The following is a 112503-nucleotide window of genomic DNA, read 5'->3' on the forward strand; positions in this document are numbered from 1 at the left end:
GCTCATCATCGCCGCCGTGGGGCTGATCGCGTTCGCCACCGCCGCCGCCGGCCCGATCGCGTTCGTCGCGTTCCTGTCCGGGCCCATCGCAGCGCGCATCGTCGGACCGGGCACGTCGCTCGTCGTTCCCGCGGCCCTCGTCGGGGCGCTGCTCGTACTCGTCGCCGACTTCTGCGGTCAGTACGCGTTCGGCACCCGCTATCCCGTCGGTGTCGTGACGGGTGTGCTCGGCGCGCCGTATCTCGTCTACCTCATCATTCGTTCCAACCGCTCGGGAGGCTCGCTGTGACCGCAGCCCACACCCTCGTCGTCGAAGACCTCGAACTCGGATACGGCGGACGTACCGTCGTCGAATCCCTCGATCTGGTGGTGCCGCCGGCAAAGATCACGTGCATCGTCGGGGCCAACGCGTGCGGAAAGTCGACGCTGTTGCGGTCGATGTCGCGCCTGCTGGCGCCGCGCTCGGGGCACGTTCTGCTCGACGGCAAGGACGTGCACCGGTTGCCGGCCAAGCAACTCGCCCGCACTCTGGGTCTGCTCCCGCAGTCGCCGATCGCGCCGGAAGGAATCGTCGTGGCGGATCTGGTCGGGCGCGGCCGCCACCCACACCAACGAGTGCTCTCGCGGTGGAGTCGTGAGGACGATGCCGCGGTGGCGGATGCTCTCGCTGCGACCCACACGACCGAACTGGCAGAGCGGCACGTCGACGAACTCTCCGGCGGGCAGCGGCAGCGTGTCTGGATCGCCATGGCACTTGCCCAGCAGACCGACGTGCTGCTGCTCGACGAGCCCACGACCTTCCTGGACGTGAGCCACCAGATCGAGGTGCTGGATTTGCTCACCGATCTCAACCGGAGCCGGGGCACGACGATCGTCATGGTGCTGCACGACCTCAATCTTGCTGCGCGGTATGCGGATTACCTCGTGGCCATTGCCGCCGGTGATGTCTACGCGGCGGGTGATCCGTCCGACGTTCTCACCACCGAGACCGTGCGGGCGGTGTTCGGGCTCGACAGTCACGTGATCTCCGATCCGGTGTCGGGCAAGCCCCTGATGCTGCCGCTCGGACGCCACCACGTCGCGGAGGGCGCCACGGTCTGAACGCTCGTTGCGCACTTAGCGCAATACTGATCTAATCACTGGCACCAGTGAAAGGATCGCCATGCTCACATTCCTGAACTCGACGGCGTTCACCGCCCTCGGCGCTCCCACCACGTGGGCGGAGGTCCTCGGTTTCCTCTCCGGTGCGTGGTGCGTGTATCTGGTGGGCCGGCAGTCCGCGCTGAACTGGCCCATCGGCATCGTCAACAACCTGGTCTGGATCCTGCTGTTCGCCACCGCCGGCCTCTACGCGGATTCGGGACTGCAGATCGTCTACATCGGGCTCGCGGTGTGGGGCTGGACCAACTGGGTGCGGGGGCACGACGGTGGGGTGCTGCCCGTGACCGGCACCAGTGGGCGCGAGTGGCTGTGGCTCGTCGGCGCGGGTATCGCCGGCACCGCCGCGCTGACCGTCCTGCTCGACACCGCCACCCCGTCGACCGTGCCGTTCTGGGATGCGGCCACCACCGTCCTCTCGCTGCTCGCGACGTGGGGCCAGGCCACCAAGCGGTGGGAGTCGTGGCTGCTGTGGATCGCCGCCGACCTGATCTACATCCCGCTCTATCTGCACAAGGGCCTCACCCTGACCGCACTGCTCTACATCGGTTTCCTGGCGCTCTGCGTACGCGGCCTCATCGCCTGGCGCAGCACCCGCGTGAAGACGCCCGAGTTCGCACGGGTGGCGTGATGTACCGACACGCGCTCGTCATCGGCAAGTTCTACCCGCCACACATCGGGCACCACCATCTGGTGCGCACCGCAGCACAGGTGGCCGACCGCGTCACCGTGGTCGTCATGGCGTCCGCCGCAGAGTCGATCCCGCTGGGCCGGAGAGTGGCGTGGATGCGCGAGACGCATCGCGCCGACCGCGGAGTCACCGTCACCGGAATCGTGTGCGACGCCCCGATGGACTTCGGCTCGGACGCTGTGTGGGCGGCGCAGGTCGCCTGCATGCGCGCCGCGGTGCGGACGGTCACCGGCATCCCGGTCGACGCGGTGGTGTCCAGCGAGAAATACGGTGACGAACTGGCGCAACGCTTTTCGGCGACCCACGTCTGCGTCGACGTCGATCGCATCGCGTATCCGGTATCCGGAACGGCGTGTCGCGCCGATCTCGCGGGATGCTGGGACCACCTCGACTCGCCTGCCCGCGCGGGTCTGACGACGCGCATCGTGGTTCTCGGGGCCGAATCCACCGGCACCACGACGGTGAGCCGCGCGTTGTCGGAGCGCTACCGTGCCCGCGGCGGGGTGTGGGAGCGGACTCGGTGGGTGCCGGAGTACGGGCGACAGGCCACCGTGGACACCCTCGCTCGAATGAAAGAGCGTGATCCGGCCGCGTCGATGCACGCCCTCACCTGGACCGGCGACGACTTCGCGCACATCGCCGCGGAGCAGACCCGCCTCGAGGAGGAGGCGGCACGGACCGGATCACCGGTGCTTCTATGCGACACCGACGCGGTCGCGACCACCGTCTGGGAGCGGCGCTACCTCGGCCCGGAGAGCCGGCGCGCGTGGACGGAGGTTGCCGACCGGGATGCCCTCTACCTCGTCACCGATCACGTGGGAGTCCCGTTCGTCCAGGATGGGATCCGCGACGGGGAAGACATCCGGGCGGAGATGACGGAGTGGTTCGTCGACATGCTCACGGCGACCGGCCGGTCGTGGGTGCTGCTCACGGGAACCCTCGCCGAACGCGTGCGGTTGGGGGAGCGGGTGATCGACCAGGCGCTCGGGCTGCGGATGAAGTTCGGCGCTCCGCTGTCGGCGGACCTGCCGTCCAGGGAGGTGGGCTGAGCCGCGGCCGAGCGTTTCGGTCAGTACACGTGACGGATCGCGTCCAGTGCATTCGTGCAGGGGATGTGCGCGGCACGCAACGCATCGACGATCCGTGACGGCGTGCCCGAAGCCGTGCTGTCGAGGACACCACCGGGCGCTACCGCCCAGACGACCTCACCGGGTTCGAACTTGCGGGTGGGGACCAGTCCCCGCTGAGGAGCAAGATCGCGCAGTGCACTCCATTGCGCGACTTCTCCGGCGTCGGGATGGCCGATGAACAGCAACCGGTCGTGTGCCACGATGAGCCCTTCTTTGTTCCGCTTAGCTTCGGTAGGGATGTCGCGCCGAATGTGTTCTTCGTTACATCCGGCGTGAGACCGCGACGACAGCGGCCTCCGGCTTTGTCCCGAAACCGTCCTGCTGGGACGGCGCCGGGACATACCGTGATCCGGTGACGTGCGGTTCGACGACCCAGGACGGCCGGGCACCGTGACGGCGTGGGTGCTCCACGTCGACCTCGACCAGTTCATCGCTGCCGTCGAGGTCCTGCGTCGGCCCGAACTGGCGGGAAAGCCGGTGGTGGTCGGTGGCCGCGGCGATCCGACGGAGCGGGGTGTCGTCTCCACCGCGTCGTACGAGGCGCGTGAACACGGGGTGGGATCCGGGATGCCGCTGCGCGTCGCGGCGAAGAAGATCCCGGATGCGATCTTTCTCCCGGTCGACAAGGACGCGTACAACGAGGTCTCGGACGTGGTGATGAGCACCCTGCGCAGCTTCGACGCCGTCGTGGATGTGCTGGGGTGGGACGAGGCGTTCCTCGGCGTCGAGACCGACGACCCGGAGTCGTTCGCGCGCAGCGTCCAAGCCGGCGTTCTGGATGCGACCGGGCTGCACTGCTCGGTCGGCATCGGGGACAACATCCTCCGCGCCAAAATCGCCACCGGGTTCGGGAAGCCGCGCGGAGTCTTCCGCCTCACCCGCGACAACTGGTTCTCGGTGATGGGGGAGCGCGACCCCGTAGCACTGTGGGGTATCGGATCGCGCACGGCGAAGAAACTCGCCGCGCACGGCATTCACACGGTCCGTGAACTCGCTGAGGCTCCGGTCGATGTCATGGCGCAGAATTTCGGGCCGAAGATCGGTCCGTGGCTGGTCGGTCTCGGTCGCGGGGCCGCCACCGCGACGGTCACGGGGGAGCCGTGGGTGGCCAGGTCGCACAGTCGAGAGACCACGTTCCAGCACAATGTCGCCGACTGGGATGAGCTGGCGCAGCACGTACGGCGGCTTGCTGCCCAGGCGACGGACGATATTCGTGCCGAGAACAGGGAGGGCGTCCGTGTCGGCCTGAAGATCCGGTACGCACCCTTCATCACGCACACGGCGAGCGCGCCGCTTCCCGGACCGACGTTCGACGCCGACCGGATCGGGGACGCGGCCGTCGCTCTGCTCGATCGGTTCGATCACGAACGCGAGGTGCGTCTGGTGGGCGTCCGGGTCGAAATGACACCTCCGCGTTAGACCGGAGCGGTGAACCGTTCGGCGGGTGCGCCTTTCAGGAGTCCAGGCGGAAGAGAGCGTCCCGTGAGTACGAGCAGCAGGTGCTGCGCGTCGCCGCTGACGGTGTCCCCCGATCCGTACTCCCAGTCGTGATCGTCGGCGCACAGGCGGATGCCGTCGAGGTCGGCTCCGAAGTAGCGGACACTCTCCGGTGAGACCGACCCGAGCAGCATCGCGATCCGCTCGTCCGGCACCCGCCGGTCGGCTCCGAGGGCGACGGTGATGTCGAGTCCGTGGATCACTTCGTGCCACAGCGCGGCGGAGGAGTCGCTGCGCGGTGGCTGCCAGGGATGCGCCACATTGCTGCGCAGGCACTCGAGCAGTTCGGTATCGGTCATCGCTCGCGCGTCCGCGCGGGCGCACGCGTCGGCGGCACGATCGAAGTTCCCGCGCGCCTTGAGCATGGCGAGCAGGAGCCGCGGTATGCCATATCGGTACGGCATCGTCGTGTGCGCGACCACCTCTCGCACTCTCCATCCGCGGCACAGGGACGGGGCGCTCCACTGTTCCTCGGTGAGTTCTTCGAGCACGGAGACGAGGTCGCGTCGTTCGGCTTCGACGAGCGGGTGTGCGGTCGCGGGCATGAGTGGGTCCTTCCGTCGATGGGGCCCGTACGGACTCTCTGCGTCCGTGCACGTACCGACTCGTGCGGGCGCGGGAAGTCATCGTTCGCACGAGTGACCTGCGCTGGCACACTGGGACCGGTGCACGCGCAAACCGCTCCCCGGACCAGGGGACCCCTTCGACCGGCCGAAGCAGCCGCTGCGGCGGTGTTCGGATCACTGACCGCGGTGCTGACCGTGATCACCGGATTCGTTCCGGTCGGGGTGGCGCAGGTGCTCGTGGCATTGCCGATCGCATTTCTCGCAGCTGCCGGACGGGTGCGATCCGTGGTCGCGGCCACTGTCGCGTCGGGTGTCGTGGCCCTCATCGCGGCGGGACCGTTCGCGGTGGCCACCGTGTTCGTCCTCGCAGCGGTGGGGGCGCTCGTCGGATTCGCCGACCGAAGGTGGGGCAAGTCGGCGGTGTTCGTCATCTTCGCGGGCGCCGTGCCGATCGGTCTGCTGCTTGCCGCCGGGGTGATCGGTCTGCTGCTTCTGTTCGAGCAAACCAGAGTGTTGCTGCTCGATGCGCTCGCGTCGTCGATGCGGGGAACGGTCCGGGCGTTCGAAGCCGCGGGAGCCGGCGACGACTTCGTCCGCACCTTCGAGCAGACCATCGACCTGATGGTGCGTTTGTGGTGGGTGTGGATCGGCAGCGCCGTGGTGGTCGGCATCGTCGGCACCGCTCTGCTGTGCTTCGGGATCTTCCGGCTCGTGTCGATGCGCAGCACGTGGAGTACACAGTCGGCCGAGTGGCCGTCCGGCGCCCGCTCCGGCGAGCCGAACCCTCTCCCGGTGGCGTTGCGCCTCGTCACCTACCGCTATCCCGGTGCGAGCGTCGACGCGCTGTCCGACATCGACCTCACGATCGGTCCGGGCGAGTTCGTGGCGGTGGTCGGCAGGAATGGGTCCGGGAAATCGACACTCGCGCGCATCCTCGCCGGTCTCGAGCCCACCGCCGGGCTCGTCGACCGGCCCGGCCCCGTCGGCCTCGGGCAGCCCGGTGGCACCGTGACGGTGTTCCAGCATCCCGAAAGCCAAGTGCTCGGCCGCACGGTCGAGGAAGACCTGCGCTGGGGAATCGACGACGTCGACGCCGAGGCGGTGCTCGCGAGGGTGGGTCTCGCCGGCATGGAGGACCGGCCCACCGAAGACCTCTCGGGTGGTCAGCTTCAGCGACTCGCCCTGGCCGGTGCGCTCGCCCGCCGCCCGTCGCTCCTCATCGCCGACGAGATCACCGCGATGGTCGACGCCGCCAGCCGGTCGGCGCTGATCGACCTGCTGGCCGAGGTTGCCAGAGAAGGCACCACCGTCGTGCTCGTGACGCATCTCGACGACGAGGCGGCTGCGGCCGATCGCGTCGTGCATCTTGCGGGAGGACGGATCGTAGCGGCACCCGCCGCGGAACCGCGTCCCGCGACGGTGGTCGCCGCCGCGCCGACGTTCCCGCAACCCGTCCTCGAACTCCGCGACGTCACCTACACCTACGCGGACCGCACACCGTGGGCACACACCGCGCTGCGCGACGTGACTCTTACCGTGTGCCGTGGGGAGGGCGTGCTGGTGGTGGGTGCGAACGGCTCGGGCAAATCCACACTCGCGTGGATCATGGCGGGGCTGTACCGGCCCACACGCGGATCTTGTCTCCTGCAGGACACTCCCACGGCGGACCTGCGCGGCGACGTCGGGTTCGTCTTCCAGCAGGCCCGGTTGCAGCTTCAGCGTCCGACGGTCGCGAAGGAGATTTCGGAGGTGGCGGGCCTGCCCCACACCGACCGGCACTACGTTGCGGCGGTGCTGCACCGGGTCGGGCTCGGACCCGATCTCGTGGACCGCCCGATCGACCGGCTCAGCGGTGGTGAGATGCGGCGGGTCGCACTCGCGGCTCAGCTCGCGCGCACTCCCCGCGTCCTGATACTCGACGAGCCCCTGGCGGGCCTGGACGTGCCCGGACGCCGCGAACTGGTGTCGATCCTCGCTCACCTGCGAGCGGTCGACCACGTCACGATCGTGGTCATCTCCCACGACCTGCACGGAATGGAAGAGGTGTGTTCACGCACCGTGGTGCTCGAGGCGGGACGGATCGTGGACCAGATCGGTGTGGTGACGACATGAAAGAACGTGGCACGAAAGATCAGCGCCGGCCGCTGATCCTGTTGCGGCCCGTACCGCGTGTCACCGCACTTCACCGAGTCTGGGCGGGCACGAAGATCCTGGCGGCCGTCGCGCTGTCGGTCGTCGTGAGTTTCATCCCCTCCTGGACGGCGCTCGGGATCATTGCGGCGGTTCTCCTGACCGGCCTGCTGGTGGCCCGTATTCCGCGAGGAGTGGTCCCCACGATTCCGTGGTGGGTGTTCGCTTTCCTGGCCTTCGGTGCCGCGCTCAACGTTGCCGGTGGCGGACTGACGAGCTACGTGCGGGCGTTGCTGCTGGGGGTGTGCCTGCTGGTGCTGGCGTCGCTGGTCGGCTGGACGACGAGTCTGTCGCAACTGGTCGACGCCCTGCCTGTCCTCTTGGCACCGTTGCGGTTGCTGCGGCTCCCCGTCGACGAGTGGGTGACGGTGTGCGCGCTCGCGCTGCGAATGTTGCCGACGATCCGCGGCGAGATGCGCATGCTCTTCGCTGCACGCCGGTTGCGCGGACGGCCCGGCATCCGCAATCCCAGGGGGTGGTGGCCCGAACTGATCGACACGGTGGGCGCGGTGGCGTCGGTGTCCATGCGGCAGGTGCGCGACCTCGGCGACGCCTTGTCGGTGCGGGGCCCGCGTCCCGTCGTCCGGACCCGGCCCCGCCTCGGCGCGGGGGACGCGGTGACCGTCCTGATCGTGGGCGCGGCGTGCGCGGCGATCGTGGTCTGGGGCTGAGCGACGTCAGTTCGCCTGGGCGGACAGGCGAGTCAGGAGGGTCGGGACACCGGGGCCGTCGAGGTGGTCGCAGTAGGCGGGGCGACCGGCCATGACCATGGTCAGGGCGAGAGTCGTCCCGGTGACCGCCGGACCGGAACCGGCAGCGAACGTGCTGTCCGAGGCCTCGACTCGCAGACCGTCCACGGTGCTCCGGCTGTCGACCGCGAAGTTGCGTCGCGCGTAGAACTCGGCCACCGGGCGGACCACCTCGGGTGAGGGTGTGTAGGGCAGCCCCAGCGGATGCCGGATGTCCTGGGAGTGGACGATCACCTCACCGAGCCACGCCGCCGCCGGTCCGGGTGGCGCGGCCGTCGCAGCAACGACGTTGTCGAAGCGGCCGAGCGTCTCCGCGGGCGTGGCACCTTTGTGCTCGGCCATCCGGCGAGCGTTGTGGCGGTCGAAGTCGAACCGTGCACCCAGCACGCTTCGGTACCAGCGCATCGGCCCGATGCTCGCGACTGCGGTGAGATGCGCGAGAGTTTCTTCGACGGTCCACCGATCACACAGCGACTGCGTTGCCCACTGCGTGTCGTCGATCTCGGTCAGGTCGGCCGCGAGTGCGGCACGTTCGGCGCGGATGAGGGACCACGTGTGGGCGTTGCGTCCGAACATCGGGACCTCCCGTGGGTCAGGCGCTGGTCTTCTGGGCGCGCCGCGAGCGGACCCGGCGCTGCACCCCGTAGCCGACGACCACGACGACCACCGCGAGGACAACGTACTGGAGGATCTCCGCGTACGGCTCGACCTTCTGCCAGTTCTCCCCGAGCTGATAACCAGCGAACACGAAGATCGTGTTCCACACCAGACTGCCCGCGGTGGTGAAGGCGGTGAACTGCCACAGCGGCATTCGCGTCACACCAGCGGGAATCGAGATGAGGCTCCGGAAGACGGGAACCATGCGGCCGAAGAACACGGCCTTGCGCCCGTGCTTGCGGAACCACTCCGCCGTGCGGTCGAGGTCCTCCACGTCGACGAGGGGAAGTTTGTCCATCACTTTCCGCAGGCGGTCCTCACCGACCCACCGTCCCAGCGAGTACAACCCGAGCGCCCCGAGCACCGAGCCGAGGGTCGTCCAGAACAGCGCCCCGAACAACGTGAAGCTGCCGAGACTCGCAGCGAACCCGGCAAGGGGAAGGATGACCTCGCTGGGAAGCGGAGGAAAAAAGTTCTCGAGAGCGATCGCGAGACCGGCCCCGACACCGCCCAGCCGATCCATCAGGTCGAGCGCCCATCCGGCGAGTCCGTCGGTGGGCGCTGATGGAGAATCCGCAACACTCATCCGGTCAAGGTTACCGATCGGCTACGAGACGACTCGGCCGGGCGGGTGAGCGCCTCCTTCGCCATGGCGAGCCACGCGGGAAAGTTTGACCCGGCCGGTGCCGGGGAACCGGCCGACCGGCGTCGGAGCGTCGGTGCCTCGATCACCCGAGGGACGCGAGCAAGGTCCGGCATGCCTGTTCACAGCGCCGGCACGCGTCGGCGCAGATCCTGCAGTGCTCGTGGTGAGAGCTGTGCCGGTCGCATTCGTCTCCACACGCCTTGCACGCCGCAGCACAGGCTTCGAGGACCGCTCGAGTCACCGAGGCGTTGTCGCCGGTCTGCCGGGACAGCACCCGGCCGGTCGCTTCGCAGAGGTCGGCGCAGTCGAGATCGGTGCGAATGCACTGGGTCAGTTCTGCGACCGATTCCTCGGCCAGACACGCATCGGCACATGCCGTACAGGTCTGCGCGCATTCGACGCACGCCTCGATGCACGCAGCCAGTTTCTCGTGGTCGATCGCGCCCATGTCGTGCGGGTAGGTGCCGAGCATGCTCGCTGCGGTGCTCATGAAGAGTTCTCCTCTCGTCGTTTCCGGGAAGTGGATCACCGCCCGGGTCGACGGTTGCGTACCCGAAGAAGTCGCGCTCTAACGGACGAATCGGATTTTCGTGGTTACGAGGAGGGCTTCGATTCCGACCGGTGCGTTGCGCGGATCGTCGGTGGCACGGGCCGGCGGTCCGCTAATGTACTCGAGTACATTCACGGCGTGAAAGGTAGTGGCTCGCAGGGTGAGTCCGGGTTCGTATGGCCGAGAAGATCGACTTCAAGAAGACGCTCGACGCCTACCGCGCGACGCGCGGTGAATTCCGCATCGTGGACGTGCCGGACATGCGGTACCTCATGATCGATGGTGTCGGCGACCCGAACACCTCACCTGCCTTCGCGGACGCGATCGAGTCGCTCTACCCCGTGGCGTTCACGCTGAAGTTCGCGAGCAAGCGTGAGCTCGGCCGTGACTATGTCGTCCCGCCGCTGGAGGGGCTGTGGTGGTCGGAGGACATGGCGTCGTTCACCTCTGCACGCGACAATTCCCACTGGAACTGGACGGTGATGGTCATGGTTCCGGAATGGATCGAACGCGACCTGGTCGCCGCCGCCCCTCGACCGGGTTGCCGCGACGAGCACGCCGGTGCGACTCGGCGACGTCCGCCTCGAACCCCTCGTGGAGGGGCGGTGTGTGCAGACGCTCCACGTCGGATCGTTCGACGACGAAGCGGACGTCCTCGCGGAACTGCACGACGAGTTCGTCCCGGGCAACGGGCTGCGCATGGTCGGTATGCACCACGAGATCTACCTGAGCGACTTCCGCAGGACCGCGCCGGAAAAGCTGCGCACCATCCTGAGGCAACCGGTCGCGGCTGCCCGGGAGTGAAGCGGACGGCATCTGCTCCTACACTTCGGCGACATGCATGACGGGAGAGCTGCCGTGGATCTGTCCGATGTCGACGCGTTGAGTTTCGATTGCTATGGCACATTGATCGACTGGGAGACGGGCATCGCCGCCGTCCTCGCGCCGTGGGCACAGGACGCCGGACTGGAACTGTCGGACGAGGAATTGCTTCTCGCGTACGCCGAGAACGAGGCGCAGGCCGAGCGCGACACTCCCGACGCGTTGTACCCCGCGATCCTCGCCGAGGCATTTCGGCGCACCGGCGCGGCACTCGGCGCGGAAGTCTCCGACGAGTGGGCGGCGCGGCTCGGCGCATCCGTTCCGGACTGGCCGGCGTTCCCGGACTCCGCCGAGGCCCTCGCGGCACTGGCCGAGGACTACACCCTGATCATCGTGTCCAATGTCCATCGCGACGGCTTCGCCGGTAGCAACGCGCGCCTCGGCGTCGAGTTCGACAAGATCATCACCGCCGAGGACGTGCAGGCGTACAAGCCAGCTCTCGACCACTTCGAGGCGCTCGACGACGCCCTCACCGAATTCGGGATTCCGCGCGAGCGCCTCCTGCACGTGGCGCAGTCGCTGTTCCACGACCATGTCCCCGCCGCCCGGCGAGGATTGCGCTCGGTATGGATCAACCGGCGCCACGACCGCCCGGGGTGGGGTGCGACACCGGCACCCACCGGCGACTACGCCTACGATCTCGAATTCCCGACCATGCAGGCATTCGCGGATGCGGCCCGCGCCGCGAAAGCCCGTGGCACGGCACAGCACTGAGGAGCGTCGTCAGCGGGCGATGCCGTAGAACCGTTCGACCCGCACCCGCAACAGCAGACGTCCCTCCGCAACCATGGCATCCCGGAACTCATCCCAGTCGGGGTGATCGCCCTGCACCGCCCGGTACAGCGCGACGAGCTCATCGACGGTGGTGTCGTGGGGATCCGCTGCCACATCGGACAATTCGGCGTGTCCTTCGGCTACGGCGTACGACCAGCCGTCCCGAGTGTCGACGAACACGCTCACGCGCGGGTCCCGCCGCATGTTGCGGGTCTTCGCACGCGTGTCGGTGATCGAGACCGAGAACGTCCGCGCGAGGAGGTCGTAGGAGTACACGATGTTCGAGAGCTGTGGCCGACCGTCGTGTTTCAGGGTGGCGAGCGCCGCGATACCGCTGGATCCGAACAGTGCCTCGAGCGGCACCTCCGACTCTCGGCTCATGTGGGTCCTTCCTGATCGCGGTAGGTCCTGTGAACACATCTTGCCGCGCTGGGACCTTCGCGCGGGGCGGAAATCGTTACCTGCCAGCGTAATCATGCGGGTGCCTGTTGTCTGCCGCTCCGTTTCGACCACGATGATGTCGCTCGGTGTCACGGATGCACTGTGCTAGCGTCTGCGACACTTCAGCGCATCGGGGGGTCGCGTGAACGGGTGGGGGACTGTCGCAAAAGCGGTGGCGTGTGTCGCGATCGTGGTGTCGGCAGCATCGTGCGGGTCAGGATCGGCCGCGACCGGCGAGTCGGAATCCGTTGCCACGGAAAGCGCGATGTCGACGACGCGCACACCGCGCGTGGTGGATGATTCGGGCCGTCCGCAGATCACGTTCGATCCATGCCTGGACATCCCGGACGATCTGTTGACCGAGGCGGGATACGACCCGCGGAGCAAGGAGCCGACCGACTATCCGATGGGTGACTACTCCTTCCTGGGGTGCCGGTTCAAGGGCACCGTCCATATCCCGGGATTTCTTCGTCGATACGGACTCAGCGTGCTTTCCGGCAACGTCAGTCTGGAAGAAGAAGCCGCCAAGAACGGTCATATCGCGACCGAGGTCAGTGTGAATGGACGTCGCGCACTTCTGGAGATCGATCCAGACATGCACGGCTCGTGTGCGTACGTCCTCCAAACAGGATTCGGGATCGTTATCCTGAGCAGGACATACCATCCTGATCACTCCCGGGCGGTGCCCGAAGCGGAGTGGTGCGCGGGTTTCGACCAGCTCGTTTCGACGATTGAGCCCGGAATACCGGCATGAGCCGGACACGGGGTGATGGGAGTCCTCGATTGACCGAGTTCGTACGGCTCGATCCACACGTGATCGACGAAATAGTCGCCATTTGCGACACGATGCTCGCAGCCTTGCACGAAACGAAGGACGCTGCGGTTGACCTCGTCCGCACCGACGGCTTCGGCGACCTCGAATCCGCCAGGCAACTCGCCGCCGGTTACGCACGCAAGGCCGCCGGAACCCCCGCGTCCGCCCGCGAGCGCATCGACCAGTTCATCACCACCCTCACAGACCTGCGCGACGCGTTCGCTTCCGGGGGCGAAGCGTTTCTCGATTCGGAGTTCGACTGGGCAGGGCGACTCCAGGCGACAAACACCGAGCCGTGAGCTGGGTGAGAACCTGATCGACTCGGACCGTGAGAGTCTCGGACCGGTACGTGCACGGGCCACGGACGAGAGGATCGAGATGCTGGATTACACCAGGTACTGCGGGGAGATCACCGCACAGACCGAGTTGCTGTGCTCGGTGCTGCCGGGACGGGATATGAATACCCCGGTGCCGACGTGTCCGGGCTGGAATGTGGGACAGCTGGTGCGGCATGTGGGATACGGCCACCGCTGGGCTGCCGAGGCAGTGCGTACCGGAGCGACGACGCCACCGGACGACTCGGCGATGCGTGAGCTGTCCTCGTACGTCGACGAAGATCCTGATCAGCTGGTGCCGTGGTTGCTTGCGGGCGCACTCGATCTGGAATCGTCCCTGCGCGAGGCCGGTCCCGGGCGGGCGGTCTGGACCCCGATGCCGGTCGGCCCGCGGACCCCGCAGTTCTATGCGCGACGCTTCACCCAGGAGACTGCAGTGCACCGCGCCGATGCCGTGCTGGCGCTGGGCGAGGGGTTCGATCTCAGCCACGATGTCGCACTCGACGCCGTCGACGAGTGGCTCGATCTTGCTGTGGTGACGTGGCCGCGGAGGATGAGCGACCGTCGGCACGCGCTGCACGGACCCGATAGCACTCTCCATTTCCACGCGACCGATTCGCATGCGGAGTGGGTCGTGGACCTCACCGGCGACGAGTTCGTCTGGCGCCGTGCACACGAGAAGAGTGCGGTGGCGGTGCGGGGACCGTTGGTCGAGTTGATGCTGGTGCTTTACCGCCGACGAGCAGTCGCCGACGCCGAGGTCGAGGTGTTCGGCGATGCCGCGCTACTGGACTCGTGGCTCGATGTGGTCGCGTTCGGCTGAACGGTCAGAGAATGTCCCGCAGGATGGCGGCGAGTTCCCGGGGCGCGTCGCTCTGTACGGAATGCCCGGAGCCCGGCACCACGTGCACATCCAGTCCGGGGACGCGTCGACGCGCCTCGTCGACGTCCTCTTCGGTGACGTAGGCCGAAGCGCCACCGCGCACCAGCGAGACGGGTCCGTCGAGTGCGGCGAGGTCGTCCCACAGCGGGGTGAAGTCGCGCATGGTGCGCATCCGGTCGTAACGCCACTCCCATCGTCCGTCGCTGCGCTGCCGCGTGTTGTGGACGACGCCGCGCCGGATCGACGACGGTGATCGGTGCGGTGCCGCCGCGGCGGTGAGGGCGACGATCTCGTCGAACGTGTCGAAGACGGCCGGTCCCGCCGCGAGAGCGACGGTTCCGCGTTGATTTTCGGCCATGCCCTGGTGCCGCCGGAACGATGCCGGGGTGACGTCGACGAGGACGGTGCGGCGCACGAGTTCCGGTGCGAGGGAGCCGAGCCGGAGGGCGGTCAAGCCCCCGAGCGACATGCCGACCACGGCCTCCGCACGAGGCGCCCAGCGGCGGACCGCGTGCGCCACCGCTTCGGCGTTCGGCCACGGCGAGTAGTCGCCGTCGTCACGCCAGGAGGAGTGGCCGTGACCGGGGAGGTCGACGGCGAGCGCGGGCACCCCGAGTGCGAGGACCACCGAGTCCCAGGTGTGTGCGTTCTGGGCTCCGCCGTGCAGGAACACGAGGCGGGGAGAGACGTCGCCCCACAGCAGCGCGCTGGTGTGCCCGCCGTCGTGTTCGGCGCGCACCCGCCGCACGGTCGGCGGTACGGGGAGTTCGAGGCCCAACTCCGCGGCGTTCTCGGGAAGCAGCGCGAACTCGTCGGTGCGGTGCGGATCCATGAGGACTTCTCTACGCGACTACCGGGCGAGAAGCCAGATGTGGCTCGGCGCGAACGGAACCGCATGTTGTCAGGGAGTGGAGCGCGGCAGGGACGATCGCGCTGCGAGGCGCGGGCTCCGTCATCCCCGGGAGGACGGTCCGGAGTAACGATCGGCGAACGCGCCGGGCGTCACGCCTACGGCGTTCTTGAAGTCGCGCACGAAATGCGGTTGGTCGGCGTACCCGAGGACGGCGGCGACCTCGGACAGCGAACCGGACTTCTCGCGCAGGCGGCCCGCGGCCTCCTGGAGGCGCCGCCGCTGGATCAGCCATTTCGGGGTAAGTCCGATGCGCCGGTGGACAAGTCGCTGCAGCGCGCGCTCGGAGAGACCGAATTCGTTGCGTACCTGTTCTACGCGCAACACGTCCGGGTTGTCTTCCACGAACGCCACGACACGGTTGACGAGGCGGCCCTCGTCGTCGACCGGCAGGTAGCGCCGGAAGACCTCGTCGTAGACGCCCATCACCGCGTGGTGAACCTCGGGGGACCGCGGATCGCGGCGCATCATCTCGCGCACCCGATCGACGACATGGACGCCCGCGTCGCCGAGGACCTCCGGCACCTCCACGATCCGGTCGGTGAACGACGCGAGTGGCCCACCGGCCACGAGGGCACCCGCCGCGGGGGCGAGCATGACACCGGCGGCCCAGCCCTCACCGGTCAGAACGGTGGTCGACAAACCGGACTCGACACCGTAGAAGCGGGCGTAGTCCTCGGTGATCACGACCAGGCATACGGGATACCGCAGCACGTGCTGCGGAGCCTCCCGACCCGGAGGGACCCGCCACACGGGAATCCAGTAGCGCCGGACCACGTCGCCCAGATCGGGGGATGCCGGGTATCGGAAGATGGTGTGCGTTGTGTCGTTCGGGTGTTTCAGGTGTGCGCGCTCGATCGGCTCGCCGTCGTCTGGCTTTCCGGAGTCCCCGGTGTCGGATTTCATCAATACCTCGCACTGGGCGATCGATAGCGTCGCACCCATGAATACAACAGCGATCCGACACAGCGAAGCAGAACAGCGACTCGGCGCGGTCGTGGGCGCGTTGAAGGCCGAGGACTGGGACCGCCCGTCACCGTGCGAGGGGTGGACCGCGCGCGACGTCCTGAGTCATATCATCGATACCCAACGCGAATTCTTCACCGGCCGCGACCTCGACCTCGGTGATCGGCCCTCCCTCGACGACCCGGCCGGTGCATGGCAGAAGCACAACGCCCGGGTGGCGGACATCGTCGCGGACGACGCCCTCGTGAACACGCCCTACGACGGGTACTTCGGACCCACGACCATCGGGGCTACCTTCGACCAGTTCTACGTCTGGGACATGATCGTGCATCGATGGGACCTCGCCACCAGCGCAGGCCTCGAGGAGACGTTCAACGACGCCGAACTCGAGCGGATCGAGGCCGGAGCGGACAGTTTCGGCGACTCGCTCTACATGGACGGGGTGTGCGCACCGGGTGTCGAGGCACCGGAGGGCGCCGACCGGTCGACTCGAGTGCTCGCGCGCCTGGGGCGCCGTCGCCCCGACGCCGTGTGAGAGTGCGGGACACGGCCGGCTCGCGGCCCGGCCGTTAGTCTCGGGCGTATGAGCGAACCGATCGTGGTGTCCGGACCCGTGCGTGAGGCGCTGGCCGAACGTCGCCCCGTAGTCGCGCTCGAATCGACCATCTTCACGCACGGCCTGACCCGGCCCCGAAACGTGGCGGTCGCACTGGCCGCCGAGCAGCAGTTGCGTGACGCGGGTGCTGTCCCGGCAACCGTGGGCGTCGTCGACGGGGTCCCCACGGTCGGCCTCTCCGAGGAGCAGATCGTCACACTCGGAGACGCCGAGAGCGAGGTGGTCAAGGTCGGGATACGCGACCTGCCGATGGCCGCGCTCAAGCGGACACACGGCGGCACAACGGTCGCCGCGACCGCGTTTCTCGCGCATCACGTCGGGATCGGGGTATTCGCCACCGGCGGTCTCGGCGGCGTACATCGAGGCGCCGCCACCACCTTCGACGAAAGCGCGGACATCGTTGCGCTGGCGTCGATTCCGATTCTCGTTGTGAGCGCCGGTGTCAAATCGGTCCTCGATGTCCCCGCCACGCTCGAACGTTTCGAAACACTCGGGGTGGTGGTCGCCGGGTACCGCACCGCCCGCTTCCCCGGGTTCTACGTGCGGGACAGCGGCTGCGTCGTCGACGACATCACTTCACCCGAAGACGCGGCAGCGCTCGCCCGCGCCCGCGACGCTCTCGGGCTCCGTTCGGCGGTGGTGGTGGGCAATCCTGTGGACGCGTCGGCTCAGGTGGACCCGGAGTTGCACGACCGGGTCCTCGTCGAGGCGGAGCGTGAGGCAGCGGGCTCGGGGCTTCGCGGCAAGAGTCTCACTCCGTTCCTGCTCGAGCACATGCACCGCGCGACGGACGGCCGTACGCTCGAGACGAATATCGCCGCGTACCAGGGCAATGTCGCTCTCGGCGCGGCGATCGCGAGGGCATTGGTGTCCTGACACGCGCACGTCACCGCACCCGGAAATGTCGCCGCACCGGAAATGTCACTGCAGCAGAAATGCGGTGGTGGCGGGTGGCAGCGCGACGTCGCGTCGCCGGTAGATTTCGGCCGGGCGGCCGGTGCCTTCGCGGCGGAGTTCGCCCGTGGGTTCGAGCCCGTGCAGCAGATGCCGCCGGAACGTGTCCTTGGGGTAGCGGCGGTCGAAGACGATTTCGTAGAGACGGCGCAGATCCAGCACGGTGAACTCGTCGCCGAGAAACCGGGCCGGGTCCACGGCGGCCGAGTACCGCGCCCGCAGGTCGTCGACGGCCAATTCCACGATGGTGGCGTGGTCGAATGCGAGATCGGCGGTGCCGGTGACGGGGGTGAGCCGGGCTTCGGCCGGGATCTCGGCGACGGGAACGGCCGCTCCGTGCGCCATCGACAGCACCCACCCTCGATCGTCGCGTCCTGGGTCGTCGAGCATCGCGAGCTGGTGGAACTCGATCCCCGAGAGCGAGGCCTTGTCGCGCAGAGCCCGGCGAGCCGCGTCGGCGAGCCGTTCTCCGGGACGGAGAAACGTCCCGGGAAGTGCTGATGTGCCGTCGGGTCGCTCGATGACCAGTACTTTCAGCGTTTCGTCGACGGTCAGTACCGCGACGTCCACCGCCACGGACGGACGCGGATAGTCGGTGAGGGACTTGCCCCGGGGATCGGTCCAGGCCTGCATCTCCCCATTCAATCAAATGTGCGCTAATATTTGCGCAGAATTGATCGAAGGGGAGACGGTATGAGGCTGACGACAGCACAGAACGACCGGGCGGCAGGGGTCCTGCTCGCCACCGCAGCGGGTGACGCACTCGGCGCGGGCTACGAATTCACCTATCCCACTCCGGAGACAGCGATCCGCATGATCGGTGGGGGACTCGGGCCGTTCGCTCCCGGTGAGTGGACGGACGACACGTCCATGGCGCTCGCGATCGCGGAGGTTTCCGCCACCGGAGCCGACATCGGTGCCGGCGACGGACTCGACGCCGTCGCCGCCGGGTTCGCACGCTGGTATGCGTCCGGGCCCAAGGACATCGGAAACCAGACCTGCGCGGTGCTGAGTACAGCGCAGCCGACCGCAGCGTCGATGACCGAGCGGGCGCGCGCCCTCCCCGGCAGGAAGGGCGGCAACGGGTCGCTCATGCGGACCGCGCCTGTGGGGATTGCCTACCTCGCCGACGGCGAGCGATGTGTCGCGGCAGCCCGCGACATCAGTCGTCTCACGCACGACGATCCCGAGGCCGTCGAGGCATGCATGCTGTGGTCGTTCGCGATCCGGCACGCCGTCCTCCACGGCACGTTCGACGGCGTCGACGCCGGTCTGGAAACGCTGCCGGGAGACGCGGCACGGCGCTGGTCGACTTTGCTCGACGATGCCCGCACAGCTTCCGACCCGCGGGTCTTCGACAACAACGGGTGGGTGGTCCATGCGCTGCAGACGGCGTGGTGGGCCGTGTGCCATGCCGACGCGACCGGCCCCGGTCATCTTCCCCAGGCGCTCGAACTCGCCGTACGTGCCGGGCACGACACCGACACCACCGCGGCGATCGCCGGCGGGCTGCTCGGCGCCCGGTGGGGTGCGTCGGCGGTACCCGCGCAGTGGCAGCGGATCCTGCACGGCTGGCCCGGGTACCGGTCGCAGGACCTCGTACGCCTCGCCTTGCACACCGCATGGGCGGGCGCGGGCGACGACCGCCACCGGCCCGACGCCGAGATCGACCACGCGCAGTTTCTCGTCGAGGAGTGACTCGGCCCGCTCGTTGGGGTAGACATCCTTCGGACCGAATTGTGACGAAGGGATCCACGTGGCCGCACACATTGCTCTTCCCCGCGTGATGCGGATCGGCGGAGGCGCCGTCGACGAGATCGGTGAGGTGGTGGCCGGGCTGGGGCTGTCCCGGCCGCTCGTGGTGACCGACCGGTTCATGGTCGGGACCGGCGCAGTGGATCGCATGGTGTCACGGCTCGGCGCGGCCGGACTCGCAACGGCGGTGTTCGCCGATACCGTTCCCGATCCCACCACCGACTCCCTCGTCGCGGGTCTCGAGGCAGTCGCCGCCCACGACGCCGATTGCGTCATCGGTTTCGGTGGCGGCAGCCCGATGGACACCGCCAAGGCGCTCGGGTTGCTGGCCGTCCACGGTGGGCAGATGAGCGAGTACAAGGCCCCCCGCATCAACAACGGTCCGGCGCTACCTGTCGTCGCGGTTCCGACCACGGCCGGGAGTGGTTCGGAGGCAACGCAGTTCACCGTGATCAGCGACAGTGTCACCAACGAGAAGATGCTGTGCCCGGGCGCGGCGTTCCTGCCGATCGCGGCGGTGGTCGACTACCGGCTGACGTTGACGATGCCTCCGCGACTGACTGCCGACACCGGGGTCGACGCGCTCACCCACGCGATCGAGGCGTACGTCAGCAAGAAGTCCACTCCGTTTTCGGACACGTTGGCCCTCGCTGCGATCGAGACCATCGGAAGAGTTCTGCGACGCGTCTACGTGAACGGCAACGACGAAGACGCCCGGGAGCAGATGATGCTCGCGGCCACGCAGGCCGGGATCGCGTTCTCGAACTCGAGCGTCGCCCTCGTCCACGGGATGAGCCGGCCGATCGGCGCGCATTTTCACGTCGCGCACGGTTTGTCGAACGCGATGCTGTTCCCCGCGGTGACCGCCTTCTCGGTGCGGGCTGCCGAATCCCGCTATGCGGACTGTGCCCGCGCGCTGGGCGTCGCCACCTCCGGCGACCACGACGCCGCTGCGGCGGACAGCCTGGTCGCCGCGCTGGCGGAACTGTGCCGCGACGTCGAAGTGCCCACGCCTCGTGCCTACGGCATCGACAGACGTGACTGGGACTCGCTGATACCGCTCATGGCGGAACAGGCCCTGGCATCGGGATCGCCGAACAACAATCCGCTCGTGCCCACGGCGGAGGAGATCCGCGACCTGTACGCCCGGATCTACGACTGACAGCAGATCCGGGCGTGAAGGCAGGGGGAAACGGTTTACTCGGGTGCCTGGTCGTCGGGCTCGACAGGCTCGGTTTCCTCGCGATCCGAAGGGCTACCGGCCTTACCTTCCCGCTCGTGCTCGGCTTCGACGCGTTCTTCCATGTCGTCCACCAGTCGAGAGATCTTCTCGCCGGTGAGGTCGTCGTTGTCGGCAGGGGTGCCCGGGCGCTCGGATTCAGCCATCGAAATCCGTCCTTTCGTGAAGTTGCCCGGCACGGGACCGCGCCCGTGCTCGGGACAGCACTTGCGATACCCGGGCAGATCGTCGACGAAACCGGCACGAGGCGAATCCCACACCGGGCCGAATTCGGATCAGGGTGATCGGCACGCTGGCCGGGCGGGTGAGACCGGAGGAGGATGGTACGACCGTGCCCGACGACGTGGAGATGAGCGCGTGACAGTCACCGACGAATATCTGAACAACAACAAGTCGTATTCGGCCGGGTTCACCGGCCCCCTGCCGCTGCCCCCGAGCAAGCACATCGCCATCGTGGCGTGCATGGATGCGCGGCTCGACGTGTACCGCGCCCTGGGCATAGCGGAAGGGGAGGCACACGTGATTCGCAATGCGGGCGGCGCGGTGACCGACGACGTGATCCGTTCGCTCGCCATCAGCCGGCGACTCCTCGGCACCGAGGAGATCGTGCTCATCCACCACACCGACTGCGGCATGCTGACCTTTACCGACGACGAGTTCACCCGCGCCGTCGAGCAGGACACCGGGATCCGGCCGCAGTGGGCCCCGGAAGCGTTCCGCGACCCCGAGGAAGACGTGCGTCAGTCGCTGCGCCGGATCGAAGTGAGCCCGTTCGTCACCGAACCGACCTCACTCCGCGGGTTCGTCTTCGACGTCGCTACGGGCAGGCTGAACGAGGTGGCGCACGAACGGACCTCGTGACGAGATCCCGACGTGCTCGCCGAGAGAAGACTCAGCTCGCCGACGACGAGGTCATCCGCGCAGCGAGGTTGTCCGGCATCGGCTCGTGCCGAAGGTACATCCGCGCGAACTCGGCGGTGCCCTGAGTGATGGCCCGCAGTTCGACGGGATAGCGGCTGAGTTCGATTTCGGGAACCTCCGCGCGCAGCAGGGCTGTTCCCGGTTCGGGAGATTCGGTGCCGAGGACGCGACCGCGCCGTGCGGAGAGGTCGCCGAGCACCGCGCCGAGGAACTCCTCCGGCACGATTACACGGACCGCGGCTACCGGTTCGAGAATGCGGACAGTGCTGTGCGCCGCCGCATCTCGCAACGCGAGCCCCGCGGCGGCCTGGAATGCGGCGTCGGAGGAGTCCACCGAATGAGCCTTGCCGTCGACGAGCGTGACCTGCACGTCGACAAGGGGGCATCCGGCCGAGGCGACCCCCTTCTCTGCCTGTGCGTACACACCCTTCTCGACCGACGGGATGAACTGCCGCGGTACCGCGCCGCCGACCACGCGTTCGGCGAACACCACCCCGCTTCCCATCGGCAAAGGCTCGACTTCGACGTCGACCACCGCGTACTGGCCGTGCCCACCGGATTGCTTGACGAGCCGCCCGTGTCCGGGCGCGGGCGTCGCGAAGGTTTCGCGGAGCGCTACGGCAAATTCCACCGGATCGACCTGGACTCCGTGCCGGGTGCGGAGACGGTCGAGCACCAGTTCCGCGTGTGCTTCACCCGTGCACCACAGCACGATCTGGTTGGTGTCGGGATTGTGTTCGACGCGCACGCCCGGATCTTCCGCCGCGAGCCGTGACAGTGCCTGCGACAACTTGTCGTCGTCGGTGCGAGTGTGCGCCTCGATCGCGACGGGCAGCAACGGTGTCGGGGTCGGCCACATATCCAGGTGCGCAGGCCGATCCGGCTCGTGCAGTACGTCACCGGGCTGTGCGGTCGCGAGTTTCCCGACCGACACCAGGTCGCCCGCGACGGCCTCTCCGACGGGCCGCTGCTGTTTGCCGAAGGGACTCGACAGTGAGGGAATACGGTCGCGCGAATCGCGGTCGCCACCGGTGAGCGCAAGCGTCGAATCCGGACGGAGCGTGCCGGCGTAGACGCGCACCAGGCTGATCCGGCCGACGTACGAATCTCCCGCGACGCGGACGACCTGCGCCACCAGATCCGCGTCCGGGTCGCACGCAGGCGCACCGCGCGACCGCCGGGTGGGATCGGGGAAACCCGTGGTGATCAGCTCGAGCAACTCGACGGCGCCCACCCCGTACTCTGTGGCGGGAACCGCGGGATGTAGTGCGCAGGACAGGAATTCGCGTGTCAGCCCTTCTTCGAGCGAGGCGGTGTCGAGTTGTTCGCCCGCGATGAACCGCTCCATGAGCGTGTCGTCCTGCCCCGAGATGGCTTCCACCAGCGCTTCGCGCACGTCCTCGGACACGGGGGACGGGCCCGGTTCGCCGTAACGGCGTCCGGTCAGCAATCCCATCGAGCCGACCGGCCGGTCGCCGTCGTACACGGGATAGAACAGTGCGCGCAGCGTGTCCGGGCCGAGGCCGAACGCGTCGTGGCATTCGGAGAGGACGTCGTCGTAGCTGCGCCGGGCGATGTCCAGTTTGTTCACGACGATCGCGCGGGGAATCTTCTCCTCGTCGCACTCGCGCCACAACGCGCGGGTCGCGGCGGAGATCGGGTCGGTCGACGAGACGACGAAGATCGCGGCGTCGGCAGCGTGCAAGCCCGCCCGGACTTCGGCGTCGAAATCGGGGTGACCCGGTGTGTCGATCAGATTGATCTTGATGCCCTTCCATTCGAGCGCGAGCACCGTCAACTGCACCGAGCGCTGATGTCTCTGCTCGATCTCCTCGTAGTCGGACACCGTGGTGCCCTCGGCGACCCGCCCGGCGCGTCCCACCGCACCCGTCGCGGCCGCCAGCGACTCGGCGAGGGTGGTTTTCCCGGTGCCGGTACACCCGACGAGCGCGACATTGCGGATTCGATCGGGGCTGTCGGCGACGGGCGCCTGCCTGCTGCGTGCTGCGGTGCGATCGGGCATCGGCGTGCTCCTCGGGTGGCCTGAGCACAGTCTAAGCGGGTTCTCCCCAGCTCACGGCCGAATATTGCCCTCGGTCAATCGGGTTGGCGGAGCGGCCTATCGGGCGATGTGCAGTCGTGAGAGAACAGAGCTTCGTACACTCGGTGCATGACGGTGGACGCGGTGTTCGACTCCGACGATGTGCGCCGCGCGGCTGCCGCCCTCCGGACGCCGGACATCGCGCGGTGGGCAGATCGTTTCGAACTGTTGTCCGACGTCAACCGGCTGCGGTTGCTGATGTGCCTGCACCATGCCCCGGGGATCTGCGTCACCGATCTTGCCGCGGCCCTCGAGATGACCGGGACCGCCGTCTCCCACGCGCTGCGTCTGCTACGAAATCGTGGCTGGGTCACCGCGGAGCGGGAAGGGCGCCTGGTGCGGTACCGGCTCGCGGACACCACGGTGCACGAACTCCTCCATTCCATCGGGGCCACGCACGAGCAGGCAGGCCATTCGCACACGCACCGCCACCGCACAGAGCGTTCCTGAGGCGGTCTCCGTCGTCATTCTCCGCCGTGCGTGTGTGCCTCGCGCGGCGTCAGGCTGAATCCCCACGGGAGCTCGAGGCGGTTCTGCGCGAGCAGACCGGAGTCGGACAGGATCGTCTCGATCGGGCCGTCCGCCGCGAGGCGTCCGTCGTTGAGGATCACCGCGCGGGTGCACAGTTGCGCCGCGTACGGCAGGTCGTGGGTGACCACCAGCATCGTCGTGCCCAGGCCGAGCAGCACCTCCGCCAGTTCCCTCCGGGACACCGGGTCGAGATCGTTGGACGGTTCGTCGAGCACGAGTACCTCGGGCCGGCAGGACAGCACCGTCGCCAGAGCGATTCGCCGCTGCTGCCCGGCGGAGAGATGCATCGTCGTGCGCCCGGAGTGTTCCTCCATCCCCACGGCCTCGAGCGCGGACTGCACCCGCGAGCCGAGTTCCGGTTCCGGCACCCCGAAGTTGGCGGGTCCGAACGCCACGTCCTGGGACACGGTGGGCATGAAGAGCTGGTCGTCGGGGTTCTGGAACACAAGACCGACGCGGCTGCGAATTCCGCGCAGCGTACGGCGCGTCACGGGCGTTCCGCCGATTCGTACGGTCCCGGACGACGGCGCCAGGACGCCGTTGAGGTGCAGCATGAGGGTGGTTTTGCCGGACCCGTTGGGGCCGAGGACGGCGACACGCTCGCCGGGCTCGACTGCGAGGTCGATACCGCGCAGTGCGTGACGGCCGTCGGGATACACGTGCTGCACCCCCTCGAGTTCGACGGCGGGGGACGTGCTCACAACCCGCCCCACGCTGCCGCGCACACCGCGCCGGCGAGTGCCGCGGGCATCAGGCCGAATGCCCACGCTGTCCGGGTCGCCGCCGATCCCGTGGCGGGCACGGCACCGGTGAAACCCCGGGAAAGCATCGCCCAGTGCACCCGCTCGCCGCGTTCGTACGCGCGCACGAACAACGACCCGACACCGCGTGCCGTCGCCCCGATGCGGTGGAGCATCCGCGGATCGTCGCCTCGCGAGCGCCGCGCGATATCCATGCTCTTCGCTTCGGCGGCGAGCAACGTGGCATAGCGCAGCATCAGCAGGACCACGGTGGTGATGAGCGGCGGGACGTGTAACCGTGTCAGACCGCCGGGCAGATCCTGAACCGGTGTGGTCGCGGCGAGGATGAGGGACGCGAGCACACCCAAGGTGCCCTTGACCACGATGCCCCACGCCGCATACAGGCCCGGCACCGACAGGGACAGCCCCAGCCACTCCACGCGTGTCCCGGACTCCGCGAACGGCAGCAGCACCGCGAGAACCAGGAACGGCAGTTCGATGGACATACGGGGCAACAGCCACGACAGCCGGATACGAGCAGCGACGCAGACCGCCGCGACGATCGAGAAATACAGCGCGAACGCCCACATCGCTTCACGGGGTGTCGCGACCACCACGAACGTGAAGACGACCGCACCGACGATCTTCACCTCGGTGGGGAGCCTGCGGGCTGCCGCGGTGACGGTGGCCGCACCGTTCTCGATCGTCGGGGTGCTCACGGCCCGGTTTTCCCGAGGGGCGCGTCGCTCCGGGCGGGCTTCCGGCGGCGTGCCAGCACCATGAACAACCCCGCTGCGAACACCAGCGTGGCGACCGCGCCGACGATCCCGGCCACGCCGGTGGTCCCTTCGCGTTCGGCGACGGCGTAGTCGGCGAGCGGGCTCGTTGCCAATGCGTGGTCTTCGGCGCCGATCGCGGGACAGTCACCGGCGAGGGACTCGCTCGTATCGCTCTCGGCGACCTCGCAGCCCCGCACGGTCGCGGCTTCGAGCCCGTCGGGATTCGGGTCGGCGAACGAGGACACCACCCCGGCGAGGAGCAGCACCGCCGCACCCAGCACGATCAGAACGGCTTTTCGGCTCATACCGGACTCCGATCACCTTGACGCAACGGCCGGAGGAGATAGACCAGGTCGGGGCGCGCTCGTGCCACCGCCATCACCGTCACGGCCGTGATCACTCCTTCGCCCATGCCGATGAGGACGTGCACGCCGATCAGGAACGGTGCGATGGTCCCGATCGAACCCGCGGTGCCGCCGACGGCGTATTCGACGAGGAAGCCCGCGGCCGCGACCACCGTGGCGACCACCGCGGCCACGAAGGATACGACGCCGAGGACCGCGACGCCCGAGGACCGGCGCAGAAGCGGACGCAAGGCGACGGCCGTTCCGTACCCGGCGGCGACTCCCAGCAACGCCATGTTGGTGACGTTGGTTCCGAGTGCGGTGAGCCCGCCGTCGGCGAACAGCAGTGCTTGCACGACGAGCACGACTGTCAGGCAGAGTGCGGCTGTCGCCGGGCCCACCAGGATCGCGGCGAGGGCACCTCCGAGGACGTGCCCGCTGACACCGGGAAGCACCGGAAAGTTGATCATCTGCAGGGCGAACACGAACGCGGCGACGAGACCGGCGAGGGGAGCGGTTCGTTCGTCGAGTTCCCGTCGTGCGCGGGGCAGCGCCACCGCGAGCCCGAGCGCGGCGATCACGAAGAACACAGCCGATGTCGGTGCGTTGATCAGACCGTCGCTCATGTGCATTGCCGAGACGTCCATGGAGTTCCCTCCGACGTGGAAGATCATTCGACCCTACCTGCCCGACTGAACAGTCGGACATGTTTTACGCCGACCCTCCGATGTGAAATATGCGCCGAGAACGCATGATTCGGACATCTCGCACAACGAGGACGGCGTCACGCCGGTCGACGCGGATGCGGGCGCGCATCCGCCGGACGAATCGGCGCCGGGATATCGCGCCAGCGGCACGATCGTGCATGTTCGGAGAAACCCGGTCGTTCCTGTAGAATTCTCGGGTTGCTTCGGGTCGGGCACGGCGGGAGGTCGGGACGCCGTGCATCTGTTTTGTGCACGCAGAAAAGTCTTGTGCACGCAGAAAGTCCCGAAAAGGTATCGATGTCCCGCAGTTCACGTTCCGCCCCCTCGCATTTCCGTGTCATGCACGATCTGGTCGGGTCGGCGTACTTCCCGATCTCGGCGCTGGCCCGGCTACCGCTGTCCATGCTGGTGCTCGGCGTTCTCACCTATGTCGTCGCCTCGTCGTCCGACTTCGCCGCCGCCGGCATCGCTGCGGCGGTCACCGGCGTGGGAGTCGCGGTCGGGGCACCGCTGTCCGGTATCGCCTCCGATCGCTGGGGCCAGCGGCCGACGCTGCTCGTCTCGACCGCCGTCTATGTGGTCGCAGTCGTCGCGGTGCTCGCCGCCGGAAGTTCCCACGGCGCAGGCGAGGCGTTACCGCCGACCCTGCTGGCCGCCGCGTTCGTCGCCGGTCTCGTCGTTCCGCAATGCGGTCCCATGACACGCGTGCGCTGGATTCGCGGTTTGTCCGCGCGCGGCGCGGACGAGGCGGTGGAAGAAGCCCAGGGGTACGAGGGAACCATGGACGAACTCGGATTCGTCCTCGGCCCCGCGGCGGTCGGCATCATCGCCGCGGCGTTCGGTGCTGCCGCACCGTTGTACGTCCTGATCGCCCTGACGGCCGTCGTCGTGCCCTGGTTCGCGGTACACCCCAGTGCCCGATTCGCGGCGCCCGTGCACCGGTCCGGACCGGTCGGCGGCAGCGCCCCGGACACCGGACCCGCCGCAGTGTCGTGGGGTCCGGTGGCAATTTTGCTGACCGCAATGCTCGGTATCGGAACGATTTTCGGGTCGCTCGCCACCATCACGACCGTCTTCGCCGACGAGACCGGGCACCCCGGCAGCGGCGGACTGATCTACGCCGCGCTCGGGCTTGCCTCCGGCGCAGCGGCGTTGAGCGTGTCCCGGTGGAGTGGACGACTCACCGTCCCCGTGCGGTGGCTGGGGTGCGCGGTGCTGCTCGTTCCCGCACTGGCGTTGCTGTGGCTGCCGAGCGCGCCGTGGCAGATGGCCGTTGTCCTGTTCCTCATCGGCGCGCCGATCGGTCCGGTCCTGGTGACGATTTTCAGGGTGGCGGGCGACTACACGCCGGCACGGCGACTCGGACTCGTCATGACGTTGCTCAGCGCCGGGATCACCTTGGGCACCTCGATCGGTAACTGGGTCGGCGGCGCACTCGCCGATGCCGGAGGGCACTCGGCCGCCACCTGGGTGGCGCTCGGCGCGGGGCTGGCTCTGTTCGCGTCCGGGGTGGTCTTCACCGCCGTGCGCTCCCGCGCCGCGACCCGCACGCCCGAACCGCCGACGACCCGGGAACTGCTCGAGTCCGTTTACTGATCCGTCTCCGGAGTCAGTAGACGTCGCGAACGTACCGCTTCTCCCGTTTGAGGGCGGTGACGTACTCGGCGGCCTGCTCCGGGCTCATCCCACCGTGCTCGGCGACGATCGCGCGGAGCGCGGCGTCGACATCCTTCGCCATGCGGGAGGCGTCACCACAGATGTAGAAGTGACCGCCTTCCTCGAGCCACGCGAACAGCTCTGCCCCGTGTTCTGTCATGCGGGTCTGCACGTAGATCTTCTCGGCCTGGTCGCGGGAGAACGCGAGGTCGAGCCGAGTGAGTACTCCCGACGCTGTGAACTCGGCGAGTTCGTCCTCGTAGATGTAGTCACAGTCGCGGCGCTGATCGCCGAAGAACAGCCAGTTCTTTCCGGTCGCGCCGCGCGCACGCCGCTCCTGGAGGAATCCGCGGAACGGGGCGATGCCGGTGCCCGGCCCCACCATGATCATCGGTGCGGTGTCGTCGGACGGGACACGGAACGCCTTGTTCCTCGTGACGAAGATGCCGACGGTGCCGTCGCCGACGCGGTCCGCGAGGTAGGTGGAGCACACCCCGTGGCGTTCACGGTCGTCGTCGCCGTACCGCACCGACGCGACGGTCAGGTGTACCGAACCGTCGCACGCGTTCGGACTCGACGAGATCGAGTACGCACGGTGCTGCAGCGGCCGCAACAGCGACAGGAACTCCTCGGCCGACAGTTCCGGCGCGGGTTCGAGCAGCAGCACGTCGAGTATGTCGCGGCCCCACAGCCATTCGTCGAGTGCGGCCTTGTCGCCGTGCCGCAGCACATACGTCAATTCCTCGTTGCGGGTGCGCTTCTCGATTTCCTCGAGCAGGTCGACCGTCGGCGCGGTGATCTCGAAGTCGTAGGTCAGCAGATGCGTGAGGGTGCTGCCGAAACCGGCGGGCACGACGGAACCGTCGAGGCGCAACCGGTCGAGCAGCGCCCGCACGAGCGCGGGGTCGTTGAGGGGGACGACGTTCAGCGCGTCGCCGGCCTCGTACTCGATGCCCGACTCGCCGAGCGCGAACTCGTAGTGCCGGATCTCCTTTGCCGAACCCGCACCCGACAGCACCCGGTTGGTCGTGAGCGTCGCGGGGTAGGGGTTCTTGCGGGTCCACTGCGACTTCGGACGTGCCGGTGCCGTCGGTGCGGGTGCGGCGGGCGCACCCGGCCCCACGATTCCCTCGACCGCCGCGACGAGCGGCATCGTCTCGCTGATCCACGCGGCGGCGGCATCCTCGAAATCGACGTCGCAGTCGACGCGCGGGACGATGCGCTGCGCTCCGAGTTGTTCGAGACGGGTGTCGAGCAGTTTGCCCGCCTGGCAGAAGCCGTCGTAACCGGTGTCGCCGAGCGCGAGGACCGCGAAGTGCATGCGCTCGAGCCGCGGGGCCGACTCCGCGGACAGAGCGTCCCAGAACAACTCCGCGTTGTCGGGCATCTCGCCTTCGCCGTACGTGGAGGTGACGATCAGGACGTGCCCGGCCGAGGCGAACCGGTCGAGATCCATATCGTCGAGTGCACACACCACCGGAGCGAACCCGTGCGTGCGCGCCGCGGCGGCCGCGTCCTCGGCCACCGCTTCGGCATTGCCCGTCTGCGAGCCGTAGAGCACATGCAGCACGGGCGCCGCACCGGCGGTTCCGGCATCGTCGGCGGGACCGCCGGAGAACAGCCGGGTCTGCATACCGGCGAGGAAGCCGGCGAGCCACGACCGCTGGTCGTCGGTGAAGGGCGCATCGAGTGGGATGAAAGGAGTTGTCACGCGGGGACTCCCATCGTGGAGGCGAGGACGTTCGGCACGGCGTTGCGGGCGAACAGTTCTTCGTAACCGGGCAAACGACCGATCGCGTCCAGATTCTTGCGGCTCTGCAGGAGAATCCAGCCGTATGTTCCGGGGGCGTCGACCGAACGGACATTGCGCAGTGCGAGCGCCTGCTTGTAGTCGCCGAGTCGCTTGTCGGCGACCAGCACCGCCAGTTGCTCATCGGAGTGATCGGCGATCGCGGCGAGTGCGTACCGTTCGAGCTTCGCGACGAGGAAGAAATCTTCGGTCAGCAGCAGATTGCGCGCAGCCTTCTGCACCGCCGGATCCGAGACGTCCGACGCGCCCGGAACCTTCTGCAACGCCATCTCCTGCGCGGCGGCGAGCACCGTGTAGTTGTTCAGCAGCGCATACATCGTTTCGGTATCGGTGCCCGACGGGGTCAGTCCACCGGCGACGGGCGCACCCGAGCGGTAGCTCTCCTTGAACTTGCGAACCTGATGGGCCACCAGCGCGGACGCAACCTCGGAGGCGAGTTCCCTGCGCGACGCGGCGGCCAGGATCTCGTCGGCGTCCTGGTACTGCAGCAGTGCGCGCGGCATCCCGTAGGCGAAGTGGTGTTGCTCGGTCTGCCAGTTGTCCAGCAGGAACCGCGCTTTCACAGATCCGGTCGACTCGACGTGCAGGTGCAGCAGCCGAAGCACCGCGGCGCTGTGCAGCGCGGCCTGCGGATCGTCTCCGGTGATGGACCCGAGCAGGATCGAGTCGGCGCTGGCCTTGGCGGGCAGCAGTCCGTCCGGGTCGTACTGGTAGACGAAACCGCCGGACATGCCGTTGCCGAGTCCCTTGCCGAATCCGCCGAGGTTGAGTACCGCACCGTTGGTCATGTACTCGCAGGCGAAATCGCCGACACCCTCGACCACGGCCGTCGCGCCGGAATTGCGGACTGCGAAACGGTCACCTGCCTCGCCTTCGACGAGCAACCGGCCACCCGTCGCCCCGAACAGGGCGAAATTGCCGATGAGTACGTTGCCGCCGCGCTCATCGCAGCCGCCGCCGGGGGAGCGCAGGACGATCTGCCCGCCGCACTGACCCTTGCCGACACCGTCGTTCGCGGTGCCGATGTGCTCGAGGTGCATACCGTCGTTGCAGAACGCGCCGTACGACAAGCCCGCCGATCCGGTGGTGGTCACGGTGACGGTGCCGTCGCGCAACCACCCGCGTCCGCGCTCGTCGCGCAGCACGGACGGAAGGTCGTCGAGATCGTCGTGGTTGAGCATCCGCTCGATGTCGATCGCCAACTGCGCGCCGACGCTCTTGTTGTTGTTCGTCAGGCGGACCCCGTCGCCGAGAGTCACGGTGCTCTCGCGTGCCTCGATCAGGGCCTCCCGCAGCCGGACCAGCCACGCGTCGTCGAGCGAGTAGTCCTTCTCCAGGTAGACGGGGTTGTCGACGCGAACCTCGGGCAGGACCGTGAGCATGGCGCGCAGGTCGAGCTGCCCGATGCTCGAGGGGTGATCGAGCAGGTGCAGCAGGTCGGCGCGGCCGCGGGCATCGCGCAGCGAGCGCAGGCCCAGCCGGGCGAGCACTTCGCGCGTTTCGTGGGCGATGTTGAGCAGGTACTGCGCCATCGCGCGCGGGTCGCCGTCGAAGACCTCGGGATTGGTGGTCAGTCCGGCGGGGCACTTGACGTTGCAGTTCTTCGCCATGACGCATCCGAGCATCATCAGTGCGGTGGTGCCGAACTCGAAGCTGTCGGCTCCCAGCATCGCGGAGACGATGACGTCCGACGCCGTCTGGTGCGCACCCGAACACCGGAGCACGACCTTGTCCCGGAGTCCGTTCGCGGTCAGGGCCTGATGAACTTCGGCCACGCCGATCTCGGCGGACCGGCCCGCGTACTTCAGGGACGTCACCGAGGCGGCCCCGGTGCCGCCGGTGTTACCCGCGACGTTGATGACATCGGCGCCGGCTTTGGCGACGCCGACGGCGATCGTGCCGATACCTTCCGAGGACACCAGCTTGACGACGACGCGCACCCGGGCGGCCTTGCAGTCGTGGATGAGCTGCGCGAGGTCCTCGATGGAGTACGTGTCGTGGTGTGGCGGAGGCGAGATCAGTTCGACACCCGGGGTCGCACCACGGGCGGCCGCGATCTCGACGGTGACCTTCTTCGCGGGAAGCTGTCCTCCTTCACCGGGTTTGGCACCCTGCGCGATCTTGATCTCGATCTCCTCGAGCATCGGATCGGCGAGGTACCCGGCCCAGACACCGAAGCGGCCCGAGGCGAACTGCTTGATGCGGGAACCGCGAATCGTGCCGTAGCGCGAGATATGTTCGCCCCCTTCGCCGCAGTTCGACATGCCACCGACCATGTTGGTTCCGTGCGCGACAGCTTCGTGCGCGTTGGAGTTCAAGGCGCCGTGGCTCATCGCACCCGAGGCGAGGGCGCGGGTGATCTCGTGTGCGGGCTGCACCTGGTCGAGACGCACCGCCGCCGGAGCCTGACGGACCAGACTCAGGTAGTCGGCGGCGTCACCGACCGCGTGCACGGTGAGAGTGTCGCCGTAGCAGCGGTGCGAGACGATGGCGTCGCCGAACCGCGCGACGAGCGACCGGCCGAGCGCTGCGGGCCGGGTGTGGTCGTCGGCGAGCGGTCCGGTCAGCCGGAGCACGAACTCGTTCTCGCCCACGCGAGCCGCGGCCAAGCCGCGCACGCGCATCGAGTTGTTGCCGTACCGCGAGAACCGCCCCATCTCTTTGTGGAAGTCGTCGGTGGTGACCGCGTAGGTGATGTCGGACGGCAGGGCGAGGACATCGCGCAACGCGGCGGGGCGGCGGGAGCGCTCCTCCGCCATGGTCCGCGCGAATGCCCGGTAGCCGGGGGTGATCTCGAAGGAGTCGATTTCGGCGTCGGTCAGTGCCCGGAAACCGCCGTAGCGGTACGCCTCGTCGTCGAGACCGTGTGCGTCGGAGAGGCGGTGCAGCGGCAACAGGCGCAGCGAGTCCGTCAGGTCCGGCTCGGCCTCGCGCACGGCGGGCACGGCGAGGGGTTCTTCGGTCATGTCGACGAATCCGCGCACGGCGGTGGTGCCGAACGAGTGTCCCGCCCCTTCGGCGCGTTCCTTGAACAGGCCGAGCAGGGGGACGTCCGCCTCGGACTCGACGGCCGCTGCGCGTCGATGCCAGTCGGCTACGGCTTGGGCGACGGTGGTGAACCCGACGCCTCCCACCGGGGTGGCCACGTTCGGGAACCAGCGGCGGAGCACCTCGTCGTCGGTGTCGAGGTAACTGGGCTCGAAGAACTCACCCCCGATGTACGACTCGACGGTGCACAGCCCGACCCTGCCCATCGTCTTCATCAGCGACTTCTCCGCGGCCTTGCGGAACTTCAGGAACGCGAGGTCGGCTTCGTCGCCGTACTTCTCCTCCGCGCGCATCTGCACGGTGAGCGGGTACACCGCCGCAGCGCCGAAACCGAGGGTCGCGGCGATGTGGTGCGAGGAGCACAGCTGACCGGACTCGACGATCACCGACACGCGCAGGCGCACGCCGTCGTCGATGAGTCGTTGGTTGACCGCGGCGATCGCGAGAATCATCGGCAGCGCGGCGCGGTCGGTGGCGACGTGCCGGTCGGTGAGGACTGCGATGCCGCCGGACTCCCGCGCGAAATCGGCGATGCGGTCGGCAACCCCGTCGATCGCGGCGGCGAGTTGAGCGGCGTTGGCCTTCGTGTCGTCGAAAACCGGGGTGTAGAGCATCTCGAAGCGCCGCACCGGGGTGTCGGTCTGCTCCCGGATCCGAAGCATCTCGAGGTGGGTCAGGATCGGGGTGGGCACCACGATCTGGGTCGCGGTCGACGACGGTGCGCCGCTGCCGGGGCGTGCCCCCAGCGCGACGCGCAGGGTCATGCCGTCGGCCTCACGCAGGGAATCGAGCGACGGGTTCGTCACCTGGGCGAAGCGCTGCGAGAAGTATTTGGCGACACCGCCTTCCTGATCGGACAGGGCGTTGATGGCGTTGCCGTACCCCATTGCGGAGATCCGTTCCTGACCCGATGCGAGCATCGGGTCGAGCATGAAACGGAACGACTCCTGGTTGAGTGCGTACGAGACGTACCGCTGGTGCCGCCCGAGATCGCCGTTGTAGCGCAACGGTGATCCCGCCTTTTCCGCGGGGACGGGCGGGAGCGCCTCGATCTCACGTCGTGCGGCATCCACCAGAATCGAGTAATCGCGCTCGGCCGCAAGTAGTTCGAGCGCTTCGACGGTGCCGTACGAGCGCCGGGTGCGATGGTCGAAGTACAGCATGCCGCCGGCCTCGATGCGTCCGCGGCGCAGTACCGTGCTCGGCGCGAAATCGAACTGGCCGGCCTCCGACGTGACGGCGAGGTAGTCGGCGGTCTCGACGGACCGCAACGGGCGCAGGCCGAGGCGGTCGAGACGTGCGCCGACCACGGTGCCGTTACCGAAGATCAGCGCCGCAGGACCGTCGTTCTTCTCCTCGTAGAGGGAAAAGAACTCGAGCATCGCACGTACCTGCGGGGACAACGTGGTGTCGTTCTCCCACGCCGGCGGCATCATCTGCACGACGGCGGTGACCAGGTCGAGACGGTCGAATGCGATCCGGGACGCGAGAGTCTGGTCGAAACGGCAACTGTCGGACTGGCCGGGAGGCCGGACGATGTCGCGGCCCATCGCCCGGGCGAGCGCACCCTCGAACAAACGATTCTTGCGGTCGGTGTTCAATTCACCGTTGTGCGCCATGAGCCGGAACGGCTGCGCCATCGTGGGGTGCGGGTCCGTGTTGGTGGAGAACCGCGTGTGGAAGAACAAGGTGTGCACCGAATGCCGCGGATCCGTCAGGTCCCGGAAATAGGGGATGACCTCATGGGAGTTCAAGCGTCCCTTGAGAACCTGGGTACGGCAACTGAGCGAGAGCGGATACAGCCCCGTGAGATCCGGATCGGGGTACGCGCGCGCCTCGACATCGAGGAGCACGTCGTGCAGGAGGCGGTCGAACTCGTCGGCCGACGCGCAGGTGTCGGGGCGGGTGAAGATCCACTGCCGGATCGGCAGTTGGTGCCGGACCGCGGCGGCGCGCAGCACGCTGTCGTCGACCGGGACGTCGCGCACCGCGAGGACCGGGATTCCGGCGTGGGCGAGTGCCGCCGAGATCAGGCTCTCGGCAGCCGCCCGGGCCGCGTCCTCGGAGGGGAGAAAGAAGTTGCCGACGCCGAAATGATCTTGCTGCAGCGGTGTTCCGGCGATCGCGGAGAAGAATTCCACCGACAGGTCCACGTTGACGCCGGCCCCGTCGCCGACCCCCTCCGCGGACATGCCGCCCCGGTGCGGGACCACGCAGAGCGCCTCGTGCCCGCGAGTGAGGATGTCGTGGGTCTGCACACCGTCTTTGCGGGTGATGAAACCTACGCCGCAGCTGCTCTTGTCGAGACTGCTGTCGTACAGCCCGGTGTTGTCGGCGTTCGTCAACGGAATGCCCTCCTCGGCGGATCGAGTGCGACGTCGTCCGACAGTGAGGGACGCGAAGGGGGAGGCGAAGATTCGCACTGATCCGCGATCGCACAGAGCTCTGCCGGAGACGGTGATGAAAGGCAGACGACGTTGTCCGGATGTGCCGAGCGATGCGACGGTGGAGCGCGCGAGCAGCGAAACAAATTGTAGCCTACGTGTTAACGCCGTGTTCGGCGCCGTGCATCACACCCGCCGTGCATCACACCCGCCGCGCTCACCTCCGGATGTCCCGCCCGGCAGCGCGGGCACCGATCCCGTCGAACAGCCGGCCCACCGACGCGACTTCCTTCGATACGCTGCGCCGGAGAGACGCACGACACACACGGAGGCGCGCATGACCGACATTCTGGACCGCACGCAGATCTACATCGACGGACAGTGGGTGGCATCGGACGGGCCCGGGCGCATCGAGGTCCGCGACCCCGCAACGGAAGAAGTCATCGCCGAGGTGGCCGAAGGAACCGCCGGCGACGTCGATCGGGCCGTGGCCGCTGCCAGGGCTGCATTTCCCGCGTGGTCCTCCCTCAGCGGTGCGGCGCGCGGCGCCCACCTCGAGAAGATCTCCGCCCTCGCGAACGAGCGTGCCGCGGACCTGACCGCGACCGTCTCCCAGGACATGGGGATGCCGATGAGGCTCGCCGCCGCGGTCCAGGTGGGTATGCCACTGAAGAACATCGCGAGCTATGCGGCGCTGGCCGCGGACTACGAGTTCGACGACCGGCAGATCGGCAACGCACTCGTGGTGCGCGAACCGATCGGGGTCGTCGGCGCCATCACGCCGTGGAACTACCCGCTGCACCAGGTGGTCCTCAAGGTGTTCGCGGCACTCGCGGCCGGATGCACCGTGGTCCTCAAGCCGACCGAGGTGGCGCCGCTGGTGACCTACGCGCTCGCCGACATCGCGGACGAGGCCGGTCTGCCGCCCGGGGTCTTCAACGTGGTGAGCGGATACGGTCCGGTCGTCGGTGAGGCCATCGCGGCGCACCCGGACGTCGACATGGTGTCGTTCACCGGTTCGACCCGCGCCGGTAAGCGGGTCGCGGCGGTCGCGGCGGAGACGGTGAAGAAGGTCGCGCTCGAATTGGGCGGCAAATCCGCCAATATCATCCTCGACGACGCGGATCTCACCGCGGCCGTCGCCGACGGCGTGAGCAAGTGCTTCCTGAACTCCGGCCAGACCTGCACAGCCCTGACCCGCATGCTGGTCCCGGCCGAGCGAATGCCGGAAGTCGCCGCGCTCGCCGAGCAGGTGGCACGGAAATTCACCGTCGGACACCCGGGCGACGCCGCATCGAAGCTCGGCCCGCTCGTGAGTTCGACGCAGCAGGCGCGTGTGCGGGCGTACATCGACACGGGCGTCGCCGAAGGCGCAGAACTGGTGCTCGACGGCCGCGACACCGGGCTCGGCACCGGATATTTCGTCGGCCCCACGATCTTCTCCGGAGTCACCGAAGAGATGACGATCGCCCGCGAGGAGATCTTCGGGCCCGTGCTGTCCATCATGGGTTACCGCGATGAGGACGACGCCGTGCGTATCGCGAACACCAGCGAGTACGGCCTGTCCGGAGGCGTGTGGTCCGCCGACCCGCAGCGTGCCGAGGCGGTAGCGCGCCGGATTCGGACCGGTCAGGTCTACATCAACGGGGGAGCGTTCAACACCGACGCCCCGTTCGGCGGCTACAAGCAGTCCGGCATCGGCCGGGAGGGCGGCGTGTCCGGTCTCGAAGAGTTCCTCGAGATCAAGACAATCCTGCGTTGATGCCGCCCGGTCTACCGCGCAGATGACGGCTCCCGGCACGACGCAGCCCCCGCACCGTGGGTGCGGGGGCTGGAAGTGGCGTGACGGGTCTCAGCGTCGGCGCGTGCGCCCGAGGCGCAGCAGCGTCATCGCGAGCGTGTTGCCGTCGGCGCCGAGTTCGTGGAATCGGTCGAGAACCGCCATCTCCTCGGCCTGCGCCTCGCGGGTCGCGCCGGACTTCTTCGCGACAGCACCGATGCGTTGTGCCAGCTCGGCGCGTCGCTTGATGACGTCGAGAATCTGGGCGTCGAGCTCCTGAACCTGTTCGAACAACGTCCCCAGTTCAGCTTCGGTCGTCGACGCTGCGCCCTGGGTGCCGATGCCAGGCGAATCAAGCTGGACAGTCATGCAGACTCCTCCGGTCTCGTCTGAATCGTCAGAGATAATGTCGTGTTCCTCGCCGGAGGTGTTACTCGGCCATACCAAAAAATCTCCGGAACCCGTATTCGCCACTGTTCCGACCCCCTGAAAACGCCGTGTGAACTGGCGTAACACTACAACTGACCAGTAAGTATGGTAATCGTCACATTCTCGCCTGCCAACCGAATTGCCGACCGCGAGACCCTTCGCCGTCCGTGGCTCCCCGGATCACCGACCCGCGGCGGCGCCTACCCGTTCAGGTAGCGTCGGGCTCCGACCGGCGCGGGCCGGGGGCGTCGGGGCTCCTGGCAGACCCGGAGGGGAGACCGATGCGACGAACATACGTTCGGCGGGGTGAAGACGGAGAGGCCGACAGCATTCGGACGGCTCCGGAACGCCCCCCCGAATGGCCGACGCAGAAATGGAACGTGCCGGCGACCGTGGCGACGGGAGCCGCTGCACTGACCGGGCTCGGTGCGCTGTGGGGAGGGTTGCGAGCTGCGGAGTCCGGCGCCGGAGGCGAGTCGCGATTCTTCGTGATTCTCGCGGTGCTCATGCTTCTCACCGCGTTGTTCGGAGCGGTGTACTGGTGGCCGGAGCGACGCGAGCCGAAAGTGCGGTACACGGAGACCTCCGGTCGCGGAACCACCGAGGTGCAGGCCCGCACGGCCGTATTCCTGCTGCTGGTCGCGATGGTCGGATGCGCGGCGGCGCTGTCGCTCGGCGCCGCGGTCGAAGTGCTCGTCACCAACGGTGGTGTGCCGCTGGTCAGCGTCGTGCTGGCAACGCTCGGGTCGGTCTGCGTCGTGTTCCTCGGAGAAGTGGCACTCGGCAGGATCCGCGCCGGAGGGCTGACACTCGGCCCCGACGGGATCAGGCACCGCGGCTGGTTCGTGGAGTCGTATCTGCCCTGGGTGTCGGTGGCGCGCCTCCGCGCCGTTCATCACGGTTATCCCGAAATGTGGGTGGAGGGCACCGAGACCGCCGCGTGGGCACGTCGCCGGACGAGCAAGATCTTCCGCCTGGAATCGATACCCGCCTCCCCGCGGATCGTGGTCGACTCCCGGCGCTTCGATATCGACGCCTCGCTCCTGTATCGCGTTCTCGAGCTCTACGTGGGGCGCCCGGACATGCGTGCCGAACTCGGTACCCCGGATGCGGCGACCCGCGTACGCAGCGGTGACCTCGCTGCTCCGGAGAAGAAGGACGGTAGCGATGGCGGGCACAGGCACCCGGTGTCGTAATATCCGTCACGGATTTCCCTCGTGCGACCAGGCCACATCGGATTGCGGTTCGGAGCGTCGGCGTCGCGGACAACGGTGTTCGATCAGATAGGACGAGAACATGAGTACTCCGGAACCGATCGTCATCATCGACGGCGCACGTACGCCGATCGGTAGCTTCGGTGGCGCCTTCAAGGATGTGCCCGCCCACGAACTCGGCGCCACGGCTGTGCGCGAGGCTCTGAAGCGTGCCGGGGTGGCACCGGAGGACGTCGACGAAGTCATCATGGGATGCATCGGCCAGGTCGGGGCGGACGCCTACAACGCGCGCCGCGTCACCCTCGCCGCGGGACTGCCGGTCGAGACACCGGCCCTGACGGTCAACCGCTTGTGCGGCTCCGGGCTGCAGGCCGTGTGGTCTGCGGCGCAGGAGATCCGCTGGGGCAGCGCCGACATCGCCGTGGCGGGTGGCGACGAGAGCATGTCGCGCATGCCGTTCTACGACTTCGGTGCGCGCAACGGCTACAAGCTCGGCAATCGTGAGCTCGTCGACGGCACCGTCGGCATGCTGACCGACCCGTTCAGCAACCTCCACATGGGCGTCACCGCGGAGAACGTCGCCCGCGAATACGGCGTCGACCGCGACCAGCAGGACGCCTTCGCTGTCGAATCGCAGCGCCGTGCCGCGACCGATGCCGCCAAGGCCGTGTTCGCCGAAGAAATCACCCCGGTGGAGATCGGTGGGCGCAAGCCCGTCACCGTCACCGAGGACGAGCATCCCAAGCCCGGCACCACCGTCGAAACACTCGGGAAGCTGCGCGCCGCCTTCACGAAGGACGGCACGGTGACCGCCGGTAACGCGTCGGGCATCAACGACGGTGCCGCCGCGCTCGTGCTCGCGCGTGAGTCGGCCGCCCGCGAGCGCGGACTCGAAGGCTCCGTGGTTCTCGAGGCCGTCACCACCGCCGCGATGGACCCGCAGCTCATGGGCTACGCGCCGACCTTCGCCCTGCGCAAGCTGTTCGAGCAGACCGGCACGTCGCCGGCCGACATCGGCACCGTCGAACTCAACGAGGCGTTCGCGTCGCAGGCGATCGCCGTGATGCGCGACGCCAAGCTCGATCCGGAGAAGACGAACCCGTACGGTGGCGCGATCGCCCTCGGTCACCCGGTGGGAGCAACCGGCGCCATCCTCACCCTGCGCGTCGCGAAGGACCTCGTTCGCCGCGACCTCGAGCTGGGCATCGTCACCATGTGCATCGGTGGCGGGCAGGCTCTCGCGGCTCTGCTGCGCCGTGTGAACTGACGACCGCGTGAACTGACGAGCGCGTGAACTGACGACACCGCCGCATTCAACGGAACCGGGGCCGGGCGACGAGATCGCCCGGCCCCGGCCCGTGTCACGGCCGGGAAGAGCTCCGGGTCACGGGAGTGACGGACGCACGTGGCGCGTGCGTCCGTCCCAGTGCACCCGCGTGGTGACCGCAGACCCGTCCTGGAGGCGGCGTACTTCGTAGATGTCGAGTGCCGGCACCCCCGGGACGCAGCCCCACAGGGCATGGCCGGTCATCACGAAGTCGATGTCCTGCCGTACGAGCAGCCCCATGAGCTCGCCGATGGTCGGCTCGTCGATCTTCGCGAACGCATCGTCGAGCAGAACGAGGCGCAGCGCCAGATCGGTATCGGGCAGTCCGGACAGGTAGCCGTCCGCGGCGGCGAACAGCGACACGTACGACACGAACCGGGTCTCGCCCTGGGAAATCTTGGCGCGCGTGGAGATCCTGCGTTCCTGATCGGGTTCGGGACCCAGGATCGTCACCTCGACCGTGTGCCACTGGCGGTAATCCAGCGCCTGCGACAGGTGCGTGGCGTATCCGGCCGACGGATCGGTGGCATGTGACGCTTCCACCCGGCGACGCAGCAGCTCGAGGAGTTCCTCGCTGTCACCCGGTGACCGCTCCCCGGTGAGCAGACGGGTCACCAGAGCCGCGTCCGCATCCTCGCGCACCGGGCGCCACGCGATGCGCACCCCGATCCCGTGGGTGGTGCGGCTGTCGGCCAGGCTGGTGTTCATCGCAGCGACAAGCTGTTCGGCCTGGGTGATCCTGCGGCGCAGTTCGTCGGCGACCCCGCCCAGCACGAAACCGGTGAACACGTCGCGTTCACGCTGGGACAGTGCACGACTCTCGTCCTCGACGCGCTTGGTGAGCTCGGCCAGCACGCCGGTGGGTGTGGTGTCGTCGCCGACGCCGCCGATGTTCACCACATGCGCGGACTCGGTGACGGTGTGCCGGACCTCGAGACGATCGGAGATGTCGCGATCGAACCGCTGCAGCGCGGCGAGCATCCGGTTGTCGCCCGTCCCGGTGCTCGCGGGCAGCACGCTCAACAGTGCCTGTGCAGCGGTGCGCACGTGGTCGGGGTCGTCGAGGTGCGCGAGCGGCTCCGCCTGAATGTCGGCGGCTGCGGCGATTTCGGGGAGTTGCATCTGTGCCGACAGCCGGCCGGCCGCGGCGGCGAGTTCGTCGCGGTCGCGCCGGAGCCGCTCCCGCACGGCGGCGCACTGCTGAAGGACCTCCGCGACGGCCTTCCCGAGGTGCTCACGATGGGTCACGGTGCGTCGGCACTGTTCTTCGGTGCGCGCGCGTTCCGCGTCCGAATCGCGCAGCTCGCGAGCGAGATCGGCGGCATCGACGTCGAGTGCCTCCACCTGTGCGGCCACGACGGCTGCCTTGCCGTGCCACTCGTGCCAGCACGACTCGGCGTTCTCCTCTGCCTCGGCACGCACGTCGGACGCGGACGCGAAACGGTCGGTGGCCGCGGCGAGTCTGTCCCGTGCGGCAAGCACGTCACCGACATCTCGCGACAGATCCAGGCAGGTTCTCTCTGCGACCGCACAGGTCGAGACCACCGCTTCGAGGTCTGCCACGTCCCGCGGCAAGGAAAAATGGGTGCAGGTGGCTCGGTGGGTGTCGAGATCGGTGGACCATTGGGTCCGCAGTGTCGCGGCGTGCTTTCTGAGTTCGGCCGCGGCGGCGGCGCTGACCTGCGCGCGGCCGTCGGCCTCTCGGTACCGGTGCAGCGCTTCCTCCAGGGCTCCGGTCGTGGGAGCCGACGACGCATGAGCATGCACCCGGGCCCGGCTCGTGGCCGGATCGCCGCGCTCGGCGGTCCGGCGCTCGGCGGCGAGGTCGAGTGCCGCGAGGTCCGCGGTGATTTCGTCGAGCCGGATGCGCCGGAGGGCGGTGGCGGCGTCGCGGGCACCCGCGCCGATATAGCGCGCGGACTCGGCGGTGTGCCGGCCGCGCAGAACCCCGTTGTGCCATCGTCCGTCCCGCGACACCGACGCGACCGCAGCGGCGTCTTCGAACCCGATCGCGGACAGGACGGCCGTGATCGCGGTGAGCGGTACGTCCGTCTCCGGGGCGGGTACGAGCACCGTCGACAACGGTTGCCGCGGCGGTTCGCCGCGAGGCGAGACGAGGACCTGGCCGGTGTGCGCCCGGAGCCTGCCCTCGCCGTCCACGGTCGCGGTGAGGAAACCGGCGGCGAGCAGCGCCGCTTCGATGCCGATGCGGTCGTCTTCACCGAGGGTGTCGGCGAAGTCGACTGCCCGCCACAGCGGTACACCGTTGCTCGGCGACTGCCACGGCGCTCCCACGGGAGTCCCGTCGTCGGCGTCGAGTGCGTCGCGTTCCTCCGCCAGTGCCCGGCGCCGGGCGTCGTCGGTGCGGTCCTGCGGCGGCGCGACAGCGGTCTCGTCCAGCGCGTGGACGGCTGCCTCGGCCGCGGACGCCGGCAGGGCGCCGAGTTCCGACAGGATCGGGTCGGCGTCTGTATCGATTTCGGTGTCGGTGTCGGTGATGGACTCGAGATACGCCGACAAGCGACGCATCAACCCGACGGCGTCGAGATCCGGCAGGAGCGCGGACGTCGAGTCCGAGGTGAGCCACTCGCGCCAGCCGTGCCGCAGCGACAGTGCCGCGTCGTCGAGCCGGGCGGCGGCCTCGAACCGCTGAGCGGAGTCGCGTTCGGCTTCCCGGGCGGCGCGCTCGGCGGCTGCCTCCGCTTCGCGTACGCCGCGCCCCCATAGGTCGAGTCGCCGGGCCTCTCCGAGTCGCCGGGACGCCTGCTCGCGGCGACGCCGGGCCGCCGCGGCCGCGTACTCGGCTGCGGCCCTGGCCTCCTCGCACTGTTCGGGGACGAGCGTCGCTCGCGCGATCGTCGGTCGCGGCGCCGACTCGGGGGGTGCGTCGCGGTCCGTGCGCACCGGGTGCAAGGCCGGCACTTCCCGGTCGACGTCCAGGCGGACGTCGGCGGGAAGTGCGCCGTGCGGGACGGTGGCGGCGGTGAGTTCGCGTTTCGCCAGCGCGAGGCGTTCGGTCGTCCGGTCGACCGCCGCGGACAACTCGTCCAGGAGTTCGCCGGCACGGTCTGCTTCGAGGCGCTCGTGGGTGCGCGCTCGCGTCGCCGCGGCGATCGCCTGATCTGCGGCGAGCCCGAGAGCGTCGACCGCGAGCTGACGTTGGGCAAGGTCGTCTGCGGTGCGGAACAGTTCGTGGGTCTCGAGTCCCCGCATCGCGCGCTCGAGTTCGGAGAGCTGATCGCGGCGCTCGCGCAGTCGTGTCTCGGCGGCGGCAGCCTGCGTATCGAGATCGGTGGCGTCGGCTTCTGCTGCTGCCAGTTCGCGCCGGGTGTCGGATACGCGGTCGGCCGCGGCGACCGCAGCGTCGGCGCTCGCGCGCAGCAGGTCGGCGGCGTAGCGCCGATACACCGCGTGGAACTGGCGCACGCGCGTCAGCGATGCCTCGAGCTGAGCCTGCGCTCGACGGCTCTCGCCGAGCAGATCGAGCTGACTTCCCGCTTCCACCAGCATGTTGTCGGCGAGCGGGGGAAGCGCATCGGAAAGGATCTGCGGCAGCCGGCCTTCGTCGATCCGGTTGCCCACATCGGGCGACCGCAATGTGTGGAGCAATTGCAGCAGCCCGGTGTACCGGTCGCGGCCACCCTCGCCTCGGAGCCCGAAGACCAGGTCACGGACCGTGTCACGATGCCGGTCGGGTTCGCGGGTGAGCTTGTCCGCGCCGATCCGGGCGGCGAGATCGTCACGCGAAAGCGGAGCACGGAACTCGTCGACGAGCACGAGGTCGTGCCCGATCCGAAGCTCGGTGGTGAAGAAGTGCACCTCGCTGCGGTGCGCCGTGGCGCTGTACCGGATGTGTGCACCGATGGTGAGGTGACCGGTGGGGCGTGCCAACTCGATCCACAGATAACCGATCCGGTTGGTCTGTCCGGCAGCGCCGGTGCGCATCAGTTCGTCGAGGTCGACCTTGGCGGCGCCGGTCGCATCCATGCGTTTGCGGTCGGCGTCGAGAAGAAACGGCAACAGCATCTCGAGGGCACGCGACTTGCCGGATCCGTTGGTGCCCCGCAGGATCATCCGGCCGCCGGGCAACGTGAACTCGGTGTCGAGGTAGTGCCACACGTTGACGATTCCTGCTCGCGACAGTCGCCAGCGATGGGGATGGCGTACCGGAACGCTGTCGTCGTGGAGCAGAGCGTCGGAGGAGTGGGTCATGTGGCAGATCTTTCGGCGGCGGTGGGGCGGTAACGGGCGGCGGGGGCGGCCAGCATCAGTCCGTCCTCGGAGGGTCGGGCGAGGCCCAGTCGCGTCAGCAGCGACGTCACGTCGCGTCGGAGCAGCGGAACATCACGGACGTAGTCACGGCGCCACGTTCGTGCATGCGCCGCCACGAACTCACCCAGCAGGACATCGAGGGCAGCCGTGTCGACGTGCAGGTCCGCACCCGGTTCGGTGCCGTAGCGGTCGGTGAGTTCGGAGACGAGCAGCAGCGCCGCCTGCTCGACCGTTCCCGCTCCTGGAAAGGGCGCGTCGGTGAGTTCACCGTCGGGGTCGTAGGCCAGGGCGCCTTCGGTGCGCACCTCGAGCACCAGTCCGAAGTCCTCGTCGAGCCGCCGGGTGAGCTCGGCCCGGTCGCGGACGAGCACCTCGACCGCGTCTGCGTCCAGGTCACGGCGAGCGACGAACGGGTCTTCCACCAGCCGTCGGTACAACCGGCGCGCCGCCGGTTCCTGCGCGGGCGACGCCACGATCGCCGCCGGTCCGGTGGCCTTGTGCAGCGGACCGGACATCAGATGGGGGAGCAGCGCCCGGTCGACCGTGAGCGGAACGTCGCCGGGGAGATCGTCGACGGCAGTGCCCTCGCCGCCGGGTTCGGTGAGGACGCCCCACTCCTGGAGTGTCTGCAACGCCGACACCAGGTGCCGACGCTCCGACAGCGTGTCGCCGAGCGCGATTCCGTGTTCGTCCGCGTCGGCGCGGATCTGGTCGACGAGGTTCGAGACGAGCACGCGGTCGTCGGCGCCGGGCGCGAGCAGGGCAGCGCAGACCAGTGCGAGGTACATGTACGCGGTGGCCCCGAACTCGTCTCCGTTGCCGCGACGCACGGGCCGGCTCGGGGCCGAACCGTCGAGCGGTGCTTTCGTCAGCCGCGCGAACGAGGTGTCGACGACGAGTGTGTATCCCAGTTGCTCCGCGAACATCGACTTCAGAGCCGTGGCGTGTCGCCGTACCAGTTCGAAGGTGTCGGGGTCCTGCGCCGCGGTGAGGATCGGCTGCTGGAGCAGTACCCGGGCCGCATGCCGGCGGCCGGTGGTGTCCTGGGCCACCGTGCCCGTCGTTGTGGTCACTCCGTACCTGTTCTCTGCGAGTCGGTGTCGGTCTGTGCACGGGTGCCGGTCGGTGCACGGCTGCCGGGCACCGAGGCCCGCAACGAGAGCGCGTGCACGGTGAGGTCACCGTCGGGGCAGTGCACCACCGTGTCGGGCCCCGGTTCGGCGGTGAGGGAGAGCCCGAGGTCGTGGTCGTCGACGCGTGCGGGGCTGTCCAGCGACCGCGAGCGGGCCAGCAGTTCCCCGAGTGCGTCGAGCAGCAGGGTGCGGGCGAGGTCGGAGACATGCGCGCCGTTCAGGTCTCCCGCACCGCACAGTTCCTCGACGGCCGCGGCCCGCTCCTGCGACTCCTGGGTCGCGAGCGCGTCGGCACGTGTGCGATCGGGCGTCGGATCGGGGATGCGCGCCGTGCGTCCGCGGGGGGAACGGTCGCCGCGTTCGCGGAGCGACACCGGAACATGCACGGGATCGGCGTCCCACCACGACGTGCCCGGCCCGACCCGGGGGTCGGGTTCGTCGGGGCCGAGAAGAAGATGCCGGCTGGGGTAGGCGCCGAAGGTTGCCGCGAACAGGCGGTGCGCCTGCTCGTCGGAGGATTCGGCGAACCATCCGGCGAGCCGCAGCAGGTCGGCGCGGTGGGAGAAGCCCGGTGTGGCCGACGTGAGTCGCCGCGTGTGTACCAGCAGGCGGGTCAACGCGTGCGCTGCCGCGTCCCGCAACCGGCGCGGTCCCGAATCCTCGTCGTACCACCGGGCGAGTTCGTCCCAGTCGCTGCGGGTGCGCCCCGGCGACCGCACGACACCGGCCGGGTCGGGCAGGCCTGTGCCGGGCAACGCGGCGAGCACCAGGTCCAGCCGGGGTGCCAGATCGCGCAGCCGGGTGGCGACAAGCGGAGCGTACTGCGCGACATCCGAGGTGACGACGTCGAGATACTCGAGCAAGACGAGCTTGAATTCGGTGTAGTCGTCGTCGGACAGGTCCAGCCGGGCGAGGACCCCGCCGAGGTAGGTATAGAAATCGGCGACGCTCTCGGTGAACATCCGGTGGTGTGCGAAGACTCCGGTGACGTGGCCTGCGAGCGCGTCGGGATCGGCGACGGAACCCGAGTCTCCGACCAGGGCGTCGATCAGGACGAGCGCGTCGGCGATGCGGCCGAGCGACTCGCGTGCCACCTCGCGCGCGCCGTCACGCGACGACAGCACCGCGGCGGCCTCCCGGTGCACCCGGGCGCCGGGAACGGTGGTGCGATAGCGGGCCCGGGCACGGACGTAGTCGGTGACGGCGCTTCCGCCGGTGTCGCGTCCCGACGCCGCGAGATTCCCCCAGTGGACGAGCCGGCGGCAGCGCGCCTCGACCACGTCGGCGTGCAGCGGGGTGCCCGTGGAGGCGAGGGCCGACGCGATGTCCGCGGCGGACAACTCGGCGAGAAGGAGACCGGAGAAGCAGTCCATCACCGCGGTGTAGTCGTCGGCTTCGTCGGCGACCAGATATCGGAACAGGTCTCGGCCGCCCCCATCACCCATCCGAACCTCCCTGCACGTGCGCCGTCACGGTAGGGACAGGCTAGCGGTGCGGACTGTCCCGGTATCGGTCGCCCGGCGGCGCCTCGAGAAGCGTGACAACGGTCCAGGCCTGCTCGCGCGCCGGTCGTGGACGGATCACAGGGACGGGTCGTACCGATTAGTGTCGCAGCACACCCCGCGCCTATAGTTGCCCTGTGCAACACGAGTGGCAGGCCGGGACGCCGGCCGAGACCGAAGTGGCGCAGGTCTACGACGAGTTCGTGCACCTCGTCCGCTTCCTGACAGCCGGGGAGCGCGCACACGACAGCGCGCTCAGTCTGGCTCAGCACTCCCTGCTCGGATTCATAGCCCGCCATCCGGGCTGCCGTGCCACCGAGATCTCGGAGACCTTCGGCGTCAACCGGTCCACCGTGTCCCGCCAGGTGCGCAACGCCGTCGAGGCGGGGTGGGTCGAGGCCACGGCAGGCCCGGTCAGGACGGGTAACCCCCTGCGCTTGACCGACCGCGGCCGGGCGATCCTCGACGACACCGTGCTGCGCAGGCACGGCGAGATCCGGGCGGGTCTCGCCGGATGGGAAAAGGACGATCTCGACCGGTTCGTGCACCTTTTGCACCGCTTTCGAAGCGGCGTCGAGTGGGGCGCCACCCGGACTCCCGACCAGAACGATGGAGATATCAGTGCGTGAGTACTCGACCCCTGCCCAGTACACCATCGGTGAGGACGAGTCCGTGGTCCACACGGTCTTCGAACATGCGGAGAAGACCCCGCACCGAGTGATGTATTCGCGCCCGGTTGGCGACGAATGGATCGGTGTGACCGCGGGTCAGTTCGGGGAACAGGTCAGCGGCGTCGCCAAGGGCCTGATCGCCGCCGGCGTCCGCCCGGGTGACCGTGTGGCGCTGCTGTCCGCGACCCGGTACGAGTGGTCGCTGTTCGACTACGCGATCTGGGCGGCCGGTGCGGTGTCGGTGCCGATCTACGATTCGTCGTCGACCGAGCAGATCCGCTGGATCCTCGAGGACTCCGAGGCGTGTCTGGCCATCGTCGAGACCCCGCGTCACGAGGCACTGTTCGTCGGCATGCCCGAGACGCTGCGGCGTGTCGTGCAGATCGAGGCGGACGCGGTCAACACGCTGCTCGCCGAAGGTGCCGACGTCGACGATGCGGAACTGAAGGCGCGTCTGGCGGGTATCCGCTCGGCCGACCTCGCCTCGCTCGTCTACACCTCCGGCACCACGGGTCGGCCCAAGGGCTGCATGCTCACGCACGCCAACTTCCTGTCCGAGGTCCGCGCGATCCTCACCTCGTCGGTAGGCGCGGTCGCCAAGCCCGGAAACCGCGGCCTGACCTTCCTGCCGCTCGCCCATGTGCTCGCTCGCGCGGTCTCGCTCGCGTTGTTCGAGGCGGGCGCGGCGCAGGCCCACTGGGCGGACTTCTCGACCGTCTCGGGACAGTTCACCCGGTACTCGCCGAACATCATCCTCGGCGTTCCGCGGGTCTTCGAAAAGGTACGCGACGGTGCCGCGGCCAAGGCGGCCGCCGGCGGCAAACTCAAGGGTGCCATCTTCGCGTTCGCCGAGCAGACCGCGGTGGAATACAGCGAGTCGCTCGACCACGGCGGCCCGACGTTCACCCTCAAGGCGAAGCACGCGCTGGCCGACAAGCTGGTCTTCTCGAAGCTGCGCGAGGCGATGGGTAACCAGTGCTGGTACGCCATTTCGGGTGGCGGGGCACTGAGCCCCAAGCTCGGCCACTTCTTCCGTGGCGTCGGCGTTCCGATCTACGAGGGTTACGGACTGACCGAGACCACCGCCGCACACAGCGTCAACACCCCGGGCGCCCAGAAGATCGGCACCGTCGGTCAGCCGATGGGCGGCAACAGCGCGCGCATCGCCGCCGACGGGGAGATCGAACTCCGCGGCAACGTCGTGTTCAACGGGTACTGGCGTAACGATGAGGCCACCGCCGAGGTGTTCGACGACGGCTGGTTCCGTTCCGGAGACCTCGGATCGATCGACGACGAGGGATACGTGTCGATCACGGGCCGCAAGAAGGACCTCATCATCACCGCCGGAGGCAAGAACGTCTCGCCCGGGCCCCTCGAGGACCGCATGCGGTCGCACACCATCATTTCGCAGGCGGTCGTGATCGGAGACGGACGGTCGTTCATCACCGCGCTCCTCACCGTCGACCCCGACGTCTTCGAGAACTGGAAGACCGAGAACGGCAAGCCGTCCACCGCGACGATCGCCGATCTCCGCCACGATCCGGCTCTCCGCGACGCTCTGCAGACGATCATCGACGACGCGAACACGATGGTGTCGCATTCGGAGTCGATCAAGAAGTTCGTCGTGCTCGAGCGGGATCTGACCGAGGAATCCGGCGAGCTGACGCCGACGCTGAAGATCAAGCGCAATGTCGTCACCGAGCGGTTCGCCGCCGATATCGAGGCGATGTACCGCAAGTAGTCTCCTGCCGTGCAGCCACCCGGTCCGAGGATCGGGTGGCTGCACGGTCAGTCCCGAGCGGTAGCGGGCGGTGAGAGTGCCGCTGCGAGTGCGGCGAAGCGCTCGTTGCCCGCGAGATCCTCGAGCAACACCGCCTTGCCGTGCTCGTCGGCGAGCGGAATCCGCCAGTTCGGGTACTCGTCGACGGTGCCCGGCTGGTTCTGACTGCGTCGTTCGCCCACAGCGTCTGCAAGCGAAAGCCCCAGCAGCACAGAAGGACTGGTCGCGATCAGGCGATGCAGCGACTGCACAGTGACCGCGTCGTCGGAGTCGTCCTCCGACACCGGGAACCCGTGTTCCCTCGCGAGCCGCAGCACCGCATCCCGTGCGACCGCTTCGTCGGCCAGTTCCGTCTCGAGGTCGCGTTCGAGCAGTCCGAGCGCCGACCGCAACGTGATGTGCTCGGCAGCAAGGTAACCGGACGTGGGCGGCAGGTCATGGGTCGTCACGGAGGTCAGGCACAGCCTGCGGTAGGTCTCGGGGGAGCGAGGGGTGTCGCCGTCCTTCTCGAACCACAGGATCGACGTGCCCGCGATTCCGCGCCGGGCCAGATACTCCTGCACCCACTCCTCGAACACACCGAGATCCTCGCCGATCACCACGGCATCGGCACGCTGCGCCTCGAGCGCGAGAATGCCGATCAGGGCCTCGTGGTCGCTCCGTACATAGGCGCCGTCCGCGGGGGAGAAGCCTTCCGGGACCCACCACGTACGGAACAATCCGAGGATGTGATCGACCCGGACACCTCCCGCGTGACGCAGTGCTGAGCGCACCACATCGCGGTACGGAAGGTAGCCCACCTCCGCGAGTCGGTCCGGCCGCCACGGTGGCTGATTCCAGTTCTGCCCGTTGCGATTGAAGTCGTCCGCGGGAGCGCCGCCCGTGACGCCCGAGGCGAGCACATCACCCAGGGTCCACGCGTCGGCGCCGTCCCGGCGCACACCGACCGCCAGGTCGTGAACGATCCCGATGTCGAGCCCGGCGGCGCGAGCGCTGTCCTGTGCGTCGGTGAGCTGCTCGTCGCACACCCACTGCAACCACCGATAGAAATCGATTCGGCCGGCAAGTTTCTCCTGGAGTTCGCCGACGCCCGGGGCGTCGGGGGACGGCGCGCGGGTGAGCCATTGCGACTTCCGGGAGCCGAACTTCTCGGCCAGCGCACACCACAGTGCGAAGTCGTCGAGCGCCGCTCCGCCCTGGGCGCAGAACGCGTCGAACCGTGCCTGCCGCGCGGGGCCGCGAGGCACCCGGTACACATGCTCGAGCATGTCCAGCTTCGCCCGGTACGTGGTGTCGCGGTCCAGTTGCGCCGCCTTCTTGTTCACCTTCGTGAAGCGGGCTGCGCTCTCGTCCAGCTTGGCGCGGTGCTTGCGCGGCAGATACGCGGTTTCGGGGATGTTCTCGACCCGCACGTACAGCGGGTCGACGAACCGGCGGGACGACGGGAGATAGGGCGACGGCTCGTGTGGCGGGACCGGCTCGGCGGCGTGCACCGGATTGACCAGGACGAAATCTCCGCCGTGCCCGCCGGTGACGGCCGCGAGGTCGGCGAGATCGGCGAAATCCCCGATACCCCACGAACGGCGTGACCGTACCGAATACAACTGCGCCGCAAGGCCCCAGCGTTGCTGTTGCAGGATTCGGTCGGCTGTCGCCAGTCGCACCGGCGTGACGACGAGTGTCGCCGTGCTCTCCACGTCGTTGCTGCGCGCGTGCAGCGTGTGCCAGCCGAGGGGCAGGCGGGGCACCGCGAAGGTGGCCCGGCCGACGAGCCGGTCGTCGACGAGACGCGGGTCGACCCAGATGTCGAGTTGCTCGACGGCGACCTCACGGCCGTCCTCGTCGACCACCCACACCGACACCGGGTCGCCGTGCGGGACGTGGACGGGAAAGGTCCGTTGTTCGTTCTCCGTGACCACCAGGGACGGCGGCAGCATCTGCCGCCACGGCCGGTCGGGTACATCGGCGAGCGAGGCCGAGATCTGCTCGGGAGTGGCGGCGGGAACGTCCAGCGCTGCCAGGATCCGTTGCAGCGTGCGGTCCGAAACATCGTGCTCGTCGCCGTCCCAGCCGACGTAGGTCGTGGAGATCCCGTGATGGCCGGCCAGTTCTCGTAGATTTTCCGTCGACGTCACGATGTCGAATCATGCCAGCAAGCCGGGCCGGTCGCAGACGCAGACCCGTTAGCTGCCGACGGTCAGTCGCCGAAGCCGTCGAACAGGGTGGGTTCGTCGGGGTTGTCGAACAGGGCGGGCTGGTCGGGCGGGAGCGGCTTCGAGCGGGGCGCGCGCTGCTTCGGCTCGTCGCCTTGTCGCTCGAGGAGTTCGAGTGCGGCGGTGAGCGAGCGGCCGGTCAGCTCCCACTGGTGTGCTTTGGCGTCCGCCTCGGCCACGCCGTCGTCGTTCCCGGAGGCAGCGCGCGCGAGTGCTTCACTCGCCCAGCCGACCTGCTGTTCGTTGCTCATGTCGAGGAACGCCTGCAGGTGCTCGGACTCCCAATCGCCGATCGCGGCGACCGTCCTCGTGGGGATTTCGACCTTGCCGTCGAGGTGGAAGTCGCGCAGTGCCAGCAGTGGCAGCGGAAGATCTTCTTCTCCCGCGGGTGTCCACGGCGGATCCTCGAACGATTCGGGGACACACTCGTGGTCGGGTTCCTGTTCGCGCAACGGCATGCCGCCGACGTGCGACGCGAACGCGTTGTCGACGGTTTCGAGGAACTGTGCGAGCCCGTCGAGTGCGGACACCAGGTGCGCGGGTACGAACGGTGACGCGGGCAGGTGGTTCACCACGGCGAGACGGTCGTCGACGAGGACGAATTTCTGGTGGGGCCAGCGCCGATTGAGATCGGACACCACTTCCGCCGCCCGGGTGCGGCCGGTGATGGAATGGACGATCGGGGCGAACAGGTCGACCGACGCGCCACCCGGACCGACGCCGACGAACACCAGCACTCCGTCGATCTTGAGAATCAGATCGCCGTCCTCGTCCCAGGCGGGGCACTCGCCGATGCGGTCGTGCACGGTGGATTCGATCAGCTCGCGGATGTGGTCCTCGCTCACGGGTTCGACGGCCAGTTGGGAAAGCACCGCCGGGCGGCTCTCGGCCCGTGGCCCGGGCGGCTCGAACACCGGTGTGCGTCCCGCGCCGAACGTCTCGGACCGCAGGAACAACGGATGCGGCACGCCCCAGACCTCGCGCAGCGCACGGACGGACAGTTCGGCGAGCTGATCGGCCCACGCCAGCGGCCGGTCGATCCAGAACGCGGGGGATCCACCGTCTTCCGGGTCGTCGGCGCCACGCGACGGCGCGTGCAGCCCGAGTTCGAGCAGCAACGCCTCGTCCTCCGGGCGCAACCTGCGGTCGTCCGCGAGATGGGTGTTGGACGGCACCTCGCACCGCACCTGGTCTTCGTCCCATGCGTAGAACTGCACGCACGGCCCGGCGGGCCCGGCCGACTCCTCTGCGAGAGGCTCGAGTACCAGGCCGTCGCCGTCCTGCATGGCGGCGACGTGGTCGGCCAGTCGCGCGCGGAATTCCCGCCACGCCAGATCGACGTCGCGGTCGAAGCGGTTGTGCGCCTCGGCCATGTTCGGCCCCCTTCCTTGCTCCGGTCCCTTCTCAGGGCTTCGACCCGTGCCAAAAAACACTAGTCGCCCCTACCGACACCGCGCTCGGCACACCGCACCGACCGCACCGCTCCTGGCCGGACCGGCGGGAATGGGAGACAGGCAACCCGACCGGTGCGCAACCGATGGTTGCACTGTAGTGAGGGAAGGGCTAGCGTGATGTGCAACCACCAGTTGCATATGGAGCATGTATGGACAGAAAACCGGTTGCCGTCGAACTCGCCCCGTTCGGGGCCGAGACGGGCTGGGGGACTGCGACGCCATGAGTGTGTCGGTCGACGACGATCTGTGGTCGGCGATAGGGGATCCGACCCGTCGGCGGTTGCTCGACCTGCTCCTGACGGAGGGCGAGGGCACCGCAACAGGTCTCAGCGAACATCTCCCCGTGACCCGGCAGGCCGTCGCAAAACATCTCGGTGTGCTGGACCGGGTCGGCTTGGTGCACGTCGCGCCTGCCGGGCGGGAACGCAAGTACCGGGTGGACGAGGTGCAACTCGCTCGCGCAGTCGCGCAGCTGTCCTCGGTGGGGTCGGGGTGGGATGCCAGGCTCCGGCGCATCAAGCGGGTCGCCGAGGCTCTCGAGCGTGAGACGGACCGGAACGGCACATCGCCGTGACGTGACGGAGACGCAACAACACCGGAAAGGAAGTACCCGAAATGGTAGACATCCTGCACAGGGTCGGGATCGAGGCGCCGGTGGCGCAGGTCTATGCCGCCCTGACCACCGCCGAGCGGCTCGCGGGCTGGTGGACGACCGACACCCGAGGTGACGGCGACGACGTCGGCGGCACGCTGCGATTCCGGTTCGGGGCCGGAGGATTCGACATGAAGGTCCTCGAACTCGATCCGGATACGCGGGTGCTGTGGGAGGTGATCGACGGACCCGAGGAATGGATCGGCACACACGTGTCCTGGGACCTCGAGCAGGTCGGCGACTACACCATCGTGCTGTTCGGCCATCGGGGCTGGAAGGAACCGGTGGAATTCATGCACCATTGCAACACCAAGTGGGCACTGTTCTTGATGAGCCTGAAGTCGTTGATCGAAACCGGCACGGGCACTCCGGATCCCCACGACGTCAAGATCGACAACTGGAACTGACGTCTCTCTCGTCCCGTGCGGTGCGGGTTCCTCGTCACCCCACCCTGATCCCCGTGGGAATCGTCAACCCAGGGCGCGGACGAACCGCCCGACCTCCGAGAGTGCGCGCGTCCCCTCGGGGACCACTCCGGCGGCAGCCTGGAACACGTGGACCTGCTTCTCCCAGACCTGCACTTCCGCCGGCACTCCGGCCGCTTCGAGGCGCTCGCCCATCAATCGGGCATCGGTGTAGACCATCTCTTCCGAGCCTGTCTGGATGAGCGCGGGCGGCATGCCTGTGAGGTCGAGGTCCACGGGCGACACCACGGGCGCGTAGCCCTCGCCCCCGCGGCTCTCGGCGCGCCGGACGAGGCCGAGAAGGACGGGGACGGCACGTCGCGGAAACAGGGCGCACCGGTACGAGTTCGGGTGATCGAGTTTGGGGAACGGGTCGAGGTCGGTGAGCGGCGACAACGCGACGGTGCCGGCCACCCGGCCGAGCCCGAGGCGCAGCGCCTCGTGTGCGACGGCGAATGTCAAGAAGCCGCCGGCAGAGTCGCCCGCGACGACGATCCGGTCGATGGGATATCCGCGGGAGAGCAACCACCGGAGGCCCGCGATCCCGTCCTCGACCGACCGGCGGATCGGATGACGTGGCAGCATCCGGTAGCCCACCGACAGCACAGGGGCCTGCGTTGCCGACGAGATCCGCGAGACGAGATTGCGGTGGGTCGCGAGCCCGCAGCACAGGAACGCTCCGCCGTGGAGGTAGAGAACGGCCTGCTGGTCGCCCGCGTTGCCGGTGTAGAGGAATTCCGCGCGGCACTCGGGCAATCGCACCTGGTGCCGACGGGTGCCCTGGACGGGACGAACCGAGAACGCGGCCCGGTCGACCAGCGGGGCGGGCCACGGAAGCGACGGCGTGAACGCCCATGCCTCGATGAACGGCCGGACAGTGCGCCGGACGGACATCGACAGCGCGCGGGACTGCAGACTCACCCCGGCGAACTCGCGGACGAGAGGCGACCGCGGGGACGGGACCGCTGCTGTGTTCGGTACTGCTGCCTTCGGTACTGCACTACACATGGTCGCCGGCACCTCCTTGTACCGCTGCACCCGTGCGGCGGTACCCGTCGCTCGGCGCCCGGCGATGCGCGTCCGGTTCGGAAACGTGCGAACCCCGGATTTTCCAGAGTACCCCCGACGTACGATGCCGTGTGACGTGCGTTACATGAGGGACTGGCGAAGGGGGCAGAGCCCGTGGGGATCATGCCGGTGACCGATTCGATCTTCTTGCTCGCAGAATCGAGAGAGCATCCGATGCACGTGGGATCGCTCGAAGTGTTCACTCCACCGGAGGGTGCGGGTCCGGACTACGTGTCCGACCTGTACGCGCAGTTCCTCGCGACCGAGGTGGTGGACGAGGCGTTCCGCAAACGCCCCGGGCATCCCGTGTCCAGCCTCGGCTACCTGTGGTGGTCGGTCGACGAGGAGGTCGATCTCGAATACCACGTCCGGCACTCGGCGCTTCCCGCGTCGGGACGGTCCACGGACCTGTTCGCCCTCGTGTCCCGGCTTCACGGCACTCTGCTCGACCGGCATCGGCCACTGTGGGAGATGTACCTCGTCGAGGGGCTCGAAGGTGGGCGGTTCGCGGTGTACACGAAACTGCACCATTCGCTGATGGACGGTGTGACGGGCCTTCGTCTGCTGCACCGCACGCTCGATCCCGATCCGGATTCCTCCGAGACGAGGGTTCCGTGGAACCTGCCGCATCACGAGCGCCCCACCACCGCGGCGACCGGCGAACCGGGCAACGGGCTGCTGTCCACACCGACGGCACTTGTCGGGGCGGTGCGGGGACTGGCCGGTGACGCGGTCGAAGCCGCCGCGGGCGTCTGGCGGGTCGCAAGCACCCTCGTGGGGCAGCGCAGCGTCGCGCTACCGTTCGAAGCCCCCCGGTCGATCTTCAACGTGCCGATCGGCGGCGCGCGGCGGTTCGCGTCGCGCTCGTGGCCGCTCGACCGCATCGCACGGGTGCACGACGCGGCGGACGCGACCGTCAACGACGTCGTGCTGGCCGTGTGTTCGGGTGCCCTCCGCGCGTTCCTGCTCGAACTCGACGCACTGCCCGAGGATCCCCTCGTCGCGATGGTGCCGGTCTCGTTGCGCACGGCCGACAGGATCGATGCGGGCGGGAACTCGGTGGGGGTGACGCTGTGCAATCTCGGAACCGATTCCCCCGACCCGGCCGAACGGCTTCGGGTGATTCGTGCCTCGATGAGCGAGGGGAAGGCGCTGTTCCGCGGGCTGACGCCGGTCGAGGCTCTGGTCTGGTCGGCGGCCAACATCGCTCCGCTCGGTCTGACACCCGTACCCGGCGTCGTGCGCTTCACGCCCCCGCCGTTCAACCTCATCATCTCCAATGTCCCCGGTCCGCGAGAACCGCTGTACTGGAAGGGAGCACGGCTGGACGGGGTGTACCCGACCTCCGTGGTGCTCGACGGGCAGGCCCTGAACATCACGGTCACCAACACCGACGGCTCGCTCGATGTGGGGATCGTCGGATGCCGCCGCACGCTTCCGAGTCTGCAGCAGTTGCTCGGGCATATCGAGCAGTCGCTCACCGATCTCGAGGAAGCGTTCGGCGTGGTGTGAGACGCGTTCCGGCCGTGCGTCACCGGCCTTCGTGCAGCATCGACACCAGTTCGCGTTCGATGTCGACGAACGCAGGGTCGGTGAGGGTCCGCAGCGACCGAGGCCGCGGGAGCGGGACCCGGACCTGGTGACGGATGGTGGCCGGCCGGGCCGAGAGAACGAGGACGCGGTCGGAGAGCAGGATCGCCTCCCGGACGTCGTGGGTGATCATCAGCACCGTCCACCGGTCGCGGTCCCGGACGCCCTGTAGCCACAACTGCATGTCGGTGCGGGTGAGCGAGTCGAGGGCGCCGAACGGTTCGTCGAGCAGCAGTACATCGCGCCCCTGAAGGACGGTGCGGGCGAGTGCCGCTCGTTGCCGCATCCCGCCCGAGAGTTGACCCGGCCGCGCGTGTTCGAATCCGGAAAGTCCGAATGCGGGAAACAACGAGCGGGCCCGCTCCCGGGCCCGGCGTCGCGGGGTGCCCTGGACCTCGAGTCCGAGGGTGCAGTTGTCGAGGACGCTGCGCCAGGGAAACAGCAGATCCTTCTGTGGCATCAGCGCCACCCGGCCGGGTGCTGCGGGAGTTCCGCCGATGGAGACGGCGCCGGCGTCGGGCGTGTCGAGTCCGGCGATCACACCGAACAGCGTGGATTTGCCCGACCCGCTGGGTCCGATGACGGAGACGAACTCTCCGGCCGCCACGTCGAAGTCGATACCGTCGAGGACGGTGTTACCGCCGAACGACCGGCGTAGGCCGGTCACGGACACCGCGCTCACGGCCGGGTCTCCGGCGTCGATGCCCACGGCGCGACGAGTCGCTCCGCGGCGTAGGTGAGCAGATACAGGAGCAGAGAGACGGCCGCGGTGACGGCGACCGCCGCGAGCACCAGGTCGGTGCGGAAGGAGTTCTTCTGTGTCGCCATATAGATACCGAGTCCGGAAGTGGCACCGACATATTCGGCGAAGACTGCTCCGACCACCGCGTAGGTGATTCCGATACGCAACGACGTGAAGAAACGGGGCAGTGCCGAGGGGAGTCGCACGTACCTGAACTCCTGCCGGCGACTGGCGCCCATGCTTCGCAACAGCGCGCCGGCTTCCCGGTCGGCTGCCGCGAAACCCTCGATCAAACCGATCGTCATCGGGAAGAACGTGGCCAGGGCAATGACCAGGATCTTGGGCAGCAGACCGAATCCGAACCAGATGATCATCAACGGTGCGATCGCGATGATCGGGAGCGTCTGCGACACCACGAACAAGGGTACGAACGCGCGCCGCAGCCAGCCGGAGAAGTCCACCGCGACCGCGAGTATCCACGAGACCGCCAACGACACGGCGAACCCGGCGAGGGTGACCTGCAAGGTTGCCGCGGCGTGGCCGGCGAGATCGGCGCGATGCGCCCATCCCTGCGTGAGAACCCGGCTGGGAGGGGGCAGGACCTGTGGCCGGATGCCGGTCGTCCGTACGTACCATTCCCACCCCGCGACCATCAGCACGGCCACGGTCGCGGCGGGCAGCAGGGCGTGCAGACGTCCGGCTGTGCCCCTCCGCCAAGTCTTTTCAGAGGGCAAGGTAGGCATCGGTGAAGTAGGCCGACCAGTCGGGCTCCTCGGTCAGTGTGGCGCCGTCCGCTCCGGTGAGCAGGCCCGCCTCGAACAGGAACCGGGAGTATCCCGACCAACGCTCGAGATCGAGTGTGCCGACCTGCCCGCTGTCGTCGCGCATGTAATCCGCCGACAACATCTGCTGACTCTCGAAAACGAGCGATTCGTCGGTGAACAAGCCGGGATCGGCGTCGATGAGGTGTTGCGCTCCGCGCTGCGGATCGTCCGCGGCTATCCGGTACCCCTGCTGCAGGGCCTGGATGAACGCCCGGGCGCTGTCGGGATGCTCCGACATCCAGGTCTCGTTGCCGTCGACCACGATCGAGTAGGCGTCGGGGAACCCGTAGTCGCTGTGCGCGAAGTACCGCATGGGCAGGCCGCGGTGTTGCGCCTCGAGGCCTTCCCAGGCGACATACGACACGGTGAAGTCGGCGGTACCGGAATACACCGCCTCGTACGCGGAGGTGCCCAGCACGACCGAGGTGAATTCCCCTGTGCCACCGTCGTTGCGGATCACCTGACTCAGCGTTTCGTTGTCCCCGGGATCGCCGAACCCGGCATAGGTGAGACCGTCGAGGTCCCGGGGGGACTGCAGGTCGGCCCGGTCCGCCCGCACGGCGATCGCGGTCGCGCGGTGTTGCAGCGGGGCGAGGACGGTGACGGTGTCCGACCCCGCGGCGCGGGAGAACGTCGCCTGCGAGTGTGTCGAGATTCCGAACTCGGCGGCCCCGGCGTCGATCAGCAGATCCGGCGTGGTGTTGCTGTACGGCAGGATTTCGACGTCGAGTCCGGCCTGCTCGAACAGTCCTTCCCGAATGGCCACGTAGAGCCCGGTGTGGTTGGTGTTCGGAGTCCAGTCGAGGGCGAACCGGATGGTGCCGTCCGAGGCGGGATCGTTCGCGCACGCGGGCACGGTGGCCAGCGCGCCCAGAGCGACGAGCAAGACTCCGAGGCGGTGGCCGAGCCTCACGAACCGGGCCAGGGACGAGTGTCGAGGGCGTCGGCCCAGAACATGAGTTCGTACCGGGTGGCGATCGTGAACGCCTCGGCCATTGCCTCGCGGTCGCGGTCCGTGGCGGCTGCGCCCGCCGCGTCGACGAGTTCGCGGGCCGTCGTGGCCGATGCCCGGAACGCCTCGTCGTCGTATGCGGCCACCCACTGTGCGTACGGGTGTGCGGGATTCGCGGAGAGGACATCTGCCGCGTGAACTGCGAGGTCGCGGGCTACTTCGGCATAGATCCAGAAGCAGGGCAGCACGGCGGCGGCCCCCACCGGATACGGCGCGGTGGCGACAGTCGCCGTCAGATACGACACGTAGCCCAGGCACGCCGGGGAGTGTGTGATCGGCCCTGATGACCGGGGCAGCACGCCACCGGAGAGCAGGGTGTTGTGGAGAACGGATTCCTCGGTGGCCGCGGTGGCGGCACTCGTCGCCCAGAACGCCCCGGTGCCGGCGTCCGGCGACTTCGCGGACAGCAGCGCGAGGGCCTTCGAGTAGCCCGCGAGGTACAACGCGTCCTGCTCGATGTAGGTGCGGAACGCGTCGAGTGGCAGGGTGCCGTCACCCAGGCGACGCAGGAACTCCAGGTCGTCGATCGCGGCCCGGAGGGGACGCGTGTGGTCGTGGAGAAAGTCGGTGAAACGGCCCGGGGCCGGGGAACTGTGTGCAGGCACGGTCATGCCGAAACATCCCTTCGTCAGAATTACCTGATCAGGTTCGACGGGTGTGATCTCAGCCCCGCAAATGCGGAGCACCCCGTGTCGGTCTCCGCGACCATAGCACCAGTTGCCGGCGGCACGAAGCCCCCTGCCCCTGCAGTCCCATTCTGCTCAATTCGGACCAAACTCTCTGTATGTTAGTGGGACCGAGAACGACCGTTCGACGAAGGCGGGGATGTGCAGAAGTTCGAAACCAGTTGGCCCGCAATGTCGGAACTTCCCCGAATGCTCGCCGGCGCCGTCCGCTGCGAGCCGGAGGGGGTCGCGCTGACCCGGGGTTCGGTGGCAGTCACCTACCGCGAACTGCACCGTGAGGTCGAGGCACTGAATGCCGCGATGGGCGTTCTGCTCGGCCCGGCATCACTGGTCCCGATCGCGCTGGCCACCGTCCTACCCGAACTGTCCGAGACGCACACCGGAGAACTCCGTCGCGCTCTCGACGAACTCGTCTGCAGGCTCGTCGACCACGAGTCCTGCCCCCAGGCGTCCGCTTCCTGACCTCCCGTCCCACCCGGTCTCACCGGAGTCGGTCTGCCCGCGTAGCCGTGATTGGTACGTTGGCGAATGGTCGGGTCATCGGGAGGTCACGTGGACACTGCAACGCTCACCGTCGACTGCAAGTACGGGCAGGTACGCGGATACCGCGACGGCCCGGTGTTCTCGTGGAAGGGCATCCCGTACGCAGCGTCCACCGGGGGCGCCCGGCGTTTCCGCTCGTGCGAGCCACCCACACCGTGGGACGGCGTGCTCGACTGTGACAGATACGGGCCCATCGCTCCGCAGAGCCGCCAGAGCCCCATCCGCATCGAGCCGGGGATGACGATGGGGGAGGACTGCTTGTCCCTCAACATATGGGCGCCCGAACCCGACGGCCGAGCACGGCCCGTGATGGTGTGGATCCACGGCGGCGCGTACGTGCTGGGATATTCGGGGCAGAAGATCTACGACGGGCGCCTGCTGTGCGAGACCGGCGACGTGGTGGTGGTGACTCTCAACTACCGGCTCGGGCCTCTCGGGTTTCTCGACCTGTCGTCCTTTTCCACTGAGGAGACCACCTTCGAAAGCAACGTCGGACTGCGCGACCAGATCGCAGCGCTCGAATGGGTGCGAGACTGTATCGCAGGATTCGGCGGAGATCCGGACGACGTCACCTTGTTCGGGGAGTCCTCCGGAGGCGGTTCCGTCACCACCCTGATGACCGTCCCTCGAGCGGAAGGCCTCTTCCACAAGGCCATTGCGCAATCGCCTCCCGCTACCTCCGTCTACGGGCGCGAACGCGCCGCCATGGTTGCCGAGCGTTTCCTCGAGATTCTCGAACTACCGCGATCCCGCGTCGGGGAGTTGCTCACCATGCCCACCGATACGCTCGTCGAGGCATCGGAAATCCTCGTCGGCGAAGTGCCGACGAAGGTGCCCGGCACCCTGGCGATGACGCCCGTCGTAGACCGCGATCTGGTGCCGAAGTATCCGGTCGCCGCGTTCCAGAAGGGTCTGTCGCACCGCATTCCGCTCATCATCGGCTCCAACAAGGACGAACCGTCCATCTTCAGATTCATGAAGTCGCCTCTGATGCCGGTGAACGACACCGCGATCCAGGCAATGTTCAAGGCGCTCGCCGACGACCGGCCCGACCTCGAACCGGACCGCCTCGCCGATATCATCGCCGCATACCCGGACCTCACGAAAACCAGTGGCGCGCTCGCACTCTCGGGTGACGCCGGCTTCCGGATGCCGGTGGTCTGGGTTGCCGAGGCGCACAGCGTGCACTCTCCGACTTGGGTGTATCGCTTCGATCACGCCACCCCGATCCTGCGCGCCGCGCGGATCGGCGCGGGCCATGCCACCGAATTGCCGTATGTGTTCGGTAATTTCGGAACGCTCGGGCGGGACCCCACGTTCTGGCTGGGCGGCAGGAAAGCGGCGTCGGAGGTGGCGGAACGTATCCGGCGGCGGTGGCTGGCGTTCGCACACCACGGTGTGCCGGCGGCGCTGGACGGATCCGCGCACTGGCCGCCCTACGAGCCGGAGCACAGGCTGACGCTGCTGCTCGACGCGCACGACTCCGTCGTCGCCGACCCGGACGGTGCGTTGCGGCAGGCATGGGGCAGTCAGGTGATGGGCTTCAACTGACCGCCGGACCGTCCGGGTGCGGCGCCCGGCCGGTCAGTTGCGATATTCGGGGTGCTCCGCGACGAACTTCTCGACGTACGAGCACGATGTCCCGATCTTCAGACCTTCCTTGCGGGTCTCGTCGAGGGCGAACCGCACGATCTCTGCGGCGAGCCCCCGGCCCCGGAAGTTCGGGTCGGTGACGGTGTGGTCGAAGTCGCGCAGGTCGCCGCGCTGCGAGTAGTCGGCGTAGGCGGCGAGGGAGTCGCCCAGGTAGAGCGCGAAGCGGGACTGTTCGGGCAGATGCTCGACACGGGTGTCGGTGCTGCCGGACTCGGTGTGCTGTGTCATGTTCTCACCGTACCGCCGGAGTCACCGCGGGTCGGTTTCCACGACGAGCGCGTCGTCGTCCGTCAGTGCGACGAAGGGAATTGCGTTGTCGCGCATGTACCGCAGGCTTTTCTCGATTCCCTCGTCGGCCAGTGCGGACGCGCCGGTGTGCGGAACGACGGCATGATCGATCCATCCCAGACCATCCCAGACGACCTCCGTTCCGCACGTGGTGCGCACCTCCTCCGGATCGTCGGAGAACTCGATTCCCCGCAGCGACGGAGTCACCACGCAGGCACCGGCGCTGTACCCGGCGTACGCCAGTTCGTTGCTGCCGACGAGATCGGTGAGCACTGCGTCTGCGCCGCTACGCGCCAACTGCGCGCGCAGCACGAACGTGTTCCCACCGCGCACCCACACCGCTGCGAACCCGCGCAGCCGGGCACGCAGCGAGTCGGGGTCGCCGAGGTGGTCGCGCAGATCGATCTCCTCGGGGACGAATCCCCGCGAGCGAAGCGGTTCCCTTTCGCTCGTGACCGCGGAGCGGCGAGCGGCCGGCGGCCACGCGTCGGCCGCGTTGGCGATCACAGCGATGCGGCCCGGGGGACCGACCACACGCAGGAACTTCGACGGGTCGGACCCGAGCCGGTACGACGAGAGGAACAGTCGCACGGGAATCAGATGGTGAAGGCGAGGTTCTCGACGAGGCGGCGCCCGACGGCGGTATCGCCACCGAGCGTGATCTCGTCGAGTCGGTCGACTGCGCGCACCCGTCCCCCCGCCAGTCGCACGAACAGACTCGAGTCCATCGCGATCGTCGTCGTCGCGGGACCCGACAATTCGGGTACGGCCGTGGCGCGCCCGTCCACCTCCACGTGGATGGTGCGAGCGAGCGGTCCGCTCAGCTCGAGGGTGATGCGCGCGCCGTCGGGTGCCTTACCGAGTTTGCCGAACACGAACGGCACCGCACCGAAGATTTCGGCAGAACCCAGTTCGCCCCGCGGGCCGCCTTCGTCGCCGGGCGCACCGATCGCATCCCGGATATCGAGTTCGTGGAGCCAGCAGTCGAAGATGCGGATGCGCATGAAGCGCCCGTAGGTCGCCCGGCCCACCGGCGTGTCCGCGGGCGCCTCGAAATCCTCCTGCGTCATCGCCGACAGTTGCCCGGTGCGGTGCGCGACGATCTGCCGATACTGCGCGAGCACCTCCGAACCGGGCGTTCCACGCAGCGACTCGACCCAGTGTTCGTTGAAAGCACCGATCTCGTTGCGCACGTGGGCCAGCGCATGCACGTCGATGTTCACGTGCGGCGCCTCGATCCCGGCCAGCATCGACTCGGTGCCGATCAGGTGAGCGACGATGTCCTTGACCGTCCAGCCCGGAAGATTCGTCGGCGTGAACCACCCGTCGCTGTCCAGGGCGGCCAGCAGCGAGTCGATCACCGCGAATTCCTCGAGCAGGAGCGGCCGGATGGTGTCGACGGGAAAATCGACTGCGGTGCTGCCCGGTTGTGACGTCATGAGTTCTCCTCGGAGGCGAGACGGTCGAGTCCTGCGCGAATTGCCGCCGCGGTGGCGTCCGGATTCTGGGCTCGCCGGCGGACCAGGCCGACGCCGAGGCGAATACGGTCACCCTTCCTGCGGGGAATCACGTGCAGGTGCGTGTGGAAAACGGCCTGGAACGCGGCGCGGCCGTCGTTGAGTACCAGGTTGGTGCCGTCGGTGGTGAGATCCGAGCGGCTGAGTGCGCGCGCGAGACGATGTCCGGCGCGGAACATCGAGGCACCGAGTTCGGGTTCGAGGTTCTCGAGCCGGGAGACGTGCTCACGCGGCACGACGAGTACGTGTCCCCGCGCAACCGGGCGGGCGTCGAGGAAGGCGACCACGTCGTCGTCCTCGTAGACCCGCGCGGCCCGTGCGGACCCTGCCACTATGTCGCAGAACACACAGGAACCCATCGCGTCACTCTAGCGTCCCCACGGCGGCCACCAGACCGGGCAGCCCCACCGCTGCCGTGGTCCGCCAGACAGCCTCGACCCGGGACGACAACTCGGTGTCCTGGGGGTTGATCTCGACGACCGGAACGCCGTGCCGGTCGGCCAACTCGGGCAGTTCCGCCGCCGGGTACACGATCCCCGAGGTGCCGACGACGAGCAGCACATCCGCGACGCGCAGGGCGGCGACTGCCGCGTCCCAGGGTTGCCGGGGCAGCATCTCGCCGAACCAGACGACCCCCGGGCGCCCGGCTCCTCCGCACGTGTCGCACGTCGGGGGCGCGATGCGCTCGAGCGGTTCGCGGGGCGGTGCGGGCAGGTCCATCGGGCGCTCGCACTCGCTGCACCGGGGTTCGAAGAGACTGCCGTGGAGGTGTGCGAGAACGGTGCTGCCGGCGCGCTCGTGCAGGTCGTCGACGTTCTGGGTCACGATCGCGACCTTTGCGGTGCGTTCCCATTCGGCGAGCGCGTGATGACCGGCGTTGGGAGCGACCTTGCGCACAAGCGCGACCCGCCACTGGTACCACGCCCACACCGCGTCCGGATCGGCGTTCCAGGCCTCGGGGGTTGCGAGGGCAGCAGCGTCGAAGTTCTCCCACAACCCCGTCAGCGCGTCACGGAAGGTGGGCACGCCGCTCTCGGCGGACATTCCGGCGCCCGAGAGCACCGCTACGCGGCGCGCGCCGCGGGTGAGATCGAGGACCGCGGCAGGAACATGCATGGAGTCAGGGTAGAAGAGTGCCCGGGCCTCCGGACGGATTCCCGGCACTGCCTGGATCGGTGGGAGCGCGGACGCAGCGGGAACACGGCGACTCCGGGTCGTCGAGGACCAGGCCGCAGTCGGGGCAGACGAGGTGCAGCAGGCAGGCCGGCTCGCCCCCGTCGTCCTCCCTCGGTACACCGGTCATTGCAGGGCGTCTCTTTCCTGTCAGTGCTTCCTCTGATGCGTCAGTGTTCTCTCAGATAATCGGCGAGTACCCGCGCGCCGCTGTGCTCGACGTCGCGTGTGGCGGTGAGCAGCACGAGTGCCCGTCCGTCCGCCTGCTCGTCGAGACGGGCGATGGCGTCGCCGGCCGCAGGAGATGCCAACTCCGTGCGGTAGCGGTCGCGGAATTCCGTGAACAGAGAGGTGTCGTGGGAATACCACTTGCGAAGATCTGTCGAGGGAGCGAGGTTCTGGGCCCATTCGTCGTAGTGGAAGGCGTCCCGTCGGAGGCCCCGTGGCCAGAGACGGTCCACGAGAACCCGGAACGGCTCCTCGTCGGCCGGGTGGTCGTAGACCCGTTCGACGGTGACCGTGCGGTGTGGCATGGCGTTTCCTTTCCGCGTCGTGCGCTCACAGAATTTGCGGCAACCTTGTGAAGTGAGGTGTGTCACATTCTTGCATCATCTTGCTGTTCGGACTCGATTCAGACGATTCGTGCAAGTTGCAGGTCGCGTGCCGTCCCGGTAGGCCTGCATAGAGTCACCACGAGTGCAGGCCGTCACATGGCCCGATCGCACGCACATCTCGCCGCCGATCGCGGCGCCGCGCACTTCATCGACGCAGGAGTCAGAGAAATTGAGTACCGAAGGATCGAATACGGGGAGCGGAGCGCACCGCCGTCCGACCGTCGGCGTGGTTCGTGAAACCCACGACGGTGAGCGGCGTGTCGCGCTTGTTCCGAAGATCGTGCCGTCGCTGATCGCCAAGGGCCTCGACGTGATCGTCGAAGCCGGTGCGGGTCTCGGCGCCCTCATACCCGACGCCGCTTACAAGGAAGCGGGCGCTCAGATCGGCGACGCCTGGTCGTCCGACGTGGTCGTCAAGGTCGCACCACCCACCGACGCGGAGATCGCCCGGCTCGGCTCGGGACGCCGGCTCATCGGTTTCCTCGCGCCGCGCAACGCCGACAACCAGATCGGTGCGCTCGCTGCTGCCGGTGTCGAGGCGTACGCCGTCGAGGCCATCCCGCGCATCTCCCGCGCCCAGGTCATGGACGCACTGTCGTCCCAGGCCAATGTGGCCGGCTACAAGGCTGTCCTGGTCGCCGCGAACGAATCCACGCGGTTCTTCCCGATGCTCACCACCGCGGCGGGCACCGTCAAGCCCGCCACGGTGCTGGTGCTCGGCGTGGGCGTCGCCGGCCTGCAGGCACTCGCGACCGCCAAACGGCTCGGCGGCCGCACCACCGGCTACGACGTCCGCCCCGAGGTCGCAGATCAGGTGCGCTCGGTCGGTTCCCAGTGGCTCGACCTCGGCATCGACGCCGCAGGCGAGGGCGGATACGCCCGTGAACTCAGCGACGACGAGCGTGCCCAGCAGCAGCAGGCGCTCGAGGATGCCATCAAGGGCTTCGATGTCGTCATCACCACCGCGCTGGTGCCCGGCCGTCCCGCTCCGCGCCTGGTGACCGCCGCGGCCGTGGAGGGAATGCGGCCGGGCTCGGTCATCGTCGACCTCGCCGGCGAGACCGGCGGCAACTGCGAGCTCACCGAACCGGGGCAGACCGTCGTCAAGCACGGAGTGACCATCTGCTCGCCGCTGAATCTTCCCGCGACGATGCCGGAGCACGCGTCAGAGCTGTACTCGAAGAACGTTGCGGCCTTGCTCGAGCTCATGCTCGACGAGAACGGCACGCCGGCCCCGGACTTCTCGGACGAGATTCTCGCCGAGGCGTGCGTGACCCGCTCGAAGGAGACCCCCTAGATGTACAACGAACTGTTGGCGAACATCGCGATCCTGGTTCTGTCCGGGTTCGTCGGTTTCGCAGTGATTTCCAAAGTCCCGAACACCCTGCACACCCCATTGATGTCCGGCACCAACGCCATTCACGGAATCGTCGTGCTCGGCGCCCTCGTGGTGCTCGGTCACCTCCCGGCCGACGCGCCGTGGAGCATCAAGGTCATCTTGTTCGTGGCGCTCGTGTTCGGCACGCTCAACGTGGTCGGCGGCTTCGTCGTGACCGACCGCATGCTCGCAATGTTCAAGCCCAAGAAGGACTCCGGCAAGGCTGCCGCGACCAAGGGAGCCGACGCCCGATGAGCTACCTCGTGTCAATCCTCTACATCATCGCCTTCGGCATGTTCATCTACGGTCTGATGGGCCTGACCGGCCCGAAGACCGCGGTGCGCGGCAACTACATCGCCGCGGTGGGCATGCTGCTCGCCATCGTCGCCACCCTCATCGACATTCGTGACACCGGCAACTGGATCATCATCGCCGCCGGCCTGATCGTCGGTGTCGTGCTGGGTGTCCCGCCGGCGTTGCGTACCAAGATGACTGCGATGCCGCAGTTGGTCGCCATGTTCAACGGCGTCGGCGGCGGCACCGTCGCGCTCATCGCCTGGGCGGAGTTCCTCGACACCGACGGCTTCACCCGGATCGACGGCTCGCCCACCGTTCACATCGTCATCGGTTCGCTCTTCGCCGCGATCGTGGGCTCGATCTCCTTCTGGGGGTCGATCGTCGCGTACGTCAAGCTTCAGGAACTCCTGAACAAGAGCGTCGAGAAGAAGCTCGTCGGAGGCGCGAAGCTGTTCCAGATCGCCAACGTTCTTCTCGCCGTGGCGTCGCTGGCGATTGCCGTCTACATCGGAATCAACGCCGATCCCGCGAACGATCCCACTGCGGGCATCTGGATTCTCGGATTGCTGGTCGTCGCCGGCCTGATGGGTCTGTTCGTCGTGCTGCCGATCGGCGGCGCCGACATGCCGGTCGTCATCTCGCTGCTCAACGCCCTGACCGGTCTGTCCGCCGCGGCTGCGGGCCTCGCACTGAACAACACCGCGATGATCGTCGCGGGCATGATCGTCGGCGCCTCCGGCACGATCCTCACCAACCTCATGGCCAAGGCCATGAACCGCTCGATCCCCGCGATCGTGTTCGGGTCGTTCGGCGGTGACGGCGGAGCGGCCGGCGTCGCCGGTGCAACCGGCGGCACCGTCAAGGCGACCTCCTCGTCCGACGCGGCGATCCAGATGGCCTACGCCAACCAGGTCATCGTGGTGCCCGGCTACGGCCTCGCCGTGGCGCAGGCACAGCACGCGGTCAAGGAGATGGCATCGCTGCTCGAAGAACGCGGTGTCGAGGTCAAGTACGCGATCCATCCCGTCGCGGGACGGATGCCGGGTCACATGAACGTCCTGCTCGCCGAAGCCGAGGTGCCCTACGACGCGCTCAAGGAGATGGACGACATCAACGGTGAGTTCAACCGCACCGATGTCACCATCGTCATCGGCGCGAACGACGTCACCAACCCGGCCGCGCGGCACGACTCGTCCAGCCCGATCTACGGAATGCCGATCCTGAACGTGGATCAGTCGAAGTCCGTCATCGTGCTCAAGCGGTCGATGAGTTCCGGCTACGCGGGTATCGACAACCCGCTGTTCACGGCGGACAACACCTCGATGTTGTTCGGCGACGCGAAGAAGATGGTCGCCGAGGTCACCGAAGAGCTGAAGGCTCTCTGACCCCTCGCTCCCACCCGGCGCCCACGCGGATCACCGCGTGGGCGCCGGTGTCGTCGGGGCCGTGAGCACCGGGGCGAGCAGCGCCGCGACGAGTACGCAGACGAGCGGCACCGCCATCGCCGCGGTGAGAGATGTCGCCTCGGATACCCACCCGATACAGGCCGGTCCCGCCAGGAAGCCGAGATAGCCGAGACCCACGACGCGGGACATGTCGGCACCGGGCGACCCGGAGTCGAGATTGCCTGCCGCGGTGAACAGCTGGGGGACGGCACCGGACAGTCCGAGGCCGAAGAGCGCCCATCCGGTGAGCGTCAGGGGGAGAACCGGCGACGCCATCACCGTGCCCATGCCGACGGCCGCCATCAGCGTTCCGTACCGGATCACGCCGGCGCTGCCGATGCGTGCGCTCACCCGGTCGGCGAGGAACCTGCCGAGCGTCATCGTCGCGGAGAACGCCCCGAATGCGAGCGCGGCCACCGATGCCGGACTGTCGAGTCGCTCCTGGACCTGGAGGGCACTCCAGTCGTTGGCAACCCCTTCGCAGAGCATCAGCGCGAACGCGACACCACCGAGCAGCACGACCCGCCGGGAATAGCCGCCGCGTCGCCCGGACGGCGACCGGCGAGGAACGGGCGTGGTGCGCACGAGATGCCGCCCGGCCCATGCGACCAGGCATACCGCCACTCCTCCCGCCGCCGCAAGCGTGACGGGAGGACTCACCTCCATCGCGAGGGTGGCCGCACCCACCAGCGACCCGGCGATGCCCCCGGCGGAGAACACTCCGTGAAACGCCGACATGATCGGCCGTTCGTACCGTTGCTCGAGCACCACGGCCTGCGAGTTCATCGAGACGTCGAGTGCGCCGTTCGCCAGCCCGAAGATCGCGAGGGCCAGGCCGAGTTGCCACGGCGCGGTCGCGAGTCCCGGCCCGACGGCCACGACCGCCAGCGCGAGCGCCGACACGATCGTCGTGCGGTGGCTGCCGAATCGGTCGGCGAGCCGTCCCGTCACCTGCATTCCGCACAGCGCACCCGCCGCGAGCAGCAGCAACAGCGATCCGAGAGTCGCGTACCCCGTCCCGACCCGCTCCAGGATCACCGGGATGTGCACCACCCACATGGCGAGCAGGAACCCGTTCACGCCGAACACCGTGAACACCGCGACGCGCGCGCGGGCGAGCCGGGCGTTCTTCCGCACAGAATCGGTCACGCGGGCACGGTACCGATTTCGGCTCCCGAAGCCGGGCACCGGCTCGTTACGCGCCGCCGAGCAGCGCGGGCACCGGGTCTCCGAGGAAGCGGCCGATCGCGGCGAGCGCGCGGCCGCCCTGCTCGCCGTCGACGAGGCGATGGTCGAACGAGAGTGACAGGCTCGCGACCTTGCGGACGGCGAGTGCACCGTCGATCACCCACGGACGATCCGCGATGGCGCCGACCGCGAGGATCGCCGCTTCGCCCGGGTTGAGGATCGGTGTGCCCGCCTCGATGCCGAAGACACCGATGTTGGTGACGGACACGGTGGAACCGGTCAGCTCGGTGGGCGTCGATCGGCCGGTCCGGGCGCGATCGGCGGCCTCGGCGATCGCACCCGCGAGGTCCGGGAGCGCTAGATGCCGGGCGTCGCGCACGACCGGAACCTTCAGCCCGTCCGGCGTGGCGGCGGCGATCCCGAGATGGACGTCGTGGTGGACGACGATCTCCTGGGCGTCGTCGTCCCACTGTGAGTTGAGCGACGGTTCCTCGGCGACCGCGCGCATCAATGCCCGGGCAACGACGGTCAGCGCGGTGAGGTGACGGCCGTCGAACGCAGGTTCGCGGCGCAATCGCGTCACGAGGTCGACTGTGGCCGTCACATCGCAGGTGAGGAACACCGTCGCGTGCGGTGCGGTGAACGCGCTGCGGGTCACAGCGTCGGCCGTGCGTTTGCGGACACCGCGGATCGGCACCCGGCTGGTGGCCGACGCGGGTCGCATTGTGCCCGTCTCGGTGTGCCCGGCATCGGGTCCTGCCGCGCGCCGGACATCGTCCCGGGTGATCGCCCCTCCCTGCCCGGAGCCCTCGACCTCCGCGAGATCCACCCCGAGCAGGGCCGCCTCCCGGCGCGCGCCCGGTTTCGCGTCCGGGCGGTGCGCGGGCGCGCCGGTGGTGCTCGACGAGGTCCCGGCAGAGTTGGTCCGTGTCGCGCGCCGGCTGACGGGTGCGGCGCCCGGGCCGTAGCCGACCAGCACCGCCGGACGCGCTTCGGCGGGCGCCTCGTCGGACGCCGGGGACGCCGCGGGTTGTGCGCCGTCCGACGGCTCCGCGCCGACCGCGATCCGCAACAGCGGGCTGCCCACGGGGATCGTCTGGCCCGGTGCGACGAGGAGTTCGGCGACCGTGCCGGCATGTGGCGACGGCAACTCGACGGTCGCCTTCGCCGTCTCCACCTCGCCGATGACCTGATTGAGCTCGAGGCGGTCGCCGATCTGCACCGACCACGACACCCACTCGGCCTCGGTGAGTCCCTCCCCGAGATCGGGCAGGCGGAACTCCTCGACGGACTGTGACATCGCCACTCCCTTCGTCATGCCGCGAGTGCGCGATCCACCGCATCGAGGATGCGGTCCGGGTCCGGCCGGTGGTGGGATTCGAGTTTTGCCGGCGGGTACGGAATGTCGAATCCGCCGACGCGGAGGACCGGCGCTTCGAGTTGGTAGAAGCAACGCTCGGCGGTCCGGGCGGCGATCTCGGCGCCGATCCCGCAGAACACCGGCGCCTCCTGCAGCACCACGAGGCGTCCGGTGCGGCGCACCGACGCTTCGACGGTGTCGAAATCGATGGGCGAGAGCGACCGCAGATCGATCACCTCGAGTGACCGGCCCTCGGCCGCAGCGATGTCCGCAGCCTGCAGGGCGGTGGGCACCATCGCGCCGAAAGTGACCACGGTGACGTCGCTTCCGGCTCGCAGGATGCGCGCACGGTCGAGGGGAAGATCGGGTCCGGTGTCCACATCGACCTCGCCGCGTTCCCAGTACCGGTGTTTCGGTTCGAGGAAGACCACGGGGTCGTCGAGCGCGACAGCCTGCTGAATCATCCAGTACGCGTCGGACGGGCTGCCCGGACTGACCACCCGGAGACCGGCGGTGTGGGCGAAATATGCCTCGGGCGATTCCGAATGGTGCTCGACCGCGCCGATGCCGCCGCCGTAGGGGATGCGGATGGTCAGTGGCGCGGTGACCGCTCCCGCGGTGCGGTAACGGATTTTCGCCACCTGCGAGACGATCTGGTCGAACGCGGGGTAGACGAATCCGTCGAACTGGATTTCGCACACCGGGCGGTAGCCGCGCAGGGCCATCCCGAATGCCGTTCCCACGATGCCGGATTCGGCCAGAGGAGTGTCCATCACTCGCGCTTCACCGAAATCCTTCTGCAAGGTGTCGGTGACCCGGAAGACGCCGCCGAGCCTGCCGACGTCCTCGCCCATCAGAATTACTTTCCGGTCCTGTTCGAGTGCGCGGCGCAAGCCGGCGTTGAGTGCCGCGCCGAGCGCCATCGTGGTGGTGGTCATCGCAGTGCCTCCTCGTCGGTGCCGGTGAAACTCGCGAGATAGTCGGCGTAACCGGCACGTTCGTCCGCGAGCAGCGCATGGTCGGTGGCGTAGACATGGTCGAACATCGTCAGGGGATGTGGGTCGGGGAGTTCGAGGGTGCCGCGCCGCAACCGCGTCGCCGCGTCCTGCGCGGTCGTGTCCACGTCGTCGAAGAATGCCCGATCGGCAAGGTTTTCGCGTTCGAGGAGACGTCGCATGCGGTCCAGCGGATCGCGTACCTTCCACGCTTCGAGGTCGGCGGGTGTGCGGTACCTGCTCGGATCGTCCGATGTGGTGTGCGGTCCCATCCGGTAGGTGAGCGCTTCGACGAAGAACGGTCCGGAGCCTTCGCGCGCGTGCCGGGCGGCTTGCCGGGTGACCGCGAGAACGGCGAGGACGTCGTTGCCGTCGACCTGCACAGCGGGCATTCCGAAGCCCGCGGCGCGCTGTGCGAGCGGCACCGGGCTCTGCATCTGCGTGGGGGCACTGATCGCCCAGTGGTTGTTCTGGCAGAAGAAGACGACGCCGGCGCCCCAGCCGACCGCGAATCCGAGCGCCTCCGACAGGTCGCCCTGGCTCGTCGCGCCGTCGCCGAAGTACACGATCGTGGCGATGTCGGCGCCGTCGAGCTTGGCTCCCATGGCGTAGCCCGTCGCGTGCAAGCCCTGTGCCCCGACGACGATGGCGGGATTGGTCGTGTTGACGGTGGCCGGGTCCCATCCGGAGTGGGCACAGCCGCGCCACAGGGCGGTCATGTCGGCGGGATCGACACCACGACACCAGGCGACGGCGTGCTCGCGGTAGCTCGTGAAGACGTAGTCGTCGGTTTCCAGTGCCCGGGCCGACCCGACTTGTGCGGCCTCCTGGCCCGTCATCGGCGCCCAGAGGCCGAGTTCGCCCTGGCGCTGCAGCGCGATCGCCTCGTTGTCGAGCCGGCGGACGACGACCAGGTCGCGGTAGAGGTCGCGGAGTCGGGCGGGTCCGATATCGGCGACCAGTCCGCTGTAAGCGGGGTTGTGGACGCGTTGCCCGTCGGGCTGGATCAACTGGACCGGGTGGGTCGTGGGTGCAACCATCGGGTCACCTCGTGGGTGCTGTCCGGGTGAGCCGGGTGGGCCGCGCCGGAATGTGAGTGGTGTACCTCACATGATCCACTTCTGGGACGAGTGCGCAATCGATGCGTCGCGCAGTGTGCAGGAAGCACGGTCGCCGGGCGGTTCGGAGTGGCACACTGCGAAGAATGACCAGTCTGGACGGGACGGACGCACGTTTGCTGCTCGAACTCGCTCGTACGCCGAGAGCAACCGGGGTGGAGTTGTCGCAGCGACTCGGACTCTCGCGCAACACGGTTCAGGCGCGGCTGAGCCGGTGGGAGTCGGAAGGGGTCCTCGCCTCGTTCGATCGCCGCGTCGACCCCGTCGCGCTCGGGTACCCGCTCGCGGCCTATGTCGCCACCCAGGTCGATCAGCACCGGCTCGACGCGGTCGTCGAGGAGTTGGCACAGATCCCCGAGGTCACCGAGGTGTACGGGGTGACCGGTCCGATCGACCTGTCGGTGAAGATCGTGGCGCGCGATGCCGACGATCTCTATCGGCTGGCGGAGCGGATTCTCGGGATTCCGGGCGTCGAGCGCACCGACATGTCGCTCGTGATGCGCGAACTCGTCCCGCAGCGCACCGAGCCGCTCCTTCGGCGTGCGGCCGGAGCCCGATAGCGTCGGCGGTGCGCTGCGCGCCGGTGACCCTACGTGGCGGTCGAGGTGACCAGTTGCATGACCGCTTTGCGGATCTGTTCGGGAATCGGCACCGGCCGCCGCGTCTGCATGTCGATGTACACGTGCACGAAACGGCCGGTCGCGGCGGGCTGCAACGAGCCTTCCGACTCGCGGAAGATGGCGAGCGAATAGGTGACCGACTGCGTACCGAGGCGCTCCACCGCGAGACCGACCTGGAGCCGGTCGGGGAACGACAGCTCGGCGAGGTAGCGGCACGAGGTCTCCGCAACCACACCGATCGCGTCGAGTTCCCGGATGTCGACTCCGGTCGTGGCCATGAGCCAGCCGTTCACCGCGGAGTCGAAGTACGAGTAGTAGGTGACGTTGTTGACGTGGCCGTAGTGGTCGTTGTCGGCCCACCGTGTCTGCATGGGCCAGAGCACCGGGAAGTGCTCCGGATCAGGTTGTGCGGCGGGTCTCGTCGGCTGACTGTTGCTCACTCCTCGACGATAGTGCTCCCCGGACGGCAAGTCCGATCAACAGCGCCCAGAATGCAGAACCGACGCCGAATATCGACAATCCGGATGCCGCGACCAGGAATGTGACGACCGCGGCCTCGCGATCGTGCAGGTCGCGGAGGGCGGCGGACAGTGCGCCGCCGAGGGTGGCCAGCAGCGCCAGCCCCGCCACGGTTTCGACGACTCCCGCGGGTGCGAGCGCCACCAGCGCGGCAAGGCCGGCCGAGCACAGCGCGAGCACCAGGTACGACCAGCCCGCGGACCACGCGGCCACCCAGCGGCGCTGCGGGTCGGGGTCCGCGTCGGGTGCGGCGGCGAGTGCGGCACTGATGGCTGCCAGGTTGACGGCGTGGCCACCCGCGGGAGCACCGATCACCGTGCCGAGGCCGGTCACCGTCATCACCGCGCGCCACGGCGTCCGGTACCCGAACGAGTTCAGCACCGCGGTGCCGGGAATGTTCTGCGAGGCCATCGTCACGATGTAGAGCGGCAGCGCGATTCCCAGCAGTGCCTGCCACGTCCAGGCCGGTGCCGTGAAGTCGAGACGGGGAGCGAGGTCGGTGGGCGCGACGGCGGTCCCGGTACGGACGAGGTGCACGACGATCACCACCGTCGCCGCTGCGAACGCGCCCGGCACCGCCCATCGGGGCCGCACGCGTTGCAGGATCAGCCAGACCAGCGCTACCGGTGCGATGACCGCGGGGGAGTCGGCCAGTGCGGTGACCGGCGCCAGGCACAGCGGGACGAGGATGCCCGCGAGCATCGCCTGCGCGAGGGACGTGGGAATGGACGAGATCAGTCGTCCGAGCGTCGGCCAGAGTCCGGTCAGCACGACCGCCACGCCGACGACGACGAACGCGCCCACCGCCGCGGGCCAGCCTCCCACCACGACACCGGTACCCGCGAGCAGTGCCGCGCCGGGCGTCGACCACGCCAGCGTGATCGGAGTGCGATACCGGCGCGACAGCCAGAGGATGCCGGCACCCTGGGTCAGGCACAGTGCGGCCAGGCCCGAGGCGGCCTCTGCAGGGGAGGCGCCGACCGCGCGCAGGCCGGTGAGCACGACGGCGAACGAACTGGTGAAACCGACGAGTGCGGTCACGATTCCCGCTGTGACGGGCCGCGATATCGGTGACGTGCCGCCGGTCGGCGTCGCTGCGGCGTTCGGCGGGGATTCGGTCACGGAGCGGCATTCTGCCGGATCGCGCGTGGGTGATGCGGAGCGCTCGTGTTCCGTGCCAGGATCGAGACATGCCCGACACCAACGTGCTCATCTCGGCGTCCGACCTGGCGCACCTGATCGACATCGGGAAGCCTCCGGTGCTGCTCGATGTGAGGTGGGCACTCGGGGACTCCCACGGCATCGACCGGTACCACCGGGGGCACATCCCCGGAGCGGTCTACGTCGACCTCGATTCGGAGCTGGCGGATCCGCCCTCCCTGGAACGCGGCCGCCATCCGCTCCCCGATATCGGTCGCTTGCAGGACGCGGCACGACGCTGGGGCATCTCCGACGGTGATCCGGTGGTCGCCTACGACGCGTCCGGAGGACTCGCGGCCGCTCGCGCGTGGTGGTTGCTTCGCTGGGCGGGGCTCACGGACGTCCGTCTGCTCGACGGTGGGTTGTCGGCGTGGACCGCGGGCGGCCACGAGGTGGCCGCGGGTCCCGGGGAACGCCCTCATCCGGGGACGGTGTCGTTGAGTCCGGGGCACCTGCCGACTGTCGGCCCGGACGAAGTCGCGCGTTTCCCTTCGCACGGAGTTCTGCTCGACGCGCGGTCGGCGGCCCGGTTCCGTGGCGACGAAGAACCCGTCGATCGCCGGGCGGGACACGTTCCGGGCGCGGTCAGTGCGCCCACCACGGAGAATCTTCGCGACGACGGGTCGTTCCGCCCGCCGGATCAGCTCGCGGCGCGTTTCGAAAGGCTCGGTGTCACCGGCGGCGACGTCGCCGTCTACTGCGGTTCGGGCATCAACGCGGCCCACGAGATCGCGGCACTGGCGATCGTCGGGATCGACGCGGCCCTGTATCCGGGTTCGTGGTCGCAGTGGGCGGCCGATCCTCGGCGGCCCGTGGCGACCGGCTAGATCCCGGGCGTAGGGGGCGGCACGACGGATCCGCACGCACGTTCCATTGTTCCAACTTCTGTGTAAATTCGGAACAATGACGCATTTCGTACGGAGAAGTGTTGCCTTGTCCCTGAGTGCGGCAGCCGTCGCGGCTGCGGTCGCCGGAGCGCCGGCCGTGTCGGCAGCGCCCGCGGCACCCGCGCCGTCGGCCTGTGTGTCCACGGTCCCCACCGCCGACATCGCTGCGCTCACGGACCCCGCGGGGATCGAGACCTTCGACGACGCCAGGTCCCGTATCGCCGCGTTGCGGGAGGTGCTCACTCGTAGCGACGACTACCGCGGCACCTTCGTCCTCGCATTCGACGAGATTCTCGCGCTCACGGAGCCGACTCTGGACTCCGGCATCTACGACGACCCGGCGTGGGCGAATGCGCTGGCGGTCGAGGTGGTGCGGCTGTATCTGGCGAATCTGCACGAGCACGTCACCGGCGGTACCCCGGCGGCGCATTGGGCGGAGGCACTCGCCGAGACCGAGCGGTGTGACCGCAGCCCGGGCCGCGTCCTGGTCGGCGCCGTCGTCGCGCACCTGGTGATCGATTTCCCCGAGGCGCTCGTGACCATCGGATCCACGCCCGAGCACACCCGGGACTTCTACACCTTCGGTGGTGCCCTTGTCGATGCCGCGCCCGTCATCGCCGACGAGTTCGAGGTCACCTACGGCACCGATCTGCGTCCGTTCTTCACCGGGTGGTTCGTCGGTGATCTGCTGGGCGAGACGGAGACGACCACCTTCATGTTCCAGTCGGCGCGAACAGCGGCGTGGGTCAACAACTTCGGACTCCAGAACCCCGACACCCACGACCTCACCCGGCTCGAGATGAACGTGGCCTTCGACGCGGCGAACGTCGTGCTCGACGGGCTCGAAGCAGCCGGCACCATCTGAGCGACCGCCCCCGGCCACGGCCGCCGAGGGTGGGCGGTGGTGGTCAGGACCGTGAGTACTCGGACGCGCGCCTCACCTGATCCGGTGTCGGTGTGACACCCGTATAGAGGGCGAACTGCAGCGCCGCCTGGAGGGCGATCACCTCGTCGCCGGTGATCACCGGGATCCCCTGCTCGCGGGCGAACCGGACGAGGGGCGTCTCGGGCGGCACCGCGACCACGTCGAAGACGACGGTGGCAGCGGCGACGACCTCCTCCGGGACGGGGAGACGGTCGGCTTCCGGCGCACCGGCCATGCCGACCGGCGTGGCGTTGACGAGCAGGCCCGGCGGTGTCGCGGAGGCGTCCGCACGCCAGTCGTATCCGTACTTGCGGGCGAGAGGGCGGCCGGTGCGTTCGTTGCGCGCCACCACGACGCCCTCGGCGAAACCGCTGTGCCGCAGCGCCGCCGTGACCGCTTTCGCCATACCGCCGCTGCCGGTGATCGTCACCGGCAGTGAGGAATCCACGGCGTGGGCCGCCAGAAGATCGGTCACCGCTTGGTAGTCGGTGTTGTAGGCATGGAGGATGCCGTCGTCGTTGACGATCGTGTTGACCGACTCGATCGCGCGTGCGGAATCGTGCAGGACGTCGACGAGCGGCAGGACCGCTTCCTTGAACGGCATCGATACCCCCGCGCCGCGGATACCGAGTCCTCGGATTCCGGCGACCGCGTCCTCGATATTCGTGGGCGCGAACGCCTTGTAGACGAAATCGAGTCCGAGTTCGTCGTACAGGTAGTTGTGGAATCTGGTTCCGATGTTGCTGGGGCGGCCCGACAGGGAGATGCACAGGCGGGTGTCCTTGGTGATGCGCGAGAGCATCCCTCCACCGTAGTGGTGGTGTTCGGCGCCGCTACGACAACCACATGAACACGCCATTCTCTTTTGGCGAGAATCGTATATGCTGCGGCCATGGGAGACGACCTCGGTGCCGGTGGTTTGAGATTCGAGCGGGAAGGCGCGATCGGCTGGTGCATCATCGACCGTCCCGCGGCCCGGAACGCGTTCACCCCCGCGATGTACTACGGCCTCAAACGGGCGGTTCGGCTGGTCAACAGCGACCCCGACCTCGCGGCCCTGATCATCACGGGCGTCGACGACGTCTTCGCGCCCGGCGGTGACCTCGGCGGCCGGTCCGAACCCGGCGACGATCTGCCCGAAGGGCTCGCCGGCAACGATGTGGTGCCGTTCCTGACCATCCGGGACAGCCGCGCGCCGGTGATCTCGGCGGTCAACGGCATCTGCCAGGCCGGGGGACTGCTCGTCGCGATGATGTCGGACATCGCCGTGGCGAGCGAACGGGCCACCTTCCGCGTCCCCGAACTGCTGCGCGGCATCCCCGACGCGACGTTCGCGGCGGCGCTGCCCGCCCACGTCGGAATCGCGGCGGCGCGGGACCTGCTCCTGTCCGCGCGTCGCTTCGACGCCGCAGAGGCACTGCGGCTCGGTGTGATCTCACGCGTCGTGCCGCACGACCAACTGCGAGAGGCCGCGCTGACCGCGGCACGCGAGGTGCTGCAGACCGCGCCGCTCGCGCGCGCCCAGGTCAAACGCATGCTCAACGAGCGGTACGGGCAGTTCGACTATCAGACGATGTTCGGGTCGCTCGAGACGTCCCCCGAACCGCGAGAAGGCATGCGCGCCTTCATGGAAAAGCGTGACCCCGAATGGATTCCGCAGAATCTCCCCGTATGACCCGAGCGGTGCCCTCCCGGCGTCGTCGCTGCGGCCGGCGGAACATGTCGCTGTCACGGGTCGGGGCACGACCCGGCGGCGTCCGCCAACGCGCGATGGTCGCCGGATGTGATCGGTAGTCCGTATCGCACTGCGACAGTGAGGTATCGGCCTGCGAACCAACACCGATATCCCGCGGCCGGTGGCATCCAGTGCGCGGGGGTGTGGTCGCTCTTGTCCTCGTTGGCCGGTCCGTCCACCGCGACGAGGTTGTACGCGATGTCGTTGGCGAACTGTCGCCGCAGATCGGCCGGCCACCGTGCCGCGCCGAAATCCCATGCGGCCGCCAGCGGGTAGATGTGGTCGACGTGGACGGCGCGCGCCTCGGAACGGCGAAAATCCACGCGCGCACCGGTGTACGGATCGTGGAGAGTTCCGGAGACGACGACGCACGCGTCGGTGCCCGGACGGAACGCCGGTTCACGGAGGTCGCGTGCGAGCACGTTGTTCCGCGTGTCGCACCCGTCGTGACCGCCCTCACCGGCGTGGTCGTCCGACCACGCCGGGCCGAACACGCATCCTTCGCCCGGCCCGCAGCCGCGCTCGTATCCGCTTTCCCGCGGCCGGTCCGGCCACACGGTCACCTGCCCGAGCAGTGCCGCCAGTTGCTCTCGCGGCGGGCTACCGGGCACCGGGTCGTCGGCCGGATCGGAGACGCTCCGGAACCAGGACGTCCCGATAGCCGCCACCACGACCCATATCCACCACTTCGTTGCGCGTCCCCCCGGCACCACGGCATGGTGACAGCGCGCACCGACAGGGGGCTACCGGTCGGCCGGTGCGGTGAGAACCTGTGGACCGTCGTCGGTGATCGCCACGGTGTGTTCGCTGTGCGCGGTGCGGGAGCCGTCGGCGGAACGGATGGTCCAGCCGTCCGGGTCGAAGACGATCTCGTCCGTGGTCGGTGTCCACCACGGTTCGAGTGCCAGGGTGAGGCCCGGGCGCAGCACGAGGCCGCGTCCGGCGCGGCCGGTGTTGGAGACGTGCGGGTCTTCGTGCATGGTGCGGCCGAGGCCGTGGCCACCGAACTGGGTGTTGACGGGATAGCCGTATTCGGCGGCAACCGCGCCGATGGCGGCCGAGATGTCGCCGAGCCGGTTGCCCGGCTGCGCGGCGGCGATACCCGCCGCGAGTGCGCGTTCGGTGGACTCGATGAGGCGGCGATCCTCGGGCCTCTCGGTTCCGACGACGACGGTGCGTGCGGAATCGGCGACCCATCCGTCGATCGAGACGGCGATGTCCATGCTGAGCACGTCCCCGTCCTGCAGCACGTAGTCGTGCGGCAGTCCGTGCAGCACCGCGTCGTTGACCGACAGGCAGATGACGTTGCGGAACGGACCACTCCCGAACGACGGCGCGTAATCCCAGTAACACGACACGGCGCCGCGCTCGGCGATCAGATCACGCGCCCGGTGCTCGAGGTCGAGGAGGTTGACGCCGGGTGCGGCTCGCTGCGCGAGGTCGTCCAGGAGGCCGGCGATGAACGCGCCGGTGGTGCGCATCGCGTCGATCTCCCGCGGGGTTTTCAGTTCGAGCACTGCACGTGTCCTTCCGGAAGGGCTTGTCAATCTTGGTATAAAAATACCAGACCCGGGCCGTTGCTCGGTATTTTCATACCGGACCCGTCGTCCGACGCGACTCCGATACGCTGGCATCCATGGTGCGTCTCCCGCTGTCACCGCAACAACTCGCCGCCGGTAAACGGCTCGGCGGGCTCCTCCGTGAGGCACGACGCGACCGCACGCTCGCCGACGTCGCCGCATCCGCGGGGATCTCTCCGGAAACGCTGCGGAAGATCGAGACCGGCAGGCTGGCGACGCCGGGGTTCGTGACCGTCGCCGCACTGGCACGCGCACTCGCGCTCCCACTCGACGACCTGGCGCGGGTCTGCCTCGACGCCGAGGAATTCGAGGATGCCGGCTAGATCGAGCGCCGGTCGCCGCCCGACGCGGGGAAACGCGCGGCGCTGATCGATCCCACGGTGGCCCCGTCGTGTCCCACGATCCACGACCCGCCCGCCTCCGAGCACTCCGCGATCTTGTCGAACACATTGAGAAGGAAGAAGATCGCCTCCTGCGACGACGCCGTGGTCGCGAGCCGGTGCGACTCGCCGGTCCTGGTGCCGTCCAGCCACACCCCGCAACGTCCGTCGAGGCGAAGCGTGGTCACGTGATCCCAATCGACGAACCCGTACTTCACCTGTTCCCACGGCGTGCGAGTGCTGGGCGTCTGTTCGAGAACCTGCACCAGAATGGACATCGCGGCTCCTCGGGGGTTCGGATGTGTACCGACCAGTGTGCTCCACGTGTTCGGTGCCCGACCGGCAGTTGCGGTGCGAAAGCGAGAACCCTGCCATGAGCCGCCCGGGCGCGGCTGGCACCATGGAGGGCATGTTGCACGGGCTGTGGTCACCGGGATCAGGCCTGATGCTGTGGCGAGATCCCGCGGTCGACGCCGACGACGAGGCATTGCCGTCGGCGCTGCGGCGATGGATCGACCGGCCGTTCCGGCACCGCGTGGAATTGACGCTCCCGGGTGACGCCGCGCCGCGAGTCGTTCCCGCCGTGGCTGTGGCGCCACCCGACGCCGCCGCACTCCTCCTCGATCTCCCGCGACGCCCGAGTGGCGTCGCGGGTGACCTGCGGTACCTCGCGCACGTGGCTCGCGGCATCGAACGCTGGGCGCAGGCAGGTCGCGTGGCCCCCGAACTCGTCCGCGCCGAAAAGCAGTGGTGGGCGCGATGGCAACTGCTCGGCGGGGAGAAGAATCGCGCGTGGTCTGCCGAACTCGCCGCCGCGATGCCTCCCGTGCAGCGTCAGCTCGGTCGCCCGTCGGCATTACTCGACAACATGTGCGAGGAGCTGACGGACCCGATCGTCCGCGCCCTGCACGGCTCGTCGACGTCGCTGCATCCGCTGGTCGCGGCGCTCGCGGAGGGCCGTCCGCACCCCCGTGGCACCCAGCGAATGGCGGACGCGCTCGACGAATGGCGCGCCAGCCTCGCCGGGTACGAACCCGACCTCGTGCTGCGTCTGGCCGAACCCGAGGACACCGATGACGACACCGACATCGGTGTGGCCGCGTTGTGGCGGCTGGAAGTCTGCCTGCGCTCGGAGGGGCAGGCGCCCGTGCCGGTGACCGTCGACGGCACCGATCCGCATCTTCTGCAGATCGCGATCCGCAAGCTCGGCGCCGCGATCACCGCCTACCCGAGGCTTCAGGACGTGCCGCGCGACGTCGATACCCTCGACCTGCTGCTGCCCACCCCGGTCGTGATCGACCTCGTCGAACACGGCGCGCGTGCGTTGCAGGCGGCGGGCGTCGCCCTTCTGCTGCCGCGGGCCTGGGCGACGGTCGATCCGTCGTTGCGGCTGCAGGTCGACTCGCCGGTCGCGCCCGTGAGCGCCGACGACAGCGTCGTGGGGATGAGCGCGATCGTGTCGTACGAGTGGCAACTCGCGGTCGGCGACATGCTGCTCACCCGCACCGAGATGGAGGAACTGGTCGCCGCGAACAGCGACCTGGTCAAGCTGCGTGGCAAGTGGGTGCGGGCCGACGCCGAGGCACTCGCGCAGGCCGCGCGCTACGTCACGGCGCATTCCGAACGCGACGCCACGCTGGGATCGCTGTTCGCACAGTTCACCGGGGAGGACGCCCCACCGGTCGAGGTCACCGACATCGCCGCGTCCGGCTGGGTCGAGACGTTGCTCGACGGCCAGGCTCAGCCCGAGGAGATCGCACCGCCGGCCGGACTGGTGGCAGAACTGCGCCCGTACCAGCAGCGCGGTCTCGAGTGGCTCGCGTTCATGAGCCGGCTGGGACTCGGCGCGGTCCTCGCCGACGACATGGGGCTCGGCAAGACCGTGCAGGTGCTCGCTCTGCTCGCGCACGAACGCGAGGCCGGAACCGCGGGCGCTCCGACACTGCTCGTGTGCCCGATGTCGGTGGTGGGCAACTGGCAGCGCGAGGCCGAGCGATTCGTCCCGGACCTGCGTGTCTACGTTCACCACGGCGCACAGCGACTGCGGGGAGAAGCCCTCGCGGCGGCTGTGGCCGGCGCCGAATTGGTCGTGACCACCTACGCAATCGCCGCCCGCGATGTCGCGCAGCTTGCCGAACTGCCTTGGCGCCGTGTCGTTCTCGACGAGGCTCAGCACGTGAAGAATACGGCGACCGCGCAGTCCCGGGCCACCCGCGCCATCCCGGCGGCGCATCGCATCGCTCTCACCGGCACCCCCGTGGAGAATCGCCTCGAAGAACTCCGCTCGATTCTCGATTTCGCGAACCCGAGGTTGCTCGGCAGCGCCGCCTCGTTCCGCGCGAGATTCGCGGTACCCATCGAACGCGACCACGACCCGGTGGCGGCCGCGCGACTACGCGCGCTGTCTGCGCCGTTCGTGTTGCGGCGCGTCAAGACGGACCCCGACGTGATCTCCGATCTTCCCGAGAAGTTCGAGCAAACGGTCCGGGCCAATCTCACGGCCGAGCAGGCTGCTCTCTACCGCGCGGTGGTCGACGACATGATGCGCAAGATTCGCGACAAGGAAGGCATGGCGCGCAAGGGCGCCGTCCTCGCGGCGCTGACCAGACTCAAGCAGGTGTGCAACCATCCGGCGCACTACCTCGGTGACGGGTCGCCCGTGCTGCGGCGCGGCCGGCACCGCTCCGGCAAACTCGGACTGGTCGAGGACATCGTGGAATCGGTGCTGGCCGAAGGCGAGAAAGTCCTGCTGTTCACGCAGTTCCGCGAGTTCGGTGAACTCGTGGCACCGTACCTCGCCGAACGGTTCGCGACGACGGTGCCGTTCCTGCACGGGGGCGTGACCAAGTCGAAGCGCGACGACATGGTCGCCCGGTTCCAAGGGGACGACGGTCCGCCGATCATGTTGCTCTCCCTCAAGGCGGGCGGCACCGGGCTGAACCTGACGGCCGCCAATCACGTCGTGCATCTGGACCGGTGGTGGAACCCGGCGGTGGAGAACCAGGCCACCGACCGCGCATTTCGCATCGGCCAGCAGCGGAACGTGCAGGTGCGCAAACTCGTGTGCGTCGGCACCGTGGAGGAACGAATCGACGAAATGCTCACCGGGAAGCAGGAACTGGCCGATCTCGCGATCGGGGTGGGAGAGAACTGGATCACCGAGCTGTCCACCGACCAGTTGCAGTCCCTGCTGTCCCTCGGCGATGAAGCGGTGGGTGACTGATGGCGCTCGGCAACAGGGTCGAGACCCGCACCAAACGCGGTGCGATCGGCCGTAGCTGGTGGTCGAAGGAACTGATCTCGACCATGGAACAGGTGGCCGACAAGGCCCGGCTGACGCGGGGTCGCGCGTACGCGCGTTCCGGTCAGGTGGTCTCGATGCGCATCGAGCCCGGTGCGGCGGTAGGCGAGGTCCAGGGCAGTCAGTTGCGCCCGTTCACCTCGACGGTGACCGTGCGCCGGCTCGACGACGACGCGATCGACGAACTGATCCGGGAGGTCCGGGCTTCCCCGGGCATGCTGGCGCGACTGGCCGGAGGAGTGCTCCCCGAAGAGCTGGGTTCCCTCCTGCTTCCGCGGCGCGCGGGGGAGTTGGACTTCGATTGCACCTGCCCCGACGACGGCTGGCCCTGTAAGCACGCCGCGGCGGTCGCGTACCTGCTTGCCGAACACGTCGACGAGAAGCCGCTGGACGTACTCACCCTGCGCGGAGTGGATCTGACGACGCTGATCGGAGGCGTCGACGCCGCCATCGCCACCGACACCGCTGACTTCTACGGCGAAGACACCGAACTCCCCGATCTGCCCACGGAACGGTTCCGGCCCGCGATCGAAGACCTCGACCCGATGCTGCTGCGCCGCGCGTTGCGGGCGGGGGGCACCGACGAAGCCGTCGTCATCCGTGCGATGACCGACCTCGAGGACCTGTACCGCAGATTGCGCTGAAGACGGTACCGGGATCGTCGGCGCGTACTCAAAGAATCAGTGCCAGAAGAAGTCCCGCAGCGACAAGACCGTCCGGCCCACGCATCCACTGCCGGATCAGGTCGACGGGTACCTGGCCGACGGCGGTCTCCAGCACGAGTCCGTCGTATGCGGTGGCGGGGCGGGTCCGCAGCCGGTAGACCGCGACGCAGGCTCCCGCAGCGACGATCGCGGACACGGACGGCGACCACCCCGTCGCCGGCGCCGTCACCGCCGTCACCGCAGCGGCGGCGCACGCCGGAACCACCATCAGCGGCCGGTACAGGGCACGATCGGCAGCGCCGAGCATCGCTCGCAGGTCCGGCTTGCTCGCCAGGTCGCGTAATCCGGTGCTGAACACCAGAGTCGCGGCGTACACGGCCGACAGTTGCACCCAGCCCGCCACGACCGGCTGTGTCGTCGTGCCCAGCGCCCAGGCAGCGCAGACGGCGACGGCGGTCGCCGCGAACGGTGACGGACGGCGCAGGTTCCGGAGCAGGTCGGCGCGGACGAGTGCGCGAGTCCGGCCGGGCGGCAACGCCCGTGAGCGCCGGGCGGCGACACGTTTCCAGGCGGCTGCGTCGTGGACGCCGACGACGAGCGTCGGGTCCAGGCCGACCAGGGAGGTCCGGGCTGCCACGGCGATCGCGGCGCGTTCGTTCAACTCCGCAGCCGTGATGCGGCCGCAGCGGAGAAGGGCGGCGCAACACATCGCCAGGGCGGGCAGCGCGGCGACCATCACCGGAAGCCACGTCACGAGCACCGGCACGACTGTTCCTATCGCGCACACCGCCGCGACTGCTCCTCCCAGTGCGGCGGTGAGGATCTGCACCGCCGGCAGCGTGCGAGTCGGCAGGACCCGCGCTTGGACGAGGAGCGCGAGGGCGGCGATGCCGAGCCCGATCACCGCCCCGCAGGCGGTCAGGGGTAGCCACTGCTCGACCGTTCCGGCGAACGCAGCCAGCCGTCCACCGGCTGCCCCCGCGCCCGCTCCGGCGGCGAACACCGTCACGACGCCGGGACGGAGCATCGACGCCCGGTCGACCGGGGTGGACAACAACCAGAACGCGCGTTGGGCGCTCGCGGTCAGTGGTCCGAGCGCGCGTGCGACCGCGATGCCCGCGACGAGCACGGCTGCGCCCACCACCCAGGCCCAGCCCGGGTTCCAGGACGCTGCATCCCAGTTACGACCGGCCGTGGTGTGGAGCGACCCGATCAGGGAGGTCGGCGGACGAGTGGCACACCACCACGCGAGCCCCGAAGCGACATAGGCACCCAGCGCCGACAGCACCACGATGCCGGCCCGGTCGGTACGGGGCGCGTGAACACGGCCGAACCCCCGCCTGGCCTTCCGAAGCGCACGGGCACCGGCAATCGCCGGAGCCCGTTCGGTCAGCGCCACGAGTCGGCGTCCACGGTGTCGTCGGCGACGGCTGCCACCAGGTCCGGATCGTGCGAGGCAAGGACGACCGCGCAACCGCGAGCCTTCTCGTCGGCGATCCGCCCGGCGAGCCATGCCCGTCCGGCGGGATCGAGATGGTGTTCGGGTTCGTCGAGCACGAGCAACCGCCGAGGACGGACGAAGGCCGATGCCAGCGCCAACCGGTGGCGCTGACCGCTGGACAACGTGACCGGCAGTTGATCGGACGCGTCCGCAAGGCCGACGTCGCACAGCGTTCGGCTCGCCACACCTGCAGGGTCGGGCATTCCGTGCGCGAGGGCGACGAGTTGCAGATGCTCGTGGGCCGTCAGATGCGCGAACGTGGCGACGTCGCCCAGGACGGATGCGACCGCTGCGCGCTGGGCGGGTGAGGATTCGTCGGCCGCGGAACCGTCGATCGTGACAGTGCCTCGATCGAGACGGTCGGCGCCCACCAGGCACCGCAGCAGAGTGGATTTCCCGGCGCCGTTCGAGCCGGTGACTGCGCAGCATGTCCCCGCGGCCACGTCGACATCGACGGCGGTGAACACGAGCAGGTCGCCGAACCGGCGTTCCGCGTCGCGGACGGAGAGAACGTGGCTGTCGCGCCGTGCCGAGGCGCGTTGGGATGATCTGGGCACAGGGACTCCCGGTTTTCCTCGTGAGGGGTGTGGTCGCGAGGAAGCAGGGACCGGTCAGGCGAAACGAGACGTCGCGGCCCCTGCACCGGGGCCGGGCGCTCGCGGACGCGGGCGCCCAGGGGCATCGGGACGTGATTGCCGCCGGAACGCGCCGCGCAGCCGTTGTTCCGCCACGGTGGGCCCGCGAGGTGTGCGGGACAGTCCGAACAACAGATCGTCGGTGCGCCGGACGGTGAGTGCGGCGACCACGACGAGGGTGACGAGAACACCGGCCAGTAGCGAGCCGAGCGTGTCGCCCGGGACGGCGGGAGAGAACGCGAGTAGCGAGACCAGCGCCCACAGCAGCAAGAACCCGAGCACATCGGTGCTGTTCCTCCGCGTGCGGGTCATGATGCGGAGCGTAGCGGACGGGGTGTGACCCTGGACATACATGGACTTCCAACTATAGGATGAGCGAAGACTTCGGGTTCTTCACGGCTGCCACGACGCAGCCACCACTATCGAGCAAAGGACGGGTTCGCGCATGAGCATTCGAGAACTGACCCACTTCGTCGGCGGCAAGCACGTCTCCGGCACATCCGGCCGTTTCGCCGACGTCTTCGACCCCAACACCGGCGAAGTCCAGGCGCGTGTTCCGCTCGCCACGCGCGCCGAAGTCGAGAACGTGATCGCCGACGCCGAAATCGCACAGAAGGAATGGGCGGCGTGGAACCCGCAGAAGCGGGCTCGCGTACTGATGCGCTTCCTGCAACTCGCCCAGGACAACATGGACGACCTCGCCCGGCTGCTGTCGAGCGAGCACGGCAAGACGATCCCCGACGCGAAGGGCGACATCCAGCGCGGCCTCGAGGTCGTGGAAGTGGCGCTCGGCGCTCCGCACCTGCTCAAGGGTGAGTTCACCGAATCCGCCGGTACCGGCATCGACGTGTACTCGATGCGCCAGCCGCTCGGTGTGGTCGCGGGCATCACCCCGTTCAACTTCCCGGCCATGATTCCGCTGTGGAAAGCCGCTCCGGCGCTCGTGTCCGGCAACGCCTTCGTCCTCAAGCCCTCCGAGCGCGATCCCTCGGTGCCGCTGCGCCTGGCCGAACTCTTCCTCGAAGCCGGACTGCCCGCCGGCGTGTTCAACGTCGTCAACGGCGACAAGGAAGCCGTCGACGTACTGCTCGAGGATCCCCGGGTCAAGGCCCTCGGATTCGTCGGGTCGACCCCGATCGCCCAGTACATCTACGAGACCGCCGCGAAGAACGGCAAGCGCGCCCAGTGCTTCGGCGGCGCGAAGAACCACGCGGTGATCATGCCCGACGCCGACCTCGACCAGGTCGCGGACGCGCTCGTCGGTGCCGCATTCGGCTCGGCCGGCGAGCGCTGCATGGCACTGTCGGTTGCCGTCCCCGTCGGTGAGGAGACCGCCGACCGGCTCGTGGCCAAGCTCCAGGAGCGCATCGCCGAACTGCGTATCGGGACGAGCTTCGACGAGAAGGCCGACTTCGGTCCGCTCGTGACGGCCGCCGCCCGCGACCGCGTCCACAACTACATCGCCCAGGGCGTCGAGGAAGGCGCCGAACTCGTCGTCGACGGCCGCGGTTTCGTGCTCGAGGGCAACGAGGGTGGCTTCTTCTCCGGCGCGACCCTCTTCGACCGGGTCACCACCGACATGTCGATCTACAAGGAAGAGATCTTCGGTCCCGTGCTCACCGTCGTGCGCGCACGCGACTACGAGGAGGCACTGCGTCTGCCGTCCGAGCACGAGTACGGCAACGGCGTCGCGATCTTCACCCGCGACGGCGACACCGCCCGCGACTTCACGACCCGCGTCCAGGTCGGCATGGTGGGAGTCAACGTTCCCATCCCGGTTCCGATCGCGTACTACACCTTCGGCGGCTGGAAGGCGTCGGGCTTCGGCGACCTCAACCAGCACGGTGCGGACGCCTTCCGCTTCTACACCAAGACCAAGACCGTCACGCAGCGCTGGCCGTCCGGTGTCAAGGAAGGCGATATCGAGGGCGCTCACGTCGCGGACACCGATCACTTCGTCATCCCGACGATGAACTAGGCGGTACGCCGATGTTCACCCTCTCCGACGACGACAAGGCGATTCGCGACACCGCCCGCGACTTCGCCTCCGAGTATCTGGCACCCCACGCGGTGGAATGGGACCAGAACAAGCATTTCCCGGTCGACGTGCTCCGCAAAGCCGCAGCGCTCGGCATGGGCGGAATCTACGTCCGCGAGGACGTGGGCGGGTCGGGGCTTCGCCGCCTCGACTCCGTCCGCATCTTCGAGGAACTCGCCACGGGGTGCCCGTCCATCGCCGCGTACATCTCGATCCACAACATGGTGACGTGGATGATCGACAAGTTCGGCGACGACGACCAGCGCCACCGCTGGGTGCCGAAGCTGACCTCGATGGAACATCTCGGGAGCTACTGCCTCACCGAGCCGGGCGCCGGCTCGGACGCCGCCGCGCTCAGCACCAAAGCGGTGCGCGACGGTGACGACTACGTGCTCACCGGAGTCAAGCAGTTCATCTCCGGCGCAGGAACATCCGACGTGTACGTGGTGATGGCCCGCACCGGCGACACCGGTGCGCGCGGCATCTCGGCGTTCATCGTCCCCAAGGACACGCCGGGCCTGTCGTTCGGTGCCAACGAGAAGAAGATGGGCTGGAACGCGCAACCCACCCGCCAGGTCATCCTGGACGGCGTGCGCGTGCCGGCCGCGAATCTCCTCGGCACGGAGGGCGGCGGATTCCGTATCGCCATGCACGGCCTCAACGGCGGCCGCCTCAACATCGCCGCGTGTTCCGTCGGCGGTGGCCAGGCCGCGCTGGACCGGACGGTCGCCTACCTCGCCGAACGCAAGGCGTTCGGTGACCGGTTGCTCGACTCGCAGGCGCTGCAGTTCCGGCTCGCGGACATGCGTACCGAACTCGAAGCGGCACGAACCCTGCTGTGGCGGGCCGCCGACGCCCTCGACACCGGTGCCCCGGATGTCGTGGAACTGTGCGCCATGGCCAAGCGCTTCGCCACCGACGCCGGGTTCGAGGTCGCGAACGATGCGCTGCAACTCCACGGTGGATACGGTTACCTGGCCGAGTACGGGATCGAGAAGATCGTGCGCGATCTGCGCGTGCATCAGATCCTCGAAGGAACAAACGAGATCATGCGGGTGGTCGTCGCGCGCAGCGTGGTGGCCGCGGCGCAGAACGGAGCGCAATGACCGGGCACGAACCCGAGGTCCTCGTCGAGGCGAAGAACGGACTGGGACGCATCACCCTCAACCGACCCAAGGCGATCAACGCGCTCAACCACGACATGGTGCATGTGATGGCGGAGACGCTCTCGGCGTGGGAATCCGACGACTCGGTCCGCGCCGTTGTCCTTCGTGGCGCGGGGGAGCGAGGACTGTGCGCCGGCGGCGACATCGTGTCGATCTATCACGACGCACGTGACGGCGGCACCGGCTCCCAGGAGTTCTGGCGCGACGAGTACATCCTCAACGCCGCCATCGGCCGTTACGCCAAGCCGTACGTGGCGATCATGGACGGCATCGTGATGGGTGGCGGCGTCGGGGTGTCCGCACACGGCAACGTCCGGATCGTCACCGAACGCTCGACGATCGCGATGCCGGAGACCGGTATCGGGTTCATTCCCGACGTGGGAGGGACCTACCTGCTCTCTCGGACACCCGGCGAGATCGGCACCCACATCGCGCTGACGACGGGCCGGATGAAGGCAGGCGACGCCATCGCGCTCGGCTTCGCGGACCACTACGTGCCATCCGACGCCCTCGACAAGTTCGTCGCAGCACTCGAGACGGGTTCGGTCGACGACGCGCTCGCCGAATACTCCCAGCCGGCACCGGATTCGGCGCTGCTCGCGCAACGCGACTGGATCGACGCCGCATATTCCGCGGACACCGTCGAGGAGATCGTCGAACGCCTGCGCAGCAGTGATGTTCCCGAGGCTCGCACCGCCGCCGAGCAGATCCTCGGAAAATCCCCGGTTGCTCTGAAGGTCACGCTGCGTTCGCTTCGTCACGCACGGCAGCTCGGCAGCCTCGAAGAGGTACTGAACGAGGAATTCCGGGTGTCGTCCGCGTCCCTGACGTCGCACGACCTCGTCGAAGGCATCCGTGCCCAGGTGGTCGACAAGGACCGCACTCCGCACTGGTCGCCCGCGACCCTCGCCGACGTCACCGCTTCCGACGTCGACGCATACTTCCAGCCGCTCGGCGACCTCGAACTCGGGCTCGCCGCTCCGAAGGAGAACGACCGATGAGTGAACTCCCCAACGTCGCCTTCCTCGGTCTCGGCCACATGGGTGGGCCGATGGCCGCGAACCTCGCGAAGGCGGGGTACTCGGTGACCGGGTACGACCCGGTGCCCGCCGCGCAGGAGGAAGCAGCGAAGAACGGCATCACCGTCGTCGGGTCCGCACTCGAAGCTGTCCCCGCCGCCGATGTCGTGATCACCATGCTGCCCAACGGCACGCTCGTCCTCGATCTGTACGACGAAATCCTCGGAGCCGCAAAGCCCGACACGCTCTTCGTCGACAGCTCCACGATCGACGTGGCCGATGCACGCGACGCCGCCGGTCGTGCACAGGCCGCCGGTCATCGTGCGATCGACGCCCCGGTGTCGGGCGGTGTGGCCGGTGCCGCCGCGGGCACGCTGGCCTTCATGGTCGGAGGAACCGAGGAGGACTTCGCAGCCGCGCAGCCGCTCCTCGACGTGATGGGCCGCAAGGTGGTGCACTGCGGCGGTTCGGGCAACGGCCAGGCTGCAAAGATCTGCAACAACATGATTCTCGGCGTCTCGATGATCGCGATCAGTGAGGCGTTCGTGCTCGGCGAGAAACTGGGACTCGAGAATCAGGCGCTGTTCGACGTGGCGTCCAACGCCTCGGGCCAGTGCTGGGCACTGACGAGCAACTGTCCGGTTCCCGGCCCGGTGCCTACGACCCCGGCCAACAACGACTACCAGCCGGGCTTCGCCGCTGCCCTGATGGACAAGGATCTCGGTCTGGCGTCGAACGCGGTGCGCTCCAACGGGGTCGAGGCCGAACTCGGCCTCCGTGCTGCCGAGCTCTATCATCGGTTCAACACCGGTGGTGGTGGCGGGCTCGATTTCTCCGCCATCATCAACGACATTCGTGACCGCTCGAACGCAGAGGACAGCAAGTGACCGATTTCGAGACCATCCTGCTCGAGCGCAAAGGCCGCGTCGGCGTCATCACGCTCAACCGGCCCAAGGCGCTCAACGCACTCAACAGCCAGTTGATGCGCGAAGTGGTCGCGGCGGTCGAAGAACTCGACGCCGACCGTGAGATCGGGGCGATTCTGCTCACCGGGTCGGAGCGGGCGTTCGCGGCCGGCGCCGACATCAAGGAGATGGCGCCCAAGACCTTCTCCGAGGTGTACGCCGAGGACTTCTTCTCGGAGTGGGACCGGCTGTCGTCCGCTCGCACCCCGATCATCGCGGCCGTGTCGGGTTACGCACTCGGCGGCGGTTGCGAGCTGGCGATGTTGTGCGACTTCATCATTGCCTCCGACACCGCCAAGTTCGGCCAGCCCGAGATCAAGCTCGGTGTCATTCCCGGCATCGGCGGCTCGCAGCGTCTGACGCGCGCGGTGGGCAAGGCCAAGGCGATGGACATGTGCCTGACCGGACGCAACATGGACGCGGAGGAAGCCGAGCGCGCCGGGCTCGTCTCGCGGGTCGTCCCTGCCGACGAACTGCTCGACGTCGCTCTCGACGCTGCCACGACCATCGCGTCGATGTCGCTGCCGGCCGTGATCATGGCGAAGGAGGCGGTGAACCGGTCGTTCGAGACGACCCTCGCCGAAGGCGTGAGATTCGAACGGCGCGTGTTCCATTCGACCTTCGCCACCGCCGACCAGAAGGAAGGCATGGCGGCTTTCGTGGAAAAGCGCACGCCCGATTTCAAGCACGCCTAGTTCGCAGCGAGAACGACGACGCCGCCCCTTCCCCGAGGAAGAGGCGGCGTCTTCTCGTGTAGCACGGCCGTCCGGTGCTCACCACTTCGAGGGCGTGCCCCCGGTGTCGAAATCTCCTGCGTCGTGACGCATCGTCGCGAGGATGCTCAGCAGCGTGTCGATCTGTTCGGACGGGATCCCGGGACGCGCGAACACTTCCGTGTTGAGTTTTTCGGTGGCCTCTATCGCGAGCGCGCGACCGTGGTCGGTGAGTTCGATGAGCGTTGCGCGCCGGTCGCTCGGGTGCGGGGTGCGTCGCACGAGACTCGCGGCCTCGAGTCGGTCGACCGCGTTGGTCACGCTCGTCGGGTGCACCTGCAGACGCGCACTGGCCTTCGCCATGGGGAGAGCCCCGGCCTTCGTGAAATGCAGCAGCGTCAGCAGTTCGTACCGGGCGAAGGTCAGACCGAACGGTTTGAGGACCTCTTCGACACGGGCCATCATGATCTGCTGCGCACGCATCACCGAGGTCACCGCGGCCATGCCGTCCGCGACTTCGCCCCAGCCGTGGGCCACCCACTGACGGTGGGCTTCGGCGATGGGGTCGAGGGGGAGCGGTGCGGGCATGTGTCCATCATCCCATGCGGGAACGCGCAGGTAGATCGGGCACACCGGGGGCCGGTCGGCTTTGTGCAACAGGCTCAGCGGTACGCATACGAGGGGAATCGCTCGTCGACGTCCTGCACCGACAACCCGAACTCCTCGAGTGTGTACTGATGGGCGGGTTTCCGGGCCCCGTTGCGACTCTCGTCGTGCAGCGATGCCATCGCGCGTTCGGCGCCGGCGGTGAACGGGATGCCGAACCGGTCGTACAGGGCGCCCACGCTGCCCAACGGGTCCGCCACGAAATCCCGGTAGTCGACATCGACGAATCGGGCGGGATCGTGACGGGCGCGTGCCCGGGTGAAGTCGTCGAAACCGCGTGCCCACAGGTCGAGCTGACTGCGGCCGATCGTCTCACCGGTGAAGGCCTCGGACCATCCCTCGGTGGCGTGCGCCGCGAGGCTGCACACGGACGGAATCACCGTCCGGGGGTCGCGGTGTGTCACCACGATCAGTGCGTCCGGGTAGACGGTGAGGAGTTCGTCGAGCGCGAACAGGTGACTCGGATTCTTGAGGACCCAGCGCTTGTCCGCGTCGGGAAGCCCGATGAGCTGGAGGTTCTTGCGGTGCCGGGCGTAGGCGCCGGTCCAGTCCTGCCCGGCGAGCCAGCGCGAGTACGTCGGCAGATTCGCGAGGCATTCGTACGAGATCGACCGGAACGACTGACGGAGCAGCTGCCAGCATTCCTCCACCTCCCCGGCCGACATGTAGTGCACACCCATGAACTCGGGATGCTCCACGTGGTGCTGGGCGAAGCCGGCCTCGATCCCCGCGAATACCGGGTTCTGTTCCCAGGTCTCACGAGGCGGCCGGGGCTGGGGCATCTCGGTGAGCCACATCTCGAGGCCCTGATGCGCCGGGTCGGCCGCCAGGAGGCGGTGCAATGCGGTGGTGCCGGTGCGAGGCAGACCGGTGACGAAGATGGGTCGGGTGACCGGAACGTCCCGGTGCTCGGGATGCTGCGCCCAGGCGGCTTCCGAGAGCAGACGCGCGACCAGCGCACCACGAAGGAACACCCGCGACATCTTGCTGCCGAGCGGGGTGAGTGTTTCGTCCCGCGCGTACGACTCGAGCAGTATCTCGAGTGCCTCGAGGTACTCGTCCTCGCCGAAATCCGTCAGGCCCGTCATGCGCGTCGCCGAGGCATGCAGGTCCTCGGTGGTGCCCACGGTGGTGCGTTCGCTCATCTCGTATCCCGTTCAGTGGTGGTATTCGCCGCAGTTGACGTCGATGCACTGCCCGGTGATCGCCGACGCCATCGGTGACGCCAGGAAGATCACCGTGTCCGCGATCTCCTCGGTGGTCGGCAGGCGCCGCAGGTCGGAGGCCGCGGCGGTGTGCTCGTAGATCTGCTCGACGGTGGTGCCGTACTTCCCGGCCTGGTGCTCGAAGTACCCTCGAAGGGTTGGTCCCCAAATGTATCCCGGGGCAACAGAGTTGACCCGTACGCCGTGCGGACCGAGTTCGGTGGCGAGGGACTGCGACATCGCCAGCAGCGCCGACTTCGCGAGTTTGTAACTGCCGTAACGCTCTTGGGAATGACGCAGGACCATCGAGTTGATGTTGACGACCGAACCGTCCGATTCGGTGAGCGCGGGCGTGAACGAGCGGGTCAGCCGCAGCGCAGCGAGCACCGTCAGCTCCACGCTGTCACGGATCTGCTGGAAATCGGTGTTCGCCAACGGCTTCATCGACGGAACGGAGAATGCGTTGTTGACGAGAGTATCGACGCGACCGAACTCGCCCTCCGCCGCGTCGACCAGTTCCGAGACGGAATCGTCGTCGGTGATGTCGGTCGGTACCGGCAGCGCGCGACGTCCCAGCGCCTCGACTTCCGCAGCCACCTTCTCGAGCCGTTCACGGGTGCGGGCGGCAAGGACGACGTCGGCACCGTGCGACGCACATCGCAGGGCGAGGGTGGCGCCCAGGCCGGGCCCCACACCGGAGATGACGACGACGCGATCCTCCAACAAGCCGGCGGCGCTCATCCGAGCATCCGATCGGCGACGGCAGCCTGGCGTGCCCCGATGCGCGCGGCCCAGTCCTCGGGGGTGATGCGGTTCGACTCGTGGAACGGCAGCGCGCCGGGGAGTTCGTCGAACGGGACGACCTGTGCCACCGGTCCGTCCGCAGAAGAAAGCTCGCGATCGAGCCGTTGCCAGCGGAACTGCAGGATGCCGCGGCTGCGCCCGAGGGTTTCCACCCAGTTGGTGAGGCCGGGATTGCGGGCCGACACCACGATCCGGACCATCCCGTCCGGATCGACCTGTGCCTGAGTGTTGTTCAGCGATGTCTGGTGATGGGTGTACTCCAGCGAGATGTACCAGAGGCTTCCGATCTGGAAGCCCAGATACGGTGCGTCGGTCGCGGGCAGGGTGAGTACCATTGCTTCGTCGTCGGCCAGGTCGAAATGACCCACCGACGAGTACTGGGTGTCGAGCCCGCCCGGTGTCCGCCGCGGTTCGGTGACGGTGTTGACCGGAAGCTTCAGGTAGAACCACTCGGGGAACTGCAGCCACGTCTTCACTCGCGAGACGAGGGCGCGACCGGCACGCTCGTACCGTGTCACCGCGTCCTGGCGGGTGAGCTCGGGAGGTGCCGTGCCGAGGGTGTCGAGGCGGTCGATGCGCAGGGTGCCGCGTCGCTGCGTCCAGTCGCTGTAGACCTCCCGGACAACGAGCTGGGACGATCCCGGCGCGAGCGTGAAGTAGTTGCGGTCGGGATCGCGTGGCCCGGGCCCGAACCGGACTTCGAAACTGCCGTCGTCCTCGATGCGCAGGGCGCGGTCGTCGAAGGCGGTGACGTTGCCGGGTACCGCGGCGTCGGTGTAGTTGCCGGCAAGAACCTGGAAACTGAGGTCGCACGTGGTGCCGCGACGTCCGGTGACGACGTATTCGGCGTTGTCGCGCACCACCGCACCCCAGTACAGCGTGTCCGGGTTGTCGAGGCCCATCTTCGCGTACGGGCCGGTGCCGGTGACGAACACGGGATGGGTGCTGCTGTACGCCCACGTGGCGTGGACACACGCGGCGATCCCTCCGGCCAGGTAGCCGTAGCCCTCGGTGAGGTCGGCCTCGGTACGGATGTGCGGGGCGGTGGCGACGATTTTTTCGGCCTCGGCTATCGCCGCGGTGAGTGGATCGGTGAGCACGTCGATCTCCTGTGGTCCATATATGTACCGCTGCGGTAGTCTCCGGTGCGCCGACGATAGAACGTGTTCCAGGGAGGGGTCAATGGTTCGTCGCAGTGACAGCGGCGAAGCGGGGATCGGAGTGCCCCTGCCGGGTGCCGGTCGACGCTCGCCGCCCACCGAGCGTGTCGTGCAGGTCCTCGACCATCTCGTCGCCCGGCCGGGTCTCAGGTTCGGACTGTCGGAGCTGGCGCGCGAACTCGGGCTGAGCAAACCCACCTGCCTGGGCATCCTCACCGCACTCACCGACGCGGGCTACCTCATCCGTGACCCGGCCGACAAGTCCTACGGCCTCGGCCCGGCGCTGATCGTCGCGGGCCGCGCCGCGCAGCGCGGGTTCGCGTCGGGACCGGTCGCACACCGCCACTTGGCTGCCCTGAGCTCGGAGTTCGGTGTGATGTGTACTGCGTCGGCGGTGGTCGGCGACCGGATCGCGATCCTCGACGTGGTCGGGGGAGCCGGCGCCGCCGCGGCCGCCCGCGTGGGGGAGGTCTACCCCTTCGCGCCGCCGGTCGGGCTCATGTACGTGCTGTGGGATACCGACGAACGTATCGAGCGGTGGCTGCGTCGCGAACCGACCCTGCCGGTGTCCGTCGATCGCGCACACCTGCGGCGCGTGATCGAGGAGTGCCGCCGCACCGGCTATCTCGTCGAGTCGCTCACCCGCGGCGGCCGGCGCCTCTACGCGCTGATGGCCGGCGTGGTGTCACACGACCTGGCCCCCGATCTGCGGGAGATGCTCGCAGAACTGGTGTCGAGTCCGGGCGAACGAGTGCTGCTGCCCGCCGATCTGGACACGGACCGCACACATCCCGTCAACCTGATCGCCGCGCCCGCCTTCGACCCGGACGGTCATCAGTCGCTCGTGCTGGCACTTCATCTCGAACGGGAGGTCGACCGCGCGGAGGTCGAGCGATGCGGATCGGCATTGCTGAGAGCCGCCGAGGCCGTCACGGTGGACCTCGGGGGCCGGCGTCCGTAGCGAGATCGGGCGTCGACAGCGAGATCGGGGCGTTGACCCGGAATTGAAACTCGTTCTATTCTGTGGCAGTCCTTTTCGACCGACTCGGTACAAATATGGACCGAGAACTCCGGGCTGGGAGCGCACGATGACGACGGTGCCGCCACGACGACCATCCCGGGACGGTGCACGTCGGGATCCCTCCTACGAGCTCAGCCTGCTCGGCGCGCTCGAAGCCGAGTCCGTGCACATCTTCCGCGAGGTCGCCGCGACCTTCGCGCGACCCGTGCTGTTGTTCTCCGGCGGCAAGGACTCCGCGGTGATGCTCCACCTCGCGACGAAGGCGTTCTGGCCGGCGCCGCCGCCGTTCCCCGTCCTGCACATCGACACCGGACACAACTTCGACGAGGTGATCGAGTTCCGCGACCGGACGGTCGCGCACCAGGGAGTTCGCCTGGTGACCGCCTCGGTCCAGGATGATCTCGATGCCGGACGGGCCGTGGAGGACGACGGGCCCCGCGCGAGTCGTAACCGGCTGCAGACCGGAACTCTTCTGCGGGCGTTGAGGGACGGAGGATTCGACGCCGTGTTCGGCGGCGCCCGCCGCGACGAGGAGAAGGCGCGCGCCAAAGAACGCGTCTTCAGCCTGCGCGACGAGTTCGGGCAGTGGGACCCGAAGGCCCAGCGCCCCGAACTGTGGCACCTCTACAACGGCCGGCACCGCGTGGGCGAGCATGTCCGGGTCTTCCCGCTGTCGAACTGGACCGAACTCGACATCTGGCGATACATCCGGGACGAGCGCGTCGACCTGCCGTCCCTGTACTACGCCCACCGGCGTCCGGTGGTCGAGCGAGACGGAATGCTGCTCGCGCACACCCGTTTCCTCACCCTGCTGCCCGGCGAAACCCCCCGCGACACCCTGGTGCGATTCCGGACGGTGGGCGATGCGACCTGCACCGGATGCGTCGAATCCGCGGCCACCACGGCCGACGAGGTGGTCACCGAAGTCGCGGCGAGCCGCGTCACCGAGCGAGGCGCGACCCGCGCCGACGACCGCATCTCCGAAGCCGGAATGGAAGACCGGAAGAAAGAGGGTTACTTCTGATGCCGGGTCCGCTGCGCATCGCCACCGCCGGCAGCGTCGACGACGGCAAATCCACGCTGATCGGACGGCTCCTGTTCGACTCGAAGTCGGTGTTCGAAGACCAGCTCGACGCGGTGACCCGCACCAGTCACGACCGCGGTGCCGACCGCGCCGACCTGTCGCTGCTCACCGACGGCCTGCGGGCGGAACGGGAGCAGGGCATCACGATCGACGTGGCCTACCGATACTTCGCCACGGCGAACCGGACGTTCGTCATCGCCGACACTCCGGGCCACGAGCAGTACACCCGGAACATGGTCACCGGCGCGTCCACCGCGGATCTCGCGCTCGTCCTCGTCGACGCCCGCAACGGCATCGTCCGCCAGACGCGCCGCCATGCCTTCCTCGCCGGTCTGCTCGGCGTGCGCCACGTGGTCCTGTGCATCAACAAGATGGACCTGGTGGACTGGTCGCAGCAGCGGTACGACGAACTGTGCGACGAATTCCGGCAGTTCGCGACAAAACTCGACATTCCCGATCTCACGTTCGTTCCCGTCTCCGCGCTGCACGGGGACAACGTCGTGTCCCGGACGGCGAACATGCCGTGGTACGAGGGAACTTCGCTGTTGCACCACCTCGAACAGGTGCACGTCGCGTCCGACACCAATCTCATCGATGCGCGCCTGCCCGTGCAGTACGTGATCCGGCCGGCACACAGCGGCGATCGCCCCGGCTTCCGCGGATACGCCGGGACCGTCGCGGGCGGCGGATTCGCGCCCGGAGACGAAGTCGTGGTGCTTCCCTCCGGCTTCGGCACGCACGTGCGCAACATCTGGGGACCGGGCGGCACCGCGCTCGATCACGCGTATGCGGGCGCCGCGGTGTGCATCGACCTCGAGGACGACCTCGATGTGGGCCGCGGGGACATGCTGTGCAGGCCCAACAACCGGCCACTCGCCGGACACGAGATAGACGCGATGGTGTGCTGGCTCGACGACCGCGCCGCGCTGGACCCGGACGCCCGCTACGTCCTGCTGCACACCACCCGGTCCGTCACCGCGCGGGTGGTGCGTCTGGACTACCGGCTCGACGTCGATACCCTGCACCGCGACGAGACAGCCACTTCCCTGGCTCTCAACGACATCGGGCGGGTGCAACTGCGAACGCAGCAACCCTTGTTGTTCGACCCGTACCGGCGCAACCGGACCACCGGCAGTTTCGTACTCGTCGACGACAGGACCGGCAACACCGTCGCAGCCGGGATGATCACCGGCCCGACTCTCGGTGAGGCCGGGGTGGTGTGGCACTCGGCGGAAGTCGCGCGCGCCGACCGGGGACGATCGGGTGCGACCGTGTGGCTCACCGGGCTGTCCGCGTCGGGCAAGTCCACGGTGGCCGTCGAACTCGAGCGCCGCCTGATCGCGCAGGGCATCCCCGCCTACCGCCTCGACGGTGACAACCTCCGGCACGGACTCAATTCCGATCTCGGGTTCGGCCCGGCCGACCGGGCGGAGAACGTCCGCCGCGTAGGAGCGGTCGCCCAGATGATGGCCGACGCCGGCCTGGTCGCGATCTGTGCGCTCATCAGTCCGTACCGCGCCGACCGCGAACGCATCCGGCAGCAGCACGAGGACGCCGGCATTCCGTTCGTCGAGGTGTTCGTCGATACACCGCTGGCGGAATGCGAAGCCCGCGACCCGAAAGGCATGTACGCGCGCGCCCGGGCGGGGGAGCTGACCGGGTTCACCGGAATCGACGACCCGTACGAACCGCCCCGTGCCCCGGAGCTGGTCCTGCGCCCCGATGACGGCACCGCGACAGCCCAGGCAGCGCTCGTCGTGCAATTGTTGACGGCATGACCGACGACGCCCACCACGAAGACGCCCGGCTCGCTGCCGAGATTGCCTCAGGCGCAGGAGAATTGTTGTTGACCGTGCGAGCGATCGAGGGCGATGCCCTCGGTGGTCGTGAGCTGGGCCGTCGCGGCGACCACGCCGCCGACACCTACATCCTCGAGCGGCTCGCCGCGGCGCGTCCGGGGGATGCGGTGCTCTCCGAGGAATCCGCCGACGATCCGTCCCGGGTGGACGCGGACCGCGTCTGGATCGTCGACCCCCTGGACGGCTCGAAGGAATACGGTATGCCCGGCCACAGCGACTGGGCGGTGCACGTCGCACTGTGGGAAGCCGGTAAGGGGCTCACCGCGGGAGCGGTCGCGCAACCGGCCATCGGCGTCGTACACAGCACCGACGATGCGGCGCCGGCACCGCGACCGATGCGCCGGCGCCCCCGCATCGTCATCAGCGGAAGCAGGCCACCCGCGTTCGTGTTCGACCTCGCACGCGACCTCGGTGCGGACCTGATCCGGATGGGATCGGCCGGCGCGAAGGCGATGGCGGTGGTCCGTGGAGAGGCCGACGCCTATATCCACGCGGGCGGCCAGTGGGAATGGGACTCGGCGGCACCGGTCGCGGTCGCGCAGGCCGCGGGCCTGCACTGTGCCCGGATCGACGGGAGCGCACTGGAATACAACCGCCCGCACCCGTACCTGCCCGACCTGGTGATCTGTCGCGCCGACTGGGCGCCGGCGGTGATGGCTGCGCTCGCCGAGCACGCCACCGCGCCCGGCGAGAGCCCGCGGGTGGCGATGGCCCGTGCGTACATCCGATCCCTCATCCGGCACGACGCCACCGACGTGCGTCTCGCGGCAGATGCGTGGCGGGTGGAGAACGGGCAGCGCACCGGCGACAGCGGCGCGGAGATCCGTCACCGACTCGAACACGGCGCCGAGTACCTGCCCATTCGGAGGGTGCGCGACCTGCGGTTCCACGAGTGGCACCACAGCGTCGTCGCACGCTTCGTGCTCGATGTCGCAGCGGGTCCGACGTCCGAGACGTCCGTGTCGGTCACCGAGCACTTCGAGATTCCGGCGGGGGAGATCCGCTCGATCGTGGCGATCATCGAACCCCTTCCTCAAAATAGTTGAACCTTTTGTGTAGCTTCGATCGGAAGTCACACTTCTTTGGGAGGAATCACGGATGACCGAAGCGCGCGATATCGGAGACGGCATACATGTCGTACCGGTCCCGGTGGCAGACCTGCCCGTCGGAGACACCCAGGTCTACGTGATGGAATCGCCTGGCGGAGTGGTCCTCGTGGACGTCGGATGGGACGACGACAGGTCCTGGGCGGCCCTGCAGGCCGGGCTGGCGGTCGCCGGGTTGTCGGTGACCGACGTCGAAGGCGTGGTGGTCACCCACTTCCACCCCGATCACGTGGGCCTCACCGGCAGAATCCGTGAGGCGTCGGGGTGTTGGGTCGCCATGAACGAGGCCGATTTCGCGCACCTCGAGGCGATGACCTCCGGAGCCGACCGGAGCGCGGAGGAGGAGGAATTGCTGCGCCGCGCCGGGGCGCCCGAACCCGAGATCGAACGGCACAGGGAAACGGCGGTCTACCCGCCCGGCCGTCCGGACATCCTTCCCGACCGCAAACTCGCGGCGGACGAGGTGATCCCCCTGGCGGGCCGCTCGTTGCGCACCGTCCTGACTCCGGGGCACACGGCCGGCCACGCGTGTTTCCTTCTCGAGGACCACGGAGTGCTGTTCAGCGGAGACCATGTGCTGGCCACCACCACCCCGCACGTCGGTGAATTCGACTTCCCGCTCCCGGAGCGCGACGCGCTCGGCGAGTATCTGGACTCGCTGCGGGCCGTGTCGACACTGCCCGTCCGGCGGACCCTGCCCGCGCACCGTCAGGAGATCGACGATCTGCCCCGCCGGGCCGGGGAACTCATCGCGCACCACGACCAGCGCCTCGACGACCTCTACGACGCGTTCGGCGACGAAGAACTCACGCTCTGGGAGGCCACGTCGAGGATGCGCTGGTACCGCCCGTGGGACGAGACGCCCATGCAGGGCAAGAAGATGGCACTCGCGGAAGGGTCCGCACACGTGCGGCAGCTCATCGAGCGAGGCCGGGTCCGCCGACTGCCCGGCACCGAACCGGCCCGGTTCGCGCGCGCCTGACGAACACGCCGCCACCCGGCAGCAGAACGACGACGGCCCCGCTTCGAAAACGAAGCGGGGCCGTCGTGGTGGTGCCCTCGGCAGGATTCGAACCTGCGACTTCTTGCTCCGGAGGCAAGCGCTCTATCCCCTGAGCTACGAGGGCAATCCGGGCCCACCGGCTGACCGGCGGTGCGGAGCTAGCCTAGCGCATTGCGCGCTCAACTCCACATCCGCAGGTCAGCGCGATAATCCGGGCCCGAGGTGTCCACGATGATCAGTTCATCGGCAACGGTTGACCGCCGCGCTCGGTGAGCATGGACGTGATCAACTCGGATTCACCCGTCTGGGTGTCGACCATCTTCTGGGCGATGTTGCGCACCACATCCGTGCTCGCGTACTGAGCTCCGTACTCCATCATGGGCAGGCCGCCCTGGTGGTGGCGCAGCATCAGCTGGAGGAAGAGCACATCGAGTTCGGGGCCGCGTGCCGCGCGCAGTGCGGTGAGCTCCTCGGACGATGCCATGCCCGGCATCCTGCTCGCCCCGCCCGCCGCGTGCGCGGCGTCGTCCGACCCGTGGCTGTGTCCGTCACTCTCGGCCATCCACGTCATGTAGTCGCCGACCGGGAGCAGCGGGCGACCCCACAAGCTGAGCCAGCCCTGCATCTGACCGACCTGATTCTGCTGGGTGGTCAGGATGTCGTACGCGAGGCTGCGCACCCGGTCGTCCTCGGACTGCGTCACCGCGACCGCAGCCATCTCGATCGCCTGGTTGTGGTGCACCGACATGTCCTGCAAGAACCCCGCGTCGACCGAATCCGCTGCCGGTGTCGCAGGTGCCCGGTCCTCGAGCGGGATCCGTGCGAGGAACCCGGCGAGAAATCCCACGGCGACGGCAGCCACGGTCAGAAGCGCCAGAAACAAGCGCCCGTGCCCGCGGTCGGTGCTCTGCTCGGTCCGGTCGGCAGTGACGTCGCTCATGGTCAGCTCCCGGCCGGTACCTGCATGTCGGTGGGGAACTGTCCGGCACCACCGGCAGGGATCTGCTCGGTGCCGTCGACGGTGCCGCCATCCATCGGGACCGCATCCGGGCCGGGCTCGGACGCATCGAACGGCGGCGGGTTCGCGGGATCGAACGACGCGGGAAGCGTCGAGCAGCTGGCGCCGACCTCGGGGTAGGCGTACTGGTTCAAACGAAGCGACGCGATGAACTGGTCGATGCGCTCGTCGTCGGCGCTGTCGACCTTGAGCTGGTGACCCCACGACTGCAACGAGATCGGGGAATCGAGACCGGGGTACGGCGACATCATCGTGTAGGTGCGGCCGTCGACCTTGCCGGCGAGTGCGTCGCGCGCGGCGTCGTCGACCAGATCCGGGTTGTAGGCGATCCACACGGCGCCGTGCTCGAGCGAGTGCACCATGTTCTCGGTCCGGACGGGCTGGTCGTACACGGTGCCGGTGCAGGTTGCCCACACCGAGTCGTGCGGCCCACCGAACGGCGGCGAGTAGTCGTACGCTACCCGCTGCGCGGGATCGACGTGCTGGCCCGCCTCGTAGTCGACCGTGACGACACCGTCGATCGCCGAGGAAGGATCCTGATTGGACTCGGACGGCGACCACGCCGCCATCTCCTGCTGATTCTGGTATTTCGGCACGATGCTCACCGCGATGACCGCGATCAGGAGGACGACGAGAGCGACGCCTCCGATCATCACCCACGGGATCTGGCGTTGGGAAGGCACGCCGCGCGAACCGCGGCTCTGCTTCTTGGCGGCCTGGATGGCCTTCGACGACTTGGCTCCGGTTTTCTTGTTACCGGACCCACCACTGACAGAACCGCTGGGCATCGCTGGTTGCTCTTTCGACGGGCGGACAAAGAAGATGCGAGCCGCCGAAGCGCGCACGCAACGACAACTCTACGGGCGTCGCGGTGACAGCGGCCCCGGCGTCGGCTATGGGGGAGCGTCGGCGGCCCTTCGGACGAGCCAATAGGATGAATACCTGTGACTCCTTCCGACCTTGCCGAATTGCTCCACGGAACCGCCGCGACCGTCCTCGCCGATCGTGGTCTCGACGTGTCCGTCCTCCCCGAGACCCTTACCGTCGAACGCCCGCGCAACCCTGAGCACGGCGACTACGCGACCAATGTCGCCATGCAGGTCGCGAAGAAGGCCGGAGTCAACCCCCGTGAGCTCGCGACGTGGCTCGCCGAGGCGCTCACCGCCGCCGACGGCATCGACTCGGCCGAGGTCGCCGGTCCCGGCTTCCTCAATATCCGCCTCGCTGCCGACGCGCAGGGAGCGATCGTCGCGAAGGTCCTCGACGAGAACGACGCGTACGGCGCCGGGGACGACCTCGCCGGTAAGAAGATCAATCTCGAGTTCGTCTCGGCGAACCCCACCGGACCGATCCACCTCGGTGGCACCCGCTGGGCAGCCGTCGGTGACGCGCTCGGCCGGATCCTCACCGCACAGGGCGCGGAGGTCACGCGGGAGTACTACTTCAACGACCACGGCACCCAGATCGACCGCTTCACGCGGTCTCTGGTCGCATCGGCGCTCGGCGAGCCCGCCCCGGAGGACGGATACGCCGGTGCATACATCGTCGACATCGCCGACGAGGTGCTGAAGCAGCGCCCGGACGTGCTGGATCTGCCCGACGCGGAGCGCGACGAGGTCTTCCGCTCGATCGGGGTCGAGCTGATTTTCGCCCACATCAAGCAGACCCTCCACGAATTCGGTGTCGACTTCGACGTCTACTTCCACGAGAACTCGCTGTTCGAATCCGGAGCGGTCGAGAAGGCGGTCGAGACACTCAAGGCGTCCGGCAACCTGTACTTCTCGGACGGCGCGTGGTGGCTCAAGAGCACCGATTTCGGAGACGACAAGGATCGCGTCGTCATCAAGTCCGACGGCAACGCCGCCTACATCGCCGGCGACATCGCCTACTTCCAGGACAAGCGGTCGCGAGGCTTCGACCTGTGCATCTACATGCTCGGCGCCGACCATCACGGCTACATCGCGAGACTGAAGGCAGCCGCCGCCGCGTTCGGTGACGATCCCGACACCGTCGAGGTCCTCATCGGTCAGATGGTCAACCTGGTGCGCGGCGGCGAGACCGTCAAGATGAGCAAGCGGGCAGGCACCGTGATCAGCCTGGACGACCTCGTCGAGGCGATCGGTGTCGACGCTGCCCGCTACGCGCTCGTGCGTTCCTCGGTCGATCAGAGCATCGACATCGATCTCGAACTGTGGACGAGCACCACCAGCGAGAACCCGGTGTACTACGTGCAGTACGCGCACGCCCGGCTGTCGTCGATCGCACGCAACGCCGCCGACCTCGGGCTCGGCACCGAAGGCGCCGACCTGTCGCTGCTCACCCACGAGCGCGAGGGCGACCTCATCCGCACTATCGGCGAGTACCCCCGCGTCCTCGCCAAGGCCGCCGAACTGCGCGAACCGCACCGCGTGGCCCGCTACCTCGAGGAACTCGCCGGCACCTACCACCGGTTCTACGACGCCTGCCGCATCCTGCCCCAGGGCGACGAAGAACCCGGCGCCCTGCACACCGCGCGCCTGGCACTGTGTGCCGCCGCCCGCCAGGTGCTCGGCAACGGCCTCGGACTGCTCGGCGTCTCCGCTCCGGAGCGGATGTGAACGCGCACCCGGCCGGGCCCCGGCACGCAGAGATTCCCCACGCCCCGACCATCGCGGAACGCCCCCGCGACGCGGGTGAACTCAACAATCTCCATGCGCACGTGTGGCCCCGCAACGCGAGTCGCGGCGACGACGGTGTCCTGCAGATCGCGGGAGTGCCGGTCACCGACCTCGCCGAGAAGTACGGCACGCCGCTGTTCGTCGTCGACGAAGACGACTTCCGGTCGCGGTGCCGCGAGATAGCCGAGGCGTTCGGCCCGACTGCACGGGTGCATTACGCGTCGAAGGCATTCCTGTGCACCGAGATCGCGCGGTGGGTCCACCAGGAGGGGTTGTCGCTCGACGTGGCGTCCGGCGGCGAACTCGCGGTCGCGCTGCACGCCGGCTTCCCCGCCGACAAGATCGCCATGCACGGCAACAACAAGTCCGTGCACGAACTGCGCAGCGCCGTGAGCGCCGGTGTCGGGCACATCGTGCTCGACTCGATGGCCGAGATCGACCGCCTCGACGAGATCGCCGGTGAGCTGGGTGTCGTGCAGGACGTCCTCATCCGGGTCACCGTCGGTGTCGAGGCACACACCCACGAATTCATCTCCACGGCGCACGAAGACCAGAAGTTCGGTCTGTCGCTCGCCGGTGGCGCGGCCATGGCCGCCATCCGCCGCGTGTTCGCCACCGGCAACCTCCGGCTCGTCGGGCTGCACAGCCACATCGGCTCGCAGATCTTCGACGTCGACGGATTCGAACTGGCCGCGCATCGCGTGATCGGACTGCTGCGCGACGCCGTCGCCGAGTTCGGACTCGACCGGACGGCGCAGATGAGCATCGTCGATCTCGGCGGTGGCCTCGGCATCTCGTACATCCCGAGCGACGACCCGCCGCCGGTCGCGGACCTCGCCGCGAAGCTCACCGACATCGTGCGCAACGAGTCGGCCCTCGTCGGCCTGCCCGAACCCACGATCGCCGTGGAACCCGGACGCGCGATCGCCGGACCCGGCACCGTGACCCTGTACGAGGTGGGCACCGTCAAGGACGTCGGAGTGGGGACGGGCCATACCCGCCGCTACATCAGCGTCGACGGCGGCATGAGCGACAACATCCGCACCTCGCTCTACCAGGCCGAGTACGAGTCGCGGCTCGTCTCGCGGGTCAGCGACGCGGAACCGGTCGTCGCCCGCGTCGTGGGCAAGCACTGTGAGAGCGGTGACATCGTGATTCGCGACGCGTGGATGCCGTCCGACGTGGGCGCCGGTGATTTACTGGCGGTAGCGGCGACGGGTGCATACTGCTACTCGATGTCCAGCAGGTACAACCTGCTGCCTCGTCCCGCCGTCGTGGCTGTCAAGGACGGCGTCTCGCGTGTCCTGCTACGTCGGGAAACCGTCGAAGATCTGCTCAGCTTGGAGGTTACGGAGTGACCAACTCAACGGTGACCGATGCACCGGGGCAGCGCCCCGTCGGTGTAGCGGTGCTCGGCCACGGCACGGTAGGAGCCGAGGTCGTGCGGATCATCCGTGATGATGCTTCGGACCTCCGTGAGCGCATCGGCGCCCCGCTCGAACTGCGCGGGATCGCGGTGCGGGATCTCTCCTACGACCGGGGCGTGCCGGCGGAACTTCTCACCACCGACGCCGAGGCGTTGATCACCCGCGACGACGTCGACATCGTCGTCGAACTGATCGGCGGAATCGAACTGCCCCGCACTCTGGTGCGTGCGGCACTCGACGCCGGTAAGTCGGTCGTCACCGCCAACAAGGCGCTGCTCGCCGCGTACACGGGTGAACTCGCCGAAGCCGCCGAGTCGCACAACGTCGATCTCTACTTCGAGGCCGCGGTGGCCGGTGCGATCCCCGTCATCCGTCCTCTGACCCAGTCGCTCGCGGGTGACCGGGTCGACCGCGTCGTCGGCATCGTCAACGGCACCACCAACTTCATCCTCTCCGCGATGGACGACACTGGCGCCGACTACGCCGAGACACTCGCCGAGGCCGGCCGCCTCGGGTACGCCGAAGCGGACCCCACCGCCGACGTCGAGGGCTACGACGCCGCGGCCAAGGCCGCGATTCTCGCGTCGATCGCCTTCCACACGAGGGTGACCGCCAGCGACGTGTACCGCGAAGGTATCTCGGACATCACGGCAGCGGACCTCACTTCGGCCCGTGCCCTGAACTGCACCATCAAACTGCTCGCACTCTGCGAACGGGTCTCCGATCCCGACGGCAAGGACCGCGTCTCGGCGCGGGTGTACCCGGCCCTCGTACCGCGCGAGCATCCCCTGTCGACGGTGAGCGGTGCGTTCAACGCGGTTGTCGTCGAGGCCCAGTCCGCGGGACGGCTCATGTTCTACGGCCAGGGAGCGGGCGGCGCCCCGACCGCGTCCGCAGTGATGGGCGACGTCGTGATGGCGGCCCGGAACCGTGTGCAGGGCGGCCGCGGACCGCGCGAGTCCCGATACGCGAAGCTCGATATCGCCCCGATGAGCGACATCGTGACGCGGTACTACGTGAATCTGCAGGTCGCCGACCGTGCCGGTGTGCTCTCGGCCGTCGCTGCGGAGTTCGCGAACCGCGGCGTCAGCATCTCCGCTGTGCGACAGGAGGGTGCCGCAGAAAGCGCCCGCCTGGTGGTGCTCACGCACCGCGCCACCGATCGGGCGCTGGCGGACACCGTCGCCGCGCTCGACAAGCTCGAATCCGTTATTGCTGTGACCAGCGTCCTGAGACTGGAGGGATCCGCCGAATGAGTGCGGCCGAAAAAAACACTGCTCCCGTGCACACCCCGTGGCCCGGGCTGATCGAGGCGTACCGCAGTCGCCTCCCGATCGGTGACGGCTGGAAGACGGTGACGCTGTGCGAGGGCGGTACGCCGCTGCTCCCGGCCCCCCGGTTGTCGGAGATCACCGGGTGCGACGTCTACATCAAGGTCGAGGGCCTCAACCCCACGGGGTCGTTCAAGGACCGCGGCATGACGATGGCCGTCACCGAAGCACTCGCGACCGGCAAGCAGGCGGTGCTGTGTGCGTCCACCGGCAACACGTCGGCGTCGGCGGCGGCGTACGCGTCGCGCGCCGGGATCGGCTGCGCGGTGCTCGTGCCCCAGGGCAAGATCGCCATGGGTAAGCTCGCACAGGCGGTCATGCACGGCGCGAAGATCGTTCAGGTCGAGGGTAATTTCGACGACTGCCTCGAACTCGCCCGCAAGACCACCGCCGAGTTCCCGACGATCGGGCTCGTCAACTCCGTCAACCCGGTTCGTATCGAGGGCCAGAAGACCGCGGCGTTCGAGATCGTCGACGCACTCGGCGACGCACCCGACGTGCACGTGCTGCCCGTGGGCAACGCCGGCAACATCACCGCGTACTGGAAGGGCTACTCCGAGTACTTCGCGGACGGCCTGAGCTCGCGCAAGCCCCGGATGCTCGGTGTCCAGGCAGCCGGTGCCGCCCCGCTCGTGCTCGGGCACCCGGTGAAGGAGCCCGAGACGATCGCCACAGCCATCCGGATCGGTGCACCCGCGTCGTGGAACGGTGCGGTCACCGCGAAGGACGAGTCCGACGGCGCGTTCCGCGCGGCCACGGACGAGGAGATCCTCGAGGCCTACCACCTGCTCGCGAAGTCCGAGTCGATCTTCGTCGAGCCCGCCTCGGCAGCATCGATCGCCGGCTTGCTCGCGGCCTCCAAGGACGGATGGCTGCCGCGCGGACTGCGGGTGGTGTGCACGGTGACGGGCAACGGCCTCAAGGATCCGGACACCGCGCTGCGCGACGTTCCCGTCGTCGAGCCGATTTCGGTCGATCCCGTCGCAGTGGCGTCGGCGCTCGAGTTGGTCTGAGTTGACCGCCACGCCTTCCTCTGTTGGGAATCAGAACATGACGCAAACGCTGCCCGTAGGGATCTCGGTGACCGCCCGGGTTCCCGCTTCGAGTGCGAACCTGGGGGCCGGCTTCGACTGCCTCGGCCTCGCGCTCGGGCTCTACGACGAGATCACCGTGACCACAACCGGTTCCGGTCTCGACGTGCGCGTCGAAGGGGAAGGCGCCCAAGAGGTCCCGTGGGGCCCGTCGCACCTCGTGGTTCGCGCCGTCGAGCGCGGTCTCGAAGCGGCGGGCATCTGGGCCGACGGCCTCGACGTGGTGTGCCGCAATGTGATTCCTCACTCTCGTGGCCTGGGGTCGTCGGCATCGGCTGCGGTCGGCGGACTCGCCGCCGCCAACGGTCTGGTGCGCAGAGTCGCGCCCGAGCGGGTGCTCGACGACGCTCAGCTCGTCCAGCTCGCCTCCGAGTTCGAGGGGCATCCCGACAATGCGTCGGCGAGTGTGCTCGGTGGTGCGGTCGTCTCGTGGAGTGAGCTGGACAACGGCTGCGAACAGCGGCGGTTCCGCGCGGTGTCGCTGAGCGTGCACCCCGGCATCAAGGCCGTCGCCCTGGTGCCGTCGGTTCGCTCGTCGACCGCGCACACGCGCGGGCTGCTGCCTGCGCTCGTCCCGCACCGCGACGCGGCGTTCAACGTGAGCCGCGCTGCCCTGGCGGTGGTCGCCCTGACCGAGCGGCCGGATCTGCTCATGGCGGCCACCGAGGATCTTCTGCACCAAGCCCAGCGCGCTCCCGCCCTGCCGCTGACCACCAAGTGGGTGACCACGCTGCGCGCTGCCGGGATTCCCGCCATGGTCTCGGGTGCCGGCCCCACTGTGCTCGCGCTGACCACAGAGCCGTTCCCCGACGAATTGCGGGCTGCGGCGGAGGCGGACGATCTCACTGTCCTTCCTCTCGATGTGGCCGAGGGAGTGCAGGTCGACTGACGCGGTTCGTGTCACATCGCACACCGCTGTGCGTGCGCGTCGATTCTTGCCCTGCGTCCAGTTCGTCGCTATCCTGTGGGAAGTCCGCACGTCGTGCGTCCGAAGTCGCCGGATTCTCCAGGACACTCACTCCAGCTCCATGGGGCGTCGATCCCGGGTCTATCCTCACCTGCTCCCGATTCAGGGGGAGGGCCAGGCCGCACCCACCGGATCGGTGTGGTGGCGGACGTGCCGACCGTTCGATTCATGAACTCGTACGGCAATCCCAGCTCAGTGCCAGGAACTGATCTGCGGAACGAACCCTCGGCTCTGTGTAGAGCAACGAGGGAAGGAAAGGATCTCCGTGACAGATACGGACCTGATCGCCACATCCGCTCCCGACACCACCGAGTCTGCCGGAGGTCCGGCCGGAGATTCCGCACAGTCTCCGGTTCGCGCCGGTCGGCGCGGCACGGGCCTGTCGGGCATGGTGCTCGCCGAGTTGCGGACTCTCGCCGCCGAACTCGGTATCAAGGGAACCTCGGGG

General features: G+C 68.4%; 107 protein-coding genes, 1 tRNA gene, 1 pseudogene and 1 riboswitch (2 of these 110 only partly in view). Of the genes and pseudogenes, 55 read left to right on the forward strand and 54 right to left on the reverse strand.

Annotation, left to right across the window (positions count from 1 at the left end; all coding sequences use genetic code 11):
• The 4 genes from ACLQ3J_RS10015 to ACLQ3J_RS10030 all read left to right on the forward strand — a co-directional run.
• Positions 1-289, forward strand: the final stretch of a protein-coding gene (locus ACLQ3J_RS10015) for a FecCD family ABC transporter permease (protein WP_425903062.1). 764 nt of this gene lie to the left of the window's left edge; the window shows 289 of its 1053 coding nt (coding positions 765-1053); the start codon falls outside the window, past its left edge; it ends in the stop codon at positions 287-289.
• Complete coding sequence (locus tag ACLQ3J_RS10020; RefSeq protein WP_169652734.1) at positions 286-1101, forward strand: ABC transporter ATP-binding protein; 816 nt, start codon at positions 286-288, stop codon at positions 1099-1101. The genes ACLQ3J_RS10015 and ACLQ3J_RS10020 overlap by 4 nt, the downstream gene beginning before the upstream one ends.
• 61 nt (positions 1102-1162) lie before the next feature.
• Positions 1163-1789 carry a nicotinamide riboside transporter PnuC gene (pnuC, locus tag ACLQ3J_RS10025; protein ID WP_169652735.1) on the forward strand — a complete coding sequence of 209 codons (627 nt, stop codon included), beginning with the start codon at positions 1163-1165 and terminating at the stop codon, positions 1787-1789.
• Entirely contained in the window at positions 1789-2898 is a 1110-nt protein-coding gene (locus tag ACLQ3J_RS10030) for an AAA family ATPase (protein WP_425903064.1), read from the forward strand. Before pnuC ends, ACLQ3J_RS10030 begins: the two co-directional genes overlap by 1 nt.
• Before the next feature lie 20 nt (positions 2899-2918).
• Here the strand turns inward: ACLQ3J_RS10030 and ACLQ3J_RS10035 are convergent, their stop codons facing one another.
• Positions 2919-3179 carry a hypothetical protein gene (locus ACLQ3J_RS10035; protein ID WP_169622407.1) on the reverse strand — a complete coding sequence of 87 codons (261 nt, stop codon included), beginning with the start codon at positions 3177-3179 and terminating at the stop codon, positions 2919-2921.
• 190 nt (positions 3180-3369) lie between these two features.
• Here ACLQ3J_RS10035 and ACLQ3J_RS10040 point away from each other — a divergent pair, with 190 nt between their 5' ends.
• Positions 3370-4398: a DNA polymerase IV gene (locus ACLQ3J_RS10040; protein WP_425903066.1), complete on the forward strand. Its 1029-nt coding sequence runs from the start codon at positions 3370-3372 to the stop codon at positions 4396-4398.
• Here the strand turns inward: ACLQ3J_RS10040 and ACLQ3J_RS10045 are convergent.
• A complete protein-coding gene (locus ACLQ3J_RS10045) occupies positions 4395-5021 on the reverse strand; it encodes a maleylpyruvate isomerase family mycothiol-dependent enzyme (protein ID WP_169652738.1) in 627 nt (208 codons plus the stop codon). The genes ACLQ3J_RS10040 and ACLQ3J_RS10045 overlap by 4 nt on opposite strands.
• A gap of 120 nt (positions 5022-5141) precedes the next feature.
• Here ACLQ3J_RS10045 and ACLQ3J_RS10050 point away from each other — a divergent pair, with 120 nt between their 5' ends.
• Together ACLQ3J_RS10050 and ACLQ3J_RS10055 are read left to right on the forward strand one after the other, a co-directional pair.
• Positions 5142-7154, forward strand: a complete 2013-nt coding sequence (locus tag ACLQ3J_RS10050; RefSeq protein ID WP_425903068.1) for a DUF2232 domain-containing protein — start codon at positions 5142-5144, stop codon at positions 7152-7154.
• Complete coding sequence (locus ACLQ3J_RS10055; protein ID WP_169622409.1) at positions 7151-7903, forward strand: energy-coupling factor transporter transmembrane component T family protein; 753 nt, start codon at positions 7151-7153, stop codon at positions 7901-7903. Before ACLQ3J_RS10050 ends, ACLQ3J_RS10055 begins: the two co-directional genes overlap by 4 nt.
• A gap of 6 nt (positions 7904-7909) precedes the next feature.
• On the opposite strand, the gene ACLQ3J_RS10060 is transcribed toward ACLQ3J_RS10055, so the two are convergent.
• The 3 genes from ACLQ3J_RS10060 to ACLQ3J_RS10070 form a co-directional block, all read right to left on the reverse strand.
• Positions 7910-8557, reverse strand: coding sequence for a maleylpyruvate isomerase family mycothiol-dependent enzyme (locus ACLQ3J_RS10060; RefSeq protein WP_169622410.1), 648 nt, complete (start codon positions 8555-8557; stop codon positions 7910-7912).
• Between the two features lie 16 nt (positions 8558-8573).
• Positions 8574-9224 carry a DedA family protein gene (locus tag ACLQ3J_RS10065; RefSeq protein WP_169652740.1) on the reverse strand — a complete coding sequence of 217 codons (651 nt, stop codon included), beginning with the start codon at positions 9222-9224 and terminating at the stop codon, positions 8574-8576.
• A 142-nt stretch (positions 9225-9366) separates the two neighbouring features.
• Complete coding sequence (locus ACLQ3J_RS10070; protein ID WP_169652741.1) at positions 9367-9774, reverse strand: four-helix bundle copper-binding protein; 408 nt, start codon at positions 9772-9774, stop codon at positions 9367-9369.
• A 236-nt stretch (positions 9775-10010) separates the two neighbouring features.
• On the opposite strand from ACLQ3J_RS10070, the pseudogene ACLQ3J_RS10075 reads away from it, so the two are divergent.
• A pseudogene (locus tag ACLQ3J_RS10075) lies at positions 10011-10638 on the forward strand (GyrI-like domain-containing protein).
• A gap of 33 nt (positions 10639-10671) precedes the next feature.
• On the forward strand, positions 10672-11430 hold the full coding sequence (locus ACLQ3J_RS10080) for an HAD-IA family hydrolase (protein WP_425903071.1): 759 nt from the start codon (positions 10672-10674) through the stop codon (positions 11428-11430).
• A gap of 9 nt (positions 11431-11439) precedes the next feature.
• Here the strand turns inward: ACLQ3J_RS10080 and ACLQ3J_RS10085 are convergent, their stop codons facing one another.
• Complete coding sequence (locus tag ACLQ3J_RS10085; RefSeq protein ID WP_169622414.1) at positions 11440-11871, reverse strand: PPOX class F420-dependent oxidoreductase; 432 nt, start codon at positions 11869-11871, stop codon at positions 11440-11442.
• Positions 11872-12124: 253 nt separating this feature from the next.
• Here ACLQ3J_RS10085 and ACLQ3J_RS10090 point away from each other — a divergent pair, with 253 nt between their 5' ends.
• The 3 genes from ACLQ3J_RS10090 (at position 12125) to ACLQ3J_RS10100 (ending at position 13903) form a co-directional block, all read left to right on the forward strand.
• Positions 12125-12685 (forward strand): DUF3558 domain-containing protein, encoded by a 561-nt coding sequence (locus ACLQ3J_RS10090; RefSeq protein ID WP_425903176.1) that lies wholly within the window; start codon positions 12125-12127, stop codon positions 12683-12685.
• A gap of 29 nt (positions 12686-12714) precedes the next feature.
• Positions 12715-13044 (forward strand): hypothetical protein, encoded by a 330-nt coding sequence (locus ACLQ3J_RS10095; protein WP_169652744.1) that lies wholly within the window; start codon positions 12715-12717, stop codon positions 13042-13044.
• A gap of 79 nt (positions 13045-13123) precedes the next feature.
• Positions 13124-13903: a maleylpyruvate isomerase family mycothiol-dependent enzyme gene (locus tag ACLQ3J_RS10100; protein ID WP_425903073.1), complete on the forward strand. Its 780-nt coding sequence runs from the start codon at positions 13124-13126 to the stop codon at positions 13901-13903.
• A gap of 4 nt (positions 13904-13907) precedes the next feature.
• Here ACLQ3J_RS10100 and ACLQ3J_RS10105 read toward each other — a convergent pair whose 3' ends face one another.
• Both ACLQ3J_RS10105 and ACLQ3J_RS10110 read right to left on the reverse strand, forming a co-directional pair.
• A complete protein-coding gene (locus ACLQ3J_RS10105) occupies positions 13908-14795 on the reverse strand; it encodes an alpha/beta fold hydrolase (protein ID WP_296551564.1) in 888 nt (295 codons plus the stop codon).
• Positions 14796-14915: 120 nt separating this feature from the next.
• Positions 14916-15779 (reverse strand): helix-turn-helix domain-containing protein, encoded by an 864-nt coding sequence (locus ACLQ3J_RS10110; protein ID WP_425903075.1) that lies wholly within the window; start codon positions 15777-15779, stop codon positions 14916-14918.
• Between the two features lie 37 nt (positions 15780-15816).
• Here ACLQ3J_RS10110 and ACLQ3J_RS10115 point away from each other — a divergent pair, with 37 nt between their 5' ends.
• Both ACLQ3J_RS10115 and ACLQ3J_RS10120 read left to right on the forward strand, forming a co-directional pair.
• Entirely contained in the window at positions 15817-16374 is a 558-nt protein-coding gene (locus tag ACLQ3J_RS10115) for a TIGR03086 family metal-binding protein (protein ID WP_425903076.1), read from the forward strand.
• A 48-nt stretch (positions 16375-16422) separates the two neighbouring features.
• On the forward strand, positions 16423-17331 hold the full coding sequence (locus ACLQ3J_RS10120; protein WP_425903078.1) for a pseudouridine-5'-phosphate glycosidase: 909 nt from the start codon (positions 16423-16425) through the stop codon (positions 17329-17331).
• 45 nt (positions 17332-17376) lie between these two features.
• Here the strand turns inward: ACLQ3J_RS10120 and ACLQ3J_RS10125 are convergent, their stop codons facing one another.
• Positions 17377-18042: an NrtR DNA-binding winged helix domain-containing protein gene (locus tag ACLQ3J_RS10125; RefSeq protein WP_422423642.1), complete on the reverse strand. Its 666-nt coding sequence runs from the start codon at positions 18040-18042 to the stop codon at positions 17377-17379.
• Between the two features lie 60 nt (positions 18043-18102).
• On the opposite strand from ACLQ3J_RS10125, the gene ACLQ3J_RS10130 reads away from it, so the two are divergent.
• Both ACLQ3J_RS10130 and ACLQ3J_RS10135 read left to right on the forward strand, forming a co-directional pair.
• Positions 18103-19107 carry an ADP-ribosylglycohydrolase family protein gene (locus tag ACLQ3J_RS10130; protein WP_425903079.1) on the forward strand — a complete coding sequence of 335 codons (1005 nt, stop codon included), beginning with the start codon at positions 18103-18105 and terminating at the stop codon, positions 19105-19107.
• 58 nt (positions 19108-19165) lie between these two features.
• The gene (locus ACLQ3J_RS10135) at positions 19166-20326 is read left to right on the forward strand and encodes an iron-containing alcohol dehydrogenase (protein ID WP_169622423.1); all 1161 of its coding nucleotides are present in this window, start codon (positions 19166-19168) and stop codon (positions 20324-20326) included.
• Positions 20327-20361: 35 nt separating this feature from the next.
• On the opposite strand, the gene ACLQ3J_RS10140 is transcribed toward ACLQ3J_RS10135, so the two are convergent.
• Positions 20362-20550, reverse strand: coding sequence for a hypothetical protein (locus tag ACLQ3J_RS10140; RefSeq protein WP_072700161.1), 189 nt, complete (start codon positions 20548-20550; stop codon positions 20362-20364).
• Positions 20551-20761: 211 nt separating this feature from the next.
• On the opposite strand from ACLQ3J_RS10140, the gene ACLQ3J_RS10145 reads away from it, so the two are divergent.
• Positions 20762-21265, forward strand: coding sequence for a carbonic anhydrase (locus tag ACLQ3J_RS10145; protein WP_169622424.1), 504 nt, complete (start codon positions 20762-20764; stop codon positions 21263-21265).
• Between the two features lie 31 nt (positions 21266-21296).
• Here ACLQ3J_RS10145 and ACLQ3J_RS10150 read toward each other — a convergent pair whose 3' ends face one another.
• Positions 21297-23348 (reverse strand): elongation factor G, encoded by a 2052-nt coding sequence (locus tag ACLQ3J_RS10150; RefSeq protein ID WP_169622425.1) that lies wholly within the window; start codon positions 23346-23348, stop codon positions 21297-21299.
• Positions 23349-23495: 147 nt separating this feature from the next.
• Here ACLQ3J_RS10150 and ACLQ3J_RS10155 point away from each other — a divergent pair, with 147 nt between their 5' ends.
• A complete protein-coding gene (locus ACLQ3J_RS10155; RefSeq protein ID WP_296551551.1) occupies positions 23496-23876 on the forward strand; it encodes an ArsR/SmtB family transcription factor in 381 nt (126 codons plus the stop codon).
• Positions 23877-23890: 14 nt separating this feature from the next.
• Here the strand turns inward: ACLQ3J_RS10155 and ACLQ3J_RS10160 are convergent, their stop codons facing one another.
• The 4 genes from ACLQ3J_RS10160 to ACLQ3J_RS10175 are packed head-to-tail and all read right to left on the reverse strand — an operon-like array spanning position 23891 to position 26467.
• The gene (locus ACLQ3J_RS10160; RefSeq protein WP_425903083.1) at positions 23891-24658 is read right to left on the reverse strand and encodes an energy-coupling factor ABC transporter ATP-binding protein; all 768 of its coding nucleotides are present in this window, start codon (positions 24656-24658) and stop codon (positions 23891-23893) included.
• Complete coding sequence (gene cbiQ, locus ACLQ3J_RS10165) at positions 24655-25416, reverse strand: cobalt ECF transporter T component CbiQ (protein ID WP_169622428.1); 762 nt, start codon at positions 25414-25416, stop codon at positions 24655-24657. The genes ACLQ3J_RS10160 and cbiQ overlap by 4 nt, the downstream gene beginning before the upstream one ends.
• Positions 25413-25781, reverse strand: a complete 369-nt coding sequence (locus ACLQ3J_RS10170; RefSeq protein WP_169622429.1) for a PDGLE domain-containing protein — start codon at positions 25779-25781, stop codon at positions 25413-25415. The genes cbiQ and ACLQ3J_RS10170 overlap by 4 nt, the downstream gene beginning before the upstream one ends.
• Positions 25778-26467, reverse strand: coding sequence for an energy-coupling factor ABC transporter permease (locus ACLQ3J_RS10175; protein ID WP_206037271.1), 690 nt, complete (start codon positions 26465-26467; stop codon positions 25778-25780). Before ACLQ3J_RS10175 ends, ACLQ3J_RS10170 begins: the two co-directional genes overlap by 4 nt.
• 399 nt (positions 26468-26866) lie before the next feature.
• Between ACLQ3J_RS10175 and ACLQ3J_RS10180 the strand changes: the two genes are divergently transcribed.
• Positions 26867-28123, forward strand: a complete 1257-nt coding sequence (locus ACLQ3J_RS10180; protein ID WP_425903084.1) for an MFS transporter — start codon at positions 26867-26869, stop codon at positions 28121-28123.
• Between the two features lie 13 nt (positions 28124-28136).
• Here the strand turns inward: ACLQ3J_RS10180 and ACLQ3J_RS10185 are convergent, their stop codons facing one another.
• Together ACLQ3J_RS10185 and ACLQ3J_RS10190 are read right to left on the reverse strand one after the other, a co-directional pair.
• On the reverse strand, positions 28137-29894 hold the full coding sequence (locus ACLQ3J_RS10185; RefSeq protein ID WP_425903086.1) for a sulfite reductase subunit alpha: 1758 nt from the start codon (positions 29892-29894) through the stop codon (positions 28137-28139).
• Positions 29891-35386 carry a glutamate synthase-related protein gene (locus ACLQ3J_RS10190; RefSeq protein ID WP_296551539.1) on the reverse strand — a complete coding sequence of 1832 codons (5496 nt, stop codon included), beginning with the start codon at positions 35384-35386 and terminating at the stop codon, positions 29891-29893. Before ACLQ3J_RS10190 ends, ACLQ3J_RS10185 begins: the two co-directional genes overlap by 4 nt.
• A gap of 376 nt (positions 35387-35762) precedes the next feature.
• On the opposite strand from ACLQ3J_RS10190, the gene ACLQ3J_RS10195 reads away from it, so the two are divergent.
• Positions 35763-37187, forward strand: coding sequence for an aldehyde dehydrogenase family protein (locus tag ACLQ3J_RS10195; RefSeq protein WP_296551538.1), 1425 nt, complete (start codon positions 35763-35765; stop codon positions 37185-37187).
• 90 nt (positions 37188-37277) lie between these two features.
• On the opposite strand, the gene ACLQ3J_RS10200 is transcribed toward ACLQ3J_RS10195, so the two are convergent.
• The gene (locus tag ACLQ3J_RS10200) at positions 37278-37574 is read right to left on the reverse strand and encodes a chorismate mutase (RefSeq protein WP_169622434.1); all 297 of its coding nucleotides are present in this window, start codon (positions 37572-37574) and stop codon (positions 37278-37280) included.
• 440 nt (positions 37575-38014) lie between these two features.
• Between ACLQ3J_RS10200 and ACLQ3J_RS10205 the strand changes: the two genes are divergently transcribed.
• Positions 38015-38830, forward strand: coding sequence for a hypothetical protein (locus ACLQ3J_RS10205; RefSeq protein WP_422423652.1), 816 nt, complete (start codon positions 38015-38017; stop codon positions 38828-38830).
• A 100-nt stretch (positions 38831-38930) separates the two neighbouring features.
• On the forward strand, positions 38931-40115 hold the full coding sequence (locus tag ACLQ3J_RS10210; protein WP_169652756.1) for a thiolase family protein: 1185 nt from the start codon (positions 38931-38933) through the stop codon (positions 40113-40115).
• A gap of 117 nt (positions 40116-40232) precedes the next feature.
• On the opposite strand, the gene ACLQ3J_RS10215 is transcribed toward ACLQ3J_RS10210, so the two are convergent.
• From ACLQ3J_RS10215 to ACLQ3J_RS10225, 3 genes are read right to left on the reverse strand one after another with little or no spacing between them, the layout of a single operon-like run.
• Positions 40233-44387: a TIGR02680 family protein gene (locus ACLQ3J_RS10215; protein ID WP_425903087.1), complete on the reverse strand. Its 4155-nt coding sequence runs from the start codon at positions 44385-44387 to the stop codon at positions 40233-40235.
• The gene (locus ACLQ3J_RS10220; protein ID WP_425903088.1) at positions 44384-45520 is read right to left on the reverse strand and encodes a TIGR02678 family protein; all 1137 of its coding nucleotides are present in this window, start codon (positions 45518-45520) and stop codon (positions 44384-44386) included. The genes ACLQ3J_RS10215 and ACLQ3J_RS10220 overlap by 4 nt, the downstream gene beginning before the upstream one ends.
• Positions 45517-47025, reverse strand: a complete 1509-nt coding sequence (locus ACLQ3J_RS10225; RefSeq protein ID WP_425903090.1) for a DUF2397 domain-containing protein — start codon at positions 47023-47025, stop codon at positions 45517-45519. The genes ACLQ3J_RS10220 and ACLQ3J_RS10225 overlap by 4 nt, the downstream gene beginning before the upstream one ends.
• 194 nt (positions 47026-47219) lie before the next feature.
• Here ACLQ3J_RS10225 and ACLQ3J_RS10230 point away from each other — a divergent pair, with 194 nt between their 5' ends.
• Together ACLQ3J_RS10230 and ACLQ3J_RS10235 are read left to right on the forward strand one after the other, a co-directional pair.
• Positions 47220-47711, forward strand: a complete 492-nt coding sequence (locus tag ACLQ3J_RS10230) for a MarR family winged helix-turn-helix transcriptional regulator (protein WP_422425231.1) — start codon at positions 47220-47222, stop codon at positions 47709-47711.
• The gene (locus ACLQ3J_RS10235; protein ID WP_169622441.1) at positions 47704-49494 is read left to right on the forward strand and encodes an AMP-dependent synthetase/ligase; all 1791 of its coding nucleotides are present in this window, start codon (positions 47704-47706) and stop codon (positions 49492-49494) included. The genes ACLQ3J_RS10230 and ACLQ3J_RS10235 overlap by 8 nt, the downstream gene beginning before the upstream one ends.
• A 47-nt stretch (positions 49495-49541) precedes the next feature.
• Here the strand turns inward: ACLQ3J_RS10235 and malQ are convergent, their stop codons facing one another.
• Both malQ and ACLQ3J_RS10245 read right to left on the reverse strand, forming a co-directional pair.
• Positions 49542-51668 carry a 4-alpha-glucanotransferase gene (malQ, locus tag ACLQ3J_RS10240; protein ID WP_425903092.1) on the reverse strand — a complete coding sequence of 709 codons (2127 nt, stop codon included), beginning with the start codon at positions 51666-51668 and terminating at the stop codon, positions 49542-49544.
• 62 nt (positions 51669-51730) lie between these two features.
• Positions 51731-53119, reverse strand: coding sequence for a T3SS (YopN, CesT) and YbjN peptide-binding chaperone 1 (locus tag ACLQ3J_RS10245; RefSeq protein ID WP_425903094.1), 1389 nt, complete (start codon positions 53117-53119; stop codon positions 51731-51733).
• Between the two features lie 301 nt (positions 53120-53420).
• Here ACLQ3J_RS10245 and ACLQ3J_RS10250 point away from each other — a divergent pair, with 301 nt between their 5' ends.
• Together ACLQ3J_RS10250 and ACLQ3J_RS10255 are read left to right on the forward strand one after the other, a co-directional pair.
• Positions 53421-53774: an ArsR/SmtB family transcription factor gene (locus tag ACLQ3J_RS10250; RefSeq protein ID WP_169622444.1), complete on the forward strand. Its 354-nt coding sequence runs from the start codon at positions 53421-53423 to the stop codon at positions 53772-53774.
• 41 nt (positions 53775-53815) lie between these two features.
• Positions 53816-54259 (forward strand): SRPBCC family protein, encoded by a 444-nt coding sequence (locus ACLQ3J_RS10255; RefSeq protein WP_425903095.1) that lies wholly within the window; start codon positions 53816-53818, stop codon positions 54257-54259.
• A gap of 63 nt (positions 54260-54322) precedes the next feature.
• Here ACLQ3J_RS10255 and ACLQ3J_RS10260 read toward each other — a convergent pair whose 3' ends face one another.
• On the reverse strand, positions 54323-55324 hold the full coding sequence (locus ACLQ3J_RS10260; protein WP_296551523.1) for an alpha/beta hydrolase: 1002 nt from the start codon (positions 55322-55324) through the stop codon (positions 54323-54325).
• Between the two features lie 183 nt (positions 55325-55507).
• On the opposite strand from ACLQ3J_RS10260, the gene ACLQ3J_RS10265 reads away from it, so the two are divergent.
• Entirely contained in the window at positions 55508-56896 is a 1389-nt protein-coding gene (locus ACLQ3J_RS10265; protein WP_425903098.1) for a WS/DGAT/MGAT family O-acyltransferase, read from the forward strand.
• Between the two features lie 19 nt (positions 56897-56915).
• Here the strand turns inward: ACLQ3J_RS10265 and ACLQ3J_RS10270 are convergent, their stop codons facing one another.
• The 4 genes from ACLQ3J_RS10270 to ACLQ3J_RS10285 form a co-directional block, all read right to left on the reverse strand.
• The gene (locus ACLQ3J_RS10270) at positions 56916-57656 is read right to left on the reverse strand and encodes an ABC transporter ATP-binding protein (RefSeq protein ID WP_425903099.1); all 741 of its coding nucleotides are present in this window, start codon (positions 57654-57656) and stop codon (positions 56916-56918) included.
• Positions 57653-58459, reverse strand: coding sequence for an ABC transporter permease (locus ACLQ3J_RS10275; RefSeq protein WP_425903101.1), 807 nt, complete (start codon positions 58457-58459; stop codon positions 57653-57655). Before ACLQ3J_RS10275 ends, ACLQ3J_RS10270 begins: the two co-directional genes overlap by 4 nt.
• A complete protein-coding gene (locus ACLQ3J_RS10280) occupies positions 58440-59426 on the reverse strand; it encodes an ABC transporter substrate-binding protein (RefSeq protein WP_425903103.1) in 987 nt (328 codons plus the stop codon). The genes ACLQ3J_RS10275 and ACLQ3J_RS10280 overlap by 20 nt, the downstream gene beginning before the upstream one ends.
• A 23-nt stretch (positions 59427-59449) precedes the next feature.
• Positions 59450-60163 carry a TenA family protein gene (locus tag ACLQ3J_RS10285; protein ID WP_425903104.1) on the reverse strand — a complete coding sequence of 238 codons (714 nt, stop codon included), beginning with the start codon at positions 60161-60163 and terminating at the stop codon, positions 59450-59452.
• Positions 60156-60252, reverse strand: a riboswitch (TPP riboswitch). (Overlaps the previous gene by 8 nt.)
• Before the next feature lie 127 nt (positions 60253-60379).
• On the opposite strand from ACLQ3J_RS10285, the gene ACLQ3J_RS10290 reads away from it, so the two are divergent.
• A complete protein-coding gene (locus tag ACLQ3J_RS10290; protein ID WP_296551519.1) occupies positions 60380-60700 on the forward strand; it encodes a non-ribosomal peptide synthetase in 321 nt (106 codons plus the stop codon).
• A 66-nt stretch (positions 60701-60766) separates the two neighbouring features.
• Positions 60767-62332, forward strand: coding sequence for a carboxylesterase/lipase family protein (locus ACLQ3J_RS10295; protein WP_425903106.1), 1566 nt, complete (start codon positions 60767-60769; stop codon positions 62330-62332).
• Between the two features lie 33 nt (positions 62333-62365).
• Here ACLQ3J_RS10295 and ACLQ3J_RS10300 read toward each other — a convergent pair whose 3' ends face one another.
• The 6 genes from ACLQ3J_RS10300 to ACLQ3J_RS10325 form a co-directional block, all read right to left on the reverse strand.
• Positions 62366-62662, reverse strand: coding sequence for a GNAT family N-acetyltransferase (locus ACLQ3J_RS10300; RefSeq protein ID WP_169622453.1), 297 nt, complete (start codon positions 62660-62662; stop codon positions 62366-62368).
• A gap of 21 nt (positions 62663-62683) precedes the next feature.
• Positions 62684-63313: a Type 1 glutamine amidotransferase-like domain-containing protein gene (locus tag ACLQ3J_RS10305; RefSeq protein ID WP_425903108.1), complete on the reverse strand. Its 630-nt coding sequence runs from the start codon at positions 63311-63313 to the stop codon at positions 62684-62686.
• Between the two features lie 5 nt (positions 63314-63318).
• A complete protein-coding gene (locus ACLQ3J_RS10310; RefSeq protein WP_425903109.1) occupies positions 63319-64161 on the reverse strand; it encodes a maleylpyruvate isomerase family mycothiol-dependent enzyme in 843 nt (280 codons plus the stop codon).
• Positions 64158-64598: an HIT family protein gene (locus ACLQ3J_RS10315; protein WP_296551512.1), complete on the reverse strand. Its 441-nt coding sequence runs from the start codon at positions 64596-64598 to the stop codon at positions 64158-64160. Before ACLQ3J_RS10315 ends, ACLQ3J_RS10310 begins: the two co-directional genes overlap by 4 nt.
• 4 nt (positions 64599-64602) lie before the next feature.
• Positions 64603-65355, reverse strand: a complete 753-nt coding sequence (locus ACLQ3J_RS10320) for an SIR2 family NAD-dependent protein deacylase (RefSeq protein ID WP_425903110.1) — start codon at positions 65353-65355, stop codon at positions 64603-64605.
• A gap of 227 nt (positions 65356-65582) precedes the next feature.
• Positions 65583-65945, reverse strand: coding sequence for a DUF488 domain-containing protein (locus ACLQ3J_RS10325; protein ID WP_169622458.1), 363 nt, complete (start codon positions 65943-65945; stop codon positions 65583-65585).
• Between the two features lie 250 nt (positions 65946-66195).
• On the opposite strand from ACLQ3J_RS10325, the gene ACLQ3J_RS10330 reads away from it, so the two are divergent.
• From ACLQ3J_RS10330 to ACLQ3J_RS10340, 3 genes are read left to right on the forward strand one after another with little or no spacing between them, the layout of a single operon-like run.
• Entirely contained in the window at positions 66196-67323 is a 1128-nt protein-coding gene (locus ACLQ3J_RS10330) for a Re/Si-specific NAD(P)(+) transhydrogenase subunit alpha (protein ID WP_296551508.1), read from the forward strand.
• On the forward strand, positions 67324-67659 hold the full coding sequence (locus ACLQ3J_RS10335) for an NAD(P) transhydrogenase subunit alpha (protein ID WP_169622460.1): 336 nt from the start codon (positions 67324-67326) through the stop codon (positions 67657-67659).
• Positions 67656-69086 (forward strand): NAD(P)(+) transhydrogenase (Re/Si-specific) subunit beta, encoded by a 1431-nt coding sequence (locus ACLQ3J_RS10340; RefSeq protein ID WP_425903113.1) that lies wholly within the window; start codon positions 67656-67658, stop codon positions 69084-69086. The genes ACLQ3J_RS10335 and ACLQ3J_RS10340 overlap by 4 nt, the downstream gene beginning before the upstream one ends.
• Positions 69087-69116: 30 nt before the next feature.
• On the opposite strand, the gene ACLQ3J_RS10345 is transcribed toward ACLQ3J_RS10340, so the two are convergent.
• The 4 genes from ACLQ3J_RS10345 to pdhA are packed head-to-tail and all read right to left on the reverse strand — an operon-like array spanning position 69117 to position 73729.
• Positions 69117-70295 carry an MFS transporter gene (locus ACLQ3J_RS10345; RefSeq protein WP_425903115.1) on the reverse strand — a complete coding sequence of 393 codons (1179 nt, stop codon included), beginning with the start codon at positions 70293-70295 and terminating at the stop codon, positions 69117-69119.
• Positions 70296-70341: 46 nt separating this feature from the next.
• Positions 70342-71634, reverse strand: coding sequence for a dihydrolipoamide acetyltransferase family protein (locus ACLQ3J_RS10350; RefSeq protein WP_425903116.1), 1293 nt, complete (start codon positions 71632-71634; stop codon positions 70342-70344).
• Between the two features lie 14 nt (positions 71635-71648).
• On the reverse strand, positions 71649-72632 hold the full coding sequence (locus ACLQ3J_RS10355; RefSeq protein ID WP_169622463.1) for an alpha-ketoacid dehydrogenase subunit beta: 984 nt from the start codon (positions 72630-72632) through the stop codon (positions 71649-71651).
• A complete protein-coding gene (gene pdhA, locus ACLQ3J_RS10360; RefSeq protein ID WP_425903117.1) occupies positions 72629-73729 on the reverse strand; it encodes a pyruvate dehydrogenase (acetyl-transferring) E1 component subunit alpha in 1101 nt (366 codons plus the stop codon). The genes ACLQ3J_RS10355 and pdhA overlap by 4 nt, the downstream gene beginning before the upstream one ends.
• A gap of 164 nt (positions 73730-73893) precedes the next feature.
• Here pdhA and ACLQ3J_RS10365 point away from each other — a divergent pair, with 164 nt between their 5' ends.
• Entirely contained in the window at positions 73894-74367 is a 474-nt protein-coding gene (locus ACLQ3J_RS10365; RefSeq protein WP_169622465.1) for an Lrp/AsnC family transcriptional regulator, read from the forward strand.
• Between the two features lie 29 nt (positions 74368-74396).
• Here ACLQ3J_RS10365 and ACLQ3J_RS10370 read toward each other — a convergent pair whose 3' ends face one another.
• Positions 74397-74867: an acyl-CoA thioesterase gene (locus ACLQ3J_RS10370; protein ID WP_296551499.1), complete on the reverse strand. Its 471-nt coding sequence runs from the start codon at positions 74865-74867 to the stop codon at positions 74397-74399.
• Positions 74827-76014, reverse strand: coding sequence for a benzoate/H(+) symporter BenE family transporter (locus ACLQ3J_RS10375; RefSeq protein ID WP_169622523.1), 1188 nt, complete (start codon positions 76012-76014; stop codon positions 74827-74829). Before ACLQ3J_RS10375 ends, ACLQ3J_RS10370 begins: the two co-directional genes overlap by 41 nt.
• A 122-nt stretch (positions 76015-76136) precedes the next feature.
• Between ACLQ3J_RS10375 and ACLQ3J_RS10380 the strand changes: the two genes are divergently transcribed.
• Together ACLQ3J_RS10380 and ACLQ3J_RS10385 are read left to right on the forward strand one after the other, a co-directional pair.
• Complete coding sequence (locus tag ACLQ3J_RS10380) at positions 76137-76973, forward strand: sulfurtransferase (RefSeq protein WP_296551497.1); 837 nt, start codon at positions 76137-76139, stop codon at positions 76971-76973.
• A gap of 76 nt (positions 76974-77049) precedes the next feature.
• Entirely contained in the window at positions 77050-77898 is an 849-nt protein-coding gene (locus ACLQ3J_RS10385; RefSeq protein WP_425903119.1) for a DUF5995 family protein, read from the forward strand.
• A 43-nt stretch (positions 77899-77941) separates the two neighbouring features.
• Here the strand turns inward: ACLQ3J_RS10385 and ACLQ3J_RS10390 are convergent, their stop codons facing one another.
• Entirely contained in the window at positions 77942-78760 is an 819-nt protein-coding gene (locus tag ACLQ3J_RS10390; protein WP_169622468.1) for a shikimate 5-dehydrogenase, read from the reverse strand.
• Positions 78761-78850: 90 nt separating this feature from the next.
• Here ACLQ3J_RS10390 and ACLQ3J_RS10395 point away from each other — a divergent pair, with 90 nt between their 5' ends.
• Positions 78851-79633: an enoyl-CoA hydratase/isomerase family protein gene (locus ACLQ3J_RS10395; RefSeq protein WP_169622469.1), complete on the forward strand. Its 783-nt coding sequence runs from the start codon at positions 78851-78853 to the stop codon at positions 79631-79633.
• 53 nt (positions 79634-79686) lie between these two features.
• On the opposite strand, the gene ACLQ3J_RS10400 is transcribed toward ACLQ3J_RS10395, so the two are convergent.
• Entirely contained in the window at positions 79687-80364 is a 678-nt protein-coding gene (locus ACLQ3J_RS10400) for a GmrSD restriction endonuclease domain-containing protein (RefSeq protein ID WP_169652796.1), read from the reverse strand.
• Between the two features lie 72 nt (positions 80365-80436).
• Complete coding sequence (map, locus tag ACLQ3J_RS10405; RefSeq protein WP_296551492.1) at positions 80437-81210, reverse strand: type I methionyl aminopeptidase; 774 nt, start codon at positions 81208-81210, stop codon at positions 80437-80439.
• A 119-nt stretch (positions 81211-81329) separates the two neighbouring features.
• Here map and ACLQ3J_RS10410 point away from each other — a divergent pair, with 119 nt between their 5' ends.
• On the forward strand, positions 81330-81596 hold the full coding sequence (locus tag ACLQ3J_RS10410; protein ID WP_169622471.1) for a helix-turn-helix domain-containing protein: 267 nt from the start codon (positions 81330-81332) through the stop codon (positions 81594-81596).
• On the opposite strand, the gene ACLQ3J_RS10415 is transcribed toward ACLQ3J_RS10410, so the two are convergent.
• Positions 81593-81931 (reverse strand): hypothetical protein, encoded by a 339-nt coding sequence (locus tag ACLQ3J_RS10415; protein WP_169622472.1) that lies wholly within the window; start codon positions 81929-81931, stop codon positions 81593-81595. The two genes, ACLQ3J_RS10410 and ACLQ3J_RS10415, sit on opposite strands and share 4 nt — an antisense overlap.
• 131 nt (positions 81932-82062) lie before the next feature.
• Here ACLQ3J_RS10415 and ACLQ3J_RS10420 point away from each other — a divergent pair, with 131 nt between their 5' ends.
• Positions 82063-84876 (forward strand): DEAD/DEAH box helicase, encoded by a 2814-nt coding sequence (locus ACLQ3J_RS10420; protein WP_296551574.1) that lies wholly within the window; start codon positions 82063-82065, stop codon positions 84874-84876.
• A complete protein-coding gene (locus tag ACLQ3J_RS10425; RefSeq protein WP_169652771.1) occupies positions 84876-85598 on the forward strand; it encodes an SWIM zinc finger family protein in 723 nt (240 codons plus the stop codon). Before ACLQ3J_RS10420 ends, ACLQ3J_RS10425 begins: the two co-directional genes overlap by 1 nt.
• Positions 85599-85626: 28 nt before the next feature.
• Here ACLQ3J_RS10425 and ACLQ3J_RS10430 read toward each other — a convergent pair whose 3' ends face one another.
• From ACLQ3J_RS10430 to ACLQ3J_RS10440, 3 genes are read right to left on the reverse strand one after another with little or no spacing between them, the layout of a single operon-like run.
• Positions 85627-87018 (reverse strand): DUF6297 family protein, encoded by a 1392-nt coding sequence (locus tag ACLQ3J_RS10430; protein ID WP_425903121.1) that lies wholly within the window; start codon positions 87016-87018, stop codon positions 85627-85629.
• Positions 87009-87677 carry an ABC transporter ATP-binding protein gene (locus ACLQ3J_RS10435; RefSeq protein ID WP_296551484.1) on the reverse strand — a complete coding sequence of 223 codons (669 nt, stop codon included), beginning with the start codon at positions 87675-87677 and terminating at the stop codon, positions 87009-87011. Before ACLQ3J_RS10435 ends, ACLQ3J_RS10430 begins: the two co-directional genes overlap by 10 nt.
• 54 nt (positions 87678-87731) lie before the next feature.
• Positions 87732-88067 carry a DUF6412 domain-containing protein gene (locus tag ACLQ3J_RS10440; protein ID WP_169652698.1) on the reverse strand — a complete coding sequence of 112 codons (336 nt, stop codon included), beginning with the start codon at positions 88065-88067 and terminating at the stop codon, positions 87732-87734.
• Between the two features lie 133 nt (positions 88068-88200).
• On the opposite strand from ACLQ3J_RS10440, the gene ACLQ3J_RS10445 reads away from it, so the two are divergent.
• Genes ACLQ3J_RS10445 through ACLQ3J_RS10465 form a run of 5 tightly spaced genes read left to right on the forward strand, consistent with a single transcriptional unit; the run spans position 88201 to position 93638 of the window.
• The gene (locus ACLQ3J_RS10445) at positions 88201-89733 is read left to right on the forward strand and encodes a CoA-acylating methylmalonate-semialdehyde dehydrogenase (protein WP_169622476.1); all 1533 of its coding nucleotides are present in this window, start codon (positions 88201-88203) and stop codon (positions 89731-89733) included.
• A gap of 11 nt (positions 89734-89744) precedes the next feature.
• Positions 89745-90899 carry an isobutyryl-CoA dehydrogenase gene (locus ACLQ3J_RS10450; RefSeq protein ID WP_169622477.1) on the forward strand — a complete coding sequence of 385 codons (1155 nt, stop codon included), beginning with the start codon at positions 89745-89747 and terminating at the stop codon, positions 90897-90899.
• Positions 90896-91960, forward strand: a complete 1065-nt coding sequence (locus ACLQ3J_RS10455) for an enoyl-CoA hydratase/isomerase family protein (protein ID WP_425903122.1) — start codon at positions 90896-90898, stop codon at positions 91958-91960. Before ACLQ3J_RS10450 ends, ACLQ3J_RS10455 begins: the two co-directional genes overlap by 4 nt.
• Positions 91957-92865 carry a 3-hydroxyisobutyrate dehydrogenase gene (gene mmsB, locus ACLQ3J_RS10460; protein ID WP_169622479.1) on the forward strand — a complete coding sequence of 303 codons (909 nt, stop codon included), beginning with the start codon at positions 91957-91959 and terminating at the stop codon, positions 92863-92865. Before ACLQ3J_RS10455 ends, mmsB begins: the two co-directional genes overlap by 4 nt.
• Positions 92862-93638 carry an enoyl-CoA hydratase gene (locus ACLQ3J_RS10465; protein WP_296551477.1) on the forward strand — a complete coding sequence of 259 codons (777 nt, stop codon included), beginning with the start codon at positions 92862-92864 and terminating at the stop codon, positions 93636-93638. Before mmsB ends, ACLQ3J_RS10465 begins: the two co-directional genes overlap by 4 nt.
• Positions 93639-93716: 78 nt before the next feature.
• Here the strand turns inward: ACLQ3J_RS10465 and ACLQ3J_RS10470 are convergent, their stop codons facing one another.
• From ACLQ3J_RS10470 to ACLQ3J_RS10485, 4 genes are all read right to left on the reverse strand, one after another.
• Positions 93717-94244, reverse strand: a complete 528-nt coding sequence (locus ACLQ3J_RS10470) for a MarR family winged helix-turn-helix transcriptional regulator (RefSeq protein ID WP_169622481.1) — start codon at positions 94242-94244, stop codon at positions 93717-93719.
• 74 nt (positions 94245-94318) lie between these two features.
• Positions 94319-95467: a sulfotransferase family protein gene (locus ACLQ3J_RS10475; protein ID WP_296551475.1), complete on the reverse strand. Its 1149-nt coding sequence runs from the start codon at positions 95465-95467 to the stop codon at positions 94319-94321.
• A 12-nt stretch (positions 95468-95479) separates the two neighbouring features.
• Complete coding sequence (locus tag ACLQ3J_RS10480) at positions 95480-96268, reverse strand: SDR family oxidoreductase (protein WP_422424569.1); 789 nt, start codon at positions 96266-96268, stop codon at positions 95480-95482.
• On the reverse strand, positions 96265-97431 hold the full coding sequence (locus ACLQ3J_RS10485; protein WP_422424567.1) for a hypothetical protein: 1167 nt from the start codon (positions 97429-97431) through the stop codon (positions 96265-96267). Before ACLQ3J_RS10485 ends, ACLQ3J_RS10480 begins: the two co-directional genes overlap by 4 nt.
• Positions 97432-97513: 82 nt before the next feature.
• On the opposite strand from ACLQ3J_RS10485, the gene ACLQ3J_RS10490 reads away from it, so the two are divergent.
• The 5 genes from ACLQ3J_RS10490 (at position 97514) to ACLQ3J_RS10510 (ending at position 103543) form a co-directional block, all read left to right on the forward strand.
• Positions 97514-98452 carry a helix-turn-helix domain-containing protein gene (locus tag ACLQ3J_RS10490; protein WP_425903125.1) on the forward strand — a complete coding sequence of 313 codons (939 nt, stop codon included), beginning with the start codon at positions 97514-97516 and terminating at the stop codon, positions 98450-98452.
• 127 nt (positions 98453-98579) lie between these two features.
• Positions 98580-99536: a sulfate adenylyltransferase subunit CysD gene (gene cysD, locus ACLQ3J_RS10495; RefSeq protein ID WP_169622486.1), complete on the forward strand. Its 957-nt coding sequence runs from the start codon at positions 98580-98582 to the stop codon at positions 99534-99536.
• Positions 99536-101374 carry an adenylyl-sulfate kinase gene (cysC, locus tag ACLQ3J_RS10500; RefSeq protein WP_422424564.1) on the forward strand — a complete coding sequence of 613 codons (1839 nt, stop codon included), beginning with the start codon at positions 99536-99538 and terminating at the stop codon, positions 101372-101374. The genes cysD and cysC overlap by 1 nt, the downstream gene beginning before the upstream one ends.
• Positions 101371-102501 (forward strand): 3'(2'),5'-bisphosphate nucleotidase CysQ, encoded by a 1131-nt coding sequence (locus ACLQ3J_RS10505; protein WP_425903128.1) that lies wholly within the window; start codon positions 101371-101373, stop codon positions 102499-102501. The genes cysC and ACLQ3J_RS10505 overlap by 4 nt, the downstream gene beginning before the upstream one ends.
• Positions 102502-102553: 52 nt before the next feature.
• The gene (locus ACLQ3J_RS10510; RefSeq protein WP_425903129.1) at positions 102554-103543 is read left to right on the forward strand and encodes an MBL fold metallo-hydrolase; all 990 of its coding nucleotides are present in this window, start codon (positions 102554-102556) and stop codon (positions 103541-103543) included.
• 69 nt (positions 103544-103612) lie between these two features.
• On the opposite strand, the gene ACLQ3J_RS10515 is transcribed toward ACLQ3J_RS10510, so the two are convergent.
• From ACLQ3J_RS10515 to ACLQ3J_RS10525, 3 genes are all read right to left on the reverse strand, one after another.
• A tRNA-Arg gene (locus ACLQ3J_RS10515) sits at positions 103613-103688 on the reverse strand.
• Positions 103689-103799: 111 nt separating this feature from the next.
• Positions 103800-104504, reverse strand: coding sequence for a DUF305 domain-containing protein (locus ACLQ3J_RS10520; protein WP_169622490.1), 705 nt, complete (start codon positions 104502-104504; stop codon positions 103800-103802).
• A 2-nt stretch (positions 104505-104506) separates the two neighbouring features.
• Positions 104507-105370 carry a DUF3105 domain-containing protein gene (locus ACLQ3J_RS10525; protein WP_169622491.1) on the reverse strand — a complete coding sequence of 288 codons (864 nt, stop codon included), beginning with the start codon at positions 105368-105370 and terminating at the stop codon, positions 104507-104509.
• A gap of 156 nt (positions 105371-105526) precedes the next feature.
• On the opposite strand from ACLQ3J_RS10525, the gene argS reads away from it, so the two are divergent.
• The 6 genes from argS to rho all read left to right on the forward strand — a co-directional run.
• Positions 105527-107179, forward strand: a complete 1653-nt coding sequence (gene argS / locus ACLQ3J_RS10530; protein WP_169622492.1) for an arginine--tRNA ligase — start codon at positions 105527-105529, stop codon at positions 107177-107179.
• Positions 107176-108597 (forward strand): diaminopimelate decarboxylase, encoded by a 1422-nt coding sequence (gene lysA, locus ACLQ3J_RS10535; protein WP_296550064.1) that lies wholly within the window; start codon positions 107176-107178, stop codon positions 108595-108597. The genes argS and lysA overlap by 4 nt, the downstream gene beginning before the upstream one ends.
• Positions 108594-109922 carry a homoserine dehydrogenase gene (locus ACLQ3J_RS10540; protein WP_425903131.1) on the forward strand — a complete coding sequence of 443 codons (1329 nt, stop codon included), beginning with the start codon at positions 108594-108596 and terminating at the stop codon, positions 109920-109922. The genes lysA and ACLQ3J_RS10540 overlap by 4 nt, the downstream gene beginning before the upstream one ends.
• Positions 109919-111010, forward strand: a complete 1092-nt coding sequence (gene thrC / locus ACLQ3J_RS10545; protein ID WP_378528356.1) for a threonine synthase — start codon at positions 109919-109921, stop codon at positions 111008-111010. The genes ACLQ3J_RS10540 and thrC overlap by 4 nt, the downstream gene beginning before the upstream one ends.
• 37 nt (positions 111011-111047) lie before the next feature.
• Entirely contained in the window at positions 111048-111977 is a 930-nt protein-coding gene (thrB, locus tag ACLQ3J_RS10550) for a homoserine kinase (RefSeq protein WP_425903133.1), read from the forward strand.
• 343 nt (positions 111978-112320) lie between these two features.
• Positions 112321-112503 carry the start of a transcription termination factor Rho gene (gene rho / locus ACLQ3J_RS10555; RefSeq protein WP_425903135.1) on the forward strand. 1977 nt of this gene lie beyond the right edge of the window, so 183 of the gene's 2160 nt are visible here — the first part of the coding sequence; its start codon is at positions 112321-112323; the stop codon falls past the right edge of the window.

It is taken from the genome of Rhodococcus sp. DT1 (assembly GCF_049844875.1).
GTDB lineage: Bacteria > Actinomycetota > Actinomycetes > Mycobacteriales > Mycobacteriaceae > Rhodococcus.

Excerpts from the sequence above, each read along its gene's own strand:
- pnuC (WP_169652735.1), top strand. The coding sequence starts at position 1,163 with ATGCTCACATTCCTGAACTCGACGGCGTTCACCGCCCTCGGCGCTCCC.
- ACLQ3J_RS10030 (WP_425903064.1), top strand. The coding sequence starts at position 1,789 with ATGTACCGACACGCGCTCGTCATCGGCAAGTTCTACCCGCCACACATC.
- ACLQ3J_RS10045 (WP_169652738.1), bottom strand. The coding sequence starts at position 5,021 with ATGCCCGCGACCGCACACCCGCTCGTCGAAGCCGAACGACGCGACCTC.
- ACLQ3J_RS10055 (WP_169622409.1), top strand. The coding sequence starts at position 7,151 with ATGAAAGAACGTGGCACGAAAGATCAGCGCCGGCCGCTGATCCTGTTG.
- ACLQ3J_RS10060 (WP_169622410.1), bottom strand. The coding sequence starts at position 8,557 with ATGTTCGGACGCAACGCCCACACGTGGTCCCTCATCCGCGCCGAACGT.
- ACLQ3J_RS10065 (WP_169652740.1), bottom strand. The coding sequence starts at position 9,224 with ATGAGTGTTGCGGATTCTCCATCAGCGCCCACCGACGGACTCGCCGGA.
- ACLQ3J_RS10070 (WP_169652741.1), bottom strand. The coding sequence starts at position 9,774 with ATGAGCACCGCAGCGAGCATGCTCGGCACCTACCCGCACGACATGGGC.
- ACLQ3J_RS10080 (WP_425903071.1), top strand. The coding sequence starts at position 10,672 with ATGCATGACGGGAGAGCTGCCGTGGATCTGTCCGATGTCGACGCGTTG.
- ACLQ3J_RS10085 (WP_169622414.1), bottom strand. The coding sequence starts at position 11,871 with ATGAGCCGAGAGTCGGAGGTGCCGCTCGAGGCACTGTTCGGATCCAGC.
- ACLQ3J_RS10100 (WP_425903073.1), top strand. The coding sequence starts at position 13,124 with ATGCTGGATTACACCAGGTACTGCGGGGAGATCACCGCACAGACCGAG.
- ACLQ3J_RS10105 (WP_296551564.1), bottom strand. The coding sequence starts at position 14,795 with ATGGATCCGCACCGCACCGACGAGTTCGCGCTGCTTCCCGAGAACGCC.
- ACLQ3J_RS10110 (WP_425903075.1), bottom strand. The coding sequence starts at position 15,779 with ATGAAATCCGACACCGGGGACTCCGGAAAGCCAGACGACGGCGAGCCG.
- ACLQ3J_RS10115 (WP_425903076.1), top strand. The coding sequence starts at position 15,817 with ATGAATACAACAGCGATCCGACACAGCGAAGCAGAACAGCGACTCGGC.
- ACLQ3J_RS10120 (WP_425903078.1), top strand. The coding sequence starts at position 16,423 with ATGAGCGAACCGATCGTGGTGTCCGGACCCGTGCGTGAGGCGCTGGCC.
- ACLQ3J_RS10125 (WP_422423642.1), bottom strand. The coding sequence starts at position 18,042 with ATGCAGGCCTGGACCGATCCCCGGGGCAAGTCCCTCACCGACTATCCG.
- ACLQ3J_RS10130 (WP_425903079.1), top strand. The coding sequence starts at position 18,103 with ATGAGGCTGACGACAGCACAGAACGACCGGGCGGCAGGGGTCCTGCTC.
- ACLQ3J_RS10140 (WP_072700161.1), bottom strand. The coding sequence starts at position 20,550 with ATGGCTGAATCCGAGCGCCCGGGCACCCCTGCCGACAACGACGACCTC.
- ACLQ3J_RS10150 (WP_169622425.1), bottom strand. The coding sequence starts at position 23,348 with ATGCCCGATCGCACCGCAGCACGCAGCAGGCAGGCGCCCGTCGCCGAC.
- ACLQ3J_RS10155 (WP_296551551.1), top strand. The coding sequence starts at position 23,496 with ATGACGGTGGACGCGGTGTTCGACTCCGACGATGTGCGCCGCGCGGCT.
- ACLQ3J_RS10170 (WP_169622429.1), bottom strand. The coding sequence starts at position 25,781 with ATGAGCCGAAAAGCCGTTCTGATCGTGCTGGGTGCGGCGGTGCTGCTC.
- ACLQ3J_RS10175 (WP_206037271.1), bottom strand. The coding sequence starts at position 26,467 with ATGGACGTCTCGGCAATGCACATGAGCGACGGTCTGATCAACGCACCG.
- ACLQ3J_RS10180 (WP_425903084.1), top strand. The coding sequence starts at position 26,867 with ATGCACGATCTGGTCGGGTCGGCGTACTTCCCGATCTCGGCGCTGGCC.
- ACLQ3J_RS10195 (WP_296551538.1), top strand. The coding sequence starts at position 35,763 with ATGACCGACATTCTGGACCGCACGCAGATCTACATCGACGGACAGTGG.
- ACLQ3J_RS10200 (WP_169622434.1), bottom strand. The coding sequence starts at position 37,574 with ATGACTGTCCAGCTTGATTCGCCTGGCATCGGCACCCAGGGCGCAGCG.
- ACLQ3J_RS10210 (WP_169652756.1), top strand. The coding sequence starts at position 38,931 with ATGAGTACTCCGGAACCGATCGTCATCATCGACGGCGCACGTACGCCG.
- ACLQ3J_RS10215 (WP_425903087.1), bottom strand. The coding sequence starts at position 44,387 with ATGACCCACTCCTCCGACGCTCTGCTCCACGACGACAGCGTTCCGGTA.
- ACLQ3J_RS10225 (WP_425903090.1), bottom strand. The coding sequence starts at position 47,025 with ATGGGTGATGGGGGCGGCCGAGACCTGTTCCGATATCTGGTCGCCGAC.
- ACLQ3J_RS10245 (WP_425903094.1), bottom strand. The coding sequence starts at position 53,119 with ATGGCCGAGGCGCACAACCGCTTCGACCGCGACGTCGATCTGGCGTGG.
- ACLQ3J_RS10250 (WP_169622444.1), top strand. The coding sequence starts at position 53,421 with ATGAGTGTGTCGGTCGACGACGATCTGTGGTCGGCGATAGGGGATCCG.
- ACLQ3J_RS10255 (WP_425903095.1), top strand. The coding sequence starts at position 53,816 with ATGGTAGACATCCTGCACAGGGTCGGGATCGAGGCGCCGGTGGCGCAG.
- ACLQ3J_RS10260 (WP_296551523.1), bottom strand. The coding sequence starts at position 55,324 with ATGTGTAGTGCAGTACCGAAGGCAGCAGTACCGAACACAGCAGCGGTC.
- ACLQ3J_RS10265 (WP_425903098.1), top strand. The coding sequence starts at position 55,508 with ATGCCGGTGACCGATTCGATCTTCTTGCTCGCAGAATCGAGAGAGCAT.
- ACLQ3J_RS10275 (WP_425903101.1), bottom strand. The coding sequence starts at position 58,459 with ATGCCTACCTTGCCCTCTGAAAAGACTTGGCGGAGGGGCACAGCCGGA.
- ACLQ3J_RS10285 (WP_425903104.1), bottom strand. The coding sequence starts at position 60,163 with ATGACCGTGCCTGCACACAGTTCCCCGGCCCCGGGCCGTTTCACCGAC.
- ACLQ3J_RS10295 (WP_425903106.1), top strand. The coding sequence starts at position 60,767 with ATGGTCGGGTCATCGGGAGGTCACGTGGACACTGCAACGCTCACCGTC.
- ACLQ3J_RS10300 (WP_169622453.1), bottom strand. The coding sequence starts at position 62,662 with ATGACACAGCACACCGAGTCCGGCAGCACCGACACCCGTGTCGAGCAT.
- ACLQ3J_RS10310 (WP_425903109.1), bottom strand. The coding sequence starts at position 64,161 with ATGACGTCACAACCGGGCAGCACCGCAGTCGATTTTCCCGTCGACACC.
- ACLQ3J_RS10315 (WP_296551512.1), bottom strand. The coding sequence starts at position 64,598 with ATGGGTTCCTGTGTGTTCTGCGACATAGTGGCAGGGTCCGCACGGGCC.
- ACLQ3J_RS10320 (WP_425903110.1), bottom strand. The coding sequence starts at position 65,355 with ATGCATGTTCCTGCCGCGGTCCTCGATCTCACCCGCGGCGCGCGCCGC.
- ACLQ3J_RS10325 (WP_169622458.1), bottom strand. The coding sequence starts at position 65,945 with ATGCCACACCGCACGGTCACCGTCGAACGGGTCTACGACCACCCGGCC.
- ACLQ3J_RS10335 (WP_169622460.1), top strand. The coding sequence starts at position 67,324 with ATGTACAACGAACTGTTGGCGAACATCGCGATCCTGGTTCTGTCCGGG.
- ACLQ3J_RS10340 (WP_425903113.1), top strand. The coding sequence starts at position 67,656 with ATGAGCTACCTCGTGTCAATCCTCTACATCATCGCCTTCGGCATGTTC.
- ACLQ3J_RS10350 (WP_425903116.1), bottom strand. The coding sequence starts at position 71,634 with ATGTCACAGTCCGTCGAGGAGTTCCGCCTGCCCGATCTCGGGGAGGGA.
- ACLQ3J_RS10355 (WP_169622463.1), bottom strand. The coding sequence starts at position 72,632 with ATGACCACCACCACGATGGCGCTCGGCGCGGCACTCAACGCCGGCTTG.
- pdhA (WP_425903117.1), bottom strand. The coding sequence starts at position 73,729 with ATGGTTGCACCCACGACCCACCCGGTCCAGTTGATCCAGCCCGACGGG.
- ACLQ3J_RS10365 (WP_169622465.1), top strand. The coding sequence starts at position 73,894 with ATGACCAGTCTGGACGGGACGGACGCACGTTTGCTGCTCGAACTCGCT.
- ACLQ3J_RS10380 (WP_296551497.1), top strand. The coding sequence starts at position 76,137 with ATGCCCGACACCAACGTGCTCATCTCGGCGTCCGACCTGGCGCACCTG.
- ACLQ3J_RS10385 (WP_425903119.1), top strand. The coding sequence starts at position 77,050 with ATGACGCATTTCGTACGGAGAAGTGTTGCCTTGTCCCTGAGTGCGGCA.
- ACLQ3J_RS10390 (WP_169622468.1), bottom strand. The coding sequence starts at position 78,760 with ATGCTCTCGCGCATCACCAAGGACACCCGCCTGTGCATCTCCCTGTCG.
- ACLQ3J_RS10395 (WP_169622469.1), top strand. The coding sequence starts at position 78,851 with ATGGGAGACGACCTCGGTGCCGGTGGTTTGAGATTCGAGCGGGAAGGC.
- ACLQ3J_RS10410 (WP_169622471.1), top strand. The coding sequence starts at position 81,330 with ATGGTGCGTCTCCCGCTGTCACCGCAACAACTCGCCGCCGGTAAACGG.
- ACLQ3J_RS10415 (WP_169622472.1), bottom strand. The coding sequence starts at position 81,931 with ATGTCCATTCTGGTGCAGGTTCTCGAACAGACGCCCAGCACTCGCACG.
- ACLQ3J_RS10420 (WP_296551574.1), top strand. The coding sequence starts at position 82,063 with ATGTTGCACGGGCTGTGGTCACCGGGATCAGGCCTGATGCTGTGGCGA.
- ACLQ3J_RS10425 (WP_169652771.1), top strand. The coding sequence starts at position 84,876 with ATGGCGCTCGGCAACAGGGTCGAGACCCGCACCAAACGCGGTGCGATC.
- ACLQ3J_RS10440 (WP_169652698.1), bottom strand. The coding sequence starts at position 88,067 with ATGACCCGCACGCGGAGGAACAGCACCGATGTGCTCGGGTTCTTGCTG.
- ACLQ3J_RS10445 (WP_169622476.1), top strand. The coding sequence starts at position 88,201 with ATGAGCATTCGAGAACTGACCCACTTCGTCGGCGGCAAGCACGTCTCC.
- ACLQ3J_RS10450 (WP_169622477.1), top strand. The coding sequence starts at position 89,745 with ATGTTCACCCTCTCCGACGACGACAAGGCGATTCGCGACACCGCCCGC.
- ACLQ3J_RS10455 (WP_425903122.1), top strand. The coding sequence starts at position 90,896 with ATGACCGGGCACGAACCCGAGGTCCTCGTCGAGGCGAAGAACGGACTG.
- mmsB (WP_169622479.1), top strand. The coding sequence starts at position 91,957 with ATGAGTGAACTCCCCAACGTCGCCTTCCTCGGTCTCGGCCACATGGGT.
- ACLQ3J_RS10470 (WP_169622481.1), bottom strand. The coding sequence starts at position 94,244 with ATGCCCGCACCGCTCCCCCTCGACCCCATCGCCGAAGCCCACCGTCAG.
- ACLQ3J_RS10475 (WP_296551475.1), bottom strand. The coding sequence starts at position 95,467 with ATGAGCGAACGCACCACCGTGGGCACCACCGAGGACCTGCATGCCTCG.
- ACLQ3J_RS10480 (WP_422424569.1), bottom strand. The coding sequence starts at position 96,268 with ATGAGCGCCGCCGGCTTGTTGGAGGATCGCGTCGTCGTCATCTCCGGT.
- ACLQ3J_RS10490 (WP_425903125.1), top strand. The coding sequence starts at position 97,514 with ATGGTTCGTCGCAGTGACAGCGGCGAAGCGGGGATCGGAGTGCCCCTG.
- cysD (WP_169622486.1), top strand. The coding sequence starts at position 98,580 with ATGACGACGGTGCCGCCACGACGACCATCCCGGGACGGTGCACGTCGG.
- cysC (WP_422424564.1), top strand. The coding sequence starts at position 99,536 with ATGCCGGGTCCGCTGCGCATCGCCACCGCCGGCAGCGTCGACGACGGC.
- ACLQ3J_RS10505 (WP_425903128.1), top strand. The coding sequence starts at position 101,371 with ATGACCGACGACGCCCACCACGAAGACGCCCGGCTCGCTGCCGAGATT.
- ACLQ3J_RS10510 (WP_425903129.1), top strand. The coding sequence starts at position 102,554 with ATGACCGAAGCGCGCGATATCGGAGACGGCATACATGTCGTACCGGTC.
- ACLQ3J_RS10520 (WP_169622490.1), bottom strand. The coding sequence starts at position 104,504 with ATGAGCGACGTCACTGCCGACCGGACCGAGCAGAGCACCGACCGCGGG.
- ACLQ3J_RS10525 (WP_169622491.1), bottom strand. The coding sequence starts at position 105,370 with ATGCCCAGCGGTTCTGTCAGTGGTGGGTCCGGTAACAAGAAAACCGGA.
- thrC (WP_378528356.1), top strand. The coding sequence starts at position 109,919 with ATGAGTGCGGCCGAAAAAAACACTGCTCCCGTGCACACCCCGTGGCCC.
- thrB (WP_425903133.1), top strand. The coding sequence starts at position 111,048 with ATGACGCAAACGCTGCCCGTAGGGATCTCGGTGACCGCCCGGGTTCCC.